87 protein-coding genes, 1 tRNA gene, 1 other RNA gene, 27 pseudogenes, 1 riboswitch and 2 other annotated features (2 of these 119 only partly in view) are annotated in these 115,343 nt (G+C 38.5%); of the genes and pseudogenes, 27 read left to right on the forward strand and 89 right to left on the reverse strand.

Going from position 1 to position 115,343, the window contains the following annotated elements; genetic code table 11:
• The 6 genes and pseudogenes from ACEWFH_RS11655 to gltB form a co-directional block, all read right to left on the reverse strand.
• Positions 1 to 959: the 5' portion of an ABC transporter ATP-binding protein gene (locus tag ACEWFH_RS11655; protein ID WP_473724195.1), read on the reverse strand. Its footprint begins 493 nt before the window's first position; the window shows 959 of its 1,452 coding nt (coding positions 1–959); it begins with the start codon at positions 957 to 959; its stop codon lies beyond the left edge, outside the window.
• Positions 960 to 973: 14 nt separating this feature from the next.
• A complete protein-coding gene (locus ACEWFH_RS11660; RefSeq protein WP_473724196.1) occupies positions 974 to 1,555 on the reverse strand; it encodes an ECF transporter S component in 582 nt (193 codons plus the stop codon).
• Positions 1,548 to 2,261 (reverse strand): thiaminase II, encoded by a 714-nt coding sequence (tenA, locus tag ACEWFH_RS11665; RefSeq protein ID WP_473724197.1) that lies wholly within the window; start codon positions 2,259 to 2,261, stop codon positions 1,548 to 1,550. Before tenA ends, ACEWFH_RS11660 begins: the two co-directional genes overlap by 8 nt.
• Positions 2,262 to 2,596: 335 nt before the next feature.
• Positions 2,597 to 2,704, reverse strand: a riboswitch (TPP riboswitch).
• A 227-nt stretch (positions 2,705 to 2,931) separates the two neighbouring features.
• Positions 2,932 to 3,861, reverse strand: a complete 930-nt coding sequence (locus ACEWFH_RS11670; RefSeq protein ID WP_473724198.1) for a manganese-dependent inorganic pyrophosphatase — start codon at positions 3,859 to 3,861, stop codon at positions 2,932 to 2,934.
• Positions 3,862 to 3,970: 109 nt separating this feature from the next.
• Positions 3,971 to 5,448, reverse strand: a pseudogene (locus ACEWFH_RS11675) (glutamate synthase subunit beta).
• A gap of 25 nt (positions 5,449 to 5,473) precedes the next feature.
• Positions 5,474 to 10,025 (reverse strand): annotated as a pseudogene (gene gltB / locus ACEWFH_RS11680) (glutamate synthase large subunit).
• 138 nt (positions 10,026 to 10,163) lie between these two features.
• Between gltB and ACEWFH_RS11685 the strand changes: the two are divergent.
• Complete coding sequence (locus ACEWFH_RS11685) at positions 10,164 to 11,066, forward strand: LysR family transcriptional regulator (RefSeq protein WP_473724199.1); 903 nt, start codon at positions 10,164 to 10,166, stop codon at positions 11,064 to 11,066.
• 123 nt (positions 11,067 to 11,189) lie between these two features.
• Here ACEWFH_RS11685 and ACEWFH_RS11690 read toward each other — a convergent pair whose 3' ends face one another.
• From ACEWFH_RS11690 to ACEWFH_RS11750, 13 genes and pseudogenes are all read right to left on the reverse strand, one after another.
• Positions 11,190 to 13,757: a glycosyltransferase gene (locus tag ACEWFH_RS11690; protein ID WP_473724200.1), complete on the reverse strand. Its 2,568-nt coding sequence runs from the start codon at positions 13,755 to 13,757 to the stop codon at positions 11,190 to 11,192.
• A gap of 25 nt (positions 13,758 to 13,782) precedes the next feature.
• Positions 13,783 to 14,607: a hypothetical protein gene (locus ACEWFH_RS11695; protein WP_473724201.1), complete on the reverse strand. Its 825-nt coding sequence runs from the start codon at positions 14,605 to 14,607 to the stop codon at positions 13,783 to 13,785.
• Positions 14,574 to 14,984, reverse strand: coding sequence for a hypothetical protein (locus ACEWFH_RS11700; RefSeq protein WP_473724202.1), 411 nt, complete (start codon positions 14,982 to 14,984; stop codon positions 14,574 to 14,576). Before ACEWFH_RS11700 ends, ACEWFH_RS11695 begins: the two co-directional genes overlap by 34 nt.
• 24 nt (positions 14,985 to 15,008) lie before the next feature.
• A complete protein-coding gene (locus ACEWFH_RS11705) occupies positions 15,009 to 17,057 on the reverse strand; it encodes a collagen-like triple helix repeat-containing protein (RefSeq protein WP_473724203.1) in 2,049 nt (682 codons plus the stop codon).
• 40 nt (positions 17,058 to 17,097) lie between these two features.
• Positions 17,098 to 17,424: a hypothetical protein gene (locus tag ACEWFH_RS11710; protein ID WP_473724204.1), complete on the reverse strand. Its 327-nt coding sequence runs from the start codon at positions 17,422 to 17,424 to the stop codon at positions 17,098 to 17,100.
• Positions 17,425 to 17,678: 254 nt separating this feature from the next.
• Positions 17,679 to 18,936: pseudogene (locus tag ACEWFH_RS11715) on the reverse strand (L-lactate MFS transporter).
• 22 nt (positions 18,937 to 18,958) lie between these two features.
• Positions 18,959 to 19,504 (reverse strand): helical membrane plugin domain-containing protein, encoded by a 546-nt coding sequence (locus ACEWFH_RS11720; RefSeq protein WP_473724205.1) that lies wholly within the window; start codon positions 19,502 to 19,504, stop codon positions 18,959 to 18,961.
• Positions 19,497 to 22,404 (reverse strand): annotated as a pseudogene (gene fdhF / locus ACEWFH_RS11725) (formate dehydrogenase subunit alpha). Before fdhF ends, ACEWFH_RS11720 begins: the two are co-directional and overlap by 8 nt.
• 206 nt (positions 22,405 to 22,610) lie before the next feature.
• Positions 22,611 to 23,351 carry a CBS domain-containing protein gene (locus ACEWFH_RS11730; RefSeq protein WP_473724206.1) on the reverse strand — a complete coding sequence of 247 codons (741 nt, stop codon included), beginning with the start codon at positions 23,349 to 23,351 and terminating at the stop codon, positions 22,611 to 22,613.
• A 373-nt stretch (positions 23,352 to 23,724) separates the two neighbouring features.
• A complete protein-coding gene (locus tag ACEWFH_RS11735) occupies positions 23,725 to 24,930 on the reverse strand; it encodes a GTP-binding protein (protein WP_473724207.1) in 1,206 nt (401 codons plus the stop codon).
• Between the two features lie 112 nt (positions 24,931 to 25,042).
• Positions 25,043 to 25,933, reverse strand: a complete 891-nt coding sequence (locus tag ACEWFH_RS11740; RefSeq protein ID WP_473724208.1) for a GNAT family N-acetyltransferase — start codon at positions 25,931 to 25,933, stop codon at positions 25,043 to 25,045.
• Between the two features lie 154 nt (positions 25,934 to 26,087).
• Positions 26,088 to 26,629, reverse strand: a pseudogene (locus ACEWFH_RS11745) (hypothetical protein).
• A 37-nt stretch (positions 26,630 to 26,666) separates the two neighbouring features.
• Entirely contained in the window at positions 26,667 to 27,947 is a 1,281-nt protein-coding gene (locus tag ACEWFH_RS11750) for a M24 family metallopeptidase (RefSeq protein ID WP_473724209.1), read from the reverse strand.
• A 125-nt stretch (positions 27,948 to 28,072) separates the two neighbouring features.
• Between ACEWFH_RS11750 and ACEWFH_RS11755 the strand changes: the two genes are divergently transcribed.
• Complete coding sequence (locus ACEWFH_RS11755; RefSeq protein WP_473724210.1) at positions 28,073 to 29,173, forward strand: oligosaccharide flippase family protein; 1,101 nt, start codon at positions 28,073 to 28,075, stop codon at positions 29,171 to 29,173.
• 17 nt (positions 29,174 to 29,190) lie between these two features.
• Complete coding sequence (locus ACEWFH_RS11760) at positions 29,191 to 29,400, forward strand: hypothetical protein (protein WP_473724211.1); 210 nt, start codon at positions 29,191 to 29,193, stop codon at positions 29,398 to 29,400.
• 49 nt (positions 29,401 to 29,449) lie between these two features.
• Here the strand turns inward: ACEWFH_RS11760 and ACEWFH_RS11765 are convergent, their stop codons facing one another.
• From ACEWFH_RS11765 to ACEWFH_RS11805, 9 genes and pseudogenes are all read right to left on the reverse strand, one after another.
• A complete protein-coding gene (locus tag ACEWFH_RS11765) occupies positions 29,450 to 29,887 on the reverse strand; it encodes a hypothetical protein (protein WP_473724212.1) in 438 nt (145 codons plus the stop codon).
• Positions 29,888 to 29,918: 31 nt separating this feature from the next.
• Positions 29,919 to 30,674, reverse strand: a complete 756-nt coding sequence (locus tag ACEWFH_RS11770; protein WP_473724213.1) for a TspO/MBR family protein — start codon at positions 30,672 to 30,674, stop codon at positions 29,919 to 29,921.
• 97 nt (positions 30,675 to 30,771) lie between these two features.
• Entirely contained in the window at positions 30,772 to 31,698 is a 927-nt protein-coding gene (locus ACEWFH_RS11775; protein ID WP_473727285.1) for an ABC transporter ATP-binding protein, read from the reverse strand.
• Positions 31,699 to 31,734: 36 nt separating this feature from the next.
• Positions 31,735 to 32,549, reverse strand: a pseudogene (locus ACEWFH_RS11780) (ABC transporter transmembrane domain-containing protein); the annotation flags it as partial.
• Entirely contained in the window at positions 32,546 to 33,454 is a 909-nt protein-coding gene (locus ACEWFH_RS11785; protein ID WP_473724214.1) for an ABC transporter ATP-binding protein, read from the reverse strand. The pseudogene ACEWFH_RS11780 and the gene ACEWFH_RS11785, both read right to left, overlap by 4 nt.
• A complete protein-coding gene (locus ACEWFH_RS11790; RefSeq protein ID WP_473724215.1) occupies positions 33,409 to 34,242 on the reverse strand; it encodes an ABC transporter transmembrane domain-containing protein in 834 nt (277 codons plus the stop codon). Before ACEWFH_RS11790 ends, ACEWFH_RS11785 begins: the two co-directional genes overlap by 46 nt.
• Positions 34,243 to 34,694: 452 nt before the next feature.
• The gene (locus tag ACEWFH_RS11795; RefSeq protein ID WP_473727286.1) at positions 34,695 to 36,218 is read right to left on the reverse strand and encodes an FAD-dependent oxidoreductase; all 1,524 of its coding nucleotides are present in this window, start codon (positions 36,216 to 36,218) and stop codon (positions 34,695 to 34,697) included.
• Between the two features lie 125 nt (positions 36,219 to 36,343).
• A complete protein-coding gene (gene abc-f / locus ACEWFH_RS11800; RefSeq protein ID WP_473724216.1) occupies positions 36,344 to 37,753 on the reverse strand; it encodes a ribosomal protection-like ABC-F family protein in 1,410 nt (469 codons plus the stop codon).
• On the reverse strand, positions 37,720 to 37,962 hold the full coding sequence (locus ACEWFH_RS11805; RefSeq protein WP_473724217.1) for an ATP-binding cassette domain-containing protein: 243 nt from the start codon (positions 37,960 to 37,962) through the stop codon (positions 37,720 to 37,722). The genes abc-f and ACEWFH_RS11805 overlap by 34 nt, the downstream gene beginning before the upstream one ends.
• A gap of 408 nt (positions 37,963 to 38,370) precedes the next feature.
• Between ACEWFH_RS11805 and cbpA the strand changes: the two genes are divergently transcribed.
• Together cbpA and ACEWFH_RS11815 are read left to right on the forward strand one after the other, a co-directional pair.
• Complete coding sequence (gene cbpA, locus ACEWFH_RS11810) at positions 38,371 to 39,021, forward strand: cyclic di-AMP binding protein CbpA (protein WP_473724218.1); 651 nt, start codon at positions 38,371 to 38,373, stop codon at positions 39,019 to 39,021.
• Between the two features lie 240 nt (positions 39,022 to 39,261).
• Entirely contained in the window at positions 39,262 to 39,396 is a 135-nt protein-coding gene (locus ACEWFH_RS11815) for a hypothetical protein (RefSeq protein ID WP_473724219.1), read from the forward strand.
• A gap of 12 nt (positions 39,397 to 39,408) precedes the next feature.
• On the opposite strand, the pseudogene aroA reads toward ACEWFH_RS11815, so the two are convergent.
• The 4 genes and pseudogenes from aroA to aroC all read right to left on the reverse strand — a co-directional run bounded on the left by aroA (position 39,409) and on the right by aroC (position 44,063).
• Positions 39,409 to 40,690, reverse strand: a pseudogene (gene aroA / locus ACEWFH_RS11820) (3-phosphoshikimate 1-carboxyvinyltransferase).
• Between the two features lie 15 nt (positions 40,691 to 40,705).
• Positions 40,706 to 41,824 carry a prephenate dehydrogenase gene (locus ACEWFH_RS11825; protein WP_473727287.1) on the reverse strand — a complete coding sequence of 373 codons (1,119 nt, stop codon included), beginning with the start codon at positions 41,822 to 41,824 and terminating at the stop codon, positions 40,706 to 40,708.
• Entirely contained in the window at positions 41,820 to 42,893 is a 1,074-nt protein-coding gene (aroB, locus tag ACEWFH_RS11830) for a 3-dehydroquinate synthase (RefSeq protein ID WP_473724220.1), read from the reverse strand. The genes ACEWFH_RS11825 and aroB overlap by 5 nt, the downstream gene beginning before the upstream one ends.
• Entirely contained in the window at positions 42,894 to 44,063 is a 1,170-nt protein-coding gene (gene aroC, locus ACEWFH_RS11835; RefSeq protein ID WP_473724221.1) for a chorismate synthase, read from the reverse strand.
• Between the two features lie 53 nt (positions 44,064 to 44,116).
• Positions 44,117 to 44,326, reverse strand: a binding site (T-box leader).
• A 314-nt stretch (positions 44,327 to 44,640) separates the two neighbouring features.
• Here aroC and ACEWFH_RS11840 point away from each other — a divergent pair.
• Complete coding sequence (locus ACEWFH_RS11840; RefSeq protein WP_473724222.1) at positions 44,641 to 45,768, forward strand: bifunctional 3-deoxy-7-phosphoheptulonate synthase/chorismate mutase; 1,128 nt, start codon at positions 44,641 to 44,643, stop codon at positions 45,766 to 45,768.
• On the opposite strand, the gene ACEWFH_RS11845 is transcribed toward ACEWFH_RS11840, so the two are convergent.
• On the reverse strand, positions 45,765 to 45,965 hold the full coding sequence (locus ACEWFH_RS11845) for a DUF6501 family protein (protein WP_066241381.1): 201 nt from the start codon (positions 45,963 to 45,965) through the stop codon (positions 45,765 to 45,767). The genes ACEWFH_RS11840 and ACEWFH_RS11845 overlap by 4 nt on opposite strands.
• Positions 45,966 to 46,120: 155 nt before the next feature.
• Here ACEWFH_RS11845 and ACEWFH_RS11850 point away from each other — a divergent pair.
• Positions 46,121 to 47,082: pseudogene (locus ACEWFH_RS11850) on the forward strand (quinone oxidoreductase family protein).
• A 213-nt stretch (positions 47,083 to 47,295) separates the two neighbouring features.
• On the opposite strand, the gene ACEWFH_RS11855 reads toward ACEWFH_RS11850, so the two are convergent.
• The 7 genes and pseudogenes from ACEWFH_RS11855 to ACEWFH_RS11885 form a co-directional block, all read right to left on the reverse strand.
• Positions 47,296 to 48,042, reverse strand: coding sequence for a nuclease-related domain-containing protein (locus ACEWFH_RS11855; protein ID WP_473727288.1), 747 nt, complete (start codon positions 48,040 to 48,042; stop codon positions 47,296 to 47,298).
• Positions 48,043 to 48,619: 577 nt separating this feature from the next.
• Positions 48,620 to 49,890 (reverse strand): annotated as a pseudogene (gene odhB / locus ACEWFH_RS11860) (2-oxoglutarate dehydrogenase complex dihydrolipoyllysine-residue succinyltransferase).
• Positions 49,883 to 52,741, reverse strand: coding sequence for a 2-oxoglutarate dehydrogenase E1 component (locus tag ACEWFH_RS11865; protein ID WP_473724223.1), 2,859 nt, complete (start codon positions 52,739 to 52,741; stop codon positions 49,883 to 49,885). The pseudogene odhB and the gene ACEWFH_RS11865 overlap by 8 nt, the downstream one beginning before the upstream one ends.
• Before the next feature lie 171 nt (positions 52,742 to 52,912).
• Positions 52,913 to 53,188, reverse strand: a complete 276-nt coding sequence (locus ACEWFH_RS11870; RefSeq protein ID WP_473724224.1) for an EamA family transporter — start codon at positions 53,186 to 53,188, stop codon at positions 52,913 to 52,915.
• The gene (rarD, locus tag ACEWFH_RS11875; protein WP_473724225.1) at positions 53,173 to 53,847 is read right to left on the reverse strand and encodes an EamA family transporter RarD; all 675 of its coding nucleotides are present in this window, start codon (positions 53,845 to 53,847) and stop codon (positions 53,173 to 53,175) included. Before rarD ends, ACEWFH_RS11870 begins: the two co-directional genes overlap by 16 nt.
• Positions 53,848 to 53,950: 103 nt before the next feature.
• Positions 53,951 to 55,608 (reverse strand): annotated as a pseudogene (gene argS, locus ACEWFH_RS11880) (arginine--tRNA ligase).
• Between the two features lie 67 nt (positions 55,609 to 55,675).
• Positions 55,676 to 55,879, reverse strand: a binding site (T-box leader).
• A gap of 46 nt (positions 55,880 to 55,925) precedes the next feature.
• Positions 55,926 to 56,207: a hypothetical protein gene (locus ACEWFH_RS11885; protein WP_473724226.1), complete on the reverse strand. Its 282-nt coding sequence runs from the start codon at positions 56,205 to 56,207 to the stop codon at positions 55,926 to 55,928.
• A gap of 87 nt (positions 56,208 to 56,294) precedes the next feature.
• Between ACEWFH_RS11885 and ACEWFH_RS11890 the strand changes: the two genes are divergently transcribed.
• Positions 56,295 to 57,656: an MATE family efflux transporter gene (locus ACEWFH_RS11890; RefSeq protein ID WP_473724227.1), complete on the forward strand. Its 1,362-nt coding sequence runs from the start codon at positions 56,295 to 56,297 to the stop codon at positions 57,654 to 57,656.
• Between the two features lie 18 nt (positions 57,657 to 57,674).
• On the opposite strand, the gene msrA is transcribed toward ACEWFH_RS11890, so the two are convergent.
• Together msrA and ACEWFH_RS11900 are read right to left on the reverse strand one after the other, a co-directional pair.
• Positions 57,675 to 58,637 (reverse strand): peptide-methionine (S)-S-oxide reductase MsrA, encoded by a 963-nt coding sequence (gene msrA, locus ACEWFH_RS11895; protein ID WP_473724228.1) that lies wholly within the window; start codon positions 58,635 to 58,637, stop codon positions 57,675 to 57,677.
• Positions 58,638 to 58,967: 330 nt separating this feature from the next.
• Positions 58,968 to 59,881, reverse strand: a pseudogene (locus ACEWFH_RS11900) (DMT family transporter).
• Positions 59,882 to 59,972: 91 nt separating this feature from the next.
• Between ACEWFH_RS11900 and ACEWFH_RS11905 the strand changes: the two are divergent.
• On the forward strand, positions 59,973 to 60,797 hold the full coding sequence (locus ACEWFH_RS11905) for a GDSL-type esterase/lipase family protein (RefSeq protein ID WP_473724229.1): 825 nt from the start codon (positions 59,973 to 59,975) through the stop codon (positions 60,795 to 60,797).
• Here ACEWFH_RS11905 and ACEWFH_RS11910 read toward each other — a convergent pair.
• Positions 60,779 to 61,186: a group-specific protein gene (locus tag ACEWFH_RS11910; protein ID WP_473724230.1), complete on the reverse strand. Its 408-nt coding sequence runs from the start codon at positions 61,184 to 61,186 to the stop codon at positions 60,779 to 60,781. The two genes, ACEWFH_RS11905 and ACEWFH_RS11910, sit on opposite strands and share 19 nt — an antisense overlap.
• A gap of 421 nt (positions 61,187 to 61,607) precedes the next feature.
• Here ACEWFH_RS11910 and proC point away from each other — a divergent pair, with 421 nt between their 5' ends.
• Complete coding sequence (proC, locus tag ACEWFH_RS11915; RefSeq protein WP_473724231.1) at positions 61,608 to 62,447, forward strand: pyrroline-5-carboxylate reductase; 840 nt, start codon at positions 61,608 to 61,610, stop codon at positions 62,445 to 62,447.
• A 338-nt stretch (positions 62,448 to 62,785) separates the two neighbouring features.
• On the opposite strand, the gene ACEWFH_RS11920 is transcribed toward proC, so the two are convergent.
• A complete protein-coding gene (locus ACEWFH_RS11920; RefSeq protein ID WP_473724232.1) occupies positions 62,786 to 63,151 on the reverse strand; it encodes a GDSL-type esterase/lipase family protein in 366 nt (121 codons plus the stop codon).
• Between the two features lie 157 nt (positions 63,152 to 63,308).
• Between ACEWFH_RS11920 and ACEWFH_RS11925 the strand changes: the two genes are divergently transcribed.
• A complete protein-coding gene (locus tag ACEWFH_RS11925) occupies positions 63,309 to 63,698 on the forward strand; it encodes a hypothetical protein (protein ID WP_473724233.1) in 390 nt (129 codons plus the stop codon).
• Here ACEWFH_RS11925 and ACEWFH_RS11930 read toward each other — a convergent pair.
• The 12 genes and pseudogenes from ACEWFH_RS11930 to ACEWFH_RS11985 all read right to left on the reverse strand — a co-directional run bounded on the left by ACEWFH_RS11930 (position 63,644) and on the right by ACEWFH_RS11985 (position 73,878).
• Positions 63,644 to 64,773, reverse strand: a pseudogene (locus tag ACEWFH_RS11930) (DUF2515 family protein). The gene ACEWFH_RS11925 and the pseudogene ACEWFH_RS11930 sit on opposite strands and share 55 nt — an antisense overlap.
• 233 nt (positions 64,774 to 65,006) lie before the next feature.
• Positions 65,007 to 65,579: a DUF502 domain-containing protein gene (locus ACEWFH_RS11935; RefSeq protein ID WP_473724234.1), complete on the reverse strand. Its 573-nt coding sequence runs from the start codon at positions 65,577 to 65,579 to the stop codon at positions 65,007 to 65,009.
• A 23-nt stretch (positions 65,580 to 65,602) separates the two neighbouring features.
• Complete coding sequence (dat, locus tag ACEWFH_RS11940) at positions 65,603 to 66,472, reverse strand: D-amino-acid transaminase (RefSeq protein WP_473724235.1); 870 nt, start codon at positions 66,470 to 66,472, stop codon at positions 65,603 to 65,605.
• Between the two features lie 102 nt (positions 66,473 to 66,574).
• Entirely contained in the window at positions 66,575 to 68,521 is a 1,947-nt protein-coding gene (locus ACEWFH_RS11945) for a phospholipase D-like domain-containing protein (protein WP_473724236.1), read from the reverse strand.
• A gap of 748 nt (positions 68,522 to 69,269) precedes the next feature.
• Positions 69,270 to 69,752 (reverse strand): IS200/IS605 family transposase, encoded by a 483-nt coding sequence (tnpA, locus tag ACEWFH_RS11950; protein WP_473724237.1) that lies wholly within the window; start codon positions 69,750 to 69,752, stop codon positions 69,270 to 69,272.
• Between the two features lie 522 nt (positions 69,753 to 70,274).
• Positions 70,275 to 71,096, reverse strand: a complete 822-nt coding sequence (gene nadE / locus ACEWFH_RS11955; protein ID WP_473724238.1) for an ammonia-dependent NAD(+) synthetase — start codon at positions 71,094 to 71,096, stop codon at positions 70,275 to 70,277.
• A 40-nt stretch (positions 71,097 to 71,136) separates the two neighbouring features.
• On the reverse strand, positions 71,137 to 71,526 hold the full coding sequence (gene kapB / locus ACEWFH_RS11960; protein WP_473724239.1) for a kinase-associated lipoprotein KapB: 390 nt from the start codon (positions 71,524 to 71,526) through the stop codon (positions 71,137 to 71,139).
• On the reverse strand, positions 71,523 to 71,834 hold the full coding sequence (locus tag ACEWFH_RS11965; protein WP_473724240.1) for a hypothetical protein: 312 nt from the start codon (positions 71,832 to 71,834) through the stop codon (positions 71,523 to 71,525). The genes kapB and ACEWFH_RS11965 overlap by 4 nt, the downstream gene beginning before the upstream one ends.
• Before the next feature lie 89 nt (positions 71,835 to 71,923).
• The gene (trhO, locus tag ACEWFH_RS11970) at positions 71,924 to 72,832 is read right to left on the reverse strand and encodes an oxygen-dependent tRNA uridine(34) hydroxylase TrhO (protein WP_473727289.1); all 909 of its coding nucleotides are present in this window, start codon (positions 72,830 to 72,832) and stop codon (positions 71,924 to 71,926) included.
• A 133-nt stretch (positions 72,833 to 72,965) separates the two neighbouring features.
• A tRNA-Arg gene (locus tag ACEWFH_RS11975) sits at positions 72,966 to 73,040 on the reverse strand.
• An 80-nt stretch (positions 73,041 to 73,120) separates the two neighbouring features.
• Positions 73,121 to 73,495, reverse strand: coding sequence for a DUF2203 family protein (locus tag ACEWFH_RS11980; RefSeq protein ID WP_473727290.1), 375 nt, complete (start codon positions 73,493 to 73,495; stop codon positions 73,121 to 73,123).
• A 20-nt stretch (positions 73,496 to 73,515) separates the two neighbouring features.
• Positions 73,516 to 73,878: a hypothetical protein gene (locus tag ACEWFH_RS11985; protein ID WP_473724241.1), complete on the reverse strand. Its 363-nt coding sequence runs from the start codon at positions 73,876 to 73,878 to the stop codon at positions 73,516 to 73,518.
• 189 nt (positions 73,879 to 74,067) lie between these two features.
• Here ACEWFH_RS11985 and ACEWFH_RS11990 point away from each other — a divergent pair, with 189 nt between their 5' ends.
• Complete coding sequence (locus ACEWFH_RS11990; protein ID WP_473724242.1) at positions 74,068 to 74,808, forward strand: DUF6081 family protein; 741 nt, start codon at positions 74,068 to 74,070, stop codon at positions 74,806 to 74,808.
• Between the two features lie 139 nt (positions 74,809 to 74,947).
• The gene (locus ACEWFH_RS11995; protein ID WP_473724243.1) at positions 74,948 to 76,405 is read left to right on the forward strand and encodes an amidase; all 1,458 of its coding nucleotides are present in this window, start codon (positions 74,948 to 74,950) and stop codon (positions 76,403 to 76,405) included.
• A gap of 71 nt (positions 76,406 to 76,476) precedes the next feature.
• Here the strand turns inward: ACEWFH_RS11995 and ltaE are convergent, their stop codons facing one another.
• On the reverse strand, positions 76,477 to 77,496 hold the full coding sequence (ltaE, locus tag ACEWFH_RS12000) for a low-specificity L-threonine aldolase (protein ID WP_473727291.1): 1,020 nt from the start codon (positions 77,494 to 77,496) through the stop codon (positions 76,477 to 76,479).
• Between the two features lie 405 nt (positions 77,497 to 77,901).
• Positions 77,902 to 78,273, reverse strand: coding sequence for a hypothetical protein (locus ACEWFH_RS12005; protein ID WP_473724244.1), 372 nt, complete (start codon positions 78,271 to 78,273; stop codon positions 77,902 to 77,904).
• A 416-nt stretch (positions 78,274 to 78,689) separates the two neighbouring features.
• On the opposite strand from ACEWFH_RS12005, the gene ACEWFH_RS12010 reads away from it, so the two are divergent.
• The 4 genes and pseudogenes from ACEWFH_RS12010 (at position 78,690) to ACEWFH_RS12025 (ending at position 82,193) form a co-directional block, all read left to right on the forward strand.
• On the forward strand, positions 78,690 to 79,004 hold the full coding sequence (locus ACEWFH_RS12010; protein ID WP_473724245.1) for a hypothetical protein: 315 nt from the start codon (positions 78,690 to 78,692) through the stop codon (positions 79,002 to 79,004).
• Positions 78,983 to 80,875 carry an MMPL family transporter gene (locus ACEWFH_RS12015; RefSeq protein ID WP_473724246.1) on the forward strand — a complete coding sequence of 631 codons (1,893 nt, stop codon included), beginning with the start codon at positions 78,983 to 78,985 and terminating at the stop codon, positions 80,873 to 80,875. The genes ACEWFH_RS12010 and ACEWFH_RS12015 overlap by 22 nt, the downstream gene beginning before the upstream one ends.
• Positions 80,876 to 81,085: 210 nt before the next feature.
• Positions 81,086 to 81,671, forward strand: a pseudogene (plsY, locus tag ACEWFH_RS12020) (glycerol-3-phosphate 1-O-acyltransferase PlsY).
• A 363-nt stretch (positions 81,672 to 82,034) separates the two neighbouring features.
• On the forward strand, positions 82,035 to 82,193 hold the full coding sequence (locus ACEWFH_RS12025) for a YjcZ family sporulation protein (protein WP_289497624.1): 159 nt from the start codon (positions 82,035 to 82,037) through the stop codon (positions 82,191 to 82,193).
• A 90-nt stretch (positions 82,194 to 82,283) separates the two neighbouring features.
• Here the strand turns inward: ACEWFH_RS12025 and ACEWFH_RS12030 are convergent, their stop codons facing one another.
• Positions 82,284 to 82,712: a BrxA/BrxB family bacilliredoxin gene (locus ACEWFH_RS12030; RefSeq protein WP_473724247.1), complete on the reverse strand. Its 429-nt coding sequence runs from the start codon at positions 82,710 to 82,712 to the stop codon at positions 82,284 to 82,286.
• 66 nt (positions 82,713 to 82,778) lie between these two features.
• Positions 82,779 to 83,441 carry an NAD-dependent epimerase/dehydratase family protein gene (locus ACEWFH_RS12035; protein WP_473724248.1) on the reverse strand — a complete coding sequence of 221 codons (663 nt, stop codon included), beginning with the start codon at positions 83,439 to 83,441 and terminating at the stop codon, positions 82,779 to 82,781.
• A 67-nt stretch (positions 83,442 to 83,508) separates the two neighbouring features.
• Between ACEWFH_RS12035 and ACEWFH_RS12040 the strand changes: the two are divergent.
• Positions 83,509 to 84,572 (forward strand): annotated as a pseudogene (locus ACEWFH_RS12040) (SDR family oxidoreductase).
• Positions 84,573 to 84,605: 33 nt separating this feature from the next.
• On the opposite strand, the pseudogene ACEWFH_RS12045 reads toward ACEWFH_RS12040, so the two are convergent.
• Both ACEWFH_RS12045 and ACEWFH_RS12050 read right to left on the reverse strand, forming a co-directional pair.
• Positions 84,606 to 85,177 (reverse strand): annotated as a pseudogene (locus tag ACEWFH_RS12045) (cysteine hydrolase family protein).
• Positions 85,178 to 85,189: 12 nt separating this feature from the next.
• Positions 85,190 to 85,870, reverse strand: coding sequence for an MgtC/SapB family protein (locus ACEWFH_RS12050; RefSeq protein ID WP_473724249.1), 681 nt, complete (start codon positions 85,868 to 85,870; stop codon positions 85,190 to 85,192).
• A gap of 288 nt (positions 85,871 to 86,158) precedes the next feature.
• Between ACEWFH_RS12050 and ACEWFH_RS12055 the strand changes: the two are divergent.
• Positions 86,159 to 86,414, forward strand: a pseudogene (locus ACEWFH_RS12055) (DUF485 domain-containing protein).
• Positions 86,411 to 87,950: pseudogene (locus ACEWFH_RS12060) on the forward strand (solute symporter family protein). The pseudogenes ACEWFH_RS12055 and ACEWFH_RS12060 overlap by 4 nt, the downstream one beginning before the upstream one ends.
• A gap of 15 nt (positions 87,951 to 87,965) precedes the next feature.
• Here the strand turns inward: ACEWFH_RS12060 and ACEWFH_RS12065 are convergent.
• The 4 genes and pseudogenes from ACEWFH_RS12065 to ACEWFH_RS12080 form a co-directional block, all read right to left on the reverse strand.
• Positions 87,966 to 89,381, reverse strand: a pseudogene (locus tag ACEWFH_RS12065) (amino acid permease).
• Positions 89,382 to 89,745: 364 nt separating this feature from the next.
• On the reverse strand, positions 89,746 to 90,606 hold the full coding sequence (locus ACEWFH_RS12070) for a CvfB family protein (protein WP_473724250.1): 861 nt from the start codon (positions 90,604 to 90,606) through the stop codon (positions 89,746 to 89,748).
• A 78-nt stretch (positions 90,607 to 90,684) separates the two neighbouring features.
• Positions 90,685 to 90,834: a YycC family protein gene (locus ACEWFH_RS12075; RefSeq protein ID WP_082861366.1), complete on the reverse strand. Its 150-nt coding sequence runs from the start codon at positions 90,832 to 90,834 to the stop codon at positions 90,685 to 90,687.
• A gap of 54 nt (positions 90,835 to 90,888) precedes the next feature.
• On the reverse strand, positions 90,889 to 92,577 hold the full coding sequence (locus ACEWFH_RS12080; RefSeq protein ID WP_473724251.1) for a formate--tetrahydrofolate ligase: 1,689 nt from the start codon (positions 92,575 to 92,577) through the stop codon (positions 90,889 to 90,891).
• Positions 92,578 to 92,752: 175 nt separating this feature from the next.
• On the opposite strand from ACEWFH_RS12080, the gene ACEWFH_RS12085 reads away from it, so the two are divergent.
• A complete protein-coding gene (locus ACEWFH_RS12085) occupies positions 92,753 to 93,079 on the forward strand; it encodes a 2Fe-2S iron-sulfur cluster-binding protein (protein WP_473724252.1) in 327 nt (108 codons plus the stop codon).
• 146 nt (positions 93,080 to 93,225) lie between these two features.
• On the opposite strand, the pseudogene ACEWFH_RS12090 reads toward ACEWFH_RS12085, so the two are convergent.
• The 4 genes and pseudogenes from ACEWFH_RS12090 to ACEWFH_RS12105 form a co-directional block, all read right to left on the reverse strand.
• A pseudogene (locus tag ACEWFH_RS12090) lies at positions 93,226 to 93,873 on the reverse strand (HD domain-containing protein).
• Between the two features lie 2 nt (positions 93,874 to 93,875).
• A complete protein-coding gene (locus ACEWFH_RS12095) occupies positions 93,876 to 94,175 on the reverse strand; it encodes a DUF6123 family protein (RefSeq protein WP_473724253.1) in 300 nt (99 codons plus the stop codon).
• Between the two features lie 52 nt (positions 94,176 to 94,227).
• Positions 94,228 to 94,518, reverse strand: a complete 291-nt coding sequence (locus ACEWFH_RS12100; RefSeq protein ID WP_473724254.1) for a reverse transcriptase-like protein — start codon at positions 94,516 to 94,518, stop codon at positions 94,228 to 94,230.
• 38 nt (positions 94,519 to 94,556) lie between these two features.
• Positions 94,557 to 94,895, reverse strand: coding sequence for a hypothetical protein (locus ACEWFH_RS12105; RefSeq protein ID WP_473724255.1), 339 nt, complete (start codon positions 94,893 to 94,895; stop codon positions 94,557 to 94,559).
• A 70-nt stretch (positions 94,896 to 94,965) separates the two neighbouring features.
• On the opposite strand from ACEWFH_RS12105, the gene ACEWFH_RS12110 reads away from it, so the two are divergent.
• Together ACEWFH_RS12110 and ACEWFH_RS12115 are read left to right on the forward strand one after the other, a co-directional pair.
• Positions 94,966 to 95,373, forward strand: coding sequence for a reverse transcriptase-like protein (locus tag ACEWFH_RS12110; protein WP_473724256.1), 408 nt, complete (start codon positions 94,966 to 94,968; stop codon positions 95,371 to 95,373).
• A pseudogene (locus tag ACEWFH_RS12115) lies at positions 95,366 to 96,294 on the forward strand (DMT family transporter). The gene ACEWFH_RS12110 and the pseudogene ACEWFH_RS12115 overlap by 8 nt, the downstream one beginning before the upstream one ends.
• Here the strand turns inward: ACEWFH_RS12115 and ACEWFH_RS12120 are convergent.
• The 4 genes and pseudogenes from ACEWFH_RS12120 to ACEWFH_RS12135 form a co-directional block, all read right to left on the reverse strand.
• On the reverse strand, positions 96,291 to 96,617 hold the full coding sequence (locus ACEWFH_RS12120) for a 5'-3' exonuclease H3TH domain-containing protein (protein ID WP_473727292.1): 327 nt from the start codon (positions 96,615 to 96,617) through the stop codon (positions 96,291 to 96,293). The pseudogene ACEWFH_RS12115 and the gene ACEWFH_RS12120 overlap by 4 nt on opposite strands.
• Before the next feature lie 84 nt (positions 96,618 to 96,701).
• Positions 96,702 to 97,183 (reverse strand): annotated as a pseudogene (locus ACEWFH_RS12125) (5'-3' exonuclease); the annotation flags it as partial.
• Positions 97,184 to 97,266: 83 nt separating this feature from the next.
• Positions 97,267 to 97,451: non-coding RNA, 6S RNA (gene ssrS, locus ACEWFH_RS12130), on the reverse strand.
• Positions 97,452 to 97,481: 30 nt separating this feature from the next.
• Positions 97,482 to 97,622 (reverse strand): hypothetical protein, encoded by a 141-nt coding sequence (locus ACEWFH_RS12135; protein WP_289495536.1) that lies wholly within the window; start codon positions 97,620 to 97,622, stop codon positions 97,482 to 97,484.
• A gap of 104 nt (positions 97,623 to 97,726) precedes the next feature.
• Between ACEWFH_RS12135 and ACEWFH_RS12140 the strand changes: the two genes are divergently transcribed.
• Entirely contained in the window at positions 97,727 to 97,978 is a 252-nt protein-coding gene (locus ACEWFH_RS12140) for a DNA alkylation repair protein (protein WP_289495537.1), read from the forward strand.
• A 25-nt stretch (positions 97,979 to 98,003) separates the two neighbouring features.
• Here the strand turns inward: ACEWFH_RS12140 and ACEWFH_RS12145 are convergent, their stop codons facing one another.
• The 9 genes and pseudogenes from ACEWFH_RS12145 to kamA form a co-directional block, all read right to left on the reverse strand.
• On the reverse strand, positions 98,004 to 99,440 hold the full coding sequence (locus tag ACEWFH_RS12145; protein ID WP_473724257.1) for a hypothetical protein: 1,437 nt from the start codon (positions 99,438 to 99,440) through the stop codon (positions 98,004 to 98,006).
• Between the two features lie 30 nt (positions 99,441 to 99,470).
• Positions 99,471 to 100,925 (reverse strand): hypothetical protein, encoded by a 1,455-nt coding sequence (locus ACEWFH_RS12150; RefSeq protein ID WP_473724258.1) that lies wholly within the window; start codon positions 100,923 to 100,925, stop codon positions 99,471 to 99,473.
• Between the two features lie 149 nt (positions 100,926 to 101,074).
• Positions 101,075 to 102,381, reverse strand: a pseudogene (gabT, locus tag ACEWFH_RS12155) (4-aminobutyrate--2-oxoglutarate transaminase).
• A pseudogene (locus tag ACEWFH_RS12160) lies at positions 102,381 to 103,638 on the reverse strand (peptidase). The pseudogenes gabT and ACEWFH_RS12160 overlap by 1 nt, the downstream one beginning before the upstream one ends.
• A gap of 19 nt (positions 103,639 to 103,657) precedes the next feature.
• A pseudogene (locus ACEWFH_RS12165) lies at positions 103,658 to 104,319 on the reverse strand (3-oxoacid CoA-transferase subunit B).
• Positions 104,262 to 104,993, reverse strand: a complete 732-nt coding sequence (locus ACEWFH_RS12170) for a CoA transferase subunit A (RefSeq protein ID WP_473724259.1) — start codon at positions 104,991 to 104,993, stop codon at positions 104,262 to 104,264. Before ACEWFH_RS12170 ends, ACEWFH_RS12165 begins: the two are co-directional and overlap by 58 nt.
• A 16-nt stretch (positions 104,994 to 105,009) precedes the next feature.
• A pseudogene (locus tag ACEWFH_RS12175) lies at positions 105,010 to 106,376 on the reverse strand (aspartate aminotransferase family protein).
• A gap of 77 nt (positions 106,377 to 106,453) precedes the next feature.
• Positions 106,454 to 106,726, reverse strand: coding sequence for a YokU family protein (locus ACEWFH_RS12180; protein WP_473724260.1), 273 nt, complete (start codon positions 106,724 to 106,726; stop codon positions 106,454 to 106,456).
• A 13-nt stretch (positions 106,727 to 106,739) separates the two neighbouring features.
• Positions 106,740 to 108,166: pseudogene (gene kamA / locus ACEWFH_RS12185) on the reverse strand (lysine 2,3-aminomutase).
• Between the two features lie 327 nt (positions 108,167 to 108,493).
• On the opposite strand from kamA, the gene ACEWFH_RS12190 reads away from it, so the two are divergent.
• Positions 108,494 to 108,673 carry a hypothetical protein gene (locus tag ACEWFH_RS12190; RefSeq protein ID WP_473724261.1) on the forward strand — a complete coding sequence of 60 codons (180 nt, stop codon included), beginning with the start codon at positions 108,494 to 108,496 and terminating at the stop codon, positions 108,671 to 108,673.
• Here the strand turns inward: ACEWFH_RS12190 and ACEWFH_RS12195 are convergent.
• From ACEWFH_RS12195 to ACEWFH_RS12220, 6 genes and pseudogenes are all read right to left on the reverse strand, one after another.
• Positions 108,660 to 110,059: pseudogene (locus tag ACEWFH_RS12195) on the reverse strand (sigma-54 interaction domain-containing protein). The gene ACEWFH_RS12190 and the pseudogene ACEWFH_RS12195 overlap by 14 nt on opposite strands.
• Before the next feature lie 57 nt (positions 110,060 to 110,116).
• Positions 110,117 to 110,971: a putative beta-lysine N-acetyltransferase gene (ablB, locus tag ACEWFH_RS12200; protein ID WP_473724262.1), complete on the reverse strand. Its 855-nt coding sequence runs from the start codon at positions 110,969 to 110,971 to the stop codon at positions 110,117 to 110,119.
• Between the two features lie 245 nt (positions 110,972 to 111,216).
• Complete coding sequence (locus ACEWFH_RS12205) at positions 111,217 to 111,813, reverse strand: trimeric intracellular cation channel family protein (protein ID WP_473724263.1); 597 nt, start codon at positions 111,811 to 111,813, stop codon at positions 111,217 to 111,219.
• A 71-nt stretch (positions 111,814 to 111,884) separates the two neighbouring features.
• Positions 111,885 to 112,106 (reverse strand): hypothetical protein, encoded by a 222-nt coding sequence (locus tag ACEWFH_RS12210; RefSeq protein ID WP_473724264.1) that lies wholly within the window; start codon positions 112,104 to 112,106, stop codon positions 111,885 to 111,887.
• 38 nt (positions 112,107 to 112,144) lie between these two features.
• The gene (locus ACEWFH_RS12215; protein ID WP_473724265.1) at positions 112,145 to 112,714 is read right to left on the reverse strand and encodes a PHP domain-containing protein; all 570 of its coding nucleotides are present in this window, start codon (positions 112,712 to 112,714) and stop codon (positions 112,145 to 112,147) included.
• Between the two features lie 43 nt (positions 112,715 to 112,757).
• Entirely contained in the window at positions 112,758 to 113,600 is an 843-nt protein-coding gene (locus ACEWFH_RS12220; protein ID WP_473724266.1) for a sulfurtransferase, read from the reverse strand.
• Between the two features lie 95 nt (positions 113,601 to 113,695).
• On the opposite strand from ACEWFH_RS12220, the gene zwf reads away from it, so the two are divergent.
• Both zwf and ACEWFH_RS12230 read left to right on the forward strand, forming a co-directional pair.
• Positions 113,696 to 115,198, forward strand: coding sequence for a glucose-6-phosphate dehydrogenase (zwf, locus tag ACEWFH_RS12225; protein WP_473724267.1), 1,503 nt, complete (start codon positions 113,696 to 113,698; stop codon positions 115,196 to 115,198).
• Between the two features lie 2 nt (positions 115,199 to 115,200).
• On the forward strand, positions 115,201 to 115,343 hold the beginning of the coding sequence (locus tag ACEWFH_RS12230; RefSeq protein WP_473724268.1) for a cyclase family protein. It continues 469 nt past the right edge of the window; only the first 143 of its 612 coding nucleotides appear in the window; the start codon lies at positions 115,201 to 115,203; the stop codon falls past the right edge of the window.

Below are 115,343 nucleotides of genomic sequence, written 5' to 3' on the forward strand. Positions count from 1 at the left end.
ATGGTAAAATCGTTTATTTGATAGGTGCCAGCTGTTTTTATCAGTTGCATCAGTGATAATAATAGCGTACTTTTACCTGCACCGTTCTCTCCTACTACCATTATCCATTCTCCAGAATGAATGGTTGAATTTTTTAATGATATTTTTAATTCCTTGTTACGAAAACCCTTAAAGTTTATTAGATACAATGTGTTTTGTTGCTTACATTGGTTCGTTAAAGAGCTTTTCTTTTTGTATTCGTTCCATGCACCTGGATACCAAATGCCATACTGGTTAAGTTTCTCTTTGTAATGAGAAAAAATATAAGAAGAATCTCCATCCGCAAGAATTCTTCCATCTGGAGTAAAAACGATAATGCGGTCAACAAAATCCATGATCCGTTCAATTTTGTGCTCAACTATAATTAGCGTTTTATTCTCCCCTATCTTTTTAACCGTTTCCCAAATCTGCTTAGTACCACTTTCGTCTATGAGTGCAGTAGGTTCATCTAGGAATATAACTTCGGGGTCGAGTGCTAATACCGATGCGATTGCTAAGCGCTGTTTCATTCCGCCTGAAAGAGTCTGAATCGGTGTGTGGATATCATTCAAATGTAATCCTACTGCATGCAATAACTCCTCTATTCTGCTTATCATCTCTTCTCTTGGGACCTGTAAGTTCTCCAATACGAATGCGATTTCTTCATCAACAAATGGCATACAAAACTGTGTATCTGGATCTTGAAACACAAACCCCCAACTGTCAGGGTTCTGTACACCATCGCTTTTAATAGGAACTTCTACAGAAAGAGGAATAAGTCCAGAAAGAACTTGCAGGAGAGTAGATTTTCCACATCCAGAAGGTCCGAGCAAAAGCACTTTCTCTCCTTTTTGGAAAGATAAATTTATATTCTTAAAAAGTAAGTCATCTTCTCCTGGAAACTTTAATCTTAAATTTTTAACAGATGTTGCGGTATCCATTTAAACCACCTCAGTTATCGATTCAGTGCCTCATAATCTTCCTTTGATGAGGGACGAACCAGTTTAGTAACTCCTGTTGCTTCTAGTGCTTTAGCAATTGAAACAGCTAACATTCCTGTGAAGATGATTGAACCTATGAGCCTGAATACAATAAATAGTGTAAGATTCCATGTCGATAGATCACCAACATATCCTTTGTAAAAGTCTAAAATGAAAGATCCTGCACAAGCACTTATGGCTGCGAGAGAAATAACAAATAAATCAAACTGCTTGTAGCGAAAAGCCATAAGGACTAATTCTGCAAATAGTCCTTGAATAACACCATATAATAAAACTTCTAGCCCAAATTCAGACCCCATTAAAAACTCTCCTGAGGAAGCGGCAATTTCTGCTAAAAGAGCAACCCCTGGTTTCCGAATGATTAAAAAGGCAACGGTTGCAGCCATAAACCACATTCCATAGATCAATTGATCAATATGAAGACCGAGCGGCTTAACCGCGTAATAAAGAGGTCCCCAAATCTTATAAATAATACCAAAGCCAATGGATATAACAATGGTCACTAGAATATCAGTTAACTTCAGTCCTTTATACATTTTTTGTTTCCCTCCCAACTTTTGTTGCAGCTGTGCCGTATGCAACTGGCCATTTTTCCAACGTATAAGCCATTTCCCAGAATAAATATTCGTATTCACAGCTGATTAAGAAATGGCGAGTCATCTTATCCTTTTCCTGTTCACTTGCTTTTTCTGCTAAATCATCCAACCGGTTAATTTGTTCTTGGACAAGTTGTGAAAACCACTCACCACCATAAGCTGCAATCCACTCTTGATAGATAGGTTCAATTGGTGTGGCTTCCTTAAATGTTTCCCCGATCTCTTGATAAATCCAATAGCATGGGAGAATAGCCGCAATAATTTCTCCTAAACTACCGGACTCTGCTACTCGGTAAAGATGAGACGTATAATGGTACGCAGTTGGAGCAGGTTCAAAGTTCGCTAATTCTTCTTCGGTAACCTGTAGCTGTTTCATGAATGTTTCGTGAAGAGCTAATTCTGCATCATTGGTTCCTTGTGCGTGAGCAGCCATTCTTGAAGTCGTGTATAGATCTTCAGCCCTTGCAGCTCCCATGGCTTGAACTCTAGCAAAATGAGATAAATAATAGGAATCTTGCATTACGTAGTATTTGAAGCATTCTAATGAGAGGTCTCCTTCTGCAATACCTTTTACAAAAGGATGATGGAGATTTGCTTCCCAAATTGGGTTGGCTTTTTGTCGTAAAAGTTCGGTGAATTTTTTCATGTGAATTCTCCTTGTTTTTTAATTTTAAAAGACTGTTTTCGCAAACCTTGTTGCTTTTGTAAGTGGTTGATCTCCGCTCCAGGTTGCTTCGCTTTCCGCGGGGCGTCCGGTGAGCCTCCTGCCGCTTTGCGCCATTAGGAGTCTCCACCTGACCGCTCGTCCCGCAGGAGTCTCGCACCCTTCCACTCCAATCAACTTGCAAAGAAGAGGATTAAACAAAATGCCTCTAAAGCAACAATCTTTAAAAAAGCCTTTAGAAAAGAACCAAACAAAAAAACCACTTTCAGCGAGAAAGTGGTTGTATATGGAGAATTGAACACTATGTATAAATATAGGACTCCTCAACACCACTTCCCTACGCTGGTATAATCCAGATCAGGTTCTAAGAGTCTCAAAGTCGCACTTCGATCTCAGCCTTATGAAAGGCACCCCTAGTGGTTTTTAATATTTAGTTGGTAGTATGTTTTAAATAATAGCAGGCTAGTTTTGATTGTCAACTGTTTTTGAGTAAGTCTGCTTAGGGAGGAAATTTTTAGACTCTCATGGTTATGGTTGAATTCCACTCTATGATGCTCTCATTCCGCTGGGTGTGCGGTGAACCTATGTGGATTCAAGAAATCAAAATAAAAAGGGCATAACCATGATAGGTTTTGCCCTTTACAGCCACCAATTACTTGCTCATCGCCTCAGTTAATACCGGTACGATTTGCTTTTTACGAGAAACAACGCCTTTAAGAACGGTTGTATTGTTTTCTAACTTCACGTTGTATGCATCTTCTACAGATTGTGCTCTTTTACCTAGAGCTAAAGCTGTTGAGTCATTCGTTAAAATATCTGTTACAACGAACATGAACAGGTCTAAACCTTTTTCATTGATCACTTTTGAAATCGCACTTTCAAGTTCATCTTGATGTTTTAAGACATCACTAGCATCAACTGTATTTACTTGTGCAACCTCAACTTTGCTTGCCCCAATATTAAATTCTTTAGCATCTAAAGAGATAAGCTCTTCAACAGACTTATCACTTAAATCTGCGCCTGCTTTTAGCATTTCTAATCCGTACGTCTCAGCATCAACATCTGCAATTTCAGCTAGTTCACGTGCTGCTTCAACATCCTCTTCTGTACAAGTCGGTGATTTGAATAAAAGAGAATCCGAAATAATCGCAGAAAGCATAAGACCAGCAATGTTCTTATCTACTTCAACGCCTTTTTCTTTGTACATCTTGTTCAAGATCGTTGCTGTACATCCAACAGGCTCTGCACGATAATATAATGGGTCACTTGTTTCAAAGTTTGCGATACGGTGATGGTCAATGACTTCAAGTACTCGAACTTTGTCAATGTCATTTGCGCTTTGCTGACGTTCGTTATGGTCTACTAAAATAACCGAGTTTGTTTCAGCAGAAACATGTTCAACTAAACGCGGAAGCTCAGCTTTAAAGTAATCTAATGCATACTTTGTTTCACCGTTAATTTCACCTAAACGGATTGCTTCTACATTTTGTCCTAATTTAGACTTAAGATCAGCGTAAACTATCGCTGAAGTAATCGTGTCCGTATCTGGATTCTTGTGTCCAAAAATAAGTACTTTTTCCATGCTTCTACTCCTTATAAATATATAAATTATTTTTTGATAGCCAAGCCTTATTTTATCATATAAAAACAGCTTTTGGCTTTTGGAGTTTATTGTAGCATGGAAAAAAGCATTAAGGCAAAACCGTACTTCCCATCAATGATTGATCCACTTGACGTGCACAATCACGACCTTCTTGAATCGCCCAAACGATCAAACTTTGACCGCGTCTAGAATCACCTGCTGCAAATACTCCATCTACGTTTGTTTTGTAGTCTCCATGTTTTGCATCTACTTTATTATTTTTGGTTTCTACACCAAATTCTTTTAGGACAGGCTGTTCGGTTCCTTCAAAGCCAATCGCGATGAATACAAGATCGGCAGGCCATACTTTCTCTGATCCTGGAATTTCTTCAAATACAATATTTCCAGCATCATCTGATGTTCTCTTCATTTGAATGGTATGAAGTTCTTTTAAATTGCCTTCTGTATCAGATACGATTTTCTTTGTTTGAACAGAGTACTCTCTAGGATCATGCCCATATTGAGCAGTAGCCTCTTCATAGGCATAGTCCATGGTAAAAATGTTAGGTTGCTCTGGCCACATGTTTGCATCGCTTCGTGCATTAGGCAGTTTCGGATGTTTGCCGAATTGAACAACGCTTTTACACTTTTGTCGTAGAGCAGTAGCTACACAGTCGGCACCTGTATCACCACCGCCAATGACAATAACGTCTTTCCCAGATGCGTCAATTAAAGGCTCATTCACTTCAATGTTCAACAGCCTTTTAGTCGCCTGAGTCAAATAGTTCATCGCAAAATGAACACCTTTGGACTCTCTTCCTTCAAGGTTCAAATCTCTTTGTTTCTGTGCACCTGTACAAAGGATAATAGAATCATATTGAGACTTTAGTTCTTCAGGCATTATATCTTTCCCCACTTCAGTATTTAAAACGAAATCAATGCCTTCTTGTCTTAATAATGTGATTCTTCTTTCCACAATGTCTTTATCCAGCTTCATGTTAGGTATTCCATAAGTGAGCAATCCGCCTGCTCTATCATCTCGTTCGTAAACAGTTACAGAATGACCTACTTGGTTTAATTGATCGGCAGCAGCAAGTCCAGCTGGGCCTGAACCAACAATCGCTACTTTCTTTCCTGTTCTTTTCACGGGAATTCTAGGTTGAATCCAGCCATTTTCAAAGCCTTTATCAATAATTGCCTTCTCTATATTTTTTATCGTTACAGCTGGTCCGGCGAGTTCGACCGTACATGACCCTTCACAAGGAGCTGGGCAAACCCGTCCTGTGAATTCTGGGAAATTGTTTGTTTTCATTAGACGATCGAGAGCTTCTTTCCATTTTCCGCGATAAACAAGATCATTCCACTCTGGAATCAGATTGTTAATGGGGCAGCCTGCAGCTGCCCCTTTGATTTCAAGTCCGATATGACAAAAAGGTGTTCCGCAATCCATACATCTTGCACCTTGTCTTTTTAACATATCTTCCGGTTGTTTCTCTGTGTATTCTTTCCAATCTTTAAGACGGTGGAGAGGTTTTCTCTCTATCGTTTCTTCACGAGGAATTCCAAAAATCCAGTTGGTTTACCCATATTAAATCTCTCCTTTCATCTCAACTCATTTCAAAATCAATTTTGTAGGACCGGGTCTGCCAGCTGCTTTTTTAGGAGCTGATCCAGCTTCAAATGCGTTCATGATGGCTTCTTGTTCCGTAAACCCAGCTTTTTTCTCTTCGTCAATTTTCTTAATCATTTCTTTGTAGTCTTTAGGTATTACCTTTACGAAATGTGACTGAGCCGTTTTCCAGTTTTGTAGAATTGTAGCAGCTTTTTCACTTTGTGTATAAGCATAGTGATTGATGATTTGTTGTTTAACAGCTTCTATTTCTTCCAAATCAATCAACCTTTCAAATTCGATACCTTCTTTGTTGCATAATCGTTTAAACAGAAGAGGCTGATGTGTATAGATATATGCGATACCACCGCTCATACCAGCAGCGAAGTTCTTTCCTACATTACCTAAAACAACCACTCCACCGCCTGTCATATACTCGCAGCCATGGTCACCGATCCCTTCGACAACAATGTTAGCTCCACTGTTTCGAACGGCGAATCTTTCTCCTGCAAGGCCATTGATATATGCTTCACCGCTTGTTGCACCATAAAATGCAACGTTACCTACGATTGTATTGTCATCTGCCAAGTATTCAGATGTTTTTGGGGGAGCAACAATCATCTTACCTCCAGATAACCCTTTACCGAAGTAGTCATTGCTGTCTCCATTAAGGTACATCGTCATGCCTCGAGGAATGAATGCGCCAAAACTTTGACCTGCTGATCCGGAAAAAGTAAGAGTTACTGTATCTTCTGGGAGTCCTTCTTCCCCAAATCGTTTAGTAATTTCACTTCCTGCGATCGTACCTGTTACACGATTTGTGTTTTTAATTGGAAGATTTAGTGTAACAGGTTTCTGATCTTCTAAGGCAGGACGAAGCTGTGGCAGAATTTCCTTCATATCGAGTGATTGTTCAATCTTGTGATTTTGTGATGTCTGTCGGGTACGAACGCCTTCAGGCTGATAAAGAAGTCTTGAGAGATCAAGATGCTTTGCCTTCCAGTGGCTTCTTGCCTTTTCTCCTACCGTTAGTACATCCGTACGTCCTATCATTTCTTCCATCGTTTTAAAGCCAAGTTCTGCCATGATTTCACGAATTTCTTCTGCTACAAATCGCATGTAATTTACCACATGATCTGGGTCACCCATGAATTTTTTCTAAGTTCCGGATTCTGTGTGGCAACACCTACAGGACATGTATCCAAATGACATGCACGCATCATCACACATCCTAAAACGACGAGTGGAGCAGTCGCAAATCCATATTCTTCAGCACCTAACAAAGCGGCAAGGACAACATCTTTACCTGTCATCAGTTTTCCGTCTGTCTCGAGCGTTACACGTTCACGAAGTCCATTGAGCATTAGCGTTTGATGTGTTTCAGCTAACCCAAGTTCCCATGGAAGTCCTGTATGCTTAATACTCGTTTTTGGAGAAGCCCCAGTTCCTCCATCATATCCACTGATTACGATGACATCTGCTGCCCCTTTAGCAACACCCGCCGCAATCGTACCAACACCTGATTTAGCAACAAGTTTCACACTAATTCTTGCATCTCTGTTGGCGTTTTTCAGATCATGAATCAATTGAGCCATATCTTCAATCGAATAAATATCATGATGAGGAGGAGGTGAGATCAGTCCTACTCCAGGAGTTGACCCTCGAACATCTGCTACCCAAGGATATACTTTGTTTCCTGGAAGCTGCCCGCCTTCACCAGGTTTTGCTCCTTGTGCCATCTTGATCTGCAGTTCATCAGCGTTTACTAAATAGTGACTTTTTACACCGAATCTGCCTGAAGCTACTTGTTTGATACTGCTTCTTCGGTTGTTGCCGAGTTCGTCTGGCACGAATCGAGCTGGATCCTCTCCGCCTTCCCCACTGTTGCTTTTTCCACCTAGACGATTCATTGCGATAGCGAGTGATTCATGTGCCTCTTGACTAAGTGAACCAAATGACATGGCCCCTGTTTTAAAACGCTTAACGATTTCTTCAACCGATTCAACTTCTTCTAGCGGAATTGAATTCGTTTCTGGTTTGAATGAGAACAAGTTTCTTAAGAAGGTTGTTCTCTCGTCATCTGCCAGTTTTGAAAACGTTTTAAATAACGAATAATCATTTTTACGGCAAGCCCATTGTAACGTGTGAATGGTTTTTGGATTAAAGGCGTGATGCTCTCCTGTTTTTCTCCATTGAAAGTCACTTCCAGAATCTAGAGTGTCATCAATACTAGCCTGAAATCCTTGCTGATGACGTAATTTTGCTTCTTTCTCAATCTCAGCTAACGTAATACCATCGATCTGAGAAGCTGTAGCAGGAAAGTAACGGTCAATCACTTCTTTACCAATTCCTACGGCTTCAAAAATCTGAGCACCACGATAACTTTGTACAGTTGAAATCCCCATCTTAGACATCACTTTTACTATTCCATCTGTAATTCCTTTTTTATATTTAGCGATCGTTTTTGTAAGTGATAGATGAATATGTTCTTCTTGAATCGCTTCTTCAAATGTTTTGTAAGTTAAGTAAGGATAGATAGCATCAGCACCATATCCAATCAATGCTGCAAAATGATGGACTTCCCTTACTTCCCGGATTCAACAATTAAGCTTACTTTCGTTCGAAGCCCTTTTTTCACTAGATGATGGTGTAAAGAACTTACAGCAAGCAGAACAGGGATAGGCGTTTCGGTTTCGCTCATTTCACGATCAGACAAGATTAATAGACTTGCTCCCTCAGATATAACCTTCTCAGCATTTTGAAAAAGAGCTTCCAAACCATTTTCCAAATCTTCCGAAAAAGAGTTTGCAAAATAGCCGTTTTAAAGTCAGAGATTGTGAAATTCTTAATCTGGTTAAATTCATTTGTTGTAAGTACCGGTGAATTTAACTGAATTCTCTTCGCGTTTTGCGGTCCTGGATGCAATAGATTTCCTTCAGCCCCGAGCAATGTCATCGTTGAAGTAACAACCTTTTCTCGTATCGCATCAATCGGTGGATTCGTCACTTGTGCAAATAACTGCTTGAAATAGTTAAATAATGACTGAGGATTATCGGATAATACAGCGAGTGGCGTGTCGTTACCCATGGATCCGATTGGATCTTTACCCTCTGTTATAACCGGAATCAAATACTTATGAATATCTTCATACGTATAGCCAAAAGCCCTTTGTTTGCTTCTTACATGATCTAATGAAACTGCAGGTTCTTCGCCCTCTTCATTTAGATGATGAAGTCCGTTAGTCAACCAAACATCATAAGGATGTTCACTTGCCATTTCTGTTTTAATCTCATTGTCAGTGATAATTCGCCCTTCTTCTAAATCAATCAAAAGCATTCGGCCAGGGCTTAATCGCTCCTTATACAGTACATTCTCTTCTTCAACTTCAATAACACCAACTTCTGAAGAAAAGATAATATAGTCATCTTTAGTAACGTAATATCTTGCAGGTCGTAGCCCATTTCGATCAAGAATAGCTCCAATTTGTTTTCCGTTTGTAAAAGAAATCGCTGTTGGACCATCCCATGGCTCCATCAAGCAGCTATGATATTCATAAAATGCTCTTCTTTCTTCTTCCAAATGAGGGTTCTCACTCCAAGGTTCAGGAATTAGCATCATTGCAGTATGCGAAGGTTTTCTCCCTGCAAGTACAAAAAATTCAAATGCTTGATCCAATATGGATGAGTCACTACCATCAGCATCTAAAATCGGTAGCAGCTTATGAATGTCTTCTCCAAACGCTTCAGATACAAACTGCTTTTCCCGTGCTTTCATCCAATTTAGATTGCCTTGTAACGTATTGATTTCACCGTTATGAATGATATAACGATTAGGATGAGCGCGTTCCCATGTTGGAAATGTATTTGTGCTAAAACGGGAATGCACTAAAGCGAATGGGGATAAAAAATCCTCATCTTGCAGATCAGGATAAAAAGTATCCACTTGTTCTGGCGTTAAAAGTCCCTTGTAGACGATCGTTTGTGAAGACAAACTTGCAAAATAAGTTTGCAGTCCTTTTTGTCTAGCCCAGTGTTCAGCTTGTTTGCGGATAACAAAAAGTTTCCGTTCAAACATAAGCTCGTCAGTGATAGAATCATTACAAGCAATGAAGACTTGTTTTATAACAGGGCACGTCTCTTGAGCTTTCTCTCAATAGAATTAGAGTTTACAGGAACGCTTCTCCATCCTAGAAGTGTTTGTTGTTCTTGTTCAATAAGTAAATTAATCTGATTTTCTAGTTTTTCTTGAGCATCTTTGTCATTAGGAAAAAGATCATCCCAACTCCGTAACGTCCTTTTTCAGGCAAAACAAAGTTTGTTACCTTTTTAAAAAATTCATGTGGTATTTTAGTCATTAAGCCTGCTCCATCACCTGTTAAAGGATCGCTTCCTTGTCCCCCGCGGTGATCAAGCTGGCATAGCATATGCAGTCCTTTTTTTACAATCTGATGGGTAGCATGCCCTTTAAGATGAGCATATAGACCAATTCCACAAGCATCATGTTCGTTTTTCGGACTATATAACCCTTGTGGTGCTGGAAATTGACTGTAGGTCATTTTTAACTCCCCTTAACATTTTCAACTTGAATATTCGAAACTTTCTTTCATTTAGTTTAAGTTTTATAATTAATCGAAACAATATATAATTTAGATTAAAACGATCTCGAAATGAGAATGATTGGTTGTGACAATGTAATGGAAATCAGACAATTACAGTATTTTATTGAAGTTGCTGAGCGTGAACACGTTTCTGAAGCAGCACTAGCCCTGCATGTAGCACAATCAGCAGTAAGTCGTCAGATCGCAAACTTAGAATCAGAATTAGGTGTTGAATTATTTGAACGAGAAGGCAGAAACATCAAACTGTCGCCTGTTGGACGCTTATTTCTCACACATGCAAAGACGGCAATGAAAGCGATAGAACATGCAAAAAAGCAAATTGATGAATATCTGGATCCTGAAAGAGGTACGATTAAGATTGGATTTCCTACAAGTTTAGCGGGTCATCTTCTGCCTACTGTTGTTTCTGCTTTTAAACGGGAACATCCTAATATTGCCTTTCATTTAAGGCAAGGATCATACCGATTCTTAACGGAAAGTGTAAAAAGCGGAGATATTGATCTCGCATTCTTAGGACCTGTACCAACAAATGATCCTGATTTAGAAGGGAATATTCTTTTTACGGAAAAAATATCGGCTTTATTGCCTGACCAACATCTCTTATCCGAAAAAAGAAGTTTGTTATTGAGTGATCTTCGAAATGATGAATTTGTTCTATTTCCAGATGGGTATATATTACGTGAAGTGGTTGTTAATGCTTGTAAAGAATCAGGCTTCGTTCCTAAGATCGCTTGTGAAGGCGAAGATTTAGATGCGATAAAAGGACTAGTTACAGCTGGTATGGGTGTTACACTCTTACCCGATAGTTCCTTTTATGAAACGAAACCCCGTTTTACGGTGAAGATTCCAATTGATATCCCAGACGTTAAGCGTACTGTGGGAATCATTACACCGCGAAGCCGGGAACTAGCCCCTGCTGAACATGTATTTTATGAATTTGTGATAAAATTCTTCTCAGTTTTAGAGCAATATCAATAAATGAATCAAAAAACTTCACCCATTCCATTACGAAGGAGATGGGTGAAGTTTTTTTGTAATAAGGTTCACACTAGAATCCCAATTTTTTCTATAAAAAAAAGATAACCCTTTAGGTTATCTTCTTTATTCAATCCATCTTACTAATCTAGGGTCTTTGTCTAAAATACTCTTATATTGTTCTTTATTTCCAAATTCCCCTTCTGGATCCAAATGAAGATACCTATGAAATTTCTCTTTCCTTAAATCTGGCCTTGCCCACCCATAATGTTTAATACGTAAAGGGGATATAGCATTTGGTAATTGAAAAACATTTGAAGGGAATCTTCCGCAATGCTGTTTTTTATCAGCCCATGTATAAGAAAAGTCCCTTTTATAACGTAATAAAAAAGGTCTGTACATAAGGTGTGCACACCAGTGCTGATCTTCCCGATAATGTATGTCGTCCCAAAAATCAAAGATTCTGAACGAGTAAAGATCTATATCATGCTGATTTACCAGTTGTAATAGTTGCTCTCCAAATCCATCCTCAAAAATTTCGTCAGCATCAAGATTTAGAATCCAGTCTGGATTGGTTTTAATGGTTTCTTCCCACTGCTGTTTACGTAAGTCTATCTCATTATCAAATTTGGATTGAATATTTGTAATTATGGTTAAGGGAATCTCATTTAGAATTTCTCGGCAAATCTCAACTGAACCATCTTCACTTCCGTCATCAATGATTACAGCTGCATCAATATAATCTTTATGTTGCATAAGTGCTTTCCTTAAAAAGCGATCAGCTTCGTTCTTAATGATCATAGAAAGTGTAATACGCTGTTTTCTATTTTTTAATAGTCTACGCGCTTGTGGAAGGTCTGAATTTCTGTAGATATGGTAAGCAGGTAAATGGGTATCCACCCAAAGAGAAAGCCCAAGTGCACTTGCTCTCACACAAAAATGTCGGTCCTCTCCCCAAAAGGTAAGATTTTTAATTTTACTAAAATTAACTCCCGCATCTAGAGCTTTCCGTGATAGAAGGGTGCAAGCACCTAGGCCACCCACTTCATACACGCCTGGTGTTTTTAACTGATTCAAAAATTGTGTATAACGCAAAGAAACTTGCTCTTCATTCAATGTATCATCCGTGCATTTTCTATATTGTGTATATTCATCTGAAAGCCATACTTGTGGCTGTTCCATCGCTTCAGGCTGCCATCTCGTCCAAAAAATCTCGGAGATAATATCTTTCTTTTGTTTTATTAGATGTATAAGTGTATCAGGGTGCAGAATGAGATCGGAATCTACCAAAAAAAGATAATCATAATGATGTTCTTTTGCATGTTGCAATAGTCTATCTTTCAAAGCAGCCACTTTCCATACAAGTTCATCTGTCCAATAATGTGTTGTGTGGTTTTTCACATAGATATGATCCTTCTCTCTTTGTATCGTTTCAATCTTAACAGAACCGGAAGCTTTAAATTCTTTTAAAAGATTGGTCGACTCTAACTGTATATTGTCATCGATTAAATAAAAATCAAGCAAAAGTCCTTCTTGTTTAAACCGGTTTAGAGATTGAAGAAAACAATCTAGTATTTCAGGTGTTTGGCGAACTGGGCTTGCAACTAGTACTCTTTTGGATAATGTATGTGTCATATTTTCTAAATACTTTTTGTTGTGTAAGTATTTCGGGTCATTCGGTCTATATGCACCAGAAATTTCGTTGTGGTAATATGCTTTTTGATAGTCTCCTAACTTGTCATAACAAACACAAAGTTGAATATGTGGAATCCAAGTTGAATAGAGTGAGTTCTGAATTCCGAAATTATCCTTTGGAACCTTAGACTGTAAAGCTTTTTCATACCAATAAACAGCTGTTTCGTATTCAGCTGTTTCAAAATAGTAGTTTGCCAGTTTGCAGCAATATTCAGCTCTAGGTTTTGCATAAGTAAACGTCTTTAATATAGATTGTATACTTTTTTCTTTATTTCCTAAGATGATATAACAATCAGCAAGTTTGCCACACGCTGCAATATTATCTTCTATCCATCCCTTTTTTGTGGATAAAAAGGTTTCGTAATACGTAATCGCTCTTTCATATTGTTGGTGATCCTTTAACTCGTTGGCAAAATAATAAAGTTCTCTTGGTTGAAACACTTCACCTTTAGTCAGCCGATCTTCGTATATATTGAGATTGCGTGACACATCACGTGTGAGTGGAAGATGTGTTACAGCTATTTCGCTATTAACGATGTTCCCTCCTACCTCTAAGTATTCATGAACGGCCCCATACCACTGAAAATTTCGTTTTCGGTTCACTAAACGATTTCTTCTTAAACTAGACAGCACGTTTCCGTAATTGTCTAGTTGTAAATGGTAGGGCATTGTAACAGAATCAACAGAGGCAGAAAGTTGTTTTTTAAATTGAAGAAACTTTTTCCTTTCTTTATTTAATAGAACATCGTCCGCATCAAGCCATAATATAAAGTCCTTAGTTGCCTTCGAAAAGGCATAGTTTCGGGCAGCTGCAAAGTTTTGCTTCCATTGAAAGTCATAAATATTTGCTTGAAATGACAGGGCTATTTCTTTGGTTTTGTCAGTTGATCCTGTATCCACTATAATGATTTCATCTGCAAGTCCTTTTACCGATGCTAAACAACGTCCTAACACAGATTCTTCATTTTTTACAATCATACATAGGCTTATCGTGATCACGTTCCATTCAACTCCTGACTCTCTTTTACCAGCTTTCTGTAACACGAAATACAGCTATAATGTTTGCTGCTGATCCTAAGTTCGAAACAGCAAGGGTTACAATTTCATTTGTAGGAAGGTTAAAATCTAGCAAACTTTGCGAGAGCGTGACTTGACTGACTCCTGCTCCCCCAGAACTAACTCCTTGAAAGAGTGTTTCCCCACCCGTAATCGTTGTTGAAGTATTATTGACTAACAAACCTGTTTCATTGTCAGGTATATTTGTATTTGCAGTTGGAAAATTTACAAACGTTCCATCAACTGTTCCGCCTAGTAATACTTGGTAAGAAATATCGTTTGAAGCAATAATACTTATTTGATCTAAATTTACGTCTATAGAATTCGGTCGCCCTGACCCAGATGGAAATTCAGTTTTTCTTCTAAAAGAAATAACCGGAACTAAAGTAGCTGGCACAGCATTCACAGACCTTCTTTCAGAAGTAATGCGATATATAGGATTGTATTTTCCGATAATGCCATATTGCCGCCCTGCAACAAAAAGAGTTAATGCATTTGCAGTTCCATTGTTATCTACTTCTGCTCTTAACGGCAAATTAGGATCAATAAAGCTCGTTTCTCCTGATGGTGAGTATCTGTGTATCGGATAAACTTCCTGCGCACCTGTAACAGGATTGGCTTCAACAAGTCTAAATTCAATTACCCCATATCCATACCAAGTAAAAACAATTTGAAAAATATGCCCTTCTGCTAAATCAAGCGTGATATTGCTTGGACCAGACCCATCCAATGAATCTTCACTAAAAAGAACAGGAGTTATTATGGTATCAACACCATCTCTGCGTACAGCCAAAAAAATCCCGAACTGTCAACTCCAAAATATGCACCATTTTCATCATCAAACAATCCCCAAGTAACCACCTGTGATCCCACTGGATTGATTGGTAATCGTACGCCAATACCGGCCTGACCCGCATACCCAGGTTCGTATCTTCCGCGAAGTGCGCTGTCTAATGTAGCTGAATCTGCAGCTCCCGTTGTTGTGCTAACTAAGTACTCTGTGCCATTATTTGTTACTAATCCACTCCCTGTAGCAGTGACAATATCTCGAAGATCCGAAAGACCATAAACAGAAGTTAGTTCAACAATGGGCGTTCGTTGTGCGATGCGAAGTTCACTGAATTGTGAGGTTACCCTAGGTCCTACATTGTTAATGATAATATCAGCCATCTATCTCCCTCCCATCTAATCCCATTACCACTCTTCAGTTACTCGAAACGTACCGACAACAGAACTTGTTCCTGTAAAAGTGCCTACAGCTAAAGTCACAAAACTATCATCTGGAAGCTCAAAATCAAGAAGAGAAGCAGAGAAAAGTTCTCTGTTTGATCCTGTTGCTGCAGTACCTGCAAGCCCTTGTAAAAGAACCTGGCCACCTGTAATGGTTGTAGAAGTTATATTTACTTGTAATGCGGTTTCTGTATTTGGAATATTGGTGGTAGCAGTTGGAAAGTCTACAAAAGTCCCATTTAACGTCCCATCTAACAAAACCTGATAGAATATATCGTTTTGCGTAACCAAGTCAATGGCTTCTAATCGTACACTGACTGAATTTGGGCGACCTGAACCAGCTGGAAACTCTGTTTTTCTTCTATAAGAAACCACTGGAGTTAAACTTGTTGTTGCGGTGACGGTTCTTCTTTCTGAGGTGATTCTGAAAACAGGACTATACCTGCCAATGATGCTATATTGTCGTCCGCCTAAAAACAAAGTAAGGGCAGAAGTGGTTCCGTTATTTTTTATTTCGCCTCTCAAAGGCAGGTTCGGATCTGTTAAGCTTGTCGAGTTGGTTGGTGAGAAGCGATTAACGGTAATTACTTCTTGAGCAAGTGTTACCGGATTAGGTATGACAACATTAAAATTTATTACTCCATATCCGTACCATGTAAAATCAAACTGAAAGATATTTCCTTCTGCAAGGTTTAGTGTTGCACCACTTGGTCCAGTTCCGTTTAATGAATCTACATTCCACGAAGCTTGAGGAATAATTGTATCTACTCCAGCTCTACGAATGCCGACATAAATTCCGGTCGTTCCACTCTGTCCGAAAAACACGCCATTCACAGAATCATAAAGTCCCCACCTTACGTCTTGTGTTCCTGTTGGTGCACTTGGTAAACGAACTCCAATTCCCGCCTCAGCAGCATAGCCAGGTTCGTAGCGTCCTCTTTCAGCGCTGTCCAAAATGGCAGAGTCAGCTCCATTTGCTGTGGTTTGTAATACGAGCTCTGTATTATTAGTTGTTACTGTTCCAGCTCCTATAACCCTCACGATATCTCGCAGATCGGAAAGGCCGTATACAGATGTCAGTTCAATAATTGGCGTTTTTTCAGCAGTGACAAGCTCGCTGAATTGTGAACTCACATTAGGTCCTACCCCAACAATTGTTGCATTCGGATCAATAGCGCCAGTTTCCCCTGTAGCTCCCGTTGCACCAGTTTCTCCGGTAGCGCCAGTCGCGCCGGTAGCCCCCGTAGCTCCCGTAGCTCCGGTTTCTCCGGTAGCGCCAGTCACCCCAGTAGCCCCAGTAGCTCCCGTAGCTCCGGTTTCTCCGGTAGCACCAGTCACCCCAGTGGCCCCAGTAGCCCCAGTAGCTCCCGTTTCTCCAGTTTCTCCGGTAGCGCCAGTCACCCCAGTGGCCCCAGTAGCTCCCGTTTCTCCAGTTTCTCCGGTAGCGCCGGTTTCCCCAGTAGCACCAGTAACTCCCGTTTCTCCAGTTTCTCCGGTAGCGCCAGTCACCCCAGTGGCCCCGGTAGCGCCGGTTTCCCCAGTAGCGCCAGTAGCTCCCGTTGCGCCAGTAGTCCCGGTAGCGCCAGTAACACCCGTTGCTCCAGTCGCGCCGGTATCTCCAGTCGCTCCCGTTGCCCCAGTAACGCCAGTCGCACCCGCTTCTGCTCCTAAAAGCTCAGAAGATACTAATCGATGGGCAGTAACTAACTGGCCAGATGAAGATTTTCCCCAAGCAGAAATTTCAACTTGGTTTTCGCCAGGTCCTGATACAGTAAAAACAAATTCAAATGAATTGAAATTAGCCGTATAGTTTCTACTTATAACTTCATTAGGCAATATGTTAAACAGTTCTTCAACATAAAGAAATGGAGATGTATTTAATACATAGCCCTGTATATAAACCGTTGCTATTTGATTGGGATTTAGATTAGCAATCCTAATTGAAATCTGAGTAGATGGACGCAAACCATTTACAGGAGTATTTTCAATTGGCCCTGTTGATAATACAGGCATAGATATCCCTCCTTTTATTCTTCAAAATTGGTCAATTCATTCAAAACAATTCTATGTGCATCCACCAATTGCCCGTTTGATTTCCCCAAACGGATAATACTAGTTCTTCTTGAGAACTAGTATTAACAGTAAAAATAAACTCGAATATGTTAAAATTAGCGTTATAAATTTTTTTAACTACTGTATTAGGAGCTACATTAAATAACTCCAATGCATATGCGGTGGGGGTGGTAGTAAGATTTACTCCTTTAATTCTGATGGTGGCTGTATTAGAAGAACTCCTATTACTTATTACAGCGGTAATTTGCTGAGTTGGACGATTTCCATTCACAGGTGAGTTTTCAATTGGTCCTGTAGTTAATATCAATGTTAGTACTCTCCTTTTCTCTTCTCCTCCTTTAAAATATGTTATTAAAATGAATGACATGCTGAAATTACATTCCTCACCTTAAGCATTAAGTAGGTTTAATATCAGGATTCAAAAAAAGAACAAGGCTATTTTTAACCTTGTTCTTCTACTTGTTTATTTGTAATAGTAGCTAAGTGTCATGTTAAAGAGGTAAAAGCTATATAAAATCAGTAAAACAGTTGTTCCAATAAAATTAAAAGCTATATAAGGTTTTAACCTATTGCGTGAGAATGACTGTTTTCTTTGCGTACGTTGCGTATATTAATGCGAATTAGCAGCGATATGGCGAGTGCAACAACGAATGCTCCTGTGAAAATATAAAGTGTTAAAGAATAGCTGTTTGTAGATTCGCGTATCCAAGAAACCACTAGCGGCCCTACGAGACCAGCTGCGGCCCATGCTGTAAGGATATAACCGTGAATGGCTCCTAGCTGCTTTGTCCCAAACAGATCACCGATGTATGCCGGTATGGATGCGAATCCTCCACCGTAACAAGTAAGGATTACATATACTAATAATTGAAAGAAAAAGGCGTTAGTGACATTGGGTAATAACACAAAGGCTACGGTTTGTAACGCGAAAAACGTGGTGTAAACATTTGGACGACCGATATAATCGGACACAGAGGCCCAGCCTATGCGACCGAACCCATTAAATAGCCCCATAATGCCTACCATTGTTGCTGCAGCTGCAGCGCTTAAGCCAGCAATATCTTGTGCCATAGGTGAAGCTACAGAAATAATAGCAATTCCGCACGTCACGTTTATAAAAGCATTGCCCACAATGCCCAAAAACGAATGGTTTTAACAGCTTCGTTAGCCGTTAATTGGGCAAGATCTTTTGTTTGTTTCTCTTCCTTCACATTTTCTTCCCTCATTCCTTCTGGCTGCCAATCTTTTGGAGGCGGTGAGAGATAAAGAGAAGATAGAAACATGATAGTAAAGTAAACAGCTCCTAATAAGTAGAATGTGTTTGAGATACCAATGTTTGATATCAATCTTGCAATGAGAGGACTTGCTATAAGAGATCCGAAACCAAACCCCATGATGGCAAGACCAGTTGCTAATCCCCTTCTGTCAGGAAACCATTTTACAAGAGAAGAAACAGGTGTGATATAGCCAATGCCAAGACCAATTCCTCCTAAAGCTCCATAAAAAAGTAAAGCATATACAACGAACCCATACTATCAGCAAACCCTGCTCCTAACAGTCCTGCCCCAAAACAGATTGAAGCTATCATTCCGGAAATCCGAGGGCCAAATCTTTCAACAAAATGACCCATAAAGGCAGCAGATAGTCCCAAAAATAAAATGGCAATACTAAATGTTAAGGAAATTTCACTTAGTCCCCAATTGTGTTGTTCCCGAAGTGGATTTGTAAATACACTCCAGGAATAAACGGATCCAATAGAAATGTGTATCCCTACAGCAGCTGCAGCAATCAACCAGCGGTTCTTCACTTTTTTAGCCATCCGTTTTCTCCTTTAGTTAGATTTACTCTAACGTTTTATCTTTAGTTTGATTCACACGTTTTTGTGGAGTATCTTGTGTTGTTTTTTCATATGGCTCTGTTTCTTGTCCCATCCCTTTTAAGAACTGCATGAGTATCGTGACTGCTCTATTGATCTCTGGATCTTTTAATGAACGAACCAAATCAAAGTAACTGGTTTTCTCTTCTGTGTCTTTGTGTTCGGCGACTCGAGCAATTCCTGCATCGATCTTTAATAAGAATGGTTCAAGCTGCTTTACATTGATCATACCAAGTGTCCCTAAAAGCAGAAGAAGATTCTTCAACGTATTTGTGTTCTCTGGCTTATCCATTGCTTTTACCGCAATATTTAACACTTTATCACCTTGACCAAATAAGCCGTTTAAGAGTGTGAGAAGTCCTTTGTCTTGCATATGGTTCATGATCTCTAGTGTCTGCAAAATCGCTGCTTTGTTCTCGATGAGAGCATTTTCCACTTCACGAAGGTCATTTGAACGTTTTTCTTCCTCTGATATTGTTAGTTTATGAATGTTCTTAATTGCCTTAGCCATGTTGGTTTCGCTCCTTTTTCACAGCATCTCCAGGAAAGACATAGTCCTTTCTTGCCCACTTCTTCTCTACACCAACACCTATTTGCGGCTGTGGATTGCCATAGCGGAAGTTTGTCTTTGGAAGAGGATTCACACCTTCTTCTTTTAAGATTTCGAGTTTCGCGCTAGTCTCTTTATAAGCAGGTGTATCTGTATCTTTATCAGAATAACTGCTTGTTAGTAAATTAATAGCCGCTTCACCGCTATCATTCATAGGCAGATAGACTTCTTTTCCTTTTACTCGATCAGTTATTAAACAATGAACCTTAACATTTCCATAAGGAGAAGATAATCTTACGAGCGTACCGTCTTTTAGTCCTCTTTCTTGGGCTAGTTCAGGTGAGACTTCTAAAAAGTATTTGGAGTTTTTGACGTAATCCCTTCTGAACGATAAGTCATATTACCCTCATGAAAGTGTTCTAATAATCTTCCATTATTTACATGAATGTCGTATTCTTCCCCAAATTCCTTTGGTTCTGTCCAGTCAACCGGAAACAAGCGGGCTTTTTTATCTTCAAATGGAAATCCATCGGTAAAAAGAATAGGAGTATCTGTTCCATCTTCTGCAACAGGCCATTGAAGGCTTTTGTATCCTTCTAATCGTTCATAAGACACCCCTGCAAAAAGCGGAGCTAATTGAGCTACTTCAGCCATAATGTCACTAGGATGTGAGTAATCCCAACCTGCTTCTAATTGATTAGCAATGTCACGAATGATTTCCCAGTCTGGTTTGGAATCACCCAGTGGTTCCATCACCTGATAAAGACGCTGTATCCTTCTTTCCGTGTTAGTGAATGTGCCCTCCTTCTCAAGACTCGGACTAGCAGGAAGAACGACGTCAGCAAACTGAGCGGTTCTCGTTAAAAATAAGTCTTGAACCACGAAAAAGTCTAATTTCTCGTATGCTGCGTGAACATGGTTGATGTTTGAGTCAACAATCCCCATGTCTTCTCCTTTTAAATACATCGCTTTTACATGGCCATCATGAATGCCCTGAACCATTTCATGATTGTTAAGACCAGGTTTTTCAGGAATCTTCACACCCCAAGCCTGTTCATACTTAGCCCTTACCTTTTCGTCTGCTACTTTTTCGTAGGAAGGCAGCCGATCTGGCATACTTCCAAAATCACTAGCTCCTTGGACATTGTTGTGTCCGCGCAACGGATACGATCCTACACCTGGTCGTCCATAGTTTCCAGTAACTAAAAGCATGTTGGATATGGCCGTGCTTGTATCACTTCCGCCCATATGCTGTGTAACACCCATCGCCCAAAGAACACACACACTTTTTGATTGAGAGATCGTTTCAGCTAATTGAATAAGAGTATCTTGGGAAAGTCCTGTCGCTTTTTCAGCATATCCTAATGTGAACTTTTCAAGATTTTCTTTAAACGTATCTAAACCGTTAACATGTTTTTGCAAGAATTCGTAATCAGCCCAGCCTTGATCTAAAATATATTTGGTAACTGCTGAAAGCCACACTAGATCAGAACCTGCACGTGGTTGAATAAATACATCAGCTCGATCAGCCATTTCATGTTTTCGAAGGTCAGCTACAATTAGTTTTTGATTGTGTAATTTATGAGATCGCTTAACACGAGTTGCTAATACAGGATGAGATTCTGATGTGTTCGACCCGATTACGATAACGAGCTCGGATTTTTCAATATCCTTAATTGAACCAGAATCTCCCCGTGCCCTACAGTACGGAACAACCCCATAGTGGCAGGGGTCTGGCAGTAGCGTGAACAGTTATCAATATTGTTTGTTCCAATAACACCACGTGCTAATTTTTGCATCAAATAAGATTCTTCGTTCGTGCATTTCGATGAACTTATAAAGGTTAATGCTTGTGACCCATGCTGCTGTTTAATTTCTGAAAACTTGGATGCAATCAAACTGTATGCTTCATCCCATGACGCTTCTCTAAAGGAATTTCCATCACGAATTAACGGTTTAGTTAAGCGCTCTTTACTGTTAACAAAATCCCAGCCGAATTTTCCTTTTATACAAGTTGAAATTCCGTTAGCGGGTGCCTCAATTTGTGGATCTACTTTAAGAATCTCTCTGCCTTTTGTCCATACGTCAAAACTGCAGCCGACACCGCAATAGGTGCAAACTGTTTTCGTTTTCTTGATTCTTTGTTCCCTCATCGCCGCTTCCATATCTGAAATAGCTAATATGGATCCATAGCCAGTTTCAACACTTTTCGTTATTTCAATCATCGGGCGCAGTGTCTCACGGTTGATCCCCGTCATATATCCTGCTTCCCCTTCCATGCCTTTTTCCATCATGGCATTACAAGGACAGACCGTTGAACAATGTCCGCAAGATACACAAGAGGATTCATTAATGGGAACATCTTTGTCCCAAATCACTCGAGGTCTGTCACGTTCCCAATCTATTGAGAGCGTTTCCGTTACTTGAACATCTTGACAGGCTTCCACACAGCGTCCGCATAAGATACATTGATCAGGATCATATCTATAAAAAGGATTAGAGTTATCCACTTCATATGGCTTATGGTCAAAAGGGATGCTTTGATGGTTGATCTTCATTTCTTTTACCGTATTATGTACTTCGCATCCACCATTGTTATAATCACAAACTGTACAATAAAGCTCATGGTTAAAGAGGATTCGGTCCATACCAATAACTTGGGCTTCTTTAACCTCATCAGAATTTGTATCTATTTCGTCTCCTTTATTCACAGTAGTTGAACACGCTCTTACAAATTCGCCATTCACTTTGACGATACAGGTGTCACAAGTTTCGATAGGTCCAAGGCTTGGATGATAACAAACATGAGGAACTTGATCTGGGGAATCAGTGAGTAAATTTAGTATCGTTTGATCTTTCATTGCTTTTGCTTCTGAGCCATTAATTTTAATTGTGAAATCTGACAAATGATCTTCACCCTTTCATAAAGAAATTAACTTACAAAAAATTCAGTTATCTTAAATTTCCGTTTCCCTAATCGTTATCTCCTTAAACAAAAAGGCTTAATCAGAACAGAATCACTTTATTAGTCATTTAAAAAGACACTCTCGATGGAGTGTCTTAACAGTTAGTTATCTAGGTCGATTTCAATAAGATCATAAGACGTTACGATGCCTAATGGTTTTTCATTTTCACTGCCATTTAAAGTTATAATAATAGCCTCTAGCTTTTTTCCTTCTTTATGAATATTTTCATATATCTCTTCTGCTTTAAAGATACTCGAGGTTTTTGAAATGAAAGCAACTAATTGTTTATTCTCTTCATTTGCGATATCTGAGATTTTAGCGTTGTTTAAGTCAATTACTTGATCAGCAAGGCGATCAGTCAACCAGTTCAAAAGGTAAGTTGCCGTTAAAAGCCAAAGGTACTCTCCTTTTTCATTATAAATGGGAAAGCGGGAGTATGAGGTTTTTCTGATACAGCTTAGCACATCTTCTAGACGGTCACTCTCTTTAAAATGTTGAACCTTCTTAGTTGCAATGTTTAACGCCGTTTCTGGTTTCATAAAATAGCCTGCGATTTTTTCAATTCGCTCAACGATTTCAATGTGTGGTTCAGCGATGTAATAATCATGATCCACCTTTTCATGAACAATTGCGTTCCTTAATTTTGCAAACTGACAAAGCTCATTATAAAAAGAACGAATAAGAGAGTGTTTCGTCATGCCTGTTTCTACTAAGTTTTTAAACCTGTCATCATTCGTATCTTTTACTTTGTCGATTAGACATTTGTGAATTTGGTTAAAGGAAATCTCAAATCTTTCCGATAAGCTGTTTTGTTTATTTGTTTTAATATGAGTAACAGTCATCCTTTATCTCCCCTTAATAATACTGCACTACCCATTTACTACCCTTAAATGTTCATATATTAAACCAAGATTTGATGTTCTTGGAAGTGGTTGATTTACGTTTTAGGATGCTCGCTTTCCGGTCGGGCGTGCGGTGATAACTCGAATGATGGACATTCAATTCAATGATGCATGTGTGCTCCTCTGTCTACAAGTAAATGCTAACGAAGTGTGCTTACTCGTCGCATGCCTTGCAAGAAGTCTTTCAGGTGGTAGGCACACCACGACAACCACCTTGGCAAGGAAGAACTTTATTAAAATCTCCTGAAATCTACAATCTGTTCGATAAAGCTTAAACAAAAACGAACCCATTTTTGGATTCGTTTTACTGCAGTTATTCACTTTCTGGGAAAGGGGGTAAAGGATCGTTCAAGGTTTCCCATTGATGATCACTCATTTCCTGATCAGTCAAAAGGCATAGATCTAAATCGGCTATAATTTTTTCTTTATTAAAATCAATACCTATTAAAACCAGTTCAGTAATTCGGTCTCCAAATTCATGATCCCAGTTTGGATTTTGATTCTTTTCATCATCTATCAGCTCTTCTTGTTCGCTTAATGGCAATGCTGCAACCCACTGTCCAGCAGGCTGAAAAATGATACTCGTTCCTGCTTGGCTTAAGAGTATGGCCCAATCATTTCGAGATGCTACCCAGATAAATCCTTTTGCACGAACAATTTCTGATGGCCAGTTTTCTAAAAATGTATAAAGCCTTTCGGGGTGAAACGGTCTTTTCTTTCGATAGACAAAAGAAGAAATACCATACTCGTCAGTCTCAGGAATATGTTCTGTTTCAAGTTCCTTCATCCAACCGGCAGATTCACTAGCTTTCTCAAAATCAAATAAGCCTGTAGAAAGAATTTCTTTCGGTTCAATTTTTCCGAATTCTGTTTCGATTAATTTTGCTTGAGGCTGTAATTTCTTTAATACTCTTTTTAGCTCTTCCCGATCCTCTTTCTCTAATAGATCACATTTATTTAGAATGAGAACATCACAAAATTCGATCTGATCGATCAGCAAGTCTACAACTTCTCTTGTGTCGAAATCATCTAAAGCTTCTTTGCGATCTAACAAACTTTCGCCTGACGCAAAGTCGTTCCAAAAACGATTTCCGTCAACTACTGTGACCATTGTATCTAATTTACAATAAGAAGCGAGATCGACACCTGATTCTTCATCTAAATAAGTAAAAGTTTGTGCAACGGGGATCGGTTCACTGATTCCTGTAGATTCAATCAGAATATAATCAATATCTCCATTTTTGACGATACGTTCAACTTCTACCAGCAGGTCCTCTCTAAGTGTGCAGCAAATACAGCCGTTAGTCATTTCAACGAGTTTTTCTTCTGTTCTTGAAAACTTTGTCTCGTTCTTAACTAGGGAAGCATCTATATTGATCTCACTCATGTCATTAACGATTACGGCAACTTTTAATCCGTCCCTATTTGATAAAACGTGATTCAATAGTGTGGTTTTTCCGGCTCCTAAATAACCGCTTAATACTGTAACTGGAACTCTTTTTTTAAGTGTATGTATCATTTTTATCTCCTTTTAAATCGTAATTATTACGATTTATATCTTAAAACACTTTATTTTATATGTCAAACAAAGAAAAAACCTGCTCTTTGTATGAATGAGCAGGTTTATGACCTTATTTTTTGATGAGAAAATAACAAACAAATGATTCTGTTTTACAAAAACCTTCTTGTTCGTAAAGTTTTGCAGCTCCCTCATTTTCAGCATTTACACATAAAAAACCTTTTTCAAGTCCTTCTTCCCTTCCTCGTGTTAAGCTTGCTCGCAACAATTGTCTTCCTAGACCTTTTCCCTGATACTCTGGTATTACAGCAAGCGAGTTGACTGTTGCGTAATGAAAATCGTTAAAATATTCTTTACCTGTTCGAACGACACCGACAGGCTTTTCTTTATGAAACAAAAGTAAAATACCACCTTCTAAGTAGTCTTCCTCTTGTTTCATATCTTTTAAAGTTTCAATCGTTAAGGGTGTATAACCAATAAGCTGCTTAAACCCTTCATTCCTTATATAGCAATACAAGGATTCATCTTTTCCTTCCACAAACGGCCTTAAAACATAATCTTTTGGGATATGAGCCGGAATGATTTCGAGATTTTCTCTTTCCAAAACAAATACATACCGTTCTACAGAAAATTGAACATGTTCCAGAAGTACTCTTAGTTCTTTATGATTTTCATGCGTAAATGCATATGTGTAATCCCCTGTGTTTACATGAGAAAGAACATTCGTAAGTAGTATTTGGTAAATTCCCTTCTCAGGCAACTCACTAAAAAGAATACGGAAACGTGCCTTTTTCGAGGTTTTATACTCTTCAGTTATCATGAGTGAAACAGCGCCAATCACGTCGTCTTGTTCATTTCTTACAATATAAGCTGGTTCTAAATCTGGGGAATATGTTTCGAGTTCACGATCACTTAAATACGAATCGTCAATCTTACTTCTATGTTTGATACAAAAATTAATAAACTCAAATTTAGTCGTCTTTGTTACCTTTTCACTTTTCATGTTAGCCTCCTAAAATAATCGTTTTAAATAAATGAACTGGAAAGTTTGATTATCATTACACAGAGGCCTCCTTGATCATAATATAAATAGTATAATAATAATTCAGAAAATTGAACATAAAAAAAGACGCGTATCTCTATACACATCTTTTGATTTAATAATCTTTCCATTCAATTTTTCCACACTTATTATCTGAATCCAGTTCAATTTCAAAATCGTGCTTTTCATAAAAATGGACAAGTCTGTCGACATGACCCCAGTCTCTTGTAGCAATATCGCCTTTTATGATGGGGATATTTTTTCAGTTGCAGTTTCTTTTAAATATTGCATACAGATGGAACCGTATCCCTTATTAGCAGGTCCTTTAATGTCTCCAATATGAAGCGTATTTTCATCTTCGTAAACAGCATCTATTGAAAAGTCCCAGCCATCATATCTCGATTCACAATCATTAATCATAATCTTACACTGATCAAGCTGCTCAGATTTATATACAATCACAAGATTATCTTCTTTTGTTTGATCTACACCTATAACATCATAATTTTTTGCAATTTGCTTCATATCGTTCTGCATGCGTAATAACTGAAATTCTAGTTCGTTTCGATCGAGCTTTGTTTCTTGTTCTTGTTCTTGTCCAAGTAATAACACAAAATCCCTCCTCTTTACAAGAAGCTGAAACACACAGTTTCTCATTGTACTAGAGGCGGTGAGAGATTTCAAATGTTACTTATTAACAATTTGGATAAATGAGATAAAATTCTGTTTGTCTTTTCGTCAAATATTGCATTTTATTGTCCTTAAAACATACCGTTTCTTCGAGATAGATTGGAATATCTTTGTTCCAATCAGGGATAAAATGTCTAATGTTAAATTCCAAAGCGTAGCATGTATTTTCTTCAATCGGCAAATCTCCTCTTACGGGTATAGATTCTTGCTTATCGTATAAACCGATAAGAGGACCTGCTCCGTGACAATGATAACCAATAGGATGGGTATAAAGCATGGCAGAAATATCATTTTTTGCGGCATTCTTCATTACATTCTCGAAGATATCGTTACCCGTCATTCCTGCTACACACGTATTAAAGAATATATCTTCAAACGAATTAGCGATCTTCATTGCTTTTTTTAATTCGTTTGGAACTTCTGATTCGTCTGGTCTTAGAACATAAGCTAATTGTTGGGTGTCTGTACAGAGCCCTAGATACTGAATTCCAAAATCTAAATGCAGAATATCACCAGGCAGAATCGTTCCTTCTATTCTGTCAGCAGATCCATCCTTTCGTTGAATGTCCACTGTTGGATAAAAGGAGGTTTTTAATCCAAGGTCCAATACTCTTTGGTTAATCCAAGCGACGATGTCATGTGTAGAAGTAACATTTGGAGTTATCTCTACATTAGTAAAAGTTTGTTTAACAATCTCTTTTGTGATTTCTGTTAATTCTTTGTATATTTCTATCTCCGCTGGTATACGTGTCTGCAGCCAATCAATAGCAAGGTTTTCCGAAGATACTAGGTTAGATGAATGAGCTTCTCCAATGGAACTTTTTAATTGCTCAGAAATAGAATGACTTAACCCGTCACAGAATGAGTAATGTGAAGATGTATTTATAGCAATATTATTAGGTTTATAAATATCCATAATTCTTCTCAAGACACTGAATGAATCTTCCCCTTTTTGAGCGGGATAGCAACTGTAAAATGGTTCGAAGTGTTTATTAGAAGAGATCACGTACCTTTTTATTTCTTCAGATTGTTTTTCTTTTACAAAGGCAAAAATCGTCAGCCTTCTGGAGCTATCAATCGCTGATGGGAAAAAGGTGATGCCTATAGGATCTTCATGATACTCTTTTCCAATTGTAACCCACATATCTGTTCGATGTTTCTTCATCAAAGTAGGCAATAATCGCTGCAGCCTTGTTAAAAGCCATTCATCCATTAAACGTTGACGTTCAGCTAAAGACTTTATGTTTAAATGAACTAAATTCTCTTTTGTATGTATTTTCATCATAACTCTCTCCTTACTTTGCCATATTCTTATCTTTCTCTTTTAAAGTTTAAAGTCCTTTGAGGTCTCGTTTCATTTTTTAGTGCATATGAATAGGAGGACAACGTGTACAAGGAGTTGCACCATGTATGAATATTTTTTTTCGAGGAGTTTTACTATTAGCAGCAGCTGCATTAGTAGGTGAAAGCTTAGAGTTTATCGTTAACATGGTCTTAGCAAGGCAGTTAGGTGAACTCGGCTTAGGACATTACATGTCAATCTTTCCGACTGTCATCTTAATCATTATTATTGCAAGTCTGGAACTTCCGATTTCAATCTCAAAATTTGTAGCTGAAAAAGAAGACAAACAACATTACAGCATGTTAAAACATGCTACAAAATTAACGGTATTACTAACACTTGCTATGATCGTACTAGCAGTCATTATCCTTCCATTTATACCTGTATTCAATAACTATCATCCTCTTGTAAGATGGTTGATGGTCTTATTAATTCCTCTCATATCCCTCACCTCAATCGCCAGAGGTTTTTTTATGGGAAAACAGCAAATGGGCAAGCTTGCTTTTTCAAATCTATTTCGAAAACTTGCGCAGCTTATTTTGTTAACAGGGATTTATCAACTTTTCTCATTTGATAAAGAAACCGCAATACTTGTAGCATTAGCTACTTTCGTAGGAAGTGAACTTGTCGTTTTCCTTTATCTTTTTACGGCTTATCTGATTCAATATAAAAGAATGGCGTCTCACTCGAATGAACATTTAAGTTCTGGAGAAGTAACCAAGAGTCTTATGGCTGTTACGATTCCAACTACTGGTTTACGTCTATTTCATGCCGTTACAAACGCTGTTCAACCTTTTTTAATAAAATACTCACTCACAATGACAGGTCTTTCTGATGTAGCTGCAACAGAACAGTTCGGTTTGTTGGCAGGTGTTGCTATTACGATCGGTTTTTTCCCTGCTTTTATTGCACATTCACTTTTAGTCGTTTTAATTCCAACGGTTTCAGAAGCAACGGCTAAAAAAGATGTGGAAAAACTTAAAATGCTGCTTATTCGCGTTATGGGAATTACGGCGTTGTACGGTTTCCCTGCGGTAACGATTTTTCTCTTGTTCTCAGAGAAATTAACCGTCATGTTCTTTCATTCTCAATCAGCTGCTACTTACCTAGAATTATTATGGCCGAGCTTTTTATTTACTTTTTTCTTATACCGCTCCAAGCTTATTTAATCGGACTAGGATTAATCATGACCGCATTTATACAATCTGTATGGTCGACCACTCTGTCATTTTCTCTAATGTATATCCTAGGATCACAGCCTTCATTTGGGATGCACGGAATTATCATTGGAATGAACGCAGGTTCTGTTCTGTTAATGCTTCTTCATTATTTTTCAGTATGTAAAGCAATTGGAATCAATACATGGCTAAGGCCAATAAATCACTTTCAAGAATAAGAAAAGCGCCTTAAGAGGAAAACACTATTACCTCTAAGGCGCATTTTTGCTAAACCACTTGTGTTGTCTGTGATAGTGCAGCGTGAACGTTAAATTTAGCGTGTTCTTGTTTTGTAAAATTCCACTGACTCGGAATTCGAGATCGCAGAAAATCTAGTTGCTCATCTTTAAGGTTTACGTCTATTCCGGACTCAAGTAACAAAAAGTCTTCGTTTTCGATTAAAGAATATTTTGTTTGCAGCAAGTTCAGCAACCCTCGTATGGTGATAAATTTAAAGGTATAACCAGTTTGTATAGCCGAAACAATTGTGTTCCAGTTCTGTTCTGCAAATTCAAACATGTAAGCCCAGCTAGACTCTTCTTTTCCTATGTGTCGAAGGGCTTCTATGTTCTTCGTTTTGATCACTTCTACTAACCGTTCCCCAGAAACTCCACCAGCAATTGCTGATTCAATCAATAATCCAACCGGCATCGATAACTTAACCAATTTTCATTCTCCTCTATCTTATAGATCTAAATCATTTCATCGTCTTAATGCTACTGCGGTGTTTGATTACTCTCCAAATCACGAACAATAAAATCAGGGCAGCTAGAGCAAAGCTTGTATTTGAAAGTACATCAATTTTCCCCATATGCCTAACACCGATTCCTGTATATGCCCATACGAATACGAGTGGATATACTAAATCCTTGTTTTGTATCGTGAATATCATCGCTAACATAGCCCCAACGAAAAGCATGATGATCGTCCACGTGACAGAAGAAAGGCCAAAACCGTTCCAGCCGCTATATTTTAAAACTACTGCGGTATTTACGATAGTTGCAACGCTTATCCAACCTAGATAAATTGAAAAAGGTAGCCTAATAAACGCAGATTTGTCTTCTTGCTTCTGAATCCTTGTATAAATGATGATCAGAGACAATAGTAAGCCGATCATAACAAGCCAAGATAAACCAAGTTGTTCATAGTGCCAAACAAAAATCCACGTGCAATTTAGGATACAGTTGAAAACAAACCATAATCCAATGCTTTGGAATATGGGTTTATTTCGATTCTTAGGCATTGCTTGATAAATCACCCAAACGCCAAGCAACAGATAAATCAGACCCCATATGGAAAACACATATCCGGTGGGAGTGATAAGTACGTTATACTTTGCAGATAATTCACCTGTTGTGTTGCCGTTTAGCGGTAGAGCGTTCGCTAGATAATTCACCAAGATTACTGCCGCGAGTGCTATGATATTCAGGTAAGCTCTAATTTTTGCAGTCATTTGTTGTTACCTCCTTTTGGATACCTTGTTTCATATATACCCAAGTCAGAGAAAAATTATGAAAAAAGGCAATCTAAGTCAGATTGCCTCGAATTGGCTAACTGCTGAACGCTTGTGTTCCGATATCTGCTTCCCGCTTAAATAGTCTGCTGTATACGCCATTTTCAGACTGAAGTAATTCCTCATGTTTACCTTGCTCAATCATTTTCCCGTTTTCTATCACGATGATGCGGTTCGCAGCTAAAACGGTTGAAAGTCTGTGAGAGATAATAAATACCGTCTGTTTTGATTTTCTTTTGTTGATGGCTTCATTCACTTGAACTTCAGTGATAGGATCCAGGGCGGAACTTGCTTCATCAAGAACAAGTATCGCAGCGTCTTTTACTAGTGCCCTTGCTAAAGATAATCTTTGCTTTTGACCACCAGATAACAAACTTCCTCTTTCCCCGACTAAAGTATGTAGACCTTCTGGAAGGGATTGAATAAATTCACCGAGTCCGCTGTCATCAAGAGCTCTAAGTAGTTCCTCATCAGATGCTTCTGGTTTAGCAATTCGTAAATTATCAGCAAGCGATCCATTCCGAAGCTGCACGTCTTGTGAAACGATTGCAATTTGAGATCGCAGCCATCCTGCATCAATGGTTGAAAGGTCTTTACCGTCTATGAGGATTGATCCGCTTTCAGGCTCATAGAGACGAAGCAACAAATCAACGACCGTTGACTTTCCTGATCCACTCGGTCCTACAAGTGCGATAGCTTCTCCTGGCTCAACGGAAAAGGATAAGCCTTTAAGAACTTTCTCATCTTTCTCTGGATAACCGAATGCCACGTCTCTTAATTCGATAGATCCTTCTACTTCTGGCAAAATCATTCCTTTTTCTGTTTCAGCATTTGATGACTTTTGGCTCAGTAAAAGCTCAGAACGATCTAAAGCAGGTCCTGTTCTTCTAACAGAAAGCCAGTTTCTTAACATTCTTTGCATTTCGTTTGCTGCAATAGCTACAAGACCCGCTGCTGTCAGCATTTCTCCTGTTGTTAGTTTATTGTTCCAAATAAGATAAGCACTAAGCCCATAAACGACAGCTAGCGCAAGTCCATTATAGCTACCAATAACCACTATGGATTGCATCCTTGCTTTTAATTCATAACGTGATTCTTTAATGAACGATTTGCGTATTTCAGCAACACTTGCTAATTCGCCGTCAGAAACACCTAAGACCCTTGAAAGGTGAATTCCGGTTACTGATTCACGAAGTCTTTCAAGGTAACGCGACGCTTCTTTTCTAGCATTGGCAGATGCTTGACGAGTTCTTTGTCCTACGGCATTAGATGTTAAGTAGAAGATGACGCCTAACACGACACTCGTTATCATCAAAAAGGGATGGATCCAAAGTAAAACAATGCTATAAAGTATGACTCCTTGAACGGATGCCATAAAAGTTGAACCTTCCCATGCAAGGAAATTATGAAGCGTATCAGGGTCATCAGAAACACGTGCCATCATTTCACCAGACTGGTTGTTTTGGTAAAAGAGAAAGGCAATACTTGCAAATGTTTAAATAGCCTTAACTTTTGCCAGTTCGTTACGGTTTTGGCTACTTGGTGACAAAAATACTCATCGATAACCATTAATATCAAATCAACAACTGCTGCAAAGATAAGAAGCCACATCATGCCCCATAAAAGCTTATTCGATTCTCCAGGTAATATCGTATCCACTAGCCAACCTAACGCAAGGGTTGGAATGAGAGCTGAAAATACCTGGGAGATCGCAATTACGAAAGCGTCAGCGAAAACCCAGTTCTTATGTGGTTTTAAAAAGGCAAGAACGCGTCTGCCATCACGATTTTTTTGTTTCACAACAGTTTGGCTCATATCGCTCTCTCCTTTTCTAATTCACTGTATTGCGCCATATATAATTCGTAATATTGACCTCTTTGTGCAAGAAGTTCATCATGAGTACCTACTTCAGCGACTACCCCTTTATCAAGAAGCAATATTTGATCAGCATCTCTCACCGTTATTAGTCTGTGAGCAATGGTTATCGTTGTTCTACCAGGTATGAGATCTTCTAATGCAGCTTGAACACGCTCTTCCGTTTCCCCATCGAGTGATGATGTTGCCTCATCAAAAATTAATAGTGCAGGGTGGCGAAGAATAGCTCTTGCCAGAGCAACACGCTGTCTTTGCCCACCTGATAATTTTAGGCCTCGTTCTCCAACAATCGTTTCATAACCATCTGGCAGTTCTTTTATAAAATCAGTAAGTCCTGACGCTTCACACGCAGCATCCAAGTCTTCTTGTGTTGCATTTTTTCTTCCATATAATAAGTTCATACGCAACGTGTTGTTTAATAGGAAGGTTTCTTGTGATACGACCCCCACCTGTTGTCTGAAAGAGTTACGGTTAAAATGAAATAAGTTTTGTTGATCAATATGAATGGATCCTGCTTCTGGTTCATATAGACCAAGAAGCAATTGAATTAGCGTTGATTTTCCACCACCACTAGTCCCTACGATACCAATATGCTGTCCAGCCTTCATATCTAATGATACACCTTTTAGCACATACTCTTCGTTACCTGGATAACGGAACCAAACATTATTAACATTGATATCTCCCCGAATTGGCTTCATGTTAGGAAGGTTATCTTCATGTTCTATTGGCAGATCGAAATATTCATAGATTCTTTGCAGAGCTGGTATGGCTTGCTGAATGATCAGTGCGTTTTCAGCTAAAGAACGAATTGGAAAAACATCGTCGGAATAAAGCCAAGACAAGCAACAAGTGTTCCGACGGTGATGGTATTGTTCCAAACCGCAATGCCCCCAACCAGCATAACGACACCTGGTGTTGCAATATTGAATAAGTTGCCAAGACGCCAGTTCACTTTTCCAATTAGCGCTGCACGAATAGAGTAATTCTTCCAATCTGTCAGCTTTTTATCCTGTGTATGTATTTCCCGTTCTTGTGTTTGAAATGTGCGAACTAGTCTCGTTGATTCAATGCTTTCTTGAAGGTGATGATAGATGTCTGCACGCATATCACGCTGAACAGCACTCATTTTCCTCATGGTTGTTCCGAGCTTAAATGATGGATACAGATAGATTGCGAACACACAGAACATTACGATCGCAACTGGCCAATAGAGCGCAAAAACAGCAATAAAAGCAGCAACAGCACTAACTACTTGCTGAACGAATCGAGGTACGACCGTGTTGTTTAGATTCTGCACTGCCTCAACGTCGTGAGTAAGACGATAGAGCATATCTCCGCGAGGCGTGGTCGTGAAAAATGACATCGGTGTTTTATGCAAACGTCCGAATGCTCGCATTTGCATATCCGTAATGACATCCAAACCGATTTGAATTTGAATAAATTCCTGAAGTGATTCGAAAATGACTTTAAACAGAAACGAAAATAAAACCCCTGCGACAAGCCACCCGATCATATCGGTCATTTCGTTCGGAAGTATATCATCCACAAGCTTACCTGCTAAAATGGGTGGTATAACGGTAAAAGCTCCACCGATTAATGAGCAGATGAAAGCTAGAGTTAGCCCCTCCAATAGGGCTTAAAGTGCTTAAGTGTCTCTCTTAAAAGCTTCATAATTAGCTCCCCCTCTCGCTTTCAAGCACTTTATTTTATACCAAATTCATAAAATTTTCATTATTTTTACTTGTTATTTTTTTGAAAATATAAGAAAAATGTCTTGTTTGTTATAATCAGCTGTTTTCGTAATCTTTGTTGCTCTTGGAAGTGTTGTTTATGCCTTTTTAGAATGTGATGTACATATGAAGCATACATTCGTCATTCTTGTTTCAGTGGTAAGAACACTCCAGATTATATTCACGTTAATTCATTTTTTTCACGTTAAGTGAGCATAATTTCACGTTAATTCCAATATATTCACATTAATTTTGATTTATCCGATTTTCGACAAAATCTGATATCCAAAACCCCAAAAAAATGACCCATAAAGGCATATTCACACCTTATGAGTCATCTTGATTTATTGTTTTATTGCAAATCAACCCGTTTTAGCGGCTTTTTGGCAGGTCCTTCTACAACAGCTCCCTCATATGAAAAACGAGATCCATGACAAGGACAATCCCATGTTCTGTCCCCACTGTTCCACTCGGTTTCACAACCTAGATGGGTACAAGTTGTATCTACAATATGAAGTTCCCCGTTCTGATCACGATACGCACCGCATCTTTCACCATTAACGGTTACCGCGCACCCTTCATCTATATTAAGGCTCCTTGGATGTTTAGCAGGTTTGTCTAATTTTCCGGAAACAAAATGTTTCGCTACATCTGCGTTTTCTTTTACAAATTGTTTAATGTCAGATGGATCAGCTTGAAAGCGCTGCGGCTTATATAGATCAGCAAATTCGTTTTCCTTGCCGAGGATGGAATCTCTAATGATTAGTGCGGCAAGTGTCCCAGTCGTCATTCCCCATTTCTTATAACCTGTAGCGACAAAAATACGGTCATGTTTGTGAGTAAGTTTTCCGATAAACGGAACTTTATCAAGTGTAATCAGATCTTGTGCAGACCAACGGTACAACACTCTATCCAGATTCAGTGATTTTTTTGCTTCTTTTAACAATGCCTCATAATGTTGATGTGTTGGAATTCCCTGACCTGTTTGATGACTTTCTCCACTCAGAAGAACGATCTTTTCACCATCTTGCAGAATCGAACGATAAGAAAAGGAGGTTTCATCTACACCCAAATACATCCCTTGTGGAAATTCATCAGTCGTTTTTACAGCTAGTACGTACGAACGCTCCGCCATCATTCTTGTAAAATAAAATCCTAAACCATCAAAGAACGGAAAATGTGTGCAGCAGGCAACATAATCTGCAGTTACCTTATGTCCATCACTTGTAAGTACAACTGCTTTTTTAACTTCTTTATCTTCTTGAATATCGGTTGCTGTCGTGTTCTCAAAAATAGTAACACCGAGTGATTCCATTTCTTTTAAAAGTGCAGTTAAATATTTTACCGGATGAAAATGTGCTTGATTCCTCATGACGAGTGCTTTTTTATGAGGAATATTAAATGGTAGCTGGTCTACTAGTTCTCCATCAATTTCTAATTTTTGATAAGCTTCAGCTTCACTGTTGAGCTTTTTGACACCTTGATCTGTGTTTGCAAAAAGATAGGCGTCATGTCGTTCATAGTTACAATGAATATTATGTTCTTTAACAAGATCATAAAGCAATTGTCCAGCGTATTCGTTAGAACGATAATATTGAGAAGCTCGTTCTACTCCTAAATGCGAAATCAAACGATCGTAAATGATATCATGCTGTGAAGTGATTTTCGCTGTTGTATGGCCTGTTGTACCATTTATGAGTTTTCCTGCTTCAATTAATGTTACCTGCTTGCCTTCTTTTGCAAGCAGAAATGCCGTTGTGATCCCACTTATTCCACCACCTACAACAACAACTTCTGAATTGTGATCGCCGCTTAATGATGAGTAAGTCGGCAGGTTTACGTTCTGTCTCCAAATCGGTTCTGGAAACTGGGGCATGTTATATTCGTAGTTACTCACAAAATACCTCCTGTTAATACACGTTATACAACCATTATTACCCATACTCTAAGTGCGCAATCAGAAAACAAAAAACAGGCTAAAAAATTTAGCCTGTTTTTGAATTAATTTTCCATACGTTTTTTAAGTGCATAATCAAAACTTCCATTATAACTGTGTAAGCTTCCTTCTTCTAACCAAATCGTTCGTTCAAAGAGCTTGTTCATAAAGTATCTGTCATGCGAGACAGAGAGAATCGTTCCTTCAAATTCTTCTAACGCTGCTTCCAAAGCTTCACGTGAATCAATGTCTAAGTGATTAGTCGGTTCGTCTAGAATCAAAAAGTTAAATCCTTCATATACCAGTTGAGCAAGTCTTAAACGAGTTCTTTCCCCTCCGCTTAAGTCACACGCTTTTTTGTAAACGGATGCTCCGTAAAATAAGAATTTTGCTAGATGATGCCGTGCTTCGCCTTCTTCCATTACAACTTTTTCTCTAAAAATTTCAAGTACGGTTTGTTTAGGATCTGCTGTAAGTCCTTTTTGAGATAAATAGCCGATCGAGACGGATGATCCTAGTTTCACGCTACCGCTGCAGAAATCATTGGACTGCAACGCATGTATTAAAGTCGTTTTCCCAGATCCATTTTTTCCGACAAGTGCAACTTTCTCCCCAAATCTTATTTGCAGGTCAATATTATTTAAGATGGTGCGGCCTTCAATAGATTTACTAACTTGATCTATTATCGCTACATCCTGACCGCTTCTTTTGCTAACAGAAAATTCAAATGCTGCTTTTTTACGTTCTAGCTTAGGGCGCTTCATATTCTGTATGCGAGCAAGTGCTTTCTCCATGCTTCTAGCTCTTCGAAAGAATTTTTCATTACCAGATCGAGCTCCCCAATCACGCAGTTGCTTTATCGACTCTTTTATCTTTTTGACCTTTTTTTGTTGTTCTTGATATTTCTCAAATTCTAGCAGAAGGTTATTTTCTTTTTCTTTTACAAAACCAGAATAGCTATGGTGGTAAATCATGCATTCTCCGTCTTCGATATCGAGTGTTTTTGTAGTGACTTTATCAAGGAAATAACGATCATGGCTGATTATGATAACGGCACCTTTATACTTTTGTAGATAGTTTTCTAGCCAGTTCATCGTTTCAATATCTAAGTGGTTAGTAGGTTCATCTAACAGAAGCAGTTCAGGTTCTTTTAATAACAAACACGCTAATCCTACTTTTGTCTGTTCCCCGCCGCTTAGTTGGTTAAATGGATTGTTCGATAGATGTGCAAGACCTAAACCTGCCAATACGCCATTAATTTTGGACTCTATGGAATAGCCTCCAAGGTCCTCGAATTCTTCCTGAAGCCGGTATAATTTATTTAGGTTTTTCTCCAGACGATGACTTTGTTCAGGATCACTTAATGATACATTCACTTTTTGTATTTGATTTTCTATTTCTTTAATCTCTTTGAAGGTTGACGTTATAACATCAATGACAGTCATATTTTCATCATGAGCTGGCAACTGAGCCAAATAACCAATTTCGGAGTCTTTTTTAAAAAAATAGAACCAGAATCCGGATGATCCAAACTGCTTAATAGTTTGAACAGTGTCGTTTTTCCTGAGCCGTTCTGACCGACTACTCCTACCCGGTCTTGTTCGTGAATCTCAAAAGATATATTTTTTAGTATCTCGTTTCCGCCGTACATTTTTTTAACTTGTTGAACAGTGCATACTATCATTTTTCATTTCTCCTTTTATTTAAATGCCACTGTCCTTTTTACATAAAAAAACCCATGAGCAACATACCTGCCCATGGGTTTTCAATCAATTAAAAAAGGATAGGGTAAGGTTACTTTAGTGATGTACATTATTTGTTTTAACTGAAAATGGACAGACTCCACCAATTTTAGAAAATACATAAGTAATTGCGCGGAAAACGACCAACCAGTCAAACATTTGTACACCTCTAAGCATGCCTTACACCTCCTTATTGTGAATTTAGTTAATATTCTAGTAATATTATATGACAATGGTTCGAATTGTGCAAATAGGAAAAAAGTTGAGGTAGATAGTAAAAGCAGCAGGTTATTTGCTTTTTTGTCGAAATAGTTTTAAATATTTATATTATTCTGAAAAGGGTGTGTCACATGAAAGTAAAATCCAACTATCTAACAAAATCTAAAGTAACGTATGTAACAGAAAATATGTCGATCAGCGAGGCTAGATATACGATTATTCAATCGGGGTATCGCTGTATTCCTGTGTTGGATGAAAAGGAAGAAAAGTTCGTCGGCTTACTCTTTAAAGAAACGACTTCTGATTATATTATTGATAATATTGGATCAGTTAAAGATCATGTTAGTAGAATTGTAGAAGAAAAAGACGCTTTTATACACGAAAATACGGCGTACTTTAAAGTGCTGTTTTCAATTCGACGCCTCCCTTTCATGGCAGTAGTCGATGACAACCATAGCTTTTTAGGAATTATTACGCATTCGAAAGTAATGGACATTTTAGAGGATTCATATGGAATTAAAAAAGGCGGATACTCCTTAACCGTATCTACAACGGAAGGAAAAGGATCATTAAGGAAGTTGTTTACGGCCATCCATGAAGACTACAATATTGAAGGAGTATTCACACAAGATGCGGGTAAACAATTTCTGCGCCGTGTTGTTATTACATTTAATGAAAGTGTCTCTCGCAAAGAAATCGATGAACTTGTTCACCGAGTGGAGGCTAATGGATTTAAAGTAGCTGATATTGAAGATTTGAGAACCTTCACAAGCGTACAATAACACACAAAAAACGTTCCCTTTTTTATGGGGAACGTTTTTTTGTGTTAATTGTTTGGTATAGTTCATCAATGTTTAGAGTAACCAACCCTACGCATTGTGGAGAACGGAGCAACCGGGAGCGGAATCAACTGCTTTCAAAAGCTCCCAACGCATATGAAAACAGCCTTTTTTAAAACTCTTCTTTCTAAAATTTTGTTACTTTCAAATATTTTCTTCTATGAAAGTTGATTGGAGTGTAAGATGCGAGACTCTCGGCTAGGACAGGTGAGACACTTAAGAGTGAACGTACGAATGTGGCTCACCGCCTGCCCCGCGGAAAGCGAGCAGTCTGGAACGGAAATCGATCACTTCCAAAAGCAACAAAGTTTGCAATAACAGCCTTTTAAATCAGTTTGCAAGGCTTTTCAGCTGCTCAAAAAAAGTTGGATACGAAACGGCAATGGCTTCACTATTCGTTAATGTGGTTTCACCTTTTGCGATACAAGAAGCTACACTTAACATCATTCCGATTCGGTGATCACCATAACTTTGTACTGAAGCCCCATGTAAATCTGTTTTTCCGTTAATGATCATGCCATCTTCTGTAGCTTCGATATCCGCACCCATTTTTTCAGTTCATTCACTACGGTTTCTATTCGGTCTGTTTCTTTCACTCGCAGCTCTTGAGCATCTCTTATGATGGTTTGGCCTTCTGCTTGCGTTGCAGCTAGCGCAATAATCGGAATCTCATCGATTAAACGAGGAATAAGATTTCCTTCAATGATGGTACCTTTTAAAGAAGACGTCTTAATAATCAAGTCTCCGTAAGGTTCAGATGCATCTTCATTTACATTTTCATACTTTACATTCGCGCCCATAGCTTTTAGAACATCTAAAATTCCTGTACGCGTTGAATTCAATCCTACTTTTTTAAGGTGATTTCGCTATTCGGAACGATGGCCCCAGCTACTAAGAAAAAGGCTGCTGATGATATGTCACCTGGTACTTCAATATGTGTGCCTTTTAATTTCTGTCCACCTTCCACCGAAACCGTTAAGCCGTTGTTTTCCACTTCCACTCCAAACGCCTCTAGCATTCTTTCTGTATGATCTCTTGATTTAAGGGGTTCTTTAACAGACGTCGTTCCTTCTCCTTCAAGTCCAGCTAGAATAATAGCAGACTTTACTTGTGCACTTGCTATCGGTGAAGTATAGTGTATGCCTTTTGTTTTTCCGCCCTTTATTTGAAGAGGTACTTTGTTTCCGGAATCATTGCCCTCTATTGAAGCTCCCATTTGCTTTAATGGCTGGGTAACACGGTTCATCGGTCTTTTCGCAATAGAATCATCACCAGTTAGAGTAGATGTAAATGATGTGTTAGCTAGTATGCCGAGCATAAGACGAATCGTAGTACCAGAATTACCCACATAAAGATTTTCAGAAGGAGGCTGCAAACCTGCGAGTCCCTTTCCTTCTACAGTTACTTTCTCGTTTTCTTGCTGAATGTTTACGCCGAGCTTTTTAAAACAAGATATGGTGCTTAAACAATCCTCACCTGTCAGGAAACCATTAATGGTCGTTTTGCCATCCGCAATAGATCCAAACATGACCGCTCTATGAGAGATTGATTTGTCCCCCGGCACTTTAATTGTTCCTTTTAAACGATGAATTGGTTTTAAGTGCTTTTCCATAAAAAGTGCCTCCTTCTATAGCGAAATATGTGTTAAATAATCTTCTTTTTGTAAAATATCTTGCGCTTGATCACGGTCGTTATCATTTTGAAAGCTTAATCGAAGAACCCCATTTAGCCCCTCTCTTACTTCAAGAATACTTAAGTTGATTATACTGATATTTGACTCAGCTAAAAGGGCTGTAATATGTGATAAAGCTCCTATACGATCTAGTATATCGACATATAGATCTGAAAACGGATGAATCGCTCCTTTAGAACGAACAGGCAGTGAATCACGAAACGATTTTGCGCCATCAAAATAATCAAATAGTTCAGCTTGATCTCCATTTTCTACAAAATGTATCACTTCATCCATTTCTTCTTTCCACTCGTGTAATAGGGTAAGTAGGTGTGATTTGTTCTGACTTACAATATCACTCCACATTTTTGGAGAGCTCGATGCAATTCTAGTAATATCGCGAAAACCGCCTGCTGCAAGCTGCTGAATTAAAGGCTTTTCAACGGCATGATTTTGAGCGATTCTAACGAGGCTTGAAGCGATAAGATGTGGAAAATGGCTTACAATTCCAGTCAGAAAATCATGTTCGTCAGGTTCAGAAACTAAAAATTTAGCGCGCGTTCCTTTCAGCCAATTTTTTGCTTCATCAATATCCACATCTGATGTGATGGAGTTTGGTGTTAGAAAGTAAAAAGCATTTTCTAACAAGTGCGCCTTTGCACTCTCTACCCCGGTTTTGTGAGATCCAGCCATTGGGTGTCCGCCAATAAAACGAATCCCTTTTGCGCCAAGAACTTCCGCCTTGGTCATAATCGATTTCTTCGTACTGCCTACATCCATGACAAGAGCTTTTATGGCAGGGGTGATAGAAGATAAACGCTCCATCACCTTTAACGTTTCTTCTACGGGCGTCGCAATAATGATGAGGTCAGCGGTGGTAGCTGTATTTTCAAAATCAGTTACAGCCTCATCTATTACTCCTAGTCTTTTAGCCGTTTCACTGCTTTTCGCATAAACGTCATACCCGAAGATCGTTGCATCGTGTTCATTTTTTATAGATAGAGCGATCGAACCGCCGATCAATCCAACTCCTATTAGTAAGACGTTCTTCATGTAAGAATGCTCCTTTTTAATTCTCTTCCAAAAAAGCTCTTAGTTTTCTATCTAAATCTTCCGCCTGGTAAGAGGACAGATAGGGTTTTTCAGATTCCTTCAGCAGCACCATCTGAATGTTTCCTTTTTCAGCCTTTTTATCCTTTTTCATTCGGTTAATTAGTGAATGTGAGGATAAAGTTTTTGGCAATGGTGGATATTCTAGTGTACGAAGCCACTTTTTTAATTCATTTCCGACCTGAACTGTATCTTTGTTAAGTGACAGAGCAAAAAGCATCCCGTGTGCAACAGCTTCACCATGTGTGATGTTTTTGTATTGAAGTTCACCTTCTATGGCGTGACCAAGCGTATGGCCAAAGTTTAAAAAAGCTCTAATGCCTTTTTCTTTTTCATCTTGAGAAACGATTTCGTTTTTAATCTCTATTCCTCTGATGAGTGCCTGTAATAGAGAATCACCTGCTAAATCATCAATGTGTTTAACGTTTTTACGCAATGTTTCATACAAACGTTCATCCGCTATTAATGCGTGTTTGATGACCTCGGCAAAACCCGATCTTTTTTCATGCTGCGGTAATGTTGCTAGAAATTCAGTTGAATAGATTACAGCTTCTGGCTGATGAAATACCCCGATCATGTTTTTTCCTTCTGGGTGATTAATGCCAGTCTTTCCACCGACGGCACTATCATGAGCAAGAATGGTAGTCGGCAGCTGTATAAAGCGGATGCCTCTCATATAGGTGCCAGCTACGAAACCAGCAAGATCACCAATCATTCCTCCTCCAAGTGCAAGTACAACAGATGTACGATCCAGCCCTTTACTCAGTGCAAAACTTTGACAAGCAATATAGTTTTCAAACGATTTTTGGTCATCACCTGCTTGAATTTGAATCGTATGGTAAGGAAAAGCTTCACCTATTACATGTTGTACATCATCTAAATAAAGTTTTCCTACATTCTCATCTGTTATGATTAAAAGATTCTTAGGAGCAGGCTTTAAGTTTTCTAACACACTCTTAAGCTTCAAAATAGCGTTCTCACCAATAAAAACAGGATAGTTTTTTGAAGGTGTTGTAATTTGGATGGTGTTCATTTAAAACACCCTTGCACGCTCTTGGTGCTGAACGATATTATTCTTAATCACTTCCATGTTATCTTGGCCGAATTGCTGAACGAGAGCACTTGCGAGTTCCCAGGCAACGACGGATTCAGCTACAACACTTGCTGCAGGAACAGCACAGCTGTCGGAGCGTTCAATGCTCGCTGCAAAGACTTCTTTTGTTTCAATATCAACACTTTGAAGCGGCTTGTATAGAGTTGGGATCGGCTTCATCACACCTCGCACCACAACTGGCATGCCCGTCGTCATTCCGCCTTCAAATCCACCTGCATTATTCGTTTTTCGTGTATAGCCATGTTCAATATCCCACGCGATCTCATCATGAACTTCACTTCCCGGTTTTCTGGCTGCTTCAAAACCAATACCGATCTCTGCGCCTTTAAATGCATTGATGCTCATAATGGCTGCAGCAAGTTTGGCATCGAGCTTGTTATCGTAATGTGTATAGCTCCCTACTCCAACAGGCATTCCTTCAGCGATCACTTCAACTACTCCACCGATAGAATCGCCGTTTTCTTTCGCTGTGTCGATCGCTTCCATCATGACCTTTTCTGCGTTTTCATCTAAACATCTTACCGGAGAAGCTTCCGTTTTTTCACGAAGTTCATTTAAGCTTTCATACGTTGTGTTCTCAGCTTTTACTCCGCCAATTTCAAGAACATGTCCGCCGATTTGTACACCCAGTTCTTTGAGAATCTTTTTTGCCACGGCCCCTGCGGCAACTCTTACTGTTGTTTCACGAGCTGAAGAACGTTCAAGAACATTTCTCATATCTCGGTGGTTGTATTTAATCGCGCCGTTTAAATCGGCATGCCCTGGTCGAGGTCTTGAGATGACACGTTTTACTTCGGCGTTTTCATCTTCAAGAGGTTCAGCTCCCATAATTTTTGTCCAATGGGTAAAGTCTTTGTTTTCAACAACGAGCGTGATCGGTGAACCGAGTGTTACACCATGACGTACACCGCTTAAGATTTGAACCTGATCTTTTTCGATCTGCATGCGGCGTCCTCTTCCATGTCCTTTTTGTCTTCTCGCAAGTTCTTCGTTTATGTCTTCAGCTAATAGAGGCAAACCTGCTGGTACACCTTCAATGATTGTTGTTAATTGAGGGCCGTGGGATTCCCCCGCTGTTAAATATCTCATGTTTAATTCCTCCTGTTTGCCTGTTTTGTTGTACAAAAAAATCCCTGCTAATAAGCAGGGACGAATTAATATCGCGGTACCACCCTGACAGCAAAGACTAAGCTCTGCCACCTTCATTGTCATAACGGAAATTATCCGGCTTTTATAAAAAAAGCATGCTCAAGAATTGTAATTCGTGAAAGGCTGTGTACTGATTTGCACCACCATCAGCTCTCTAATAACAGGGAACCATTTCACTACTGCTGTTCTTTCATTGCAATTGAATTTATAAAGTTATAAACAGTTTTAGCACGTTGAAGCGCTATTGTAAAGGAAATTCATTCATTTTTCTTAAAATTTACAATACCTTCATCTATATGTCAAAGAAGCAAATATATCTGTCGAAAAATTAATTTAAACTTTTTTCTTGTAAGTACTTGACATTCTTTTGAAATCCCTTTAAAGTTACAAACAATACTTTATGAGACACACGCTTTAAAGCGCGAAAGTGTCTATCTGATTATGTATATAAATAAGCCTATGAGCGGCCGCGATATAGGAACTAAAAAACGAGTGTAAATTTGGGGAGGAACCGCACATGTCAAACGAATTAGTAGACTTACGAAAACAGATGGATGATATCTCTTTAAAAATTTTAGAGCTTTTAAATGAACGAGGCAATGTTGCACAACAAATTGGAAAGTTAAAGGAAATGCAGGGTGTAAAACGTTTCGATCCAGTAAGAGAACGAGAGCTATTAGATCTTATCGCTTCTCATAACGATGGCCCATTCGAAACTTCTACGGTACAGCATATTTTCAAACAGATCTTCAAAGCAAGCTTAGAATTGCAAAAAGATGATAACCGAAAAGCATTGCTTGTATCTCGTAAAAAGAAACCTGAAGATACGATTGTAAATGTGAAAGGTGAAAAGATTGGTGATGGTAATCCCCATTTCATCATGGGTCCTTGTGCGGTTGAAAGTTACGAACAAGTAAAACAAGTTGCAGAAGTAATTGCTGAAAAAGGATTAACATTAATCCGAGGCGGTGCATTCAAACCGCGTACGTCTCCTTACGATTTCCAAGGTCTTGGTTTAGAAGGATTGAAAATTCTGCGTAAAGCAGCAGACGAACATCAGCTTGCGGTAGTGAGTGAAATTCTAAATCCAAATGATATCGAGATGGCTTTAGACTATGTTGATGTGATTCAAATCGGCGCACGTAATATGCAAAACTTTGATCTCTTAAAAGCTGCAGGATCTGTTAACAAACCTGTACTACTAAAGCGTGGACTTGCCGCTACAATTGAAGAGTTCATGTACGCTGCAGAATACATCTTAGCTCAAGGAAACTCTCAAGTTATTCTTTGTGAACGCGGAATCCGTACGTACGAGCGAGCAACTCGTAACACACTCGATATTTCAGCAGTCCCTATTCTTAAGAAGGAAACGCATCTTCCAGTAGTTGTGGATGTTACGCATTCCACAGGCCGAAAAGATCTTCTCCTTCCTGCTGCAAAAGCAGCTATGGCGATTGGTGCAGATGCGGTTATGGCAGAAGTTCATCCGGATCCTGCTGTAGCGTTATCTGACTCAGCTCAACAGATGAACATCCCTGAATTCCACGAATTCATGGACGCGCTATTAAACAAGGAAAAAAGAAAATTCATTCTTAAAACAATCAAGCCTGGCTCAAGGAGTCAGGCTTTTAAATTGCTTGCTTAGCCTTCAAAATATTCCTTGTAGTAACCGCCTACTTTGCCGGTGTTATCAACAACGAAATAAAATTCTTCAGTTTCATTTTTTAATTCGTATGTTTTCCCAGCTGTTAAAGCACGGTTCACCATATACTTCTTAGCGTCAGTATGCACACATTTAATTTCACGAATTGTTGGTCTGTTACCCCACTCTAAATGGATCATGATGTCTCTCTCCTTCATGGAATTCTTTTGTTAAATCATAATGTGCAGCACGTTTTCTGTCAAATTCATTTTCTTTAAGCTGCTTCCCTAGTATTCCTATAATTATATCGGTTAATATGATAAAGAACATTATATTAGAATGGAGAACTGTATATATGAAAGCTTTAGTATTTGATCGCTTTGGCGGACCAGAAGTCTTAGAATATCGTGAAATTAAACAGCCTGTTATTGGGCCTGATGACATTTTGTTAGAAATGAAAGCGATCGGCTTAAACTTTGCTGACGTTTATAGAAGAAAAGGAAACTATCATCTAGAAGGACAGCCTCCCTACATTCTTGGCTATGAAGGCGCTGGTATCGTAAAAGAAGTGGGTAGTCAAGTAAGGGGTGTGTGTGTTGGTGACCGCATCGCCTTTGCTGATGTGCCTGCCGCGAATGCAGAGTTGGTTGCTGTGCCAAGCGAAAAAGCGATTCCCATCCCTGATGGTGTAACATTTGAATCTGCCGCTTCCCTCTTATTACAAGGATTAACGGCACACTACTTAACAAGTGACAGCTTTGCTATAAAAAAGGCGATGTTGCATTGGTTCATGCTGCTGCGGGAGGTGTTGGACAGCTATTGATTCAAATTATCAAACTGCTAGGTGGAACAGTTATTGGATTGACATCTTCAGAAGAAAAACGCCAGATGGCTTTAGGTGTAGGTGCAGATTCGGTATTCTTATATAATGATAATTGGAAAGAATCCGTTTTAGGTGTAACCTCCGGCAAAGGTGTCGACGTTGTTTATGAATCTGTCGGCTCTACGATAATGGATAGTTTTGAAGTTACACGAATTGGTGGAACGGTTGTGTTCTTTGGAATGGCAGGTGGGGATCCTGTTTCAATTGATCCTCGTATGCTGATGGACACTTCTAAGACGTTAACTGGCGGGGATTTATGGAACGTCCTCACCTCTCACGAAGAACGTGTGAAACGCTCAAGTGAATTGTTTAAATGGATTAAAGATGGTCATGTGAAAATAACAGAGACTGTGTTTCCTTTAAGTGATGGTGCTAAAGCACATGAGTATCTGGAGAGCAGAAAAAGTGCAGGAAAGATTTTGTTGATTCCTTAAATTTATAGATGATATTCGGGTGGTTGCTAGATGCAGCTGCCTTTTTTGCACTTTAGTTGTAAAATACAAATGATTTAATGTCACAATTGTCGTATTTTGCAAGTATTGTTAGTTGCATTTTACAAATGATATAAAATTGCAAATTGTTATTGGTTTGTTCCCTACCTATAGCAGCTTTTTATTTGATTGAAATAATATTATGTTGAATAAAAACTATTCAGGAATGGGTAGTTTGTACGTTGCTGAATTAGTAGGTCCGCTTGGGGTTAGATGCATGGATTTTAGAAGCTTTTTCATACAAGTAGTTGATTCGATATGTAAAAAACGTCTTAAGGTTTTGTTCTTTACAGGTTCATCAAAGAATAGTGCATAATCTTGGATTGCTCTTATGTGAGCATCTTTTGATTTCTCATGGCATATAGAGCAAACCCAAGTATTTCTCTCTCGACACATAGGCACATGATTACAGGCTGGACAAAAGACTCCGGTGATGATGTCCGTCTCATTGATGTTGTATGTTTTTAATAACTCTGGATTTAGTTTTTCATGTTGCTTTAATAGCTTGGTAGTTAATTTTGAGAGGTCCTTCTTTGAGAGGGTTTCTTGATGGCATGTTGAAAGGGTTACAATTTTGTTAGCTAGACTCTTAGCTCGAATGATTTTGGCTGCTTTCTTACCATAATGCGGCGATAGAGTGATAAAGGATTTAGGATTTGTTAGAACAACGAGGGATTGGAGCGGAATTTTTGGCAATTGATTTCTATTCAACCAGCTTTTAAGATATGCTTTTTGTTGTTGGACCTGATTCACAGGATCAGGAAACGTTTCATCTATCCCGTTTTTCGTTCGTTTCATTTGATCGAAGTGGTGATCAAAATATAGATCTCCTGAGAGATTTTTAACCTCGAGCAACACGCCAAACGAAGAATGAAGAATCAGACAGTCGATTTGAAAAAATATTTCTTTTCTTTATCTCGAGGAAGCCGCAAGTCATGAAAAATGAAGTATGAATTCTCATCTAAATCGTGCAAATAATAATCAAGTGCCGCTTCTCCTCTATAACCTGCTGAGTGTTTCGCGAATTCTATTTGTAGTTCACCGTACTTTGGGTGATTGGGTACTACTCTTTGTAATTTCACCTCCAATTTTAGTAACTTTAGGGGCTTTGTACGTGGTTTTTTTATCAAGAAATCACCTCTTCCTTTTGAATACGTATCCATTTCGATAAGAATTGATAAAAACCTCTATTTTTCGGCAGCGATTTTATAATTAATTGGTGCTGAAAATTTCGGTTGTGCACAATTAAGTCTAAATTGAAAAAATAAAGTCGGAATGGAATTCAATTAAGTCGTTAGATCCATTAATTAAGTCGTTTTCAACCATAATTAAGTCTAAATTGAAAAATAAAGGCCATTCGACAAATCCCGCCTCTGTATCCGCTAACTTTCCATATGTTGCTCACAAACAATATTCATCTTACAAACAAAAAAACACCCCCTGCAGCTGCAGGAGGCTTTCCCAATACATCTTACACACATTAACCTTCTAAAAGAAGTGACTCTGGATCTTCAAGAAGTGATTTAATTGTTGTTAAGAAGCTTACTGCTTCTTTTCCATCAACGATACGGTGGTCATAAGAAAGCGCGATGTACATCATAGGACGGTTTTCCATGCGCTCTTTATCAATAGCAACTGGTCTCCACTGGATCGTGTGCATGCCAAGGATACCAACTTGAGGTGCATTCAAAATCGGCGTAGAAAGCATTGATCCGAAGATACCGCCGTTCGTGATTGTGAATGAACCACCTTGAAGGTCTTCTAATGATAACTTTTTAGAACGAGCCTTCTCAGCTAAGTTTCCGATCTCTTTTTCGATGCCAGCAAAGCTTAGACGGTCAGCGTTACGGACAACTGGAACAACTAGTCCTTCTTCTGCTCCAACTGCAATACCGATATCGTAGAACTTCTTAAGAACCATTTCGTCGCCTTGAATTTCTGCGTTGATCGCAGGAATTTCTTTAACGCGCCTACTACGGCTTTCGTGAAGAATGACATGTAACCTAATTTTACACCATTTTGCTCATAGAACTTGTCCTTGCGGCGAGCACGAACTTCGTTGATTGCAGTCATGTCGACTTCGTTAAACGTAGTTAACATCGCAGCAGTTTGTTGAGCTTCTACTAAACGCTTAGCGATTGTTTGACGTCTGCGTGACATTTTTACGCGCTCAACTGGCTTCTCAGGGTTAACCGCTTCAACAGAAGCAGCCGGCTTGGATGCAGTTGCTGCAGGTTTAGATGCCGGAGTAGCTTTTTCACTGCTTCCGCCTTCTGCGTGGCGTTTCACATCTTCTGTGCGAACTCGTCCAAGCGGATCGCGAGCATTAACCTCTGAAAGATCAATGCCTTTTTCTCTAGCGAGCTTGCGTGCTGCAGGAGATGCGATCGGGCGATCTGAAGCTTTTACTTCGTCTTCTGCCGCGTCTTTTTCTACAACTGGTTCTTGCTTTTGAGCGGGAGCAGTTTTTTCTTCTGCTTTTTCCTCTGCAGCTGGTTCAGAAGCTTCTGAAGCATCACCTTCAACGATTGAAGCGATGATGTCACCTACAGAAACAGTATCACCTGGCTCAACTTTGATATTTTTTAGAATACCATCGCGTTCTGCGCTGATTTCGATGTTTACTTTATCTGTTTCAAGCTCTACTAAATCTTCACCTTTAACAACTGCTTCGCCTTCTTTTTTAAGCCATTGTGCTACTGTACCTTCTGAAATAGATTCGGCTAATTCCGGAACTTTAACGTCAAACATGTTCACGGCCTCCCTCTCGCGATTGTATGTCTAGTGCTAATGATGTTTGGATGATTTGTTCTTGTTCTTTTTTGTAGATGTCTGGCTCCCCACCAGCCGTACTCGAACGTTCTTGTCGACCAATATAAGAAACATGTGCTCCTTTAGGTGCAACGGCACGGAGTTTCGGTTCGATGTATAACCATGACCCCATGTTCTTAGGTTCTTCTTGAACCCAGATCAAATCTTCAACGTTTGGATACTCATTTAAAAGAGCTGTCATCTCTTCTTCAGGGAACGGATAGATTTGTTCAACTCGAACGATGTGCATTTCTGTTCTAGTCACTTGATCTTGCTCAAGCGCTTTTTCAAGGTCAATCGCAATCTTACCAGAGCATAACAAGATTTTCTTCACTTTTTCTTTTTCCTTGCCTAGGCCAGGTTGCTGTAATAATGGCATAAAGTGGTCGCTTTCAAATGCTTCCGCCAATGATGCCACCTTCGCATCACGAAGCAAGCTCTTTGGAGTCATAACAACCAACGGACGAACTTCATCCATAGAAAGAAGTTTTGCCTGGCGTCTTAACAAGTGGAAATACTGAGAAGCTGTACTTACGTTTGCTACAGTCCAGTTGTTTTCTGCTCCTAGCTGCAAGAATCTCTCTAAACGTGCACTTGAATGCTCTGGTCCTTGACCTTCATATCCATGTGGAAGAAGCATAACCATTCCGGATTTTTGACCCCATTTTGCACGTCCTGCTGATAAGAATTGATCGAACAGAACTTGAGCTACGTTTGCGAAATCTCCGTATTGTGCTTCCCAAATAACAAGCGTCTCAGGAGCAAAAACATTATATCCGTATTCAAAACCAACTACTGATGATTCTGATAGCGGGCTGTTATGAATCGCAAAAGAAACATTGATATCATCCATTGCATGCAATGGAGAGAACTTCTTACCGTTTTCACTATCGTTCAAAACAAGATGTCTTTGTGCAAAAGTACCACGCTCAGAGTCTTGCCCTGTAATACGAATCGGTGTTCCATCTTTAAGAATGGATGCAAACGCTAATGATTCCGCCATACCCCAATCAATTTTTTCTCCTTGGAACGCTTTGCGTCTGCGTTCAAGAATTCTTTTGATTTTAGGGTAAACATTAAAGTCCCCAGGGAACTTAAGCATGTTCTCCGTGAGCTCCTGAAGATCAGTTACCGAAATTGTGGTATCGATATCAGGAAGTGCTTTTGATAACGGATCCGGAAGTCTTGTGTCTTCCAGTTTAAATTTTTCTTTGCGGCCGTGTACTTTTTCGTACTCGGTTTGGTGCTTAGTTAAAACATCATCCTCGATGCCTTTAACTTCTTCTTCCGTTACTACGCCTTCTTTAATAAGCTGCTTTGCGTAAACATCGCGAACAGTTGGATGGCTGTTAACTTGTTTATACAATTTCGGCTGTGTTGCAGAAGGATCATCCATCTCGTTATGACCGAATCGACGGTAACCGATCAAGTCGATCAGAACGTCTTTTTGGAACTTTTTACGATATTCGTATGCAAGATGTACAGCAGCAATACATGCTTCCGGGTCATCTGCATTAACGTGAATGATCGGAATCTCGAACCCTTTTGCAAGGTCACTCGCATACTTCGTAGAACGCGAATCTCCGCTATCCGTTGTAAAACCAACTAGGTTGTTTGCGATGATATGAAGCGTTCCGCCTGTTTGATAACCTCTAAGTCGGCTTAAGTTCAATGTCTCAGCGACAATACCTTCACCAGGAAAAGCAGCATCTCCATGAATAAGGATCGCAAATGCTTTTGACGTATCTTGAACAGGATAACCTTTGCTGTCGCGTGTTTCTTGAGCAGCTCTTGTATATCCTTCAACAACTGGATCTACATACTCTAAATGACTTGGATTGTTCGCAAGTGAGATTTTGATTTTGTGTGATTGATCTGTTTCAACCAAACGGGATGCACCTAAGTGATACTTTACATCCCCTGTCCATCCAAAGTTAATTCCTCTAGAACCTTCAGAAGGAATTAGCTCTTTGTTTGGAGAATGATGAAATTCAGAGAAAATTAATTCGTAAGGTTTTCCAAGAACGTGAGCAAGTACGTTTAAACGTCCTCGGTGTGCCATTCCGATTAGAGCATGTTCAGCTCCGTCACGGCATCCTTCTTTTGCAGCTTCGTCAAGCATTGGGACAAGCATGTCAACGCCTTCAATAGAGAAACGCTTTTGTCCAACGAATGTCTTATGAAGGAATTTCTCAAAACCTTCAACTTCTGAAAGACGCGTTAAAAGGTTTTTCTTATCTTCTGCTGTAAATTTAGGATAGTGCTGGCTTGTTTCTACCATGGTATTTAACCATTGGCGTTCTTCAGTCTCATGTACATGACTGAACTCATAAGCGATTGTTTTGGTATACACTTCCTGCAGCATTTGAATCGCTTGATAGCCATCTTTAACGCTTGATGGCGCCTCTTTCCAAATAAAGGAAGGTGGTATCGCTTTCAAATCTTCTTTTGTTAAGTTAAATTCTTTTGGGTCAATATGGTGGTTGTCTTTAGGAAACTCTCCAACTGGATATAAGTTAGCAGCTAAATGACCGTAAGTACGGATGTTTTCTGCCAATTTTAATGCAGCTGCCAATTTCTCTAAATCCATTCCATCAAAACTCTGTGCAGTACGTTGATTTGGTTCAGAACCCTCACTTGGAGGACCCCAAGCATCAAATCTCTCTTTGAATGAACTGTCAACAGATTCCGGATCCACGCTATATTGATCATATAGTTCAAGGACATAAGCCAAGTTTGGACCGCTCAGTCCTTGCCAAGGATTTTCTGATTTGGAACGTTGATGACTCATCTTTTGTTCCCTCCTGCTTCCCTTTGTAAGTATTGTGCTGTTGCTGTTAACAGGTGATTCATCATTTCTCGCCCTTGATATTTCCCTATTTAAAGCGCTCTCAAACAATGAATGAAAAGAACCTTATCATTGATAAGGTTTCAACTGTAAGCAATGGTCATTGCCATTATACTATATTTTCGCAGAAAGTGAATTTTGTTTTTTACGATTTATGAGATAATTTGCCCATTTTGTTCTGCTGAGTGTAAATATAAGGAGTGCAATCCAGATTAAAGTAAATGAAATGACGTGAATTGTGCTGAATGTTTCATGATACAAAAACACACCCAGGATCAGCATAATGGTCGGTGCTATGTATTGCAGAAAACCGATCATGGTCATGGAAATACGTTTAACTCCTTGTGCAAAACAAATAAGTGGTACGGCTGTAACTAGGCCTGCTCCCATAAAAGGAATGTCGTTAAAGTTCCACCTGAAATAAATGAAGCTTCACCATTCCATTGAAGGTAAACCAAATAAATAAACGCAAAAGGAACTACAAACATGGTTTCAAAGGTTAATCCAGTTAACGAGTCAAAGCTTCCTAATTTTTTGGCGAGTCCATATAGGCCGAAAGAAAGTGCTAAAAAGACAGCCACCCAAGGAAATTCTCCATATTGCCATGTTAAAAGGAATACACCACAAGCTGCAATAATAAAAGAAACAATTTGCCAGCTGTTTAATTTTTCTTTTAGTACAAGCATCCCTAAAATCACACTTACAAGCGGATTGATGTAATAACCTAAGCTGGCTTCTACTACATGATCTGTATTTACAGCCCATATATACATCACCCAATTTCCGCTAATCAATATGGAGGCAGTTAAAACGGAAAAAAATTGTTTTCTATTGGTAAGGAGGACTCTTAAATCTTTTTGTAAAGCATCTTTTCGTTTTAAAAGAATCATTACACCTACCATCAGTAAAAATGACCAGAAGATGCGATGTGCTAAAATTTCACCTGAACCAACTAAATCGAGAGGCTTCCAGTATAGAGGCAGAAAACCCCAGATTAAATAGGATAAAGCTGCATTCCATATACCTTTTGTATGTTCATCAGTTTTCATTGTCTGCTCCCCGATTCCTTATATAAGTTGAAGTTATAAGATTATATAACGGAACATCAAAGGTTTGCCAGCAACATGACTTAAACAGCCCAGTCATACCTTTCTACATTCGATTAGGTGTTTGAATCCCTAATAATCGCAGACCTTCTTTTAGTACAATCTGAATGGATGCACATAATGCTAATCTTTCGGATGTTTCAGTACTGTTTAGGATTTTAACGTTTGCATAATATTGATTAAATTTATGAGATAGCTTCAACAAATATTTTGATATGACGGAAGGTTCTTTTCGGTTAAACGCCAGTTCAACCATTGCAGGAAAATCGTTTAAGACGGAAAGGAGTTCCCAGCTTTCTTCCTCAATGGAAATTTTTTGTGGCAGCTGCCCTTCAAAGTTTCCTTTGTTTAATAGCGTTTGAATTCTTGTGGCCGTATATTGGACATAAGGACCTGTATCACCTTCAAATTTAAGCATTTGGTCAAGTGAAAATTCAACATCGTTTCCTTTTTCATTTTTCAGATCATGAAATATGACAGCGCCAACACCGACTTGTCTTGCCACCGTCTCTATTTCTTCGAGTTCTGGATTCTTCTCTTTGATGTTTTGTTCAGCTAACTGTATTGCTTCTAATATTACGGTTTCAAGAAGCACGGTTCTCCCTTTTCGAGTGCTCATCTTTTTGCCATCTTGTAAAATTAGACCGAATGGTACATGGTGCATGTTATTCGACCAATCGTGGCCGAGTTTTTTAACACACGCTTAACTTGTTCAAAGTGTAAGGACTGTTCATGACCAACCACGTAGAAAGCTTGATCGAAAGCGTATGTGTTTTTTCTATAGATGGAAGCAGTAAGGTCACGTGTCGCATAAAGAGTTGCACCATCAGTCTTTTTGATCAAACAAGGTGGTATATCATCCCCTACTCTTACAATCTGAGCACCTTCAGATGTTTCTAACAAGTTCTTTTTCTGAAGTTCTGAAACCGTTTCTTCCATCTTATCGTTATAAAACGATTCACCGTTGTAAGAATCAAACTGTACATCCAGAAGTTCATATATTTTTTGAAACGCTTTTAATGAAGCGTCTTTAAACCATATCCATAATTCTGTCGCTTGTGGATCATGATCTTCTAATTTCTTGAACCACATTCTTCCCTCGTCATTTAATGAAGAATCGTTATCTGCCTCTTCATGAAAACGAACATATAGCTTTGTTAGTTCTTCAATCGGATTAGCTCGTACTTTATCTTCTTCTCCCCACTTTAAGTAAGCGCAGATTAACTTCCCAAACTGAGTTCCCCAATCACCGATATAGTTGATTCTTACCGTTTTGTATCCGCATTTTTCGCTAATGGATGCTAATGAGGAACCAATCACAGTAGAACGGAGATGGCCCATTGAAAAAGGTTTTGCGATATTAGGAGATGAAAGGTCGAAAACAATTGTTTTCTCATTTCCGAAAACATGATTTGCATAATTCTCTTTATCTTTTAATATCTTCGTTAAAAGCTCTAAAGCTGCTATTTTTTTATTATGAAATACATTTAAATAGCCGCCTGCTGCTTCTGTTTTCTCGAAATGTTCTGGAATAGTTCCTGAGGCAAGCTCGTTAGCGATTTTATTTGGGGACTTCTTTAGGATTTTAGCCAGCTGAAAACAAGGAAAGGCTAGATCCCCTTGATGAATTTGTTTTGGCTTTTCAATTAAACTCTCAATTTGGTCTAACGATAGCTCATCACCCAGTTTATTCTTTAGATAAATGGCAAATTCTTTTTACCGTTCATTCTTTTTCCCTCCCTAAATAAAAAAACCGCCTCTTCTAATTAATAGAAGAGGCGGATGACCGCGGTACCACTCTTGTTGCCTTAATAAGGCCGCTTGATCTGTTAACGGGATGTGCCCGGTTTGCCCTACTGTAAATTTCGAGCAAACATTTCCAAAGTGCGCTTCGTCTGAAAGTTGTGCCAGGCTTTCACCAACCCTAGCTCGCTATAACATCCTTTGCAGAGTACTCTCTTTTCATAAATGTTCTGTCTATAGTTTTCCATATTATATGAGGGCAGATGTAAAAAGTCAACTTATTCCTTTTTATCAAAATCCAAGTAATCTCTCATTTTTTTAATATACCGCTTTAACCTGAACAGTGTTTCTGTTCGCAAATATTTGGAAGTGAATGCGGCTGATATTGCAGATACTGAAACAAAAACCCCATGATTCGAAACCCTTACAGGTATAACGCCAGTATAGATTGTTTCGCCGCTGTTTTTATATAAAAGTTCTGTTGAAACAAGCACGATTTTTTCACCCGCTTCCTCTCCAGGCAGAACAGATTGAACTTCAAAAAGAAATTGTACGCTCATAGTTTCTCCTTTACGTGTGTTTCATATGTTTTATGATATAATGCATTGTCTTGAATTGACAGTTAAAACAATAAAGGAAGTATGCAGATGATACAGACATATTCATTAAGAGATAAATATAAAAGTTTCTTATTATTAGTCGTCCCTGTTCTAATCACTCAATTAGGGTTATATGCTATGAATTTTCTTGATACGGTAATGAGCGGACGTTCAGGAGCTGATCAGCTAGCCGGTGTCGCTATTGGATCAAGTTTATGGGTTCCTATTTTTACAGGTCTAAATGGAATCTTAATGGCACTAACCCCCATTGTTTCACAGCTACAAGGAGCTAAAAATACAAAAAGTGTGCCGAGGTCCGTCATGCAGGCTGTGTATTTATCCGTTGTCATATCGGTTATTGTGCTCATACTAGGTTCATTGGTTCTAAATCCAATACTGGGAGCCATGTCGTTAGATCAAGAAGTCGAGAAAGTAGCAAGAGGCTATTTGATTGCATTAGCTTTCGGTATTCTTCCTCTATTTTTATATGGAGCTTTACGTTCTTTTATCGATGCACTTGGTCAGACAAGAATAACGATGTTTATAACACTTATCGGATTACCTATAAATGCCGTATTTAATTATCTGTTGATATTCGGTAAAGCGGGTTTCCCAGAATTAGGCGGTATTGGTGCTGGTGTTGCTTCCGCCATTACGTATTGGATCACAGCTCTTATAACTGTAATCATTGTTATGAAATTCAATTCTTTTAGACGATATAAACTCTTTCACACGTTTTACTCACCATCATTAAAAGCTTGGAAAGAACAATTAAAGATTGGCATACCGATCGGCCTAGCCATCTTTTTTGAAGTAAGTATATTTGCAGCAGTTACTCTACTAATGAGTGACTTTAATACGGTTACCATTGCCGCTCACCAAGCTGCGCTGAATTTTGCGTCTTTCCTCTATATGCTGCCGTTGAGCATCTCTTTTGCCCTCACCATTGCAGTTGGATTTGAGGTAGGGGCTGGTCGATTTAAAGACGCTGCACAGTATAGCTATATCGGAATCATTACAGCAGTAGGTTTTGCTTTAATTCTTTCGGGCTTTCTTTTTGTATTTGATGACCAAGTCGCTCGGATGTATTCAAATGAATCAGAAGTAATCAAACTCACGACTTCTTTTTTATGGTACGCTGTATTTTTTCAATTAGCTGATGCATTCGGTGCTCCCATTCAAGGCGCATTAAGAGGATATAAGGATGTAAATGTAACGTTCATGCTTTCCTTTATTTCTTATTGGGTCCTTGGACTGCCGGTAGGCTATTACTTAGCTAACTTTACAACACTCGGAGCATACGGTTATTGGATTGGACTTATATCAGGTTTATCAGCTGGAGCCGTCATCTTATTTGCCCGGTTAAAATATATCCAATCACATTCCTATTCCTCTTCAGAACAAAAATAAACCAGCCGAGCGGCTGGTTTATTTTTGTTCAAATAGAGTTAGATACTCACCGTATCCTTTTTCTTTTAACTGTTCTTTCGGTATAAATCGAAGTGCAGCTGAATTGATGCAATAGCGCAATCCTCCTCGATCACGAGGACCATCCGTAAAAACATGTCCTAAATGAGAATCTGCATCCTTACTCCGTACTTCTGTACGAATCATCCCATGTGACAGATCTTCTTTTTCTTCAACGGTAGAAGAACGTACGGGTTTTGTAAAGCTTGGCCAGCCACAGCTGCTATCAAACTTATCAAGAGAACTGAATAGTGGCTCGCCAGAAACGACATCTACGTAGATCCCTTCATCAATATGATTCCAAAATTCGTTCTGAAACGGTGGTTCTGTTGCATCGTTCTGTGTCACGTTATATTGCATAGGGCTTAGTGATTTAAGAATTTCTTGTTTTTGTTTCTTATCTTCCCAATGAGACTTTATAAATGTGTCTCGACCAGACCCTTGTCTATAGCGCTTGTAATGAAAAGGATTCTTTTTGTGATAATCTTGATGATAATCTTCAGCAACATAAAAAGTATCAGCGGGTAAAATTAAGGTAGCAATTGGTTTGTTAAAACGTCCACTTTCATCTAACTCTTTCTTAGATTGTTCTGCGACTGCTTTTTGTTCATCATCGTGATAAAAAATCGCTGTTCGATAGGAGTCTCCTCGGTCATAAAACTGTCCTCCTGCATCAGTCGGATCAATTTGTTTCCAAAACACAGATACTATTTTTTCATAAGAGATAATCGAAGGATCAAATGTAATCTGAACTGCTTCAAAATGCCCTGTTGTCTCACTGCAAACTTCTTTGTACGTAGGATTTTCTGTATGTCCGCCCGTATAGCCTGATTCAACTTTTATAATGCCAGGCCATTCCTCAAAAGGTGTAACCATACACCAAAAGCACCCACCAGCAAAAGTAGCTTTCGCATAGTTACTCATGAAATCCATCTCCTTTCATAACTGTTTGTTACATCATATAAGAATAAGAGTCAATTGCATAGAAAAAGGCTTTGATCTTTTTGTTGTTTTCTAAAGGATTGCTGCTATTGATCCTTTTTTATTTCTTCTTTGAACAGTTGATTGAAGTGTAAAGGTGTGAGACTCAGGCTAGGACAGGAGGGCAGGTGAGACGCTTAAGAGTGAAACGTCTAAATGTGGCTCACCGCCTGCCCCGCGGAAAGCGAAGCACTTGGAACGGAAATCAACTACTTTCAAAAACAACATGGATTACAATATCACCCTATCCTTTTTTAACAATTGGACCTACCGTTACAGGTTTCTTGATTGGAGCTGGAGGTTTATTTCTTTTTGTTTACGGGTATTTTGTAAGAAATAATATAGACCTGTTAAAACCATGGCACCTCCAATCCATTGGGAGACTGTTAATGTTTCTCCGATCAATACGTAAGCCAGCAAAGTTGCTCCAACGGGTTCACCAAGAATAGCCATGGATATCGTTGCGGCTGTTACATATTTTAAAAGCCAATTAAAGAGTACATGTCCGAAAACAGTTGGGATGATGGCAAGCAATAAAAATATGCCCCATTCCTTATCAGGATATCCAATCATGGGTATGTTTAAGAAAGCATTATAAACAACAAAAACAATTACAGCTGTTAAAAACACAGTGAAGCTATAGAGAGTTGCGGGTATTGTTTTCAGTAGCTTTTGACCGATCAACATATGCGCAGCTACTACAATCGTACCTAAAATGGACAGCAGATCTCCCTGGATATGCTGAGCTGAAATACCGATATCTCCCCAACCAATCATAATCGCACCAGCTATTGCTACAATCATTCCTATTATTGCTGCTTTAGAAGTTCTTTCTTTAAACGCTATGAATGCACCAACCATTACAAAAACAGGCTGTAATGAAAGGAGTATCGTGGAACTGGCTACGGTCGTTAATTTTAAGGACCCCATCCAAAATAAGAAGTGTAATGCTAAAAATGTTCCTGATAAAAATAATAAAGCTGCATCTTTAAACGAGATTTTTTGAGGAAAGCAAATTGTTTCCAAACAAATGGGAGCATTAATAATAATGTAAACAATAAGCGGTACATCCCTTGTACAGAAACTGGGGCTTCTGACCACTTAACAAAAATGGCGGAAAAGGAAATGGCAATAATCCCTATGATTAACGGAATAAATACTGGTATTTTAAGTGAATCGTTATTCAAGTTCTCACCCTGCACTTTCTAGACATATTTATGTTATTATCAATAACTAATACTTTGTTATGACAAGTTATAATTTCAGGAGGAGGATAAAATGAAAAAAAGATATATCATATCCTTACTTCTTTTGCTAATGGTAATCGGTACAGCGGCATGGTACTACTACCCACAGTATAAGATAAATCAGATCAAGAAAGAATCTGTAATTGACATAAACGACAGTACAAAATCAGAACAAATCACATACCTTGATTATCTTAATAAAAGTTCGGATTCCAGTTTTAACCACTTAGTCTTAGGTGATTCTGTCGCACAAGGCAGGGGCTCAGAAGAAGGAGGATTCGCAAACAAAGTCAATGATAACCTCCATAACTTAACGGGTAAAACGTTCATTTTGGAAAATCAAGGCGTTTCAGGCGCAACAAGCAAAGGATTATTGAATCAGCTAGAAATACCTGCTGTTCAGCAATCTGTTAAATCTGCCGATATTATATCAATCAATATTGGCGGAAATGATCTTGTACAAATAGCAAAAGAAGAAGGTCCGATTAAAGCCATTCAGAGTTATGACGAAGTGAAAACCGGATATAAGAAAAATTTGAACGAAATCTTTGAGACGATTAGAGAGCAAAACCCTAATGCCATATTAGTATTAAATGAACTATACAATGTTGTGAACTCAGAGCAAAAATATTACCCTGCAACGGAAAAGCTGCTAAATGATTGGAACTTAATTGCTTATGAGACCGCACTTACTTATAAACCAGCACTTGTTGTTCCTGTGAGTGATGCTCTTCAAACTGAAGATATGGATAAATGGCTGTACGATTCTATTCATCCTAATGACGAAGGATATGCAAGAATCGCAGACAAAACGATAACTACATTTCAAAATCAATCTTATAAAGAAGCGCAATGAGGGTTTGAAGAGTTGCAAAGTGGTGGCAGCTCTTCTATTATCCCATTCCAATTTTTAATTTGAGGCAAATAATAAAATGTCGTTGCCTTGGAGAGATCTTTTAGAGTACCATTCGGGTCGTACATAATGACACGTTTATTATTGCCGAGCGCAATCCCCATCTCAGTATGACACCCTTTTCCTCCAGGCAATATAACAATGATTACATCAGAATTCATAACCGCATCAAATTCTTTTATACCGATATTAGCAAGATCTTCTTTTGTTTCTGCCCTCTCATTCTGAGTCCAATCGTATGTAAGTTCCCAGTTCAGCTTCTTTGTTATTTCAGCTCCTACTTTCTTTACTAATGATTTGTTCACAAAACCAGAGGCAATATAAAATTTCATCGTACACTCTCCCCTTTTTTCTTATGTAAAAATCATATTACAATCACTCAATAAAGAACATCTAAACTTGCATCTATTTGTGAACATGTTAACATAGTACTTTAAATAAAAGGCTGCATTTTAATTATTATTGTTTTTAAAGGGTTGATTTCCGTTTCAGGATGCTCGCTTTCCACGGGGCGTGCAATGAGTCCCTTGCCGCTTTGCGCCTTAGGGGTCTCACCTGACCGCTCTTCCTAGCCGTAGTCTCGCACCTTACACTCCAATCAACGAGCAATAGTAGCAACAAGTATATAGCAAAGAGCAAAATAAAATTACTACAAATTGAATAACAAAGAGTCCGCTTCACTTCTAAGTTAAAACAGCCTAATGAGTCGACTAAAAAGTAGCGGATAATCCAAAATTATTGAAAGAGGGTTGCATGTTAAAATACAGAAACATTACATTCATTGGAGCAGGTTCAATGGCAGAAGCAATGATTTCAGGATTAATCAATAAAGCTGGGATTTCTCCAGATCGAATTACGGCTGCAAACCATTCTAATGAAAATAGAAGAATGGAACTGAATGAAAAATACAACATTCAAACGATGGCTTTTAAAGAATTAACTTTAAGTAACACAGATGTGATTATTCTTGCGGTAAAACCAAAACAAGCAGAAGAAGTTCTACAACAAGTAAGACCAGCACTTCAAGATCATCATGTGATTTTAACCGTACTTGCAGGAATTTCAACACATTATATCGAGGAGATCTTAGAAAAGCGTCTTCCTATCATCCGTGTAATGCCGAATACGTCAAGTATGATTGGTGAATCTATTACGGGAATTAGTGCCGGTAAGTATGTAAAAAATGAAAATTTGGATTTAGCTCAAGAATTATCGAAAGCCATTGGTAAAGTAAAAATCATATCTGAGAAACAGATGGATGTTTTTACAGGCATAGCAGGAAGTGGTCCTGCGTATTTCTATTATCTTTTAGAACACATGGAAGATGTAGCGGTGGAAAATGGCTTGGATCGTGAGTTGGCGCGGGATATTGCAGCGCAAACACTATATGGTGCGAGTAAAATGGTGATGGAATCGGATGATTCTCCAGCAGAGCTTCGTAAAAAAGTTACTTCACCTAATGGTACAACTGCGGCAGGTCTTGAAGCTCTTGCAGAAAATGGAGGCGGTCTAGCCATTGAAAGAGCAGTTGAAAATGCAGCGAAGCGTTCAAAAACATTGAGAAAAGAATTTGAAAAAGTTCCGGCGCTATAAAATAAGTAAGACAGCACAAGCTTTTACACGGCTTGTGCTGTTTTTATATTTATTCTATCTCTTTAAAGCCTAGCTCAAATAAGGAGACGGCTATCACCTGGTACCCCTTTTTGTTTGGATGGACACTGTCAAAGGAAACAAGCTCCTTTTCTCTCCCTTTAAAAACCTGATATAGATCAGCCACTCTAACATTCGGTAACGATTCATAACTTTTTATATGATTATTAAATAAGTGTACCCATTTAATCGCTTTACTCCATTTAAAATACGGATTATAAAGTGTACATATTCGAATGATAAAAGGTTCTTCTGCATCCTTTTTTAATCTGAAGATGACTTTAAAGATCTTCTTTAAGTTTTTTACAAAGTTCAAGTGCGCGATACAGAGGGTCTTCATCATGCGTCAGCATATATTTAAATGCCGCTTGAATAAGATCGTTCCCTCCAGCTGTTATTAGAATAATTTTAGAATTTTTTATTGAATTTCTTACTGCTTTGTCTTTTAAAGAGTTGAGAATTTCTTCAGAGGTTGTGCCGGTAACCGCAAAGTTATTAACAAGGATCTGTTTATTAAAAATATCTTGAGTGAACCCTACATACCTTCCTACATAACCTTTTCCAAATACGGGTGCCCCTACTCCAACGGTTAAGGAATCCCCGATTGCAGTTAATAACCAATCATAAGAAGCATTGTATTTAGCCATACATTCCTTATCCTCCTTTTCGGCAACACACCTCTACTTATAAAATATGATGTGAGCAAAATTTGGACAGGGCGTTTTCATCACTTCCTATGAAGGGTTATGTCCCTTTTTAATTAGTTGAATATACATATATGGAAACTATTTTGAGGTGATTTTTTTGAAAGAGAAATCTATGAGAATGTTCCCATACGGCGGATACGATCCTTTCTCCACTCCTACTGCAAAGGGTTACGCAAATAGCCAACAAGTACCCGACAGACCGCCATATGCGCCTGCAACTCCAGCTCCAATGCCGCAGCAGCAATATTCACAAGGATTTAACCAACAGCCATATATGCCCTATATGATGCCAATGATGCCTCCGGGTATGCCGCATCCGATGATGCCAGGCATGCCGTTTAACCAAAAACAAGGGCAAGGGAATCAAATGGGAATGTATCAGAATAACCAAGGATCTGGTCTGAACTTCGGCAAAATGATGGGCGGAGCAAATCAAGTTATGGGGCTTGCACAGCAAATGGGCAACATCCTTTCCTTCTTTAAATAGAAGCCATTATTCATGGCCTCTATTTTTTTGAGTAAACGATAATAGTGTTTCAAAAGAAAAGCAGATTCTAACTTATGAAGGCCCGCCCAATAAGACATCCAGATTGGAGAAGAATGCTTTTTTACCAATCTTATCTTTTCAATCGCAAAATCATGTTCTGAAAACCAGTTCGATTGAAAAAAAGGTCCTGTATAACTTTGTTTCCAAACGTCACAAAGAAAAGGACTATATATTTTATGATTCTGTTTCGTCTTAAAGAAAGAAAGTTTTTCTTTCGGATATTTCTCTTTCTTTTTGATTGAGTCAATAGGATTGAAAACACTGCTATCATAATCGGTACGAGAACCAGTGTGAGGGTTTTGAAGTGCAAACTTATAGGAGTTATGAAAATGTTTAGGGTTAAAAAGAACATTGTATAAATTCTGACCTAGTTCAATTCTTGAATTAAGGTCTTCAAAATTGTACATGTTCTTACCAACTGAATTCTTTAACGGCAATACAGGAAATAAGATTTGAGAAAGCTGAAGCCATTCTTGGATGCGATAAGTCAATTTATTTAATAAACGCTGGTATTCCTCTGTTTGAACAAGGTGTTTTTCAATGTGACTTTGTTCATTTATAATTTGTGCGATGGGTAGCAGCGGGCTCTGATCTCCCTGAAAATACAATTCCCAAACTCCTTCCATAAATGGAGAGACATTAAAAAAGGGCAAAGATAAAATAGGGATACTCCCTTCTTCTTACTTTCTTCATATAAAAGCAATTGAGGGTATGCGTCTTCGAAGATCATACTGTTTCCCTTTTCTAGCATCGTATATAAATTCTCAGCAAATAGATCGTCAAGGATGTGAGGCAAGAATTCTCCTTTTAAATCAGTCATAAAATATCCTGCATTCCTTGAGACCATATGAGCTAAAAATGACCATTCTATCTCATGATTTTTCTTGAAAAATGATAAATATGCAGCCGTTCGGGTAATGTTGTTCCTGTTTTTTGATTTTGTTTCGTCTTTAATTTTTCGTATTAACTCTTTGTTGTTTCGAAGATTGATTCTTACGCTATTTGTGCGTTTCATAATTCGCAACCATTGTAATTGAAGCTGTACTATTTGCTCTGAACTCAGCTCCCAAATCACTTTCTTTCTACTTAATAGAGAAAAGGGCTGAAGCAAGAAATCAATTGGAATGAGTGTTAATTTTGTTAGTAACCGCTTAGAAGCATTCAAGTTTAACACCCTCCCTTCTTATCAATGTATGAACAATGCAACTAAAAAACACCCTTTCTGAATAAAGGGTGTTACATTCATGCTTATTTTGTTGCGACTCCGCCAGATAATAAAAATTTCATGGCGTCCTCTGGTTTGATATCAAGCACTTTGACTTTATCTTTAGGAACTAAGAACGTGAATCCAGCGATCTGAAAAGTTTGGGGAATATAGACGGCAACGTGATCAGCCAATTCATCACTTAAGCTGCTAACATCTTCTGTGGTAATAAAACCAACACTTTTCATATTTAGTTCTGGATATTCAATCAGTACAACGGTTGAAAACGATCGTTTTTCACCAAAAAGAGAATGTATGGTATCTTTGATTACCGTATAAACCGTTTTGACAAAAGGCGTTTTTTCTAGGATTCGATCAATGAGCCGAAATATTTTCCCGGAGATATATTGTGTTGACATCCATCCTAGAACGGTGATTAAAACAATGGTTGTGATAAGTCCGATCCCCGGAATATAGTCTTCTTTTAAGACGTCCTTTAATAAATTGCCGAGGATGCTATCGAGAAATCCGAAAATCTTATAGATGATATACACGGCCAATACAATCGGAAGGATCGTCAACAATCCATTAATAAAGTATTTAAGTAATGTTTTCATGTTTTCCTCTAGAGAATCATTTACTAAGATTTTAAAGCAGATGTTTTCTTTTCAATCACTTGCTTAAAGTTTTTTTGAAGTTTTGTTGTGACAGGACCAATTTGGTAAGTTTGATCCTTCATTCCTAACAATTTAACAACAGGCGTGACTTCCATGGTTGTACTTGTAATAAAAACTTCATCAGCATTCACCAATTCTTCAATAGAAAAAGCTTCTTCTGCTACAGGAACTCCAATATCCTCTGCAATTTTTAAAACGAGTTGTCTTGTGATTCCATTTAAGATTAGGTTAGTTGCAGGATGTGTTTTAAGTGTACCATCCTTAACAATAAACACGTTAGATGACGAACCTTCTGTAATTGTTCCATCTCTATGCTGAATCGCTTCTTGGCAATCATAGTCAGCTGCTTTTCGTTTAGCCATTACATTTCCAAGCAAGTTTAAGCTTTTGATGTCACAGCGAAGCCATCTGATATCTTCAGTCAAGTACGTTTGGATCCCTCTTGATTGAGATGCAGCAATCGAATCCAGTGAAACAGATTTTGCAAAACCAGTAACAACACTTTGCATATTCCGTTCATATAGATGATTTCGCGGTGCAACTCCACGGGTCATTTGGATATAAACCATACCGTTCACAACATTGTTCTTAACAATCAGTTCATCCGTTAATTGCTTTAAAGTTGGGATATCATACGGCATAGAAAGTTCTAACTTTTGAGCACTCTGCTCAAACCTTTCAAAATGCTCATCAAATCCAAAAGGTTTACTGTTATAGACAAAAACAACTTCATAGATGCCATCACCAAAAAGGTAACCTCTGTCTTCAGGGTCTACCGGAATAGAACCACTTTTAATAATCTGATCGTGATATAAAACATATGAATTTTCCATGATTTTACCACCCCATCTATAGGATATGTATACAATTGAGCTTTCATCTACTTTAAATGAAAAAGTGACTCCCTTCAAGAGTCACTTTTAAGAATGTAGCATTTAATTGATTGAACCACCAGCCTGTTCATATCTAGCCATGAATTCTTGTTTAAATTGATTTGTTAGTGCCAAGTCATGAATCCAAAGCGCATTTTCGTCATTTACATCATTGCCGTTCGTACTCCAGTTCGTAGAGCCTGTTATAACAAGCGGGTCACTCGAAGTATCAGCATCAATGATAAAATATTTGTGGTGCAGCTTTCTGGATTCTTTATCCATAAATACAGGAGCTGGATTTTTCCAGCGTGTGTTCGGATTATTGGTGCTCGTTTGAGTAGCGGTTCTGCCAGTCATGTCGATGGATGCAGACCACCACATGTTCCAGAATGAATCATCAAAGACACCTTTTATATCAAAACCAGTTTTTGTTCCTTCTAAATCGTTAGGGGAACCTTCCCACTTCACTTTCAGTGTGTCAACTAAAGCTTGATCTGACCAAGCAAAAATGCTGAAATACGTATTTAGGTGAGCAGACTGTTCTAATGTTTCATTCATTTTTGGAACGGCGTTATCTCCTGGTGAAAAATAAACTTCCACGCTCTTTCCACCTACTGTAACTTGGTGAGGTGTATTATCAATTTTTCGTGATCCAAAGTTCGATACAGCTGCATTAGGCTGCGTACCTGCGCTTCCCCACATTTCATCAAACTCTGTTTTGTAAATACTAGAAAGTTCATTTGAATGAAGTTCGATTGAATGATTAGAATTTCCGTCTAGTATTCCATTTGCTCTGTTTTCATCAGTGCCATAAAGTCCAGTCGTTGTGAAATTCCAACTGCCTGTAAAGACCCATTTCCCGTCAACAACTACAAACTTATTGTGCATTTGAGTATCTGGAGAATAATAGCTGTTAGTTTCTTTTTCCTCACCATCCACTAGCATGTGACCAGTCTGACTTTGACTACCCACCGTAACTGTGCGTTGGGTGAAATCGTTGAATCCATCTGAAGGAAGGTTATATTCTGTTCTTTTTGCCGTGTCTTCTACTGCAAAAATAATAGAGTCTGAAAAGATGTGTACATCATCCGCTGTATTAACTACCCCATCTTTTCCTCTTGCTAATTTTTCTAAATATATTTTCATAAGCTCATATCGAGCATCATGTTCTGCATCTGATAATGGTTTTGAGTCAGCTAACATTCGTACAGAAACCCCTGTAGATGCTTTTTCGATTAATGCATTTACGATGTTAGGAAGGTTGATCTCATATGTTGCTATGTCAATCGAATCAGTTGCTGAATTAATTCTATTTAAAAGTCTGTTTTCAAGATTAATATTGTAATTGGCTCCGTTACCAGGTGTCGCAAATTGTGTTAAAGCACTTTTATTAAAATAGACATTGATTGCTCCAACTTCATTACTAACATTATTTAATTGTTCTGCTTGTCCATTTGAAGTGCCTTGGATGTTCCCTGGTGTTCCAAATCCTGCATCGTAGCTGGCAGTTGCTGTTTTCCAGTTCTGAATGTCCTCTCCGCTAGCCGACATGTTTTCCCTTTCCATGGTTGCTCGTGAAGTAACATCTCCTGCATACCACTTGGAAACTGCATCACTTATTCCGTTCGAAGGATCAAGCAGTTGAAGACTTTCTCCTGTATTTGATAGAGCACCTGTGAAAATCTGATTGGCTGTAACACCAGGCACTGTTAAATCGTCAGTGCGTTCCAGTAAAAAGGTATCGCCAGGACTAATTGAACCACTAAGTTGAATAGTAGGAGTCCCATCTGTTGATTTTAACGTCCAACCATCAAGTTGTATGGTTTGATCAGTAGGATTATAAAGTTCAATCCATTCATCATTCGCATCTACGGTTGTCCCCATCCAAGCAACTTCAGAGATAACTGGTCCTTCAACTGTTCCTGCAGCGCGAACTTGGTCATGGTGTGAATTGAACGCGAAAACAGAAGTCATCAATACAAAAACAGATATACTTTTTTTCCATTTCATAAAACAAACCCCTTTTTGAATGTTATGTAAGCCATGAAAAATCATAGCATAGGAACAATAGAAGTTTATTTATGATTTTGAATTGTAAAGAAAATTCATCCTAAAGAACTTTATGTATAAAAGTTTTGTGTAGAATTTTAAGTAGATGGTCCTACTAAGGAAGCAGTATGCTTGGCCATGGGGTGGTTTATCTTTCTTAGAGTGTGTGTAACTAATGTAAATATAATTTAAGTTGTTCATCACAAACAAACAAATAGAAATATTTTTTCTCCCAGTATAGATAACCCGTGGGCTAGCCTTCTCTCATCTTATAAAAAGCTCTTTTCTAAAAGATTATTGCTTTCAAACCTCATTTCTTCTATGACAGTTGATTGGAGTGTAAGGTGCGTGCCTGCCACATGAGAAGCTTCCTGCAAGGCATGCGACGAGGAAGCTCAATGCGATAGCATTAACTTGTAGACGCAGGAGCAAGGGACTTTTTTATAGGCGGGCAGGTGAGACACTTAAGAGTGAAACGTACGAATGTGGCTCACCGCCTGCCCCGCGGAAAGCGAGCACCTGGAACGGAAATCAACCACTTACATAAATAACAAAGATTACGAAAACAGTCTATAAATAAAAACCACCCGTGACAACGGGTGGTTTTCTCTGCGGCTGGAAGCCTTTGTTACTGGCCAAGCCCTAAAGGGCCTCGGAAGGGTTCGCCAGGTGCACTACTTCTACCGGCCAGACCTCAAAGGCCTCCTGGTTACCTTCTCTGTTTTTTCTTTACCTCTTCACCTGTAAATGGATCAATGTATTCCATCATGCTTATTTGTTCTGCGACTACATCATCTTGAATTTGATTACGAATGTATTCTTCTATCACTTTTTTGTTTCTGCCCACTGTATCTACATAAAAACCGGTACACCAAAATTTTCGGTTCCCGTATCGATACTTCAGGTTAGCGTGCCGATCAAATATCATCAAACTACTTTTCCCTTTTAAGTAGCCTACAAACGAAGATACACTTAGTTTTGGTGGTATGCTCACTAACATATGTACATGATTTCGGCATGCTGTAGCTTCAATGATTTCTACACCTTTTCTCTCACACAGTGTCCGTAAAATTTCTCCTATGTCTTTCTTGATCTTTCCGTATATCACCTGTCTTCTATACTTTGGTGCGAATACGATGTGATACTTACAATTCCATTTCGTGTGTGCTAAACTATTGATGTCTTTGGACAATGAAAACTCCTCCGATGCTGGAATATTGGTTGGCGAACCAAATTTATTTTAGCATCTCGGAAGAGTTTTTTTAATACCTCGCTGTAAGCTTTTTGGAACCCTAGGCCTAGCCTAGGGTTTTCGATTTTATAAAAAGAGGCTTGGCGTCAAAAGTTTCTCTGCTTTTGAGCCAAGCCCACACATTATTGTTTAACGGTTTTTACGACTTTATTATCTTTTACCGTTACCATATAAAATTCGTCGTCCATTTCAATCAGGAAATCTTCGTCATATTGTTCTTTTAACTCTTCTTCAATCTTAAAAGGTTTTTGAAATGGTCGTCAATTACATTTAGACGATCTTTTCGGGCATTTTCACGATTGATTGTATCAAAAACGAAATATGCTAAAAATACAATTCCTAATGATATTATGATTTTTGCTGTTTTACTCAAGATATGTATCCCCTTCCCCTTTATTCCAACAACAAGTATAACCTAAAAGTTACAAAACAAAAACACCTGGTTTACCCAGGTGCTTCGTATTACTTCCACCAAGTATCATGGATGGATGCAGGATGGTTTCTTTTATGCATGGTTTGCAGATATCTTTTTTCAATCTTTTCTTTAGAAGAAACAAAGATTTCTTTTCCTTCTAAGTAATCATCGATCTCTTCGTAAGTAACGCCAAGTGCTGTTTCATCAGGGATAAGTGGTTTATCGTCTTCTAGATCCGCTGTAGGAACTTTTAAATAGATGCGTTCTTCCGCACCTAATTCTTTTAGCAACTCTCTTCCCTGTCTCTTATTTAATCCATATAAAGGTACAATATCACAAGCACCATCACCGTGTTTTGTAAAAAAGCCTGTTATTGCTTCGGCAGCATGGTCGGTACCAATAACAAGACATTGGTATGCCCCTGCAATATCATACTGAGCTTTCATTCTTTCACGTGCTTTTGTATTCCCTTTTAGAAAGTTAGTAAGCTCCTTATCTGTTGCTTCCATGAAAGCTTTTACTGAAGCATCTACAGCCGGTTTTATGTTTACAGTTAGAGATACATCAGGTTCAATAAATTTTAGCGCGCGTTGAGCGTCTTCTTCATCTTTTTGAACACCATATGGAAGTCTGACTGCTACAAATTTATAATCTTCACCGGTTTCTTCACGCAATTCTTTCATGGCAATTTGAGCTAATTTACCAGCTAAGCTCGAATCTTGTCCCCCGCTAATGCCTAATACATAACCTTTTGTGCCAGATTTTTTAACATAATCCTTTAGAAATTGCACTCTAGCTTGAATTTCACTTTTTGCATTAATTTCAGGTTCCACTTGTAATTCCTTTATGATCTGTTGTTGAAGATCCAAATTAATCGCCACCTTTGCTGTGTACTTATCTTCTTTCCACTTACCGTTCTTTCTTAATCCATTTTATAATCTTTTTTAGCTGATAAAGGCACTGTAATGAACGTTTTGCCCATTCACTATTGTCTTCATCTAACTTTTCTATGTATCCAATCAGTGCACTTTTTAATGAGTCTTTATACGATGGAAGATCACCATTATACTCCTTCACCGTATGAGCTGGTACCCATGTTTTCTCACCATAACTTAATGCCCTTCTTTCTTGAAAAAAAGGAACGTCAGCTTGTTTAGGGTGATGCAGATCACCTTGCCATGGATGAGACTTTACAGCCAAAACTTGAACTAGTACCATCTGATTTCTTTCATCTTCAGCTTTTCCTATATATTGCCCGGTTTTATAACTTGCAAGTACTAATTTCTCTGTTTCAGTCATTTTTTTGCCTCCAACATCGCATCTATTTCTTTAGACACAACAAAGGCGAGATCCTCATTACCGAATAGGGATAAGACTTGCAGCAATGTTTCATTGCTAATGGGCTCTGCCTCTTCTAATGGAACAGTCTGCTCTAACATATGCATCACATAGTCATTATTCGTTTGTTCAGGATACGCTTTGAGATAAACTTGTTTCGGGTCTAATCTGTTATTTACGCACCATTGAGCGTAAATAATAATCATCATACCTTCGTCTTTTTGATAGTTGCTGATTACTTTTTCAGAAATTTCATCTGCTCGATTCATCTACTTGTCACCCCTTATGTTACTCATCATTACTGTTAACTTTAAAACAGGGAAATAAAAAAAGCCAGTATAATCACTGGCTTTATCACTTAAACGGTTTGCTGTTCTTTTCGTTCCGTCTCATAGCGGTTACGTGGGTGTTCTAAACACTCCTTCGTACAAGAACGCTTATGCTCAACTTCACACTCAGTACAACATACATGTTGTTTATTACATTCTGGATTAGCACAGTTCACATAACGATCTTCTGTTTTTCCGCAATAATAACATGTAGCAATGACTACATCTTCATCAGTACGGTTAACAGGAACTGAAATACGCTCATCGAACACATAGAGTTTTCCATCCCAAAGCTTTCCTTGAACTTCTTCGTCTTTCCCATATGTTACGATTCCGCCCTCAAGCTGTGATACATCCTCGAACCCTTCTTGTAAAAGGAAACCAGAGAACTTTTCACATCGAATGCCGCCTGTGCAATAGGTTAGAACTTTTTTATCTTTAAATTGGCTAATGTTTTCGCGGACCCATTTAGGAAAATCTCTAGATGCTTTAACATCTGGACGGATTGCCCCGCGGAAGTGCCCAATTTCATATTCGTAGTCATTACGTCCATCGATTACAATAACATCTTCATCTTGTAACGCTTCGTAAAATTCTTTTGGAGATAAACGTTTACCCGATAATTGGTTCGGATCTACATCTTCTTCAAAGCGCCAAGTTACTAGTTCCTTTTTATGACGAACAAACATTTTTTTAAATGCGTGCTCTTCAACATCATCTATTTTAAATACAATATCTTCAAATCGTGGATCTGCTTTAAGGTGATCCATATAGATTTGAGTTTGTTCATACGTACCTGAAACAGTTCCGTTAATACCTTCAGGTGCTACAATAATTCTCCCTAAAAGCCCCAAATCCTTACAGAACTTTAAATGTTCGTCTTTAAAGCTTTCTGGATCATCGATTGGAACATATTTGTAATACAATAGTACTCTCATTTTTTCTGACACAATTAATCACCAACCTGCAACGTTAGTTTTATTATGACGCCAAATAAAAAACCACCGGTCCCAATAGCCATCCCCGTGGTGAGTACCGGCATAACCGATATTCAAGATATTTAATTGGAAGTGGCGCGCCCACCAGGATTCGAACCCAGAATACGAGAGCCGAAATCTCGTGTGATATCCATTTCACTATAGGCGCTAAGTTACGTCACGAATAATATCATAAACAATATCTCAAAATAAAACAAGTGTTTTTTACATCAATTAAATAATCGTTCCTCAATTTACCAAATGTCGAGAATCCAATTTCTCTTCAGAGCTTTCATAAATTGTGATGACTGCTTCTTCAGGGTGCCATTTAAAAACCCCTTTTTCCCCATTTAAAATAGCTGGGAAATGCAGTGTGGAAGAAAATGCATCTTCAAACCACACGCCGTGAGACAATATATTAGAAATAAACATTTCTGCTTCAAGTTCCATGAATTGAATCCTTTTTTCCCAAGCTGCCTTTTCTTCAGCATTCAACTGGGGCTCAACCTGTTGAAATGATTCGTACCACAGATCAAACTCTCTTTGTAAGTTATGGAGAGAATCAAACTCTTTTGAGAGAACAGGAATCAATTGATTGGCTTCTTCTAATGTATAACGCTTCATCACATCGTGCTCCTTCATCTTCATGTCCGTATTATATCAAATGATAAAAACTTTGCACACAAAAATGACAAGAAGAAAACCTTTTGGGTTCCCAAAAGGTTAAATGGTAAGACACATTTCTTTTTTGGATTCTTTAAATCTAAATAGAAATCTCTAACGGTGTCATCTTCAAGGAGTTCAGGGAAATCCCTTCTATACTCTGAACTGATCAGGATTTGTTCTACAAGATCAACTGATCCTTTTCTTAGTAAAAGTCGTAACGTTAACCATTTATCCCTTTTTGCTTTTAAGTGGAACTTCGTAATAAAAAGCATAATTCTATCATCACTTGAGAACGTCTTTTCTTTTTCTTTTCGTAAATTAATTTGAGATACCGTTTTCATAGAGAACACCCTCCCTTTAATTTGCGAGCTCTTAATACCATTATTATTCAGTTTTTTCTGAAATATACTTGTCCATGTTAGAAATCTAGTTTTTTTATGGACGGGTATTAATAGAAAAGCCAGCATTTGCCTCGTCAACCTTTATTTGATTAAATAACTTTATAAGCAATTAACTAGGAGCTGTGTTTAATGAAAAAACATCAAAAAGAAATGGTACTAGGAAATTTTCACACGATCTTAACTGAATCTGACACATGGAGAATGGGAGGTTTTCCACTTCCAGATGGGTCTTTCCATGAGTTCAGAGAGCCAGAGGCAGTAGTTATTGTCAGAAATGATGAACTATATGTCAGAGTAAATCCCTTCACTAAATCACACCCTTCTGTGCAATTTTTAGATAATGCGAAACACATGTATTACTCTAATGAAACGATAACAGTGCCTGAAGGGGGAACCATCTCCTTTCAATGGAAAATGCGCTCTCGCCCGATCGGTACTTATTCTAACGATTTATACGATGGTTTTGTATCAGTGAATTTATTGGATTTTACAACTGGCGCAGCGCTTGATTTCTTTGCGGGTAACGAACAATTCGCAAGTGTTTATGCAGTACTTCCGTTCCCAGGTGTTTCAGTGCCTCAAACCGACAAAACGAGATACTTTTGTATTTTTAAAGAAGATAATGATTTTAACGCGAGAGAATGGAACGAATATCAGATCACTTACAACCGTGAAGAAGACGAAGTAACTTTTACTGTAAACGGATCAATCGTAAGAACTGAAAAAAATGTTCCGATTAAATTTAATGAATTTACAGTTGCACTTGGACTTATGACCGAAAAAGATTTATCACCAGAAGGCAGTACATCTCTTCACGGTCAAGGCATCATTGGTGAATGGACACCTATGAAAGTTACGATTGAAGAATAATACAATTATCGGGTTTAAACCTTATAGGTCTGCATGATGCGGGCCTTTTTTTATTTATTCTAGGAATACTTTGAAAATTCCTTTTTTTGCGACAGTTTTATATAATAAGTAATGAGTAATTAAGAGAGGATGCGGCAAAATGTCACAAATAAGCGTGTTGCAAATTGAAGAAATAACGCTAAATCAGTTACATATTCATTTTGAAAACGGGGAATTGACTTCTTTTGACCTAGTAAAATATTATTTAGATCGAATTTCAAAATATGATAAGCAAGGACCAAAGATTAACTCGGTTCTTGAAGTTAATCCTGATGCATTATTCATAGCAAGGAACCTTGATAATGAGCGAAAAAAAGGCAAAGTTCGTGGTCCTTTGCACGGGGTCCCCGTCATCATTAAAGATAATATCGATACTTCTGATCAGATGCATACAAGTGCAGGGTCATTAGCCCTTCAAAACCACTTTGCCCAAAAAGATGCATTTATTGTTCAAAAACTGAGGGAAGCTGGTGCAGTTATTCTTGGTAAAGCCAATATGACCGAATGGGCTAACTTCATGGCATATCATATGCCGAATGGATATAGCTCGAGAGGCGGACAAGTATTGAATCCATATGGCCCTGACGAACTGGATGTAAGTGGTTCCAGTTCAGGCTCTGCTGCTGCTGTCGCTTGTAACTTTGCCACTCTTTCAATTGGAACAGAAACTTCAGGCTCTATTCTATGCCCAGCTGGAAATAACAATATCGTAGGAATCAAACCAACTGTAGGTTTGGTATCGAGAACAGGTATCATTCCTATATCAATCAGTCAGGATACAGCAGGTCCGATGGCAAGAAATGTTAAGGATGCGGCGATATTGCTTGAAGTAATTGCAGGTATGGACTCTCGAGATGCAGCCACCCATATTGCTTCTGAGCGACTTTCGTTTATAGATGGTTTGGAGCAATCAACATTAAAAGGGAAAAGATTTGGAGTTACCTATGAGTTCTGTATCCGTGATCTGAATGAAAAGCAAAGGTCTGTGTTTGATGAAGCACTAGAATTAATCAAAAAACAAGGCGGAGAAATCATTTATTTAGATCAAATCTCACCATTGGAAAAAGATGGATCTAACTATACTGTACTTTTACATGAATTTAAATCGGGTCTTAATCACTATTTAAAGTCTGTCTCCCCTGCTATTGGGATTTCTTCCTTATCTGATGTAATTGCGTTCAACAAGGAAAATAAAGAAAAATGCCTTAAGCATAATCAAGAATTGCTAATAGAGAGCAACGAAACAGATGGATCGTTAACCAGCCCAGAATATATTCAATCTAGAATTAACGATCTTGAAAAATCACAGAACGATGGTATTGATTTTGTCATGAAGGAACATCAGCTGCATGCTCTTATCAGTCCAAATGATGTTTGGTATGGGATTCCTGCAAAAGCAGGTTATCCTTCTATTTCCGTTCCGTCAGGTTTTGATGATGATGGATTGCCTCTGAGTGTAATCTTCACAGGTGAAGCGTTCTCTGAGAAAAAGCTTATTCAGTTGGCATATGCGTTTGAACAAGTTTCACAAAAAAGGGTACCTATTGAATTTAAGTAGATAAAAGAAAAAACCGGGATTTTAGCACCCGGTTTTTTCATTGCTATTTTTATTAAATTCATTGCCCGTTTTTATATAACTCGGTGGATTGCAGAAATCGCTTGTTCGATATCCTGTGAATTTACATCATAGTGTGTAGTGAACCTGATTTGACCTTCACCGAATGAGACGGCGAGCAAGCCTTCTTTTTTAAGGTTATCTAAGAATTCTTCATTGGTTTGTAGTGTTTTTTCTATATTAACAATGACTATGTTCGTATCGGGTCTGTTAACAAGTGTTAACCCATCCATTTCTTCTATGGCGTTAGCTAGTTTTAATGCTTTTTCGTGATCTTCTGCTAAACGATCCACCATATCTGTTAACGAGATAATACCGCTAGCCGCTAAGAAACCAGCTTGTCTCATTCCTCCACCAAGGCGTTTTCTCCATTTTCTCGCCTTTTGAATAACTTCTTTCTTTCCTGCTAACAAGGAACCAACAGGTGATCCTAACCCTTTGGATAAGCAAATTTGTACAGAATCACAGTATTGGGTATAATCTTTAACATTCTTTTTAGATGCTACCACTGCATTAAAGAGCCTTGCCCCATCTATATGAACGGGTATGCCAGCGCTAGTAGCAACATCATATATCGCACTCATGTTTTCTAGAGAAACAATAGAACCTCCAGAACGGTTGTGTGTGTTTTCAAGACAGATTAAAGAAGTATCCGGAAAATGAATATCATCAGAGCGAATAGCACTTTTCACTGCGATAGGATTCATTTCGCCTTTGATACCTTGAACGACTCTTGGCTGAACACCAGCCAAGGCTGAAGTAGCTCCTCCTTCATAAAAGAAGATATGAGACTCTGCTTCAACAATAATCTCATCACCTGGTGATGTTTGAGCAAGTACAGCTAATTGATTGCCCTGTGTGCCGCTTGTGACAAACAAAGCAGCTTCTTTTCCAGTTATTTCAGCAGCCATTTCTTCTAATCTGTTAATCGTGGGGTCTTCTCCGTAAACATCGTCGCCGACAGAAGCATTATAGATTGCTTCTCTCATTTTCTTAATAGGTTGGGTAAGGGTATCACTTCTAAGGTCAATCATGTTACACCTCATTCTTTTTTCAATTACACCATATAAAAAACTGGCGTTTCTTTTTATTACAGAAAAACCTAACTCTTTAAATTTCGTGCTTGTCCGATTATCTTTCATCACTACACGCTTTGAAGCTACTCTCAATGCTTCATTAATCGTTTTCTTGGAAAGTTCCCCGTAATCAGCACTGCTTTTTAAGCCTTGTATACCTGGAGATGCGATTGTTGACTCGAACATAGGGTCAAAATAAACAACATCATAACGATCATCGGGCTGTTTTTTAGAAATTCGTGATGGTCACTTTGTACAACTTCAATTCTTCTCATGGCTGCATTCATCTCTGGTAGTTTGGATTCCCATACTTTAAGACCGCTTCGAACGACAAATGAAATAGCGGTGCTGCTCTCAATCCGGTTACAGCCCCTTCTCTCCCGTTACTAAACTAGCGACTATAGAATCAGAGGCAAGTCCTAATGTGCAGTCTAAAATAGTCATACCTTCACTTAGTTGGGCAGCTTCTATAAAGGCATCTTTTTCTCCTCTAAGTAGTTGCTTTACACGAAACATAGAAGAATTGGGATGAAAGAAGAAAGGTGTGTCTCCGTCCTTTGGATGATACGAAATCTTGTCTACCCCAATCATGAGCACATGATCGTTGTACTTGCTTATTAAGGAGGAAATGGAGAGGTTTTCTCGTTCCATAAACTTTCCGCCGATTGAAACGGCAACTTCCTTAGCTTTGTTCTGTAATCTCAATGCGTTCTTTCCGGCTGTTGTAATAATCAATGTATTCACCTGTCTGTTTATAAAATATTCTATTTTCATATTCATTGTTGCTTTTGAAAGTAGTTGACTTTCGTTTCAGGTTGCTCGCTTTCCGCGGGGCAGGCGGTGAGCCACATTCGTACGTTTCACTCTTAAGTGTCTCACCTGCCCGCCTGTCCCGCAGGAGTCTCACACCTTCCACTACAATCAACTGTCATAGAAGAAAATAAAAGCATTTAAAAGCAACAACCCTTTAGAAAATAGCTATAAAATAAGGTTGTTACTGCATGCTTTATTACCCATGTAGGTAGTTGAAAACAACTCCGAAGAACTTATTAAGTAAGCAAATTCAATTTTTAAAAATGCTTCTTATTATTTGCATATATCTTGGAACAAACCTAAAATATGGGAAGATATATGTATGAGGAGGCAACACCATGAAAAAAGGGTTATCGTTTCAAGCCTTAGGAAAATTTACATATCGTTTCCGTGTTCTTATTATAACATTTTGGGTTCTGACTACCATTCTATTAGGCTTCTTTGCTGTCAAACTTCCTTCAATCTTAAGTGGCAGCGGTTTTGAAATGGAGGGCTCATTTTCTAAAGTAGAAAATATTCTCCAAGAAAAGTTCGATCAGCCAAAGTCTACTGTGATGCTGGTCTTTGATTCAAAAAATATACCCCTCAGGATAATGAATATAAAGAATTTGTTCAGAATTCTATTGAGCAAATGGATGATGTTCAAGATGTAGTTGGAGTCCAGAGTCCCTATGTTGCTCCGGAAAAGACGATAAAAGATAATGTATCTTTTGCTTCTATTCAGTTTGATAAAAGCTTCGGAGACTTAAAGGCCTCAATTGAACAAATCAGAGATCGGCTGCCTGAAGACAAAGAGATTTCTGTTTCTTTAACAGGCGGACCGGTTATTGCTGAAGATATGAACACCGCCAGTCAACACGACTTAGCAAGAGCAGAAGCGATAGGTATACCTGCAGCACTAATTATTCTCCTATTGGCGTTCGGCGGTTTAATTGCAGCGGGATTGCCGATTGTAGTCGGTTTGATCTCTGTCGTAAGTTCACTTGGTCTTCTTTATTTTTACGGCCAAGAAACAAACGTAAGTATTTTCTTACTAAACGTTGTTCCCATGATCGGCCTCGCACTAGGTATAGACTTTGCGTTGCTTCTTGTCAATCGTTTTCGTGAAGAGCTTCATCACGGAATTGAAAAAGCTACCATAATCTCTGTTCAAACAGCAGGCAGATCCATCGCCTTTTCAGGTCTTTGTGTGTTCTTAGGTCTATCAGGTATGCTGTTGATCGATATCGATATTTTTAAAACGGTTGCAATTGGTGGTATGGTGGTTGTCATTCTATCTGTCCTGAATGCAATTACATTTTTGCCAGCTATACTAGCTGTGCTTGGTGACCGTGTAAATTCGTTAAAATTGTTTAAACCAAAAGAGAATGGAAAATCAGTTTGGCATTCATTTGCGGCTTTTGTTATGAAGCGACCCGTTATAATGGCGATCACGGCAGCTTGTATTCTAGGGTTATCCGTAACACCTGTTAAAGATATGAAACTTTCAATCCCGGAGGCTGAAGCCCTGCCGCCAGATTATGAGTCAAGAACCGCCTTTGAAAAATTTGAAAAAACCTTTGGTGAAGATGAATTATATCCAGTGCTCATTGTGGCCGAATCGAATAATTCATATGCTACAAATAAAGAAGCTCTGCTTGCGTTAGAAAAATTAGTAAAAAATCTTGAAAATGAAAAAGAAGTAACTAAAACAGAATCTATTTTTAATTATACAAACCAGCTGAATGGTTCAGAGCTGTACGATGTGTTGCAGACAGAACAAGGGAAACAGCAGTTATCCCCTGCATTAAAACCATTTATTAATAAAGAAACAGCTGTTATCAGGGCTTACTTATCTGTAGATGTTACAGGTGATGAGGCGAAACAGTTCGTTAAGAAATGGGAAGATGAATATGACGGCCTTTCATTAACAATCGGTGGTGTTACAAAGTTTAACCAAGAGATATTTGATGAAATTATTGAAAAAGCACCATATGGGTTAGCGATTGTACTCATAACTACACTCTTCATACTGATGATTGCATTCCGATCTGTATTTATTCCGATAAAGGCAATCTTTATGAATATGCTGAGTCTTGCAGCTACCTTTGGAATTCTTGTTTGGATATTCCAAAGCGGTGTGCTGATGGACCCAGTAGAAATTGGTTTGATGATACCCGTCTTTACGTTTGGAATCGTCTTTGGACTTAGTATGGATTATGAGGTGTTCTTAATTTCAAGAATACAAGAAATCTATGAGGAAACCGGTGATAATGACCATGCTACTTTATTGGGATTAACTTCTACCTCAAAGATCATTACTTCAGCAGCAGCGATTATGATTGTCATTACAGGATCTTTTGCTTTTACTAATGTAATGCCTGTAAAGCAGATAGGTATTGCTATTGCACTCGCTATCTTTATAGACGCAACAATCGTAAGGATGATCTTCGTTCCATCTCTAATGAAACTTCTTGGAGACTGGAATTGGTGGATGCCATTTTCAAAGAATAAGAAGAATAAAAACCGCGGCACCCTTTCTTAAGGGCTGCCGTTTTTTACACTTTCAGAAAGTATAACTTGTTAGCATGATGATTTTCCCCGTGGCAACAAGTTTAAATCGATCCGTATAAGCACAACTAAGGCTGACGCTAGCCTTTCGCGTCAGCCAAGTTTTCTATAAAGTAATAGTGGGAAATCAAAACGTTATATCCTATAATAAGAAATAGCTAGTCTTATTTTTAGGGGTGTTCATATGACTGAAATCATTATCATTCTTCTACTTTCTTATTTGCTAGGTTCGATCCCTTTGCACTGTTAGTTGGAAAACTAGGTTATGGCATTGACATCAGAGAACATGGAAGCGGCAATTTAGGCGGTACAAACACATTTAGGACGTTAGGAAAAAAGCAGGTTTTATTGTTTCAGCAGCAGATGTTTTAAAAGGTACATTAGCTGCAAGCTTACCAGTATTGCTGGATATTGACCTTCATCCACTTATTGCAGGAATACCAGCTGTTATTGGGCATTGTTATCCAGTATTTGCGAAATTTAAAGGTGGAAAAGCAGTAGCCACATCTGGCGGTGTTTTGTTATTTGCAGAACCTCTTTTATTTGTTCTCGTTCTACTCACCTTCTTTTTAACGCTATACATAAGTAAATACGTTTCACTTTCGTCTATTATGGCTGGTATCGGCTCGGTGATTCTAAGTCTCTTGATTGCCGGCGACTATATTACAACCTACATTTTGATCGGCTTTACACTTTTTCTAATCTTTAGACACAGACAAAACATTGTCAGAATCGTTAAAAAAACAGAACCAAAAGTAAAATGGATTTAAGATCGTTCTTATTAAAAGGACGGTCTTTTTTTTGTAAATAAAAGCTCGAAAGCTACTTTGTTTAAAAAGCCCATTCGCTATGATCTGCTAAGTCAGTTTTTGCACTGGAGTAAAAGCGGATTTCTTTGCAAAAGCATCAGATTAATACTTAAAAAAATTAAAAATAGGCTTTTCTCCTAAAAAAGTACAGGCGATTTCACTAAAAACTCCGCATTTGTCCGTGTCCGTTTAGGTGGTTCGGTCATATGGTGTAATGTGACGTTGACCTAGACTTAAATATTTGGAGGGACTGAAATGGAAAACAAGAAAATGAATATGCCTTATGGTGACAATATGAACATTAATATGAAGCCGGTAGCAAACATGCCGTTGCATGGTGGATATGGTGGAGGCTATGGTTACGGACATGGCTGTGGGTTTCTAATTATTGTTGTTCTATTCATCCTGTTAATCATTATCGGAGCGACTGCGTTCCACGGTAAAGATGACGACTGCGACGAATCTTCATCCTCTTCTCATTAAGTCATTATATTTATAAAAAAGAAAGAGAGAAGCAGATCTGCTTCTCTCTTTCTTTTATTAAACAGTACAACTATACTGAATAAAAAGGCATTAACAATGCTCGTCATATGCTCCAAGCAGATTCTCAAGGATCTCCTCTGGCGCATGATTTTCAATGTTATGGCGATGAATGAAGTGCACGACTTTTCCATCTTTCAATACAGCCATTGAAGGAGAAGATGGCGGAATATCACCAAAGAATTCTCTAATTTGAGCTGTAGCTTCTTTATCCTGACCAGCGAACACAGTCACAAATTGGTCAGGCTTAACACTGTGGTTTAGTGATGCAACTGCCACTGGACGGGCAAGTCCTGCTGCACATCCACACACAGAATTGATTACGACTAATGCAGTACCTTCTGTTTCCTGCATGAAATAATTGACTTCTTCAGGCGTTTTTAACTCTTCAAATCCAGCGCGTGTTAATTCATCTCTCATTGGCTGAGCCATTTGTTTCATATATTCTTCATAGGCATTCATTATTTATTCCTCCTGAAAACGATTCATTTACATACAATGTTATTATAGCGTAAACAAGCCATCTTTTTAACTGTTTCGGCTTATCTCATGAATCTTCTTATTTTCAAGTATGTTTACTTTTTGATTATTAGGTTTAAAACTTTCTTTTATTAGCGTATTGGCTACTGAACTCGCTTCGACTGGCTGATACTTTTTGGGATAAATGGACGGTAAAGCTTTATAGAGCTTTTCAGCGAATCTTTCTCCAAGCCTGAACTCATCGCGGTCTCCTATCAATAAAGAAGGTCTAACAATTGTGAGATGAGGAAAGTTCATTGAGATCAACTGCGATTCCATCTTCCCTTTTACTCTGTTATAAAAGAATGTTGATTTGGCATGAGCTCCTAAGGCTGAAATAACGGAAAGATGTTCTATGTTTAATTTTTGAGCAAGTCTTCCCAATTTAACTGGAATATGTAGATCTACTTCTTCAAAGGCACTTTTTGATTTTGCGTTTCTCATCGTCGTGCCGATACAGATTATCATCACATCAGCCTGTATGTTTTCTAGATTGTACTCATGGGCTGTAAAATCAAATATAATTTCTTTTATTTTTTCATGTTTCATATCTGTCGCTTTTCTAACGAGCAGGATAATTTCTTTACACATAGGATCAATTAGCAGCTGTTTGACGACTTCCTGCCCCACTAAGCCACTTGATCCGGCTATAATTACTGTTTTACTATTCATTATTCAATGATCCTTCCTTTTACATGAAAGCAAATTTTAAAAAATTCGGACTGGCAGGTGTATTTGTATGAAACATTCCTATTTTATCACGGGTTATCCAGGTTTTATAGCTTCAAAGCTTGTGAAGGCTCTGCAAACAGAGTATCCGTCATCTACCTTTTACTTATTAATCTTAAAACATGAAAGACAAATAGCCGAAAAACAACGAGATACCCATTATGAAAATATCCAACTCTTAGAAGGTGATATTACTAAAGAAAATCTAGGGTTGTCTTCTACAGTAATCGGACACCTATCTGAACATGTTACACATTGCGTTCATTTAGCAGCTCTTTATGATTTAACGATTCCTTATGAACCAGCTTATTCCTGTAATGTTAATGGGACTAAAAACGTCTTATCATTTGTGAAAAGTTGCAAGAATTTAAAACGGTTTTGTTATTATAGCACGGCTTACGTATCTGGTAATGAACAAGGGGAATTCTTGAAAATGATTTTAGCAAGCCTCAAAGTTTTCGCAATTATTACGAACAAACTAAGCATGAAGCAGAAAGTGTTGTTCGGGCGTCAATGGAAAAATTGCCAATAACGATTATTCGGCCAGGAATTATTGTAGGTGATTCAAAAACAGGAGAAACCATTAAGTTTGACGGTCCATATTTTATGATGCAGTTTTTAAACCGTTTAGCTCGTCTTCCCATTCCAAATATCGGCAAGACGAAATCGAAAATTCATATAGTGCCTGTGGATTTTATTATTAAAGCCTCCGTATTTTTAATGCACGATCCTAGAGGTGAATCGAAAACGTACCATATGCTAAGCCCTGATTCACCTTCTATTCAGGATGCCTATACTTTATTATGCCAAGAGCTTACCGGGAAAAAACCTAGTTGGACTTTATCTAGAATGTTTGCAGAACGCTTATTATCCATCTCTATTATATCCAAATGGCTAGGCGTACCTTATGAAACACTTTCTTACTTCTCTCATGATGCACACTATGATACGACTCAACTTGTAAATGACCTGCAAGGAACTGAAATTACTTGTCCTCCATTTGAGGAATATGTTGGCGCTATGGTGCGCTATTATAAAAACAACGCAAGTGATCATAACTTGAAAAGATATTAAAAGGGATGACAGTTTAAACTGTCATCCCTTACTTTACACAAAATTCTTGTTGTTGCTGACCACTTTGGCAGCTAATGTATTTTTAAAATGTGATAATGCCCACTCATGTCCCGGCTGACTAAAACTTTGAACAGCGTCTTCATGAATTACGATTGAGAATCCCTTGTTATATGCATCTACAGCAGTATGTAATACACAAATATCTGTACACACTCCTGTCAGGTGTAATTCTTGTATATTTCTTTCTCGCAATTTTATTTCCAGATTAGTTCCCGCAAAAGCACTATAGCGAGTTTTGTCTAACCATTGAATTTGTTTTTCTACCTCTGTACGGTTTTTAAAATATACATCTTTTAGCGTTCCGTAAAGTTCCCTGCCTTCTGTATTTCGGATATTATGTGGGGGAACAATTTGCTTTCTGGATGATATGGATCATTTTCTTCATGAACATCAACAGCGAAAACCACATAATCTCCATTTCTCAAAAACTCTTCTGAAAGTGATACAACTCTCTCTTCGATTTCCTGACCGGGCTTTCCGCATGTCAGCTTGCCTTCATCGGCAACAAAATCATTCGTGTAATCAATAACAATTAACGCTTTCATATTATCCTCCCGTTAACCAAGTGTTTCAATCTCAACGCTGCGTATTCCTTCAATCTTCTTCACATCGTCATATAGGTCTGTTGTATACCTTTTCTCGTAGATGGATGCTGCCATTTCCATCTTTTTGTTGTCGTTTTCTAGATCTTTAATTCTCACGTTCACGATTTTGACTTTAAGCTCGTTAATCTCTTTCATGACATCACTCATGTTTGTGTCAGGATTTACAACTAACTTTAACTTAATATCAATTTGTCTTAATGCTTTCGGACCAATCCATTTCATGATTAAAGGAATCAGTTCAACACTGATTAATATTAAAAATGCACCAGCAGCCGCTTCTTTATAAAACCCTGCTCCTGCTGCAATTCCTAATCCTGATGCTCCCCATATCATGGCAGCTGTTGTAAGTCCTGAAATCACATCATTGCTGCGCCTCAAAATAACACCTGCACCTAGAAAACCGATTCCACTTACGATCTGTGCGGCAAGACGCATCGGATCCATTACGGTTTGGCTTGAAACAAGTGAAAACTGTTTAGCAGATTCTATGCTTACGATTGTGAGCAAACAACTGCTTATGGAGATAACAAGGCTTGTTTTAAGTCCAACGGGTTTGTTTTTCAGTTCCCGTTCAATGCCGATGATTAGTCCGAAAAATGCTGACATTCCAAGTTTAACTAAGACAACACTCATGATGTTTACACCTCTCTCCTGTTTTTGCCCTTATTTAATAATACGCAAACGCTGCAATTAAATCCTTCTAAAGTTCGAGATGATTGCATTTGAAGGATTAAGTTTTTCAGTTTATAATAGAAATTGTCATTATCTGAAAATAAAAACTATTCAGTTAAAAAGGAGGTGTGACATTTTCACTTCACAAAATTAAATATGAGGAGGAAATGACTTGTTACCAAAAAAACAGCAAAATTTGAACACCCAAGGTATAGCGAAATCGTTGAATCCAGTCAATTTAAGCAGTTAATGGAAGAGAAAAAACGTTTTATTTTGCCGATGACCGTGTTTTTTTACTGTTTTATTTTAGCCTTCCCATTTTGACAGCTTACACAGATGTATTGAACCAACGTGCTATTGGTGATATCACATGGGCATGGATCTTTGCATTTGCGCAATTTATTATGACTTGGTCTTTATGTATGATCTATACAAAGCGAGCAAAAGATTCGATGAGCTCGCAGATAAAGTTGTAGCAGAAATGGATAAGGAGGCTTCCTCATGAATGGTACAGCATTTTCTTTGTTTTTAGGAATCGTCGCGCTCACATTAGTCATTACTTATTTTGCATCTAAAAAAACGAAAACAACAAGTGATTTCTACACAGCTGACGGTGGGCTGACCGGCATGCAGAATGGACTTGCTATCGCAGGAGATTATATGTCTGCAGCTTCTTTTCTAGGAATTGCGGGTACCATTGCACTTTCTGGTTTTGATGGATTCTTCTACAGCATTGGTTTTCTAGTAGCCTATCTTGTTGTTTTATATTTAGTAGCAGAGCCACTTCGTAATCTAGGTAAATATACGATGGCGGATATGATTGCTGCAAGGTTTAATGATAAGAAAGTTCGTGGTGTTGCTGCACTTAACACAATGGCAATCTCAACTTTTTACATGGTTGCGCAATTAGTTGGTGCTGGTGCCCTTATCAAATTGTTATTGGGTATTGAGTACATATATTCTGTACTTATCGTTGGTGTTTTAATGACTGTCTATGTCGTCTTTGGCGGAATGACAGCCACATCGTGGGTACAAATCGTTAAAGCTATTTTATTGATGCTTGGTACGTTTATCATTTCTGTAATGGTGTTCGCTAAATTCGGATTCAGTTTTACAGAAATGTTTAACCAAGTTAAAAACGCTACTCCACTTGGTGAGTCCTTTTTAAATCCGGAATAAGTTTAAAGATCCTCTTGATACGATCTCATTAAACTTAGCGCTTGTCCTTGGAACGGCTGGACTACCTCATATTTTAATCCGGTTCTTTACAGTAAAAGATGCACCTACTGCAAGAAAATCGGTTGTATATGCCACTTTGGCTGATCGGTGCTTTTTATATCATGACGATCTTTTTAGGTTTTGGAGCTGCAGCTTTTGTTGGTCAGGATAAAATTGTAGCTGCAAATGCTGCAGGTAATATGGCCGCTCCATTGCTGGCTGAAGTGCTTGGCGGAGAGTTTTTATTTGCTTTTGTTTCAGCCGTTGCTTTTGCAACCATTTTAGCAGTAGTTGCAGGGCTTGTGTTATCAGCAGCTTCTGCTTTTGCACATGACTTCTACACACATATCGTGCGACAAGGTCATGCGACAGAAAAAGAACAAATGAAAGCAGCCAAATGGGCTTCTGTAGGTGTAGCTATCATCTCAATAATTTTAGCTCTTTTTGCTCAAAAACTGAACGTAGCGTTCTTGGTATCTCTTGCTTTTGCTGTTGCTGCAAGTGCGAACCTTCCCATCATCTTGCTTACTATTTTTGGAAACGCTTTAATACAGCTGGTGCTGTAACAGGTATGCTTGTTGGTTTAGTAAGCTCACTTGTTTTGGTAGCTATTTCGCCTAGTGTTTGGTCTCCTGTTGAAGGAGCTGCTATATTAACAGGCGAAGCGATTTTCCCACTGGCGAATCCAGGAATTGTATCGATTCCCCTTGGTTTCTTAGGAGCGATTCTGGGAACGATGCTGACAAAACCGTCTGATGTAGACAAGTTTAATGAAATATTAGTAAAAGCTAATACAGGTTCAGGATTGCGTAAAGGCGCATAATGAAGCAAAAACCGGCTACTTTTCAGCCGGTTTTTCTTTTGAAGCAATTTGTTTTGGAACGAGCGGATAAAATAATATTCCTGAAGCAAGTAGAGCAATTCCAAATAAAAAGGTCTTAATATCAGCTGTCCCGGCATAGATTACCCAAATTGAATAGATTGCAGCAAGTGAAGCGATGACAGCATCTATTGTTCGGCTCCTTCCTGAACCTTCGTATGTTTCCCTTTTATCACAAGTTTCAATTGATAAAGAGAAGCGACCATATAAGGAACGAGGAAAGCTAATGTCGCAATAAAGATCATAAAATCAAATGCTGATGCCATGGATTGAGAAATTACAGAAAACAAAAAGGCTTGCGTACATAAGTTTGTAACCCAGAGTGAAAACACTGGAGAGCCTTTCTTATTTTCTTTTAAAAAGTTAGGTATGAACATCCGTTGTTGAGCGGCTTGAAAAGGCACCTCAGCTGATAATAAAACCCAACCAATGGTTGCACCAAATAATGATATGACTCCTAATATAGCCATCACCATACTTCCTGATGGGCCAATGGCAGCTTTTAATGCATCAACTAATGGTTTTGAGATTCAACCAATTCATTCTGTGGCAATGTCCCCATAACCAATAGCGTAATACTTAAGTACAACGCAAGTGCGATCAAAAGTCCAAGTATTGTTGCTTTTTTTACATCACTTTTTTCTTGGCACGTGTTGAAAAAACGACTGCTGATTCTACTCCAACAAAAGCCCATAATGTAGCAATAGCCGCATTGTTAATCTGTGAGAGGAAACCGGACTGAACACCGCCCTCTCCTTCGATCGGTTCGTAGAAAGGAACAAGGTTGCTTGCTTGGAACGCATAGAGGCATGCGAGAATAAATAGCAAAAACCCTAATACTTTCGCAGCGGTTGCAACAAAATTCACTTTTCCTGCTCCTTCAATTCCATTTAGAATTAAATAATGAACACTCCATAACAGGATCGTACATACGCCAAACGTAATAACGCCTCCAGTTGTAACAGTTGTTCCTAGAATCTTAAATAATGGATTCTCGTTTGTCATAACTGGAAAGAAAGTAGATAAATAACTTGCAAAAGTTGTTATGATGGCAACGTTACCAGACCAGTTTGCTACCTAATATCCCCAGCTGACAAGGTATCCTGCTAACAAAGAAGAATGGGAATCTTCCTTAAATAACGCTTTAGCGTAGTTTTGAGGTCCTCCATTTAACTCAGGTTTCCTTAGTGATAAATTACCAAAGACTAGCGCCGTCATTAAGACGCCAAACCCCGTAATAATCCATGCGGATAGCACACCAGATGGACTTGCTACTTCAGCAAGTGATCGAGGCAGCATAAATATACCTGAACCTACCATATTACCGACGACAAGCGCCGTTAAAACCCAAAAGCCTAAATTCCTTTTCACCACAATACCACCTTTCCACTAAAACTATTTTACCCAATGAGATAGTTTGCAACTCATGTAAATAGAGCTGTCGGCTATAAAAACGGGTCTCTTCTTATACTGGACGGGGTATCGAGAGGGCTAATTCAAGAAGTTTTTGAAATAATTCCGGAAATTTTATCGTTATTCCCGCGAGTTTTGACCATAATCCGGCGAATTTTGCTCATATATCGGCGAGTCGACATAAAGTCACAAAAAGGAAAAGCCTTATACCCTCCCCTAATCAATGTTCTTTCATGATTTGTTTAATTTCACCTTGTTGGTTGATGCTTCATCAACTAGCAAACGTTTAGAAAAAAGGAACCTGATTGATCAGGTTCCTCATAAGTTAAATTTGAAGATATGTTTTTCCGTTTTCTTGAATGATCTTTTCTTCTTTCATAAGCTTCCCTAGTGCTCGTTTAAATGCAGCTTTACTCATTTGGAAAGTTTCTTTAATTTCTTCCGGTGAAGATTTATCCGTAAGAGGCATTTGTCCTTTGTTTTCTCTTAAATATTGATAAATACGCTCGGAATCTTCACTGTATGCAATCTCTTTTCTTGCTCGCATCGATAAGTTGATTCTTCCATCTTCACGAACAAAAGCGACGCGTGCTCCGAGTTTTTGCCCAAGACGCGGCTTAACTTTTAATTCGTCGTTGTGAATAAATCCGATGTGCTGAGACTCCGTAAACAACAAAACACCCGCTTCGTTAATCTTATAAACATATCCAGACGTTTGTTGATTAAATGCTTCTTCCGTAGCTGCTTCCGCTTGCTCAACCATTTCTTCCTCCGTAGCTAGGTCAGCGAATAGGCGTCCTTTTTTATCAAGTTTCATGCCGGAATACAATCGGTCACCTAGGTGTGGCCATTCATCCCATGATTCAGGAAGATCGTCTTTCGATAAGAGCAAGTCTTTTTTGATTCCTATGTGAAGAAATACACCTAACTTACGGTTTACACCTGCTACTTCGAGCCAAGCCAATGAATCGAGCTGTACTTTTGGAATAGTTTCGGTAGCAGCAAGTCTTCCTTCATGGTCTTGATATAAAAAGACTTCAACTAAACTTCCCTCTTCATGCTTGTTCTTAGCTTCCGCCTTGTGCATAAGGACTTCTTTGCCATCTTCTAATTCTAGAACATAGCCTAAATCTGAATTCCTTAGTACTTTAAGAGAGTATACTAAACCTGGTTTTTTTGATTCCATATTTTCATTCCTTTTTTTAAAGATACATAAGAAAAAAGAAAAAACCTACATAGTAGGTTTTCGCCTTCTTGTTCTTAATTATTCATCCTTATTTTCTTTGGATGCTTCCAATTCCATCAGTTTTTTTACTAAGATATGCTGCGGCATATGCATCAACTGCTCTAATGGCACGTTTAACGCTTTTGCTAATTTAACAGCAGTGTCTGCTGAAAGTTGTAATGGTTTCATATGCATCCCTCCTACAGAAGTATAGCAGTTTGTAAGGATCTTTTACACTATTTCTTAAAATAGACCTACAGCTTTCCCATCTTCTGAAACGTCCATGTTGTTTGCAGCCGGAACTTTAGGTAATCCTGGCATGGTCATAACATCACCCGTAAGAGCAACAATGAATCCTGCTCCGATTGAAGGTTTCAGTTCTCTAATCGTAATAGTAAAGTTCTCAGGACGTCCTAACTTTTTCGGATCATCTGAAAATGAGTATTGAGTTTTTGCCATGCAGATCGGCAGTTCATTCCATCCAAAGTCATTATACTGCTTCATTTGTTTTAAAGCTTTTGGAGAAAATTGCACTTCCCCAGCTCCGTATACTTTTTTACAAATGGTTTCTATTTTTTCTTGTAAAGAAACGTTTAGTTCATACAATGGTTTGTAAGAATTCGTTTCTGTTTCAATTGTTTCTAATACTCTTTTTGCCAGCGCTTCTCCGCCTTCTCCGCCTTTAGCCCAAACATCAGCTTCTTCAGCAGCAACGCCTTTTGCATTACACCATTCTTTAATGAATGCGATCTCTTCTTCTGTGTCTGTCACAAATTTATTGATAGCAACAACGACAGGTACGCCAAAGTGCTTTAATGTTTCTAAATGCTTCTCCAGGTTTGGCATTCCTTTTTCAAGTGCTGCAACGTCTGGATTTTTTAAATATTCCTTAGCTAACCCGCCATGCATTTTTAGTGCTCTTACTGTAGCTACAATAACAACTGCGCTTGGGTTGATACCTGCATATCTCGCTTTAATATCCAAGAACTTCTCAGCTCCTAGATCAGCACCGAATCCTGCTTCTGTAACAACCATTTCTCCTAATTTAGAAGCAAGTTTAGTCGCAATCACACTGTTGCATCCATGAGCAATATTGGCAAAAGGTCCACCATGAACAAGAGCAGGTGTGTTTTCCAATGTTTGAACAATGTTTGGACGAATTGCGTCTTTTAATAGTAATGTTAGGGCGCCATGAGCATTCAAATCCCCTGCTGTAACAGGCTGATTGTCATAATCAAATGCAACAACCATTCTTGAAAGTCGTGTTTTTAAATCTTCTAGATCGTTCGCTAAACAGAAGATCGCCATAACTTCAGATGCAACCGTAATATCAAATCCATCTTCTCGAGGAACACCTTGAACGGGTCCTCCTAAACCGATTACAATTTTTCTTAATGCACGGTCGTTCATATCTAAAGCTCGTTTCCATACGATGCGGCGCGGATCAATATTCAATTCGTTTCCTTGGTGGATATGGTTATCGATAAGTGCGGCTAATGCGTTATTTGCAGTAGTAATCGCATGCAGGTCGCCGGTAAAGTGAAGATTAATATCTTCCATCGGCATGACTTGAGAATATCCGCCACCAGCTGCTCCGCCTTTAATCCCCATGCTAGGTCCTAATGATGGTTCACGCAAAGCGATAATTGTTTTCTTTCCTACTCGATTAAGTGCTTGTCCAAGTCCTACTGTTACCGTAGATTTCCCTTCTCCTGCCGGTGTTGGACTAATTGCTGTAACTAAGACTACTTTTCCATCTTCAACATTTTGAAGCTTTTGAAACAGATCTAATGATAGTTTCCCTTTAAATCTTCCATAAGGTTCCCAATCATCTTCGTCAATTCCTAGTTGTCCTACAATTTCTTCAATTCGCAGCATTTTAGCTGATTGGGCAATCTCGATATCACTTTTATACGTAACCTTTTCTAGCATGTTGATTTAACCCTCCATATGTAAAATTGTCTCACTCTCTATTGTATATGAAACAAGTATGTGATGCGACGAGTTTTTCTATTACAACTTTTATTCGTTTAGTTTACTTGGTAAGAGGTTATCGTATAATAGGAATGGAAAGAAATACTAAGAAATTTATGAGGAGGCAGTTATAATGGCAAGAATTGATGTGCACGGGTTTGGTACATATCAGATTGAGAACGGAAAGAAACTTGTAAACGCACTAGAGGATAACGGAATCGACATCCTTCACCGTTGTGGAGGAAAAGCAAAGTGTACTACATGCCGTGTTGAGGTTTTATCTGGTGATTTAGGTCCTATCGGAGAAAATGAAGCAAATATCATTGCTACAAAAGGATTGTCTGGCAATGTTAGATTATCATGCCAAATCTGTGTTGCGGAAGACGCATCTATTAAGCCAGTTCTTACTGTAACATCTGAAGGTTTGGACGCCGGTCCACGCCCTGCTGAAGAGTGTTAATAAAAAAGGCCCTGAATGGGGCCTTTTTTTGTAATCTAGTCAATATAGATTAACATTTCGTCAATATAAGTTTGATTCTTGTGAAATTAAGTATTATATTCGTCAATAAAAAAGCGATTTTTAGTAAATAGCTCCAATATCTAAAATTAAGGCTTACTTATTCCTTCCCACTCACCAAAAAACTGGTCTAGAAAGCTTTCTAAAAACGAATGACGATCATCTGCTAGTTTTTTGCGTAAGATGTGTTCATTCCATGCTTTAATTTCAATAGTTTTTCATAAAAGTGGTTAACGGCCGTACTTTTTCATTTCGGTATTGCTCTTTTGTCATTTTTTCACGCACAGGAATTTCAGGATCATACATCAACTGCCCTTTAGCTCCAGAATAAGCAAACGTTCTTCCAATTCCAATAGCTCCGATCGCGTCCAGCCGGTCAGCATCTTGAACGACTTTCCCTCGAGTGAATCCATCTCAGTTTGATTACCGCCTTTAAATGACATGGTAGAAATGATGGATAAAATATGAGTTATGTAACGATCTTCAACGGATATAGATTCTAGCCATTGCTTCACTTCTTCTAATCCTTTTTGTTCACTTCCCGCAATTTTTTCGTCAGCTATGTCGTGAAGCAACGCAGCCATCACACATACAAAATGGTCTGCTCCTTCTTTTTCGGCTATTGTTTGGGCGAGATTTCTTACACGGTGTATGTGATACCAATCATGCCCGCTGCTTTCATCTTTTAATTTGTTTTTTACAAAATCCTCTGTTTGGTCGATCATCGTATGTTTCATGCTTACCCCACTGTACAAGAATGTTTCTGTTCTCTATTTGATTGTAATTGATCAAGTAATGCATATGCCCGTTTCTTTGAAGTGACATTCTCTTTTACAAAAGACTCAAGTAGTGCAATAAAATAACTTCCATCAAAAGATAATTGCTGTATAAGTGTTACTTCTAAGGCAATCTTCACTTGTGACTCTGTTGCATCCGTATAATGTCTCCCAAAATCGATAAAATGAAGGTCTCCATCCGTTAGACGAAAACCTTTAGAAGCTAGCAATGCTACATAATCATCTAGGATATTTTCTTCCATGTTTGCCTCAACCCCAAAATCAAAAGATTCTAGTAAATTGTACCAGTTGTTATCAAAGATTATCAATGACTTCTTTCTTGGCTTGAATGATCTTCCCATTTAATGCTTGTGTAACCAGTTGATCTGCATCTTTATTTTTGTTTCTAGCAACCCATTCATAAACAGGTTCGATCTGAAGCTTCTTAAATATTGTTTCGATTTTGTCTGCCCAGTTCTGGAGGTTCGTTTCATAACATGGCCATTCACCTTTTAATTGCTCTATGACTACCTTTGAATCACCTTGAATGTTGACTTCCTCATACTGTACGCCAAGCTCTTCCAGTTCTTTTGCAGCTACCCACAATGCAGCATATTCTGCTTCGTTATTGGATTCAAGGTTTGTTAAACTAGCGTTTTTTTGATACGATAGTTCAAACCATTTTGGGAGTAACGAATGATAATTCCTTGTCCGCTTGTTCCTGTTTCGGCTTTATACCCTCCATCAAAATAGATCGAGATGTTCTTAGGTTCTTCTTTTTTCACCTGTGTTAACTTTAAAAGCTCTTTCTTTGTCCAAGAGACACCCTTCGTATCGATAAAGACTAACTCAGACATTCTTCCCGTTTTCTCAAGGTCAGTTGCCGTAAACAGTGCTTCATTTAATGAGATGGAATCAGATACAAACCGAATCTTTACATGTGATTTTGGGTGTTTGTACATATACTCTATTGAGAACTTCATAGTAATCTCCTTTTTGTTTTTAATAAAGTACTTTATAATACGTATATATTTATATAGAGGAGAGACGCATTTGATAGAGATATACATAGATGGTGCGAGTGCAGGTGATCCGGGACTTTCTGGAGCTGGCGTTTATGTGAAAATAGGAAATGGTACTACATATTCCTATCGTTTTCCAATTGGTGTTATGTCTAACCATGAAGCTGAGTATTATGCTCTTATTCACGGTTTAGAGTTATGCATTAAAAACGATTGGAGAATCGTATCTTTTCGAACTGATTCACAAGCTGTCGAAAGAGCGGTTGATAAAAGATACGCAAAAGATAAGCGGTATACTGAACTGTTAGAAAAAGCGATAAACTTATCAGAACAGCTCGACTTGTTTTTCATTAAGTGGATACCATCCAAACAAAATAAAATAGCAGATGAATTGGCAAGGCAAGCCATTCAAATGAATAGGAGCCAGCCAAATGATTAAAAAACCTTGGTTTGCGGACTTCAATTTATTACTAGTAGCTCTGATCTGGGGAACAACGTTTGTGATCGTGCAAAAAGCGATTGCCTTTTTAGAGCCCTATTCCTTTAATACAATACGTTTTAGTTTTGCTGCACTTATATTAATGCTTATTATATTTTTGTTTAACTCGTCATCACTCATTCATTTTAAAAATAATAAACTTTGGATTAGCGGTGTTATCCTCGGGTTTTGGCTCTTCTTAGGGTACGGCCTTCAAACGGTCGGATTATTATATACCACATCATCTAAAGCTGGATTTATTACAGGCTTAAGTGTGGTTTTAGTTCCCTTTTTAGCTATATCTTGTTAAAACACAAGCTGAATTGGCAAGTCGGAATGAGTTCTCTACTCGCTGTCTCAGGTCTCTACTTGCTGACTATCCATAATAGTTTAACATTAAATGTGGGTGATGCTTATGTACTTTTATGTGCTATTTCTTTTGCTCTTCATATTGTTTTTACAGGTAAGTTCGCAGGATCATTCAATGCATTGTGTTTAACAGTAATCCAGCTTGCAACCGTTTCTGTCTTAAGTTTTTTTACCGCTTTATTCACTGAGAATTGGCGGGAGATGTTTGCAGCTCAAATGGTGCTTCAACCTGAAGTAATAAGTGCACTAATTATCACTTCTTTGTTTGCAACAGCTTTAGCATTCTTAGCACAAACGTATTTTCAATCTTTCACCACACCTGCAAGAGTTGCCCTCATTTTTGCGATGGAACCCGTTTTTGCAGCCATAACAGCATTCATCATGCTAAGTGAACGTCTCGGACCTAAAGCATTAACAGGATGTTTCCTGATTTTACTAGGTATGATTTTGTCGGAAATCAAATTTAATGATTTGTTTATAAAACGCAAACAAAAAGAGTGGGATCTTTCTTAACCCACTCTTATTTGTATCTCAAGCTCTTGCAAAGCGCTTCGAACAATTTGTTTATCTAAAATATATCTGCATTCTTCTAAATCTCTGTCAATTACATCAGGCACATCGGTAAAAATCGTACATAGATCTTTGCTTAAAACAGCCATTTCTCGACCTGCTTCAAGTTTCTTAAGATATCGTTTATATCTAGGATCCAAATTTTCAAAGTTCTCGTAAATGGATTCAACCGCACCATATTGCTGGATGAGTGGCAAGGCGGCTTTATCACCAACGCCAGCTACACCTGGAATGTTATCACTCTTATCACCCAACAGAGCCTTCACATCGATCCATTGATTAGGTGTAATGCCGTACTCTTCTTGAAAATGATTTAACGTATACTTCAGTTCATCACGTTTAACCGTAATCAGCTGTGATGTCTTTTCGCATAAAAGCTGAAGAAGATCGCGGTCATTGCTATAAATGATGCATTCCCCGTCACGTTCATTTCTCCAGCGATGCACGAGTGTTCCTATGATGTCATCAGCTTCATATCTTGGAATTGTAACTTGAGTAATCCCAATGTTTTCAAAAGTTGAACAAGCGTTTCGTACTGCTGAATAAGAGGTTCAGGCAATTCGTTCCTTGTTCCTTTGTAATCTGCAAATTTCTCTCTTCTAAGCGTTTCGTCACGTTTCACATCCCACGCGACGACAATATGTGATGGTTCGTGTTCACGAACCAGCATAAGCAGTTTTTGAATGGTTACGCGAATGGCATTTGTAAATTGTCCTTTAGAGTTACGTGGCAGGTCATGCATTTCTTTTCCATATGCTGTTGCAAAATAACATCTGCTTAACAAATTGAATCCGTCTATTAAAAGCAGTACTTCTTTTTTCTCCATGTTCATGTTCTTTATATCCCCCAGTAGTTATATGTTATTTAAAAAAGCGTATTTTACATGTGATGTAAAATACGCTTGTTGTCGTTTAAGTAAGATCCGCTCTGCCGTGACTTTATATGCCTTTGGAACCTGATCTCTCAGGTGGGTATCCGCAGCTGCCGTTACAGCCTTCCAAGTCGAATGCAAGGCTTGACTGTCTGACAGATCATGTTGGATTCCCGTCATTAGCACATAGGTTAAAGACATGGAAAAGTCACTAACATCGCAGATTTTTATTATACTACCAGTTTGTTAAGAAGTAAAATCATTTTGTTTTTTTGCCGTGGTGCATCTTTTCTACTTCCATTTCGGCATAAGATGCAAACTCTGTTTGGTTTTCAGTTCCATTTTCTTTAACATTGTTGTTACGCTGTGCATTTGCATTGCCTTTTTTCTGTTTGCCCATGTTTTATCCCTCCTTATTCTTACTATGGCTTTTTCACTAGAAAATAAAACTTACATAATTCTTCCTAGGTTGGTTAACTTAAGACTAAAAAGGAGGTCAATACAATGGCAAATCCTTATTTATGTCCAAATTGCAAAACCAATCGTACACGTTTTAATGTGATCGAACAAAATCCGGTTTCGGTAAAACTGGATCCTTCAACTGGTGATGTTGTTCAGCAGTATGAAGATGGGCAGTTAGATATGTTCCACCTGCCATACAGAGGATCAGAACGATTGATTCAGTGCGGTGCATGCGGAATTGTTGGAGAAGAAGAAATGTATATCAAGCGTGCTCAGAGCAATCCAAGAGCATAAGAAAAGACTGCCGGTCCGCGGCAGTCTATTTTTGTTTTTCAGGAGCAGGAAGTTTTAACGGAACAACCACTTCTTTTTGCAACGGTTCTATATGTGTAAGATGTGAAAAAGTGATGGTAAGATTTTCTTTTGGGAGACCATCATGAAAGACGATCAAAAATGAAGGATTATCACCTTCATAATAATTCATAATATCGTAATTTTTAAGCTCTACTCCTTTACTGTCTTTAACAGAAACCAAATTACGAACATGCCGTTCTTCCCCTGGTTCATCTCCAAAGTGATAGTACGGCTGAGGGTATAGAAAATGATCTTCAACACCTTCTTGATTATCATCCATGGTAAACTTAATGCCGTATTCTTTGTTCTCCTTTTCCATGGCTAATCCTTGGTACACAATTTTTAACGATTTCTCATCAGCAACTACTTCGTTTCTTTCAATATCTTTTGAGTGATCGAGCGAAAAGTTTTCTAGATCGGATTTGTTAACAGAAAAGGTGTAGCTATCTTTTTTCCTTTGAATGGTATGTGTTAAAACAAGATCAAGTTTATCAGACTGTTCTTCTGTCGTTAACTCATTTTCAACAGCGTACATTTGTAGAGTGTAACCCCTGATAGTATCACCATCAATATCCATATTTACGGAATAGTTGGTATCCTCTTTTTTCATGTCTCCAACGAATGCTACGAGATTGTTATCTATGTTAGAAGAAAGTGTGATTCGTGAACCGATTTGGAAAAACTCTAGATTCTTTAATTGAATTGGCACTTCGTTTTGCGGTATAAGAGTCTTATTCACTGGAACTGAAGCAATGGTCTCAGGAAAACCACGATCACTTATCGGTTTAACTTTAAAAGCTATCGGTTTTAACTTTGTGAAATTCTTTTTAGAGCTTACAGAAAGATCTGTAAGTTCGTACCGCTCACTGCTCCAAATCTCATCCCAATCTTCTTGACTTTGAATATTATCAAATAAAGGATGAATCATGATTGAGCGATATAATTTATGTTTAAAAACGAATCCATTATTGGAGTTCTCACCTGGAAAAAGGTCTACTGGAAGAACAAAATCCTTCTCTTTCTTTGAAGTTAATGTAATTCTTTCGACCGAAAGTCTAGGAACATCAAGCTCATCCTTATCTCGTTCTGAAAGATCTACACTATAAAGAATATACATCTGGTGCCCGTTACTCCATGTACGTTCAATATGCATCTTTCTTTGCTCATTAGGAATTGGAATGGAAATTTGACTATCCTTTAATAGTTTAAAATGGTCAACAAATCGCAGTTCATTATATTTCAGCTTTTCCATGTCCATCAATTCTTCCCAGTCTGAAACCATATCAAAGTTATCGCTATTTACTTTCCATGTAGGTTCTGCACTCTTTTCAAATTGAGTATATAGGACGAATCCTATTAATAAAACAGCTCCAATGATGAGTTTTTTCCACTTGTTGTTCAAACGCAACTTCCCCTTTGGATAAAGATTTCATTACTTACTTTTATTAATTGAATTCTTAAATTTTACTGTGACTGGTTTCGGAAGTGGCTTCTCATATGTGAGATTAGACAATGTGATGGTTAAATCTTTTTGTGGCATCATAATTGGGTTCATTTCCCCATTTTTCATATCTTCTTCGTTATAAAACGTTATATAATACGTTTTTTTGTTTTCTGTTTCTGAGCTACTAACATCAAAATTTTTGATGTTCTCTTTCTTTTCATCTTCTATGGAGATCAAATTGTTTTTATAATGGCGAACGTATTCTTCAGGAACTGACTCTTCACTAAAATAACTTACTGGAATGAATCCTCGATCATTAGATGAATTGGTGGAAGCAGGTATTACATTTAGCATGATTCTAGGGCTGCCATCAAACATGGTTAATCCTTCATATATAATTTTCATTTTATTCGCATTCATAATTACTTCATTTTTCACAACAGGTTGATCTTTGTTTGTTATAAAAATATCAATGTCTTCTTTAGGTACTTTCCATGAGAAAGAATGGTTATCTTTATGTACAGATGAATGAAATGTAATGGACCTTTCTTTTTTTACAGATTCTATTAACGCCATTTCATATAAAGGCATATAAAATCCTGAACTAGGTGTCCCCATAATTCCTAATGTTTGCGTCTGTGGTGAGCTATCTACTGTAACTGAAAAGCCTATTAAGTCGTCAGCATTCTTTGGAATGTCTAATGAAAGCCGTTGTTCGTACAACAATGTATCGAATGATTTAATCTTTACGTTTTGTTTGTCATAAGAAATGGTTTGATCAATAGTTTCAGATTTCAATACTTTCGTATAAGGATTGTCAGAGGTTACTTTTAATGAAATATCATCTATCGCCTTTGATCCGCCATTTTTATAGGAAATTGCAAGATCTTTAAGTTGGATTGTGTTCGTTTTTCCTAAAATAGACCAGTCGATTTCCTCGTCTTCTATTGGTCCGGGAATAAGCATCATAGATCGATAAAGTCTGTGTTTGTATACAAATCCTTCATCTCTTGAGCCTGGATTCCCCATATTCTCCCCGGCTCTGAGAACGATTTCTTTCCCTTCTTTCGTCTTAAATTGCATATTTTTTACAGATAGACGAGGAACATCATACTCGTCTTTATCCCTCTCTTTTACGTCTACACTGTATAAGAAATATAAACGGCCTTCTAAGTTCCAAATCTTTTCAATCTTTAACGTGCGGTATGCTTCTTCTAACGCCACTGTCTTATTGGCATCTTTAAGAAACCCATATTGATCCACCATCTCAAGCTCTTCAAATTTTATATATTCTCTTTTCATTCCATCATGTAATGATTTGACTACTGTAAATTCTTCTGCGTTAACAGACCATGCAGGCTCGGCGCTTTTTTCGTATTGTGTATAGATGGCAAAACCGCCAATCAATGCTGTACCAATCAACACTTTTTTCAATATCTGCAAATATGACAACCCCTTTTGTCTCTATATCTTAATATTAGCATAATATTTTGAATTTTTATTAAAAATATCCAGTTATTTGGTAGAGAGAATGTACGGATTCTTGCTCCAATTGCATCAAAAAACCTCGCCTATGAGACGAGGTATCTGTATTAAGTGGAAACTGCTTCACTTATTTTATTGAGCTGCTTCTCCATGATCTTTAATCCTTGAAGAAGCTCTTCGTTTGTTATTACTAGCGGTGATAGGATCCGGATTACGTTACTATAAAGACCAGCACCCATGATAGCAACCCCATTTTGGTTACAAAGGGCAATAATTTTCTTCGCACGGTCTGAATCTGGTGTCTTTGATGTTTTGTCCTTTACAATTTCAAGAGCACACATTGCACCGAGTCCACGAACATCACCGATAAAATCATACTGAGACTTCCATTTAGTAAACGTTTGGAGTATGGTTTCACCTATCTCGTTTGCTCGTGTTAATAAATTTTCTTCTTCTATCATCGATATCACTTCTAACGCTGCCACACAGCCAAGCGGGCTACCTCCATACGTACCACCAATCTCTCCTGGGGCTGGAGCATCCATAATCTCTGCTCTGCCTGTGACAGCTGAGATCGGAAGACCTGCGGCAATTGATTTTGACATGGTCATCAGATCTGGCACAACATCAAAATGTTCCATAGCAAACATTTTTCCGGTTCTGCCAAAACCTGTTTGAATCTCATCTGCAATCAATAGGATATTATATTTATCGCAAATTTGGCGAAGACCTTTTACAAAAGTTTTGGATGGAATAACAAATCCACCCTCGCCTTGGACCGGTTCAAATATGATTGCTGCAATTTCTTCTGGGGTACTTCTCCTAAGAAAAAGTCTTCAAATTTCTTTAAGATGGCGGCGTCAGTTTCTTCTATATTCCGGTCATCTCTGTAATAGTAAGGGTATGGCATCTTATACGTTTCTGGTGCGAATGGCCCGAATTCAAATTTATACGGTTTTACCTTGCTTGTTAATGACATGGCAAGAAGTGTTCTTCCATGAAATCCGCGTTCGAAGGAGATGATTGCTTTTCTGCCTGTGAACTTTCTCGCGATTTTCACTGCGTTCTCTACAGCTTCTGCACCGCTGTTTAAGAAGAATGTTTTCTTATGGTGATCTCCTGGTGTGATTTCGTTCAACTTTTCGGCAAGCTGGACATACGGTTCATACATCATTACGTGAAAACAAGGATGGATGTATTTTTCAATTTGATTCTTTAATGCTTCAACGACTCTTGGCGGACAATGGCCAACATTTAAGGTTCCAATTGCACCAGCAAAATCAATATAATCTTTTCCATCAACATCTGTCATCGTACTTCCGCTTGCGTGATCCACAAAGTTTAAAACGGTATTAAACGGTCCCCTTGGTACGTTTAATTCTTTTCGCTTTAATAATTCTTCTGATTTCTTCATTAATTCTCGCCTCCACACCAGTCATAAATCGTTAAAGCAATAATTTCTGCAGCTTCCATAATCTTTGCAATCTCGATATATTCGTTAGGATAATGAGCGACTGCCGTTACACCTGGACCAAATACGATAGACGGTGTATCGCCAACTTGTGATAAAAGACCTCCGTCCGTTCCCCATGGAGATGCTTCAATGATCGGTTCATTTCCGGTAACTCCTTTAAAATTCTGGCAAAGGGTGTTCATCAGTGGATGATGAGTTTCAATAGAACCCGGCAGCCATTGAGCGCCAAACCACTCGACAGAGATGGGATGATCCTTTAACCATGAATCTGAGAGGTTAGATAAATAATTTTCTAGTTCTGCTTTTACTTCTTGGAGTGTTTCGTTAGGAGCAACACCGATTCTTCCTTCTAGTTCAACCGTATCTGGGACGGATGACGGCCAATTCCCCCTGTTATTCTCCCTATATTAATAGGAACCGGAATGGGGATATCTTTGTATAATGGATCTGTAATTCGCTTGTTACGAATGGTTTCTAAGTCTTTGATTGCTGACAGAACAACCCCGCTTTTTCAATAGCGCTAACTCCTTCATAACGAGTACCGCCATGAGCTGCTTTTCCTTTTATCGTTAATCGAAACCACATCGAACCTTGCTGGGCAGGAAATATCTTCATGTTTGTAGGCTCTGGAATGATCGCTGCATCTGCTTTATATCCGCGGAGCACAGCTGCGAGCGTTCCTGCACCGCCACTTTCTTCTTCAATGACACTATGAAAGAACAAATCACCTTTTAGCTCTGCACCTGTTTCTTTTAATGCATGAATGGCAAGTAAAAGAGATAGATTTCCGCCTTTCATATCGGTAGATCCTCTTCCGTAAAGTTTGCCGTCAATAATCTTCCCGCTATAAGGATGGTGTTCCCATTGGGTCAGATCACCTTCAGGAACAACATCAATATGCCCGTTAAGGACAAGTGAACGGCCGTTGCCTGTTCCACGCCAAATACCTACAACATTAGGACTTGTACTGAAATCTGTTCGGCTTGCACAAAAATTAGGATGGTTGGCTAGTTCTTCACCATCTGGGTACCACATATCAACTTCGAGACCGATATCACTCAGTTTTTTTGCGATTAAATTTTGTACGCCTGTTTCGTTTCCCGTTGTACTAGCCTCTTGCACTGTTTTTTGTAAAAATCGCAAAGCGTTATCTTGTTCTTTAATCAACCAATTTGAGAGTTTTTCTTTTACTAGCATGTGTAACCCTCCTAAACATTCATTGGAAAACAGATACTTGCTCGTCAATAACGATAGAAGCACCTGTTGTTTGAATAACTTCTTCTACTGTATAAGGATTCATAATCTCGCGAAGGTACAGCTTTCCGTTCTCACATTGAAAGACAGCTTTTTCAGTTATGATCATGTGTGCTCCTTCTTTGACCGTTAGCGGAAGAGAGCAGTTCTTCACAATTTTAGGATTACCGTTCTTATCTGTGTGGTTCATTAGTATAATGACTTTCTTTGCTTTTTGTGCGAGATCAATCGCACCGCCCATACCAGGGACGCGTTTTCCGGGTACGATCCAGTTTGCGATATCTCCTCGCTCACTCACTTCAAGAGCGCCTAATATAGTTACATCAAGCAACCCTTTTCGAATGATTCCAAATGCTGTGGCACTATCAAAATACGATGCACCTGGCAGTATCGTAACCGGATAGCCTCCTGCATTCGATAAGTTACCGTCTTCTTTCCCGCTAAAGGTGAACCACCCATACCCAGAATTCCATTTTCTGTATGTAGCATAATATGTAGATCGTTTGAGATGTAGTCAGCAACGAGTGTAGGTATACCGATTCCAAGGTTCACAGTCATTCCATTCTTTATTTCGAGGGCTGCCCTTCTTGCGATTCTGTGCCTTGTTTCAATTCCCAAACCCATTTCCAGTCCACTCCTTTACTTTGAATGATATAGTCGACAAAGACACCTGGTGTGATGATTTCTTCGGGATCTAATGAACCGACTGGAACGATTTCTTCAACCTCAGCAATTGTAATCTGCCCTGCAGTTGCTACTAATGGATTGGTATTACGAGCACTTTTGTCATAAATAAGGTTACCGTACAAATCGGCTTTTTTGGCATAAACGATTGATACATCAGCCGTTAATGCCGTTTCAATCATGTATTCTTTTTTGTTTACAAAAACCTTCTCTTTGTTCGCTTCAACGACTGTTCCTAAACCAACATCTACTAAAATACCGCCAAGCCCCATCCCGCCAGCTCTTATTTTTTCAGCAAGCGTCCCTTGTGGTACAAACTCCACTTCTAAGAAACCTTCTTGCATTTGTTTGCCTGCCTCTGGATTTGAGCCAATGTGTGAAGCAATCAACTTTTTTACTCGTTTTTCTGTAATGAGTTTCCCCGGACCGATCCAAGGAAACCCCGTATCATTGCTGATTAAAAAAATATCTTGAATGCCTTTATCGAGAATTAGATTAACGAGAGAAGGAGGAGCACCAACCCCTCCAAAACCACCAACCATTAGCGACATTCCATTAAAGAAATAGTTAGAAGCACTTTCTAGTGAAATCTGTTTATTTACGCTCTGGACCATCTTTTTAACACCTCTTTCAACTTGTCGCTTCTGTAACGTATAATCCGTCTGTGATTAATTGGGTAGTTAGTTCACTTATTGATTGATCGAGGATATCTATCATGTCCATAATCTGTTCTTTCGTAACGGTTAACGGCGGAGAAACCAGAATGGAGTCACCTGAGAATCCAGTCACACCTCCGACCGCTGGATAGACGAGCAAACCTTTATCAAAACAGATGGAAAGCAGCCTGTCAGTTACTCTCGTGCTTAACTCAAAAGGTTCTCTTGAAATAGGATCCTTAACAAATTCAATCCCGCATAACAATCCTTTACCTCTCACGTCACCAATCAACGGGTATTTCCATTGAAGCCGCTGAAGATGATTGTTCAAATACTGACCCATCACAGCTGCATTTTCCTGAAGTTTGTTATTCTCCATATATTCAATAACAGCTAGACAAACTGCCGCCGATTGAGGATTAGCGCTGAATGTATGGCCGCTCATCACTACTTTGCTTCCTGCTTCAATCACGTTCATAATACGATCTGAGACGATTGTTGCTGCCATCGGTGTATATCCAGCACTCATGCCCTTACCTAACGCGATGATGTCTGGAATGACACCCCAGTGTTCCATAGCAAACATCTTTCCTGTTCTGCCCATACCTGTCATTACTTCATCGGCGATTAACAAAATATCATATTTGTCACAAACAGCTCTGATTTTTGCAAAATATTCGTCAGGTGGTGCGATTGCTCCCCTGATGCCCCTATGATTGGTTCTGCAATAAAAGCAGCTATTTGATCAGGACCGATTGCTTGAATAATCGTCTCCAAATCATCTGCACATTTTACCCCGCATCCTGGGTAGGTCTCTTTTAGCGGACATTGGTAGCAATATGGAGCTGGTGCGGCTGGGAAATCTTCCAGTAGTGGAGTAAAGCGCTGTCGTCTTAACTGATGACCTGACATGGATAGAGCACCTAGTGTAATTCCGTGATAACTGGTCCACCTTGAAATGACCTTTGTTTTTGTCATGTTGCCTTGTTCTTGAAAATACTGAATAGCAACCTTTAATGCTGTCTCGGTTGCTTCAGAACCACTATTCACAAAGAAAACGGAATTAAGATCTCCAGGAGCGTATTGAGCTATTTTTTCTGCTAAGTGTTCTGCTGCATCACTAGTAAACTGTGATCGGTATACAAATGAAACATGCTGTGCCTGATTCCACATCGCTTCTGCAATTTCACGGACACCATGCCCGATATTTGCTGTTATTGCACCGGAAGATCCATCCATATACTGCTTGCCGTCTTTATCATATAAATAGATTCCCTTACCATGACTGATAACAGGATAGTTGTTTCCTAGAACCGGTTTGATGAGATGTGATTTTCTCATAAAAAAGGCTCCTTCCTCCTGAGGTTAAAAAGGAAACGCCTACTATTAATACAGACATTTCCTTCCTCTATATGATGTTAAATCTTAAAGTAGTTTTTCTTTAAAAATCTTGGAATGCTCATTAAATCAGCATAAGAAATCGTTGATTCTATTTTCTTCGTATCAATCAGCATAAGCTGGTCTTCAATTTCATCCACAATGTGGTCCTCTTGATATTCCATACCGCAAGAAGAGCAGGAAACAGAAGGGATTACAGTTATTTCAACGGCTCTCGTACCATCTGGAAGTTCCCAATAACCGGTTAGACCTGTCTGTTCTGCTTTTTCACTTTCACACCATAAACACTTCATGTTATCCTCCTTTCTATGCATTCTTTTGTTCTTCAGGAGACGGTGAAACTCCTTCGTCTTTCTGTTGTTCAAACTTAAATTTTTTCTCTTTTAGCTCATCACGTTTATCACGTTTATCTTTTAAAGAACTATGCTCTGGATTAGTTCCATAATCTTCTCTTCTTTCAAGGCGTTTTAACCCTTGTGGTACGAGATTAAATGCTTCATCTCGCATAAGGGCTGAAACACCTATAGCGGGCTTTATATGATCTGTGCCCATCACTTCATTGAAATAAGCATCTGCTCTACCAGCTTGATAGTTTTGTGGTTCTGGATAAGAAGTGATTACTCCCTCAAAGTTTCTAAGCACTACCTTTTCTGGTGATTGAGAGATCAAGTAGTTAGGCTGAACGGCAATCTTACCTCCACCTCCAGGAGCATCTACTACAAATGTCGGAACCGCATAACCGGACGTATGGCCACGCAGCCCTTCAATGATTTCCAACCCTTTTGAAACAGGTGCCCGGAAATGCCCGATGCCTTCAGATAAATCGCATTGGTAGATGTAATAAGGTCGTACTCGAATTTTTACAAGATCATGCATCAACTTCTTCATAATCGGAACACTGTCATTGATGCCAGCTAGAATAACTGACTGATTACCTACTGGAACACCTGCATTAGCGAGCATCTCGCACGCTCTTTTCGATTCTTCTGTGATCTCTAATGAGGTATTAAAATGTGTGTTAAGCCAAACCGGATGATATTTCTTTAAAATATTGCACAAATTCTCTGTTATTCTTTGTGGAAATACGACAGGTGCACGTGTGCCAATCCTAATGATTTCAAGGTGAGGGATTTCTCTTAAGTTCTTTAAAATATATTCCAAGATGTTGTCATTAATTAATAATCCGTCACCACCAGAGATTAAACAGTCTCTAACTTGAGGGTTATTTCTTATATAATTAATGGCTGCATCAAGCTGTTTCTTAGGAACACCCATACCGATCTGTCCAGAGAACCTTCTTCTCGTACAATAACGGCAATACATAGAACATTGATTTGTTACGAGGAAGAGCACACGATCAGGATAACGATGCGTCAATCCGGGAACCGGTGAATCTTCATCTTCATGCAAAGGATCTTCTAAATCGTATTTAGTCTTTAAAATTTCCTTGCCGATGGGCACAGACTGCATTCGAATTGGGCACCTAGGGTCATCTTGATCCATTAGCCATGCATAATAAGGTGTTATATTTAAAGGAATTGTCATCGTGGAAATTTTGACTCCTCTTCTTCTTCAGGTGTCAGGTTGATGATACTCTTTAAGTCCTTTAAATTTCTGATGGTGTTCGTAAGCTGCCATAACCAATCATTCCACTGCTCTTCTGTGACATCTTTCCATAACTCGAATTCTTTCCAATGTTTCTTAGGTTTGAATAATCCATTCACTACAGGCATGTCAACGACCTCCTTTATTTCTACACCTCATACTCTTGCAAGATGCATGCCAAGTGCCAGAAATTTCTGAAAGCAATAATGTTCCTATAGTTTATGCAATGCATACTAATTGTGGGCCTATATAACGATTTAGAAAAGTTTCTTATCTATAAAAGGTAATGGGCTTCTGTGTAATTAACCGTACGCCGCATGGGAAATTAGCATCTTGAAAACGGAGATAAACCACTGCGGAAAAGACATTCTTAAAAAAATCTTTATTAAAATATGGTTGCTGTTAAGGCGATTTTGTTGATTCTCTTCACTGATAAGTTGATTGGAGTGGAAGGTGTGAGACTCCTGCGGGACAAGCGGTCAGGTGAGACCCTTAAGTTGCAAAGCGGCAAGGGGCTCACCGCCTGCCACGCGGAAAGCGAAGCACCTGTAACGGAAATCTACCACTTTCAAGAACAACGTAGGGATTTGGAAAAGAAAAAACTGCCGAAAAATCGGCAGTTCATCTTTGTTTAATTTTGTATTGAAGAGTTTGCCTAGGAACCCCTAGAATTTTCGCTGCTTGAAGAATGTTTCCAGATGTTTGTTTTAGTGCCATCTGAATTATTTGTTGTTCGTAATCCCCTAATGCCTGCCTTAATGGGGGAACTGAAGATAACTCATGCTGATTTTCCATACATGTTGTCTCTTTGGAAAGCGTAACATGTTTTGGCAGCAATTCTCGGCCGATCAACGAGTAATCTTCGGCAAAGTTCATACAATGTTCAATGGCATGTTTAAGTTCGCGAACATTACCTGGCCAAGAATAGTTTTGAAGCACATGTTTTGCCTCAGCTGTAATGCCTTCAACTTTTTTAGGAAGACAGTATTAAAATGCTTGATAAAATGCTGAATCAGAAAAGAAATGTCGCTTTTCCTTTCCCTTAACGGCGGGAGTTCGAAATAAACAACATTCAATCTATAAAATAGATCGTGTCTTAGCCGGCCTTTATTCATACAATCTTCAGGTCTTTCATTGAGTGCTGAAATTATCCTAACATCAATTCTGCGGGTAACATGGCTTCCAATTCGTTGAACGACTCCTTCTTGAACGACTCGCAGGAGCTTAGATTGGAGCTCAACGGGCATCGAATTAAGCTCGTCTAAAAATAAAGTACCTCCGTCTGCCAACTCAAAAACCCCGGGCCGATCAATGGCCCCAGTAAAACTACCTTTCGTAGTTCCAAATAATATTCCTTCAAGCAAAGGTCCTGGAATCGCAGCGCAGTTTTGTACAACAAAAGGTTTTGAACTGCGTTTAGAAGAGTTGTGGATGGCTTGGACAAACATCTCTTTTCCGGTTCCGGTTTCCCCATATATCATAATCGGTGAATGGGTTTGTGAGGCTTTTTCACACTGTATCTTTATTTGATCAAGTGCTGAATCATTCGTGATTATATTTGAAAAGTGGTAAGTAGCAAACGTTTGGTTCTTATGGGTTTTATTAATTCTTTTCATTTTTGACTGTAAATCCAATAATTGGTCAGAAAGCTGTTTAATTTTTGAAATGTCTTTTGCTACTTCTACAGCACCGATTAACTCCCCATTCAGCCAAAGAGGTAATGTCGAGTTTACCGTATCTATTTGTTTACCTTTTCTGTTCGTATACGATTGATGTTCATTATAGATCGGTTTTCCTGTTTGAATCACCTTTAATAAAGTGCTAGTTTCCTTTGTAAGTGAGGGGAACGCGTCGAGTACATGATAATTATGAACTTCATCAGGTGTTAAACCATCGAGTGTTGCTGCAACCGAATTATAAAAGATCGTTATACCGTCTGCATCGACTACATGGATGCCTTCATCAATCGTTTTTAAAATGGCATTTAACGTTTCGGCTGTTTCCATCGATCCAGAGATCATCATCGCTCACCACCAGTAGTGCTTAATTTTCGTCATGATGTGCCAGAAAACCGGCACCTAGCTTGATAGGTCTTTTACCCAAATATTCATATCTTCGTATTTATCAAAGATTTTACAGTTGTTAGCAAGCCTTCCTTTATACACATATCCTTTTTGATAAAAAACAGCATTCATACCAAAAGATAATGCACGTGCAATTGAATAAGAACAATAGATATTACGATTAAATAATTCTTTCTCAAGCTGATCGACTAAGTGCTTCATCAGCCCGAATTTTCGATGGTCAGGAAGTGTAGCACAATCTGTGATCTCAGCATTATGATACGTTGAATTTACATCAGCAGATGCCGCACTTACAATTTTCTCTTCATGTTCAATGACACAGAACAGTGTTCCTGATTGAATCATTTTTAGTACATAGTCTGGATTATCCATCGGTGTAGGATATACTTCAAAGACTTCTCCGTATAATTCTGCAAGTGATTTTGCATCTTGGACATCAGCCATTCTTAGCGTATATTCTTCAGGTAATGGACTCGGAGAAGCTCCTTGCGGCAACTTCATAACCCCTTTTAATATGTTATCTTCATCCAGCCAGTATTGGCTGTTCCTTCTTTCATTGTTGAAGTATTTACACATGGCAATCGCAGAAGCACCATTAAAGTATTGAGTAAATTCACCTTCATAGATATATCCTTGCTGAATCCAGAGATATACATCTTCAGGACGAGATTTAACAATTACCTTATAAAAATTGTTCTTTATGGTTTCACCTTCTAACCATGTTACGAGTTGATTAACGTTTCCTCGATAGTCATCGATACGAAGCCGCTCGTTATAATAATCAAAGCAAGTATCTGCAGTAAATTGAGATTGTTGTACCTTTTGGTTTTCATAATAAGTGGTCTGCACGTTTTCGCCTCCTGTCGCTTCTATCTGATAACTTCCATAAATTACGAATGAATTCCTGCATAAAGAAAACTTGGCTGAAGCAAAGCTTTTCGCGTCAGCTTTAGTTGGGCTTCGAAAATCATCGTGTAAACAAGCTATACGTTCTGATTATGCAAAAAAACCACCTTCCATCAGGTGGTCTTTAAATTTATGCTCACTTGTAAAACTTTTTCTCAATCTGCTATCTTTCCCCTAGAAACTAATAGTTAAAGAGCTCTATGAGGCAGTCTCCATCTTAACTTAAGAGATAGCATTCTAAAAGCAACTAAGCAAACAAAAAGTATCATATATTCAACGGTATTGTTTACTATATTTAATCCGACAATCAACCCGCCAAGTAAAGCCCATACGGCATAAATTTCTTCACGCAGTACAACTGGCTTTCGTCCTGCCAGCACGTCACGAATCATCCCTCCGCCGATACCTGTTAATATCGCAGCAACAATCACTGCACTTATGGGATGGTTCATGCTTGTGGCAGCAATCGCACCTTGAATGGCAAATGCAGAAAGACCTATCGCATCAAAAAAATGAAGACTTCTTTTTGAATACTGGATAAACTTTTCTGGCATAAAGAAAACGATGCCCATTGACGCAAGTGCAGATTTTAATAAAAGTCCTTGTTCCCAGATTGTGTCAACTGGAAGCCCGATTAGTACATTTCTCAATACTCCTCCGCCGAATGCAGTAACTAAACCTAAAATAAAAACACCGAGAATGTCATAATCTTCTTCCATTGCAACTAATGCACCTGAAATCGCAAAAGCTATTGTCCCAATAATATTTAATAAATCCCAAGTCACACCCGTTCTTCCTCTCTAAAACAATATACTCCGTATTGAATCTTATAAGGTTAAGAGCCGACTGGCAAGGATTATTTACTAAAATTTTTCAACTCATCTATAGTGCTGATTGGAACACTGCAACTTCCAAGATCTCCATGAAATACTTCTCCGTTTCGGAAACCGTGAAAATCACTTCCTGCTGTTTTTATTAACGAATATTCTTCAGCTAACTTTTTGTAGTGATTCACTTGGTGTGATGAATGATCTGGATGATTGCACTCGATACCAATCAATCCGTTCTCACTTAACAATGGAATTAGTTCGTCAGCATCATAAATGCCCGGATGAGCTAATACCGGTACCCCTTTGCTTTTCTTATGATTTGTATCGCTTCTATTGGTGAAATGCGGTCAGGTGTAGCATATGCAGCTTTTCCTTTCCCTAAATATTTGTCGAACGCTTCAGGTAGAGATTGAACAATCCCCTTTTCCAACAGGATCTCCGCGATATGTCCTCTGCCAACATTGCCATCCCCATGCCTTTTAGCTTCTAATTCTGATTCTTTAATGTTAATACCAAGTTCATTTAGTTTTTGAAGAATCATTCCATTTCTTTTGTCTCTGACAGATGTGAGACTACTTAAAGTAGAAAGAAATTCTTCATCTTTATAATCGATAAAATATCCTAGGACATGAATATCTTGTCCTTTGTACAATGTACTGATTTCAATACCAGGAATACATACAAAATTCTTATGTTTATTTGCTTCTCGCATTGCTTCTTCTATACCATTTACCGTGTCGTGATCGGTAATCGCAATAGCTCCAAGTCCTTTTTCAAGAGCTCTTTTAATGTTTTCAGCAGGGCTAAAAGTTCCATCTGATGCAGTGGTATGTGTATGCAGATCGCTTTGTTTCATTTTTTCTCCTAAAATTTATAATTTAAATACGGTACGTGAAATTTTATTCTTGGTGCCCTTTTTCTATTGCGTTATCACGATAGCTGATCCAGTCGCTCCAGCTGCCTCCATATAGTGCAGTATTATTAAGTCCAGCCTCACTCATAGCCAGTATATTTACACAAGCTGTTACGCCAGAGCCGCAGTATACGATGGCTTTTTCTTCTCGACTGAGTTGAGTTGCATACAAGTCCTGTAGTTCTTTCTTTTCTTTCCACCAGCTTGGCTTTCGAAAATGCTCCTCCCACGGAATATTAATAGCTGTTGGTATATGCCCTGCTTTATGATCTATCGGTTCGATCAAACCTTTGTATCTGTCAGGCTCTCTAGCGTCGATCAGCATTTTATCACTATTTTTTATTACTGATAAAATTTCATCTTTCGTGACAAGCATCTCTTCCCTGACATTTGACTGAAAGTGTGATTGCTTTTCTATAGGCATTTTTCTTGAGATGCTATAGCCTTTTTCTTTATAGTGTGTGTAGCCGCCTTGCATAACATATACCTTGTTATGTCCAAGGTATTTCAAGAGCCACCAAAGTCTTGAAGCCATAGCACCTGATTGATCATCATAAACGACGACAATTTTTTCTGAGTCTACTCCACAACGGCTTAAAAATTGTGATAGTATGTTTACGGAAGGTAGTGGATGACGGCCGCCATGAGTTGATACTGGTCCTGATAGATGCTGATTCAAATCGGCATAATATGCACCTTCAATATGATCCTGTTTATACAGCTCATATCCTATCGAAGGATTTGTTAACGAAAACCGGCAATCAAAAATCACGCAATCATCACTGTTAACATTTTGGTCTACCCATTCAGGTCTTACAAAATTGGACATATTGAAACCTCCTATTTAAGAAGTAATACGTTATTTTAACTTCATCTAGGGAAAGCTGTAACTATTAGAAAAGATAGAAAGAAGTGACGTACAAAATGATACATAGTATACCAAACGCGTCCATTGTTTTATTTGGAGCGACCGGTGACCTTGCTCACCGAAAACTATTCCCTGCCCTTTACCAATTGTATCAAAAGGGACATATGAAAGAGAACTTTTCTGTTGTTGGTGTTTCAAGAAAAGAATATTCACACGAAGAATTTCAAGCTGAAGTCGCTTCAGCTGTTAACGAACATGCACCAGGTGCAGACAGTGAAATCGTGAAAAAATTCGCTTCCCATTTTTATTATTTAAAAATGGATGTAACGAGTGAACCAAGCTACCATGAATTAGAAGAATTATTGAACGTGCTTGACAGAGACTATCAAACAAATGGAAATCGCTTGTACTATTTAGCGATGGCTCCAAGTTTCTTTGGAACGATTCCGACTTTCTTGAAATCAGAAGGTATCACAAACACAGAAGGCTGGCAGCGAATCGTAATTGAAAAACCATTCGGTCATGACCTTCCTTCTGCTACGAAGTTAAATGAAGAGATTCAACAAAGTTTTAATGAGGATGATATTTATCGTATTGATCACTATCTCGGTAAAGAGATGGTTCAAAACATTCAAGTGATCCGTTTTGGAAATGCGATTTTCGAATCCATCTGGAACAACAAATATATTGATTCTGTTCAAATTACGTCTAGTGAAACATTAGGTGTAGAAGATCGAGCAGCTTATTATGAAAAATCAGGTGCACTCCTCGATATGGTTCAAAACCACATGCTACAAATGGTTATGATGGTGGCTATGGAGCCGCCTGGTGAGTTAAAACCAGAACATATTCGTGATGAAAAAGTTAAAGTGCTTCGTTCATTGCGTTTCTTTAATGAAGAAGAAGTAAAAAAGAATGTGATCCGAGCTCAATATTCTGATGGAAAGATGAACGGTGAACAAGTACCGGGCTATCTACAAGAAGAAAATGTTGCCCCTGAATCAAAAACAGAAACATTTGTTGCTGCTAAATTATTTATCGATAATTTCCGTTGGACAGGTGTCCCTTTCTATATTCGCACAGGGAAAAGAATGGCTGTAAAGTCCACTGAAATCGTTATTCAATTTAAGCAAGGTCCTATGGCTCTTTATCATGCTAAGACAGAAAAATATCAGCCAAATCTTTTAAGAATTCACGTTCAGCCTGATGAAGGTGTTAGCCTGACTCTTAATGCTAAACCAAAAGGTGACACCTCTGATCTATTGCCAATCGATATGACGTACAACAATAAAACAACTGCTGAGATGAATTCACCAGAAGCGTATGAGAAGCTTCTCCATGACTGTCTTCTAGGCAATTCAACATATTTTACTCGTTGGGATGAAGTAGCACTTAGCTGGGACTTTATTGATCGCATTACAAAAGCTTGGGCTGATGGGACGGGATCACCTGTTACACAATATCCTTCTGGCAGCATGGGTCCTGTTGAAGCAGATGAGTTGTTAAATGCAGACGGCCATTCTTGGTGGGAACCAACAAAAGTTAGAGAGGAATGTTAATCATGAAGATTTATGATGTATCTTTACCGATCTATGAAGGTATGCCGGTATATAAAAATAAACCTGAAAAACAGCCTGAGTTTAATACCGCTCAAAACGGTCATGTAACAGAAACTAGGATCGCAATGGATGTTCATACAGGTAC

Source organism: Fictibacillus sp. EA-CB0309, from assembly GCF_055814265.1.

Coding starts and splice junctions, on each gene's coding strand:
- ACEWFH_RS12180 (WP_473724260.1), bottom strand. CDS start 106,726: ATGAAGTGTTTATGGTGTGAAAGTGAAAAAGCAGAACAGACAGGTCTA.
- ACEWFH_RS12135 (WP_289495536.1), bottom strand. CDS start 97,622: ATGGGCAAACAGAAAAAAGGCAATGCAAATGCACAGCGTAACAACAAT.
- proC (WP_473724231.1), top strand. CDS start 61,608: ATGTTAAAATACAGAAACATTACATTCATTGGAGCAGGTTCAATGGCA.
- ACEWFH_RS11985 (WP_473724241.1), bottom strand. CDS start 73,878: ATGAAAACGGTATCTCAAATTAATTTACGAAAAGAAAAAGAAAAGACG.
- aroC (WP_473724221.1), bottom strand. CDS start 44,063: ATGAGATATTTAACAGCGGGGGAATCCCACGGCCCTCAATTAACAACA.
- ACEWFH_RS12085 (WP_473724252.1), top strand. CDS start 92,753: ATGGCAAGAATTGATGTGCACGGGTTTGGTACATATCAGATTGAGAAC.
- ACEWFH_RS11670 (WP_473724198.1), bottom strand. CDS start 3,861: ATGGAAAAAGTACTTATTTTTGGACACAAGAATCCAGATACGGACACG.
- ACEWFH_RS11815 (WP_473724219.1), top strand. CDS start 39,262: ATGCGAGACTCTCGGCTAGGACAGGTGAGACACTTAAGAGTGAACGTA.
- ACEWFH_RS12140 (WP_289495537.1), top strand. CDS start 97,727: ATGGCAAATCCTTATTTATGTCCAAATTGCAAAACCAATCGTACACGT.
- ACEWFH_RS11720 (WP_473724205.1), bottom strand. CDS start 19,504: ATGGCTAAGGCAATTAAGAACATTCATAAACTAACAATATCAGAGGAA.
- rarD (WP_473724225.1), bottom strand. CDS start 53,847: ATGAAAACTGATGAACATACAAAAGGTATATGGAATGCAGCTTTATCC.
- ACEWFH_RS11980 (WP_473727290.1), bottom strand. CDS start 73,495: ATGAAGCGTTATACATTAGAAGAAGCCAATCAATTGATTCCTGTTCTC.
- ACEWFH_RS11795 (WP_473727286.1), bottom strand. CDS start 36,218: ATGCCCCAGTTTCCAGAACCGATTTGGAGACAGAACGTAAACCTGCCG.
- ACEWFH_RS11660 (WP_473724196.1), bottom strand. CDS start 1,555: ATGTATAAAGGACTGAAGTTAACTGATATTCTAGTGACCATTGTTATA.
- ACEWFH_RS11910 (WP_473724230.1), bottom strand. CDS start 61,186: ATGAAATTTTATATTGCCTCTGGTTTTGTGAACAAATCATTAGTAAAG.
- ACEWFH_RS11760 (WP_473724211.1), top strand. CDS start 29,191: ATGACCGCATTTATACAATCTGTATGGTCGACCACTCTGTCATTTTCT.
- ACEWFH_RS11735 (WP_473724207.1), bottom strand. CDS start 24,930: ATGATACATACACTTAAAAAAAGAGTTCCAGTTACAGTATTAAGCGGT.
- ACEWFH_RS12035 (WP_473724248.1), bottom strand. CDS start 83,441: ATGAATAGTAAAACAGTAATTATAGCCGGATCAAGTGGCTTAGTGGGG.
- ACEWFH_RS11995 (WP_473724243.1), top strand. CDS start 74,948: ATGTCACAAATAAGCGTGTTGCAAATTGAAGAAATAACGCTAAATCAG.
- msrA (WP_473724228.1), bottom strand. CDS start 58,637: ATGAGTAACTATGCGAAAGCTACTTTTGCTGGTGGGTGCTTTTGGTGT.
- ACEWFH_RS11965 (WP_473724240.1), bottom strand. CDS start 71,834: ATGAATCGAGCAGATGAAATTTCTGAAAAAGTAATCAGCAACTATCAA.
- ACEWFH_RS11905 (WP_473724229.1), top strand. CDS start 59,973: ATGAAAAAAAGATATATCATATCCTTACTTCTTTTGCTAATGGTAATC.
- ACEWFH_RS11945 (WP_473724236.1), bottom strand. CDS start 68,521: ATGAAATGGAAAAAAAGTATATCTGTTTTTGTATTGATGACTTCTGTT.
- cbpA (WP_473724218.1), top strand. CDS start 38,371: ATGAAAGTAAAATCCAACTATCTAACAAAATCTAAAGTAACGTATGTA.
- ACEWFH_RS12220 (WP_473724266.1), bottom strand. CDS start 113,600: ATGTCCAATTTTGTAAGACCTGAATGGGTAGACCAAAATGTTAACAGT.
- ACEWFH_RS11865 (WP_473724223.1), bottom strand. CDS start 52,741: ATGAGTCATCAACGTTCCAAATCAGAAAATCCTTGGCAAGGACTGAGC.
- ACEWFH_RS11840 (WP_473724222.1), top strand. CDS start 44,641: ATGTCAAACGAATTAGTAGACTTACGAAAACAGATGGATGATATCTCT.
- ACEWFH_RS11750 (WP_473724209.1), bottom strand. CDS start 27,947: ATGATGAAAATACATACAAAAGAGAATTTAGTTCATTTAAACATAAAG.
- dat (WP_473724235.1), bottom strand. CDS start 66,472: ATGGAAAATTCATATGTTTTATATCACGATCAGATTATTAAAAGTGGT.
- ACEWFH_RS11885 (WP_473724226.1), bottom strand. CDS start 56,207: ATGAGCGTACAATTTCTTTTTGAAGTTCAATCTGTTCTGCCTGGAGAG.
- ACEWFH_RS12170 (WP_473724259.1), bottom strand. CDS start 104,993: ATGGTCCAGAGCGTAAATAAACAGATTTCACTAGAAAGTGCTTCTAAC.
- ACEWFH_RS11730 (WP_473724206.1), bottom strand. CDS start 23,351: ATGACTGTTACTCATATTAAAACAAATAAACAAAACAGCTTATCGGAA.
- ACEWFH_RS12050 (WP_473724249.1), bottom strand. CDS start 85,870: ATGAGTGTTGTCTTAGTTAAACTTGGAATGTCAGCATTTTTCGGACTA.
- ACEWFH_RS12105 (WP_473724255.1), bottom strand. CDS start 94,895: ATGAAGTTCTCAATAGAGTATATGTACAAACACCCAAAATCACATGTA.
- kapB (WP_473724239.1), bottom strand. CDS start 71,526: ATGACTGAAACAGAGAAATTAGTACTTGCAAGTTATAAAACCGGGCAA.
- ACEWFH_RS12070 (WP_473724250.1), bottom strand. CDS start 90,606: ATGGAATCAAAAAAACCAGGTTTAGTATACTCTCTTAAAGTACTAAGG.
- trhO (WP_473727289.1), bottom strand. CDS start 72,832: ATGAGAGTACTATTGTATTACAAATATGTTCCAATCGATGATCCAGAA.
- ACEWFH_RS11740 (WP_473724208.1), bottom strand. CDS start 25,933: ATGAAAAGTGAAAAGGTAACAAAGACGACTAAATTTGAGTTTATTAAT.
- zwf (WP_473724267.1), top strand. CDS start 113,696: ATGATACATAGTATACCAAACGCGTCCATTGTTTTATTTGGAGCGACC.
- ACEWFH_RS12075 (WP_082861366.1), bottom strand. CDS start 90,834: ATGAAACCATTACAACTTTCAGCAGACACTGCTGTTAAATTAGCAAAA.
- ACEWFH_RS11805 (WP_473724217.1), bottom strand. CDS start 37,962: ATGATAGTATGCACTGTTCAACAAGTTAAAAAAATGTACGGCGGAAAC.
- ACEWFH_RS12030 (WP_473724247.1), bottom strand. CDS start 82,712: ATGAATGCCTATGAAGAATATATGAAACAAATGGCTCAGCCAATGAGA.
- ltaE (WP_473727291.1), bottom strand. CDS start 77,496: ATGATTGACCTTAGAAGTGATACCCTTACCCAACCTATTAAGAAAATG.
- ACEWFH_RS11890 (WP_473724227.1), top strand. CDS start 56,295: ATGATACAGACATATTCATTAAGAGATAAATATAAAAGTTTCTTATTA.
- ACEWFH_RS12215 (WP_473724265.1), bottom strand. CDS start 112,714: ATGAAACAAAGCGATCTGCATACACATACCACTGCATCAGATGGAACT.
- ACEWFH_RS11920 (WP_473724232.1), bottom strand. CDS start 63,151: ATGGCTAAATACAATGCTTCTTATGATTGGTTATTAACTGCAATCGGG.
- ACEWFH_RS11990 (WP_473724242.1), top strand. CDS start 74,068: ATGAAAAAACATCAAAAAGAAATGGTACTAGGAAATTTTCACACGATC.
- ACEWFH_RS11685 (WP_473724199.1), top strand. CDS start 10,164: ATGGAAATCAGACAATTACAGTATTTTATTGAAGTTGCTGAGCGTGAA.
- ACEWFH_RS12025 (WP_289497624.1), top strand. CDS start 82,035: ATGCCGTTGCATGGTGGATATGGTGGAGGCTATGGTTACGGACATGGC.
- ACEWFH_RS11845 (WP_066241381.1), bottom strand. CDS start 45,965: ATGATCCATTTAGAGTGGGGTAACAGACCAACAATTCGTGAAATTAAA.
- aroB (WP_473724220.1), bottom strand. CDS start 42,893: ATGAACACCATCCAAATTACAACACCTTCAAAAAACTATCCTGTTTTT.
- ACEWFH_RS11700 (WP_473724202.1), bottom strand. CDS start 14,984: ATGGCTGATATTATCATTAACAATGTAGGACCTAGGGTAACCTCACAA.
- ACEWFH_RS12080 (WP_473724251.1), bottom strand. CDS start 92,577: ATGCTAGAAAAGGTTACGTATAAAAGTGATATCGAGATTGCCCAATCA.
- ACEWFH_RS11705 (WP_473724203.1), bottom strand. CDS start 17,057: ATGCCTGTATTATCAACAGGGCCAATTGAAAATACTCCTGTAAATGGT.
- ACEWFH_RS12095 (WP_473724253.1), bottom strand. CDS start 94,175: ATGGAAGAAAATATCCTAGATGATTATGTAGCATTGCTAGCTTCTAAA.
- ACEWFH_RS11770 (WP_473724213.1), bottom strand. CDS start 30,674: ATGACTGCAAAAATTAGAGCTTACCTGAATATCATAGCACTCGCGGCA.
- ACEWFH_RS11935 (WP_473724234.1), bottom strand. CDS start 65,579: ATGAAAACATTACTTAAATACTTTATTAATGGATTGTTGACGATCCTT.
- tenA (WP_473724197.1), bottom strand. CDS start 2,261: ATGAAAAAATTCACCGAACTTTTACGACAAAAAGCCAACCCAATTTGG.
- ACEWFH_RS12015 (WP_473724246.1), top strand. CDS start 78,983: ATGGATGATGTTCAAGATGTAGTTGGAGTCCAGAGTCCCTATGTTGCT.
- ACEWFH_RS11755 (WP_473724210.1), top strand. CDS start 28,073: ATGAATATTTTTTTTCGAGGAGTTTTACTATTAGCAGCAGCTGCATTA.
- ACEWFH_RS12010 (WP_473724245.1), top strand. CDS start 78,690: ATGAAAAAAGGGTTATCGTTTCAAGCCTTAGGAAAATTTACATATCGT.
- ACEWFH_RS11870 (WP_473724224.1), bottom strand. CDS start 53,188: ATGGGAGCAGGCCTAGTTACAGCCGTACCACTTATTTGTTTTGCACAA.
- ACEWFH_RS11775 (WP_473727285.1), bottom strand. CDS start 31,698: ATGCTGACAGCAGCGGGTCTTGTAGCTATTGCAGCAAACGAAATGCAA.